Below are 115,343 nucleotides of genomic sequence, written 5' to 3'. Positions count from 1 at the left end.
GATTTGGTCATAGGCATGAACGCCGGTGATATCCTTTCTATCCTGATGGGAGGAGCAGACGGGACATTTGAGAGTCCGGTTGTTTATCCGGCCAGAGGAAACGTGACTGATTTTAGCATTGGTGACTTTAATGACGACAGCCAAGAGGACATTGCAGTTCTTCTCAACAATAATACCGGCGGGGGCACAGGCAGCTTTTATATTTTAAGCGGTAAAGGGGACGGAACGTTCACTGCCGGTCCGGAATATGGAGCAGACACATTCTGGTATCCGCTACGCATGACAATGGGAGACTTTGACGGGGACGGATTCCCGGATCTGGTTGTTCATAATCAAAATGCAAATAACACCTCCATGTGGTACGGAGATGGAAGCGGCGGATTCAATCCTGTGTATTATCCGGTAAGTGTCCATGATTTCGCGACCGGGGATTTCAACCGGGACGGGAAAGACGACCTGGCATATACTGACTTTACTCGTTCCCTGTACATTATGAACAGTGCCGCAGAAGGTGAATTGGAATTCAGCGACAGTCAAATCGATGTTGCAGAGGACGGGGACAGCGCAGTCGTAACCGTCAACAGGAATGTCGGCAGTTATGGCAGAACGCAGGTTCGGGTTATGACGTCGGACGGTACCGCAGCCGCTGGAACCGACTATGTTCCCGTAGACGAAGTCCTGACCTTTGATGAAGGGGAAACGAGCAAAACGGTTACAATTCCGGTTATCGATAACGCTGTATATTCTGCTGCGGATCGAAGCTTTCGGGTTCAGTTGAGTTCGCCAACCAATGGTGCGACGTTAGGAGCAGCAGACTCCGTTACCGTCGCCATTCATGAAGATGATGCATCTGATTCAGATGCTCCTGTGTGGCCGGTAAACGGAGAGATCAAGTTTACGAACGTGTCGCATACCGCCATTACATTGAACTGGCCGGAAGCCGTAGATGACACAGGCGTCACCGGGTACGCTGTTTATATGGATGGAGCCAGGTTGAATACAGTTACAGGCAGTACTTATAGTTACGACATCTCGGGTCTCGCTCCGGCAACGGCGTACCATTTTTCCATCACAGCAGTTGATGCATATAATCATGAAAGCGCGGGTCTGACTGGAATGGCAGCTACACTGCCCATTGCCAATTCTTCGGATGATACGACGGCTCCGGTCTGGCCATCCGGAAGCCAGCTTATCCTGTCCAACGTGAGCCCTAGCGGCGTAACATTGAACTGGCCGGAAGCCGTAGATGACACAGGCGTCGCCGGGTACGCTGTTTATATGGATGGAGCCAGGTTGAATACAGTTACAGGCAGTACTTATAGTTACGACATCTCGGGTCTCGCTCCGGCAACGGCGTACCATTTTTCCATCACAGCAGTTGATGCATATAATCATGAAAGCGCGGGTCTGACTGGAATGGCAGCTACACTGCCCATTGCCAATTCTTCGGATGATACGACGGCTCCGGTCTGGCCATCCGGAAGCCAGCTTATCCTGTCCAACGTGAGCCGTAGCGGCGTAACATTGAATTGGCCTGAGGCATCGGACGACGTAGGGACCGCCGGATACGAAATTTATAAGGATGGAGCCGGGTTGAATACAGTTACAGGCAGTACGTATGCTTACGATATCTCGGGTCTCTCCCCAGCAACGACGTACACATTTTCGGTTAGGGCTGTCGATGCCGCCGGAAACGTCAGTATCGAACTGACCAACACGGCAAAAACACAGGAAAATAACGAAAGCAACGAAACTGCCCCTTTATCGTCAAATGCCAATCTGAAAGCATTAAGTGTTGTCGTAAACGGAAGCGTGCTTGCTTTGAGTCCTGCGTTTAAACCGGAAGTGCAGAATTATAAGGCGGGTACGACAGAAAACGGGGCCGATATTTATTTTGCAGCGGATGATTCGTCAGCCAAGGTGACCGTTAACGGTACGAAAGTCAAGGACTCTCTTCGCGTATCATTACAAGAGGGGGACAACCTCATTACCGTTGCAGTACAGGCAGAGAACGGCAGCATAAAAACTTACCGGATCATGCTTCACCGGGAAGCAGGGGATGAGACACAGACAGAAACAGAGAGCGGTTCAACGGTTGGAGCAGGTCTGGACGCTGCTGCCTGTACCTTCACGGATATCATAGGACATTGGGCGAAAAACGATATATGTGCTGCTTCGTCTCTGGGAATAGTAAATGGCTTGTCTGCCGACACGTTTCGGCCGAACGGTGTGATCAACCGTGCTGAATTCACCGCAATGCTCATACGCACACTGAGAATTTCTTCGGATACCGCTGCTTTGTCTTTCCCAGACCGGGCAAATATTCCGGTATGGGCAGAAGGATACGTCAGCGCCGCGGTTAGGAAAGGTATCATTATCGGATTCCCCGATGGATCGTTCCATCCTGAGCAGCCAGTCAGCCGGGCGGAAATGGCCGTGTTCATTTACCGTGCAATAAATTGGCAGGCTGACAAAGGAGCCGCGAGCAGGACTTCTTTCTCGGATGATGCAGAGATCCCGGCCTGGGCGAAACCTTATGTAGCTGCCGCAACGGAGCATGATCTTTTACAGGGACAGAACGGGAATCGCTTCGCTCCTTCCTCATCGTTAACAAGGGCAGAGGCAGCCGTCATTATGCTGAGGTTATCTAAGCTGCAAAATCAGTGAACGATGGAGGCAATGTAAAATCGCTGACAGGATTTGCACTTGCGACCTCTTGCTCCCGAAGTATGGGGCGGGGGTCTTTTTTTATATTAAGGGTGTGAAGCGTTACAGTGCCTTGTTATTGATCAATGCAGGTTGGGTTTATTTTAAGGTGTATAAAAAACTTAACATAAATGAGTTGGCATTATACAAAAAGTAAAATGAATAGGAGAGAAGCAAAATGAAGGCAGAATAAACGGCACTGGTGGTTATAGACTTGCAGAATGGAATCGTAAACAGTCAGCGTGCCCCTTATACGGGTGTGCAGGTTGTTCAGAATGCAAGCAGATTAATTAATGCATTCACAAAGAAGGGAGCTTTTGTGGTTCTTGTAAGAGTTTCAACTTTAGATAGCAAAGATATGTTGAAGCCAAATACAGATTTGAAAATGAGAAGCTTATCAGCAAGGGTATCATCAAATTTTTGTGGAAGATGCAATGACCGCTTCAACCCAAGAAGAGCATGATTATGTTTGTAAATACATTATTCCTAGGATGGGTCAGATTCGAACAAGTGACGAAGTAGCCTTATCATTAAGATAAATGGATAGTACAGAATTTTAATCATAGCCACTTCCATAGTATTTCAAGAAAAAAGCATGACTCATTCCTGAAAACGGGACGTAGTCATGCTTTTATTCATTTCTGGTGATTCCATCATGTCGCTCTGCTCGACGCAGGCCCAATTTCCTCGGTCTTCATTCCTCGTAGTAAGCTTGATCGTATGACGCTCTGGCCTGTTCAACTAGTGAATAATTTTCCTTCGTCCACTGATTCAGTACTCGCATAGGCCCGAGCAAAGATTCTCCCAGCCTGGTGAGTGAATACTCGACGATTGGTGGGACGGAAGGCGTAATCACACGCTTCACCAATCCGTTCCGTTCCAGTTGCCGCAGGGTTTGGGTCAGCATTTTTTTGGATATGCCTTCGATTCGTCTTCTTATTTCACCGTAACGAATAACTCCATCTTCCATTGCATAGACGACCAATGCCGTCCATTTGTTGGAAACGATCTCAAGTACTTTGCTGTACCCGCAAATAGATAATGATATATCGGGTTGTACGATTTTAGCCGAATATGGAGATTTCATTTGATGTCCCCCTGTGCACCTTTAGGTTCCCTGGACACTATAAAGTGCCTCCTTACTTAAGTGTAGTATATGTATTATTGTATGTCTATACCATTCAACGAAGGAGAGATTTCTCATGAAAGTATACGAAATTCAAGGTGAATTTGGACTCGATCAACTGAAGGCGGCTGAACGTCCGATACCGGTTCCTGGTCCTGGTGAAGTTCGCATCAGAATGCGGGCGGTTTCCCTTAACTCCAGAGATTTGGGTGTAATTGATGGGTTTTATAACCCAAATTTGAATAGACCATTAATTCCGGTATCTGACGGTGTGGGCGAAGTTGTCGCTTTGGGAGAGCATACGACGAGGTTCAAGATCGGTGACCGGGTGAGCGGTATTTTTACTCAAAGTTGGATTTCCGGAGAGCCTACTCAAGACAATTGGGTGAGTTCGCTGGGAAGTCCGCTCGATGGGCTGCTCGCGGAATATGCTGTGCTTCCCGAGGAAGGATTGGTTCGTGTGCCCGATCATTTGACGGACGAAGAGGCGGCGACACTTCCTTGCGCAGGCGTGACGGCATGGCATGCCATCGCCCAAGAAGGCAAGGTCAAAGCCAGTGATATAGTTGTCGTGCAAGGGACAGGCGGCGTCTCCCTGTTCGCGCTTCAATTCGCCAAGCTTCACGGAGCAAAAGTGATCGTAACGTCAAGCAGCGATGAGAAGCTTAAGCGAGCGAAGGAACTGGGTGCGGATTTCGGAATCAATTACAAACAAACCCCTGAATGGGATAAGGTCGTTCTTGAACATACGGGCGGACGAGGAGCTGACCATATCGTTGATCTCGGCGGATCGGCCACATTGAACAAGTCAATCTCGGCGCTGCGAGTGGGTGGACAGATCAGCATGGTAGGCGGTCTATCCGGCTACAAAGTGGAAGGATTCAATATCATTCCCGCAATTCTAAGAAAAGCGCGCCTGCAAGCAATCAACGTCGGGAGCCGCGACATGTTTGAAACAATGAACCGTGCAATCGAACACAACGGGCTTCGCCCGGTCGTTGACCGCGTGTTTCCATTCGAACGCGCTGTCGAAGCGCTGCAATACTTGGCAGAGGGCTCGTATTTTGGGAATATTTGCATTAATTTTTAACTTGGATATTTAAAAAAGAGAATTGTACAAAGAGAATATATTCATATATGAAGCACTGACACTGTTGTCAGTGTTTTTTTCATTTTATTCTTGAATGTGCACTTGGAATATCCGCATGTTGCAACTTGCAAATTAGTTGACACGATCAACTTTAAGGTTTATTGTATAGTTGATTCAGTCAACTACAGAGGAGGGATATAAATGGACCTTTTAACTTTAGCGAAATATGTTGGAATATTTAACAGGCAAACTCAGGCTTATATAACGACTGCTTTTAGCAGCATGGATATAAGTTTCTCAGAATGCATCTTTCTGATGAATCTATACGACAACGAAGGGATCAACCAGGAAGAGCTGTCATCCCTGTTGTTTATTGATAAAGCGGCAACCGCAAGATCAATAAAATCACTTGAAACAAAAGGATTTATAACGCGGGAGATGATGATGGATGACAGAAGAGCAAAAAAACTCTTTTTAACCAACAAAGCAAGAGATCATAAAGCTTATTTCTGCTTGCTGTTGGAAAAGTGGAAGAACCATACCACCGAGGGGATGGATGAAGAAACTAAAGATCTGGTTTTTAAAGGTCTTCAGGCTATGGCAGAAAAGTCTGCAAGCGCGAATCTTATTGAATTATCAGAATATACGGAAGAAGGTAATGAGGATGTCATTAAACCCAAAACTGAATAAATTACTGCAAACCGATTTTGAGAAAATATATGCTCTGCCGCTTGATCAACAGAGAGAATGGTATGCAAAAAGCTGGGATGATTGTAAAGAGAGCATTGTCGAAGTCGGTTCTGTACACGATCTTACCGTTGAAACATCCGTAAGGGATACCCTAATTAGGGTCTATCATCCCAAAGGAAATGGCCCTCATCCTGCTTTTATTTGGATTCATGGGGGTGGATTTGTGTTTGGAAATATTGAAGTTTATGACTCTGTCTGCCGTAGGATCGTAAACAATGCAAATTGTACGGTAATATCCATAGAATACGGATTATCACCGGAACACAAGTTTCCCCTGCCTGTAGAAGAGTGCTACGAGACTGTAAAATGGGTATCTGATCATGCTGAAGAGCTGAATATATTGGCCGATAAAATCGCCATTGGAGGTGACAGCGTAGGTGGAACTCTTTCCGCTGTAATTAGTCAGCTTTCCAGGGATACAGGGGAATTCAAGATTATTTATCAAATCATCATTAACGCAATGTTAGATTTGCTGGGTGAAACCAAACCTAAATCCCGGGTGGATAACGCTGCAGGCTACAGGCTTACAACCAAAGGCATCGAATGGTTTGTCCGCCAGTATTTGAACGAGTTAAGCGAGGCGAACAATCCATTGGCTTCACCGTTGCTTGCGGAAAATTTCGGAAAGCTTCCTGCCGCGTGCATCATTACCTCTGAATACGATCCGTTAAGAGATGAAGGCGAATTGTATGCGCAGCGTTTGTCTGCGGCCGGGGTTAACGTTTGTCTGAAAAGATACGATGGAGTCATACACGGTTTTTTTAACATGCAGCAAACATTGGAAGAAGCACGAGATGCTCTGGCTTTGGTATGTACAAAATTAAGAGATGCTTTTAATGAAGATTGATCTTCATGTGCATTACTTGCCCCAAGCGTACAAGAAGGCATTGCTGAATTGTGGTGAGAAAAATCCCGACGGATTTCCAACTCCCGCATGGAGTCCGGAAATCCATTTGGAGGCCATGGATCATTTGGGCATTACTACCTCTATGCTTTCTTTATCATCCCCCCATATTAATTTTGGAGACAAAAATGCCACTAAAGCCTTGGCCCGAATAGCCAACGAAGACGGTGCGGAACTTGTGCGAAAATATCCTGGAAAGTTTGGCTTGTTTGCCTCTTTACCATTGCCTGATGTTGAGCACAGTATTGCGGAAATTCAATATGCAACGGATGTTTTACATGTGGATGGCTTCACGTTGCCCACCAACACACTGGGAGTGTATCTGGGCAATCCATGCCTGGATGCGATATTTGAAGAGTTAAACAGTCATAAATCCGTTGTCACTCTCCATCCCAATAAACCTGGTTGTGTCCCTGAGCATGTTGTGGAAGGCTTGCCTGTTCCCATGATGGAATTTTTCTTCGATACAACTCGCACTGTCATTAATATGATATTAACAGGAACCCTGAATCGTTTCTCCGATATTACATTCATCATACCCCATGCAGGAGCGGTTCTGCCGGTGCTTGTGGACAGGATCGCACCTGCTCTTCAAATGACGCCTTCATCATTTGGTGAACATATTGGAAAAGACGTAGTGGATATCTACGCTGCTTTGAAAGGACTATATTATGACCTGGCCGGAGCTTGCCTGCCTAGGCAACTGGCTAATCTGATGGAAATCGTTGGAATAGACCATTTTGTGTATGGCAGTGACTACCCATATACACCTGATTTCGCCTGCATGGCTTTAGCAGATGCCTTAGACATCACAGAAATGCTAACGGAAGAACAGCGCCGGCTCATTTATTTTGAAAATGCGCTGCGTTTATTCCCGAGATTACAAAATTAATATCAATAAGTATTGGAAGCTCTTGCTGTAGGGTGCAGGAGTTTTTTTGTTTGAAAAGCCGAGATCTTGTAACAATTTTATTTAAAATTTGATAAAATCAGAGCATGACTTTAAACATTATTGAAAAAAGGCTGCGTGGAGAGGAATTGGATATGAACCGTTTCATTATCGATACAGATATCGGCAGCGATATTGATGACGCCATGGCGCTTGCGCTGGCAATGAAATCCCCGGAGTTGACTCTCGAAGGTGTTACGACTGTGTATGGAAATGCCGATTTGCGCGCCCGGATGGTCACCAAAATGCTTCAGCACGGCGGCCGGGAAGACGTACGCGTCTACGCCGGTCTGGATCGGCCGCTGCTCGGCAACCGTGAAATATGGATGGCTGGCCACGAAGGGAAAGGGCTTATTGAGGAAGGAGAATCGCTTCCTTACGAAGAGCGCCACGCTGTCGATTTCATCATCGATACGATTATGGCGAATCCGGGCGAAATCACATTGGTCCCGATCGGACCGCTGACGAATATCGCCGCATGTCTGATCCGCGAGCCGCGGATCGCCCACAACGTAAAAGAAATTATTCTGATGGGCGGCGTTACCCGACTCGGGCGGAACGCTGCCGAACTGCCTGTTACCGAGCATAATATTGTCAGCGACCCGGAAGCGGCGTCTGTCGTATTTGGCAGCGGCGCGCCTATCGTCATGGTCGGACTGGATGTCACAAAGCAGGTCATTATTACCGATGAACATCGTAAACAACTTCAGGCGACGAATGATCCGCTGAATATAGCGCTGGCCCGCCAGATGGAGTACTGGTTCGATTTTATCAAATCGGAAGAAACGTTTATGCATGATCCGCTCACTGTTTCGCTTCTAATAGACCGGTCGCTTGTCCAAACCGAAAAAATGAAAGTGACCGTCGAATACGATCACCGTGCGAAGACAGGGCAGACCGTCGCTGTCCGCGCCGAGGACGGCAATGTGGATGTTTGCCTCGAAGTGGATAGTGGGCGGTTTCTGGCGATGCTGTTGAACCGATTGACCGGACAAGCCTGATTCAAATGATATAATATGATCTGAAGAACGTTTGCTTCGGCAACCTTTTTTTCGCAAAGGACCTCTGCCTGTGGATTTCTAGTAGTCGCAAGCGAAGCGTTCAAGAAAGCGAAGCAGAAAAAATGGCTATTTGTAACTTACATCACTTATTCATCTAATAGTTTAATATATAATTTTTTATATAAACACAATTAGGGGGAAATGGTTATGAAACTAGTTAAAGGTTTGTTGGTTGTAGGAGTCGCGGCTGCGGTATTGTCCGGTTGCGGTGGTAATAATGATAATGCGGCTAATTCCGCAGCAAGCCCTGCGGCAAGCCCGACTGCAAGTGCAGCTGCAACGGATGCTACAACTACAGCGTCTATCGTTAACCAAGCGGACGCTTTTAAAGCGGCAGTAAGCGAAAATGGAAACTGGATCATTGCTATTCTTAATGATTTGACGGTCGATGGAGAGGTCGTAGTAGCCGGTGAATTCCATGATAAAGGCGACGCGGCGAACGCCATTTACCGCAAAATCGCTCTTTATTCGCAAGATGCTGATCACAACATCACTGCCACTTACACTCTTACAGTACCTAAATTCACGGTAAAAAGTGAGAATTTGAAAGTCCAAGGTGGAACAATCAAAGGCGACGTTTATGTGGAAGCAAACGGATTCACCCTTGATAAAACTGCAACGGTAGACGGTAACATTTACTATGCGAGCGCGGATTTCCAAGCATCCGCCAAAGTTGACGGTAAAGTGACTGGAGAAGCCAAAGTCCAATAATCGCGTCGGCAGTACCGCTGACAGAACCGAAAAGTTAAAATCTCAATACTTAGCCTGCAAACAAAGCCCGTTATGGGACCTTCGTTTACAGGCTTTTTTTGTGGCAGAATGTTGTCGAAAAAAGCCGATTTTGATGAGAAATCTCCATAAGAGATGCCCAGTATAGCTGACGTTAGTGCGCTTCCATATTATAGTATAATGAATTAGATCTAGATCATGGTATAGAGAAGGGGAGATAGAGTTGTTCCATCCAATGAGTCTTATAATACCGTTCCTGATATTGCTGCCAAATCTTATGTTTATTAGATTACAGCCAAGGAATGGACCTAACCAAGGTGAAGAAAAAGGGAATCCAATTCTCTCGGCGGCAGAAGGGGTTGGACGGCTCGGGGTATTCATAATTCCTATTTTCTCATCTGTACATATTGATCATTCATATGAAGTCATCTCACTGATCGGCATATTAATCTCTCTATCGCTTTATTACATAGGATGGATACGATATTTTGGGCGGGGTAGGGAATATAACCTATTGTTCGCTCCAATGATTGGTATTCCGGTACCTCTGGCGGTTAGCCCAGTCCTATATTTTCTTTTTGCCTCGGTCGTGCTGCATTCCGTTTATTTATTTATCTGTGGTGTGTTATTTGCCATTGGACATATACCGAATAGTCTAAACTCATATAAAAAGGACGTATGATGCATACGCCAAGTTTGCTAAATTCCTTCTGGGGTAAGCCGATCAGAATAATCAGCATATTGGTTCTTTTTTACTAAAGATTTCTGATTCTTATCCGATACATATAGTATATGCTACCAAGGACTGTAAACTAGGAGATTATTTTCAAACAAAGTGTCTAAGACGAAAGGCGGTAATGACAGATGGCAGAATCAACAAACCAACTGGGACGGCATCATATGTGGGTTGATCCCAAAGCAAAGGTGTTTCACATTGACCTCTTTGGTTTTTACGGGGTGGATGAGGCAGAGAAATTTTTTGTAGATTACGAAAAGAATGCGACAACTCTAAACAAGGATGAATACAGCATCGTAATTGATTGCCAAGGCCTTTCGACCTTTAAGCCGGATATACTTCCATACCTGCGTGATGCGTATAAAGCGTATGCGGAATTCAAGTCGGTAAGCTTCATAAATCCACAAAATCCTGTGGGCCAGATGCAGCTTAAGCGGGTTGCACGGGAAACGAACATGCGGGACAAGTTCCAGTTCGTGGATGACCCTGGAAAGCTTCAGCTATAATAAACCAGGCAGCACGTCGGACTATGATATCAGCCGGAGTACTGCCTTTTGTGATGCCTAATTTTGAAAAGGGGATGAAAAATAATGAATGCGAATATAAAAATTTGCGGAGTAGCAGTCTATCATCCGGAAAATAAAGTAGGCAACGAATACTTTGTGAAGCATTTTGAACGGCAAGGGAAGGATATTACAGGGCTTCTGGAGGTGACAGGACGGGAGACCCGGTATCTGTCTAATGATCCCCATGAAAATCCATTAACAATGGGAATTGAAGCAGCTCGAAAAGTCCTAAACCAAACGGGTATTGATAGCACTGAGTTAGACATGATCGTTTTTTCATCCGGAACACCCGAGTATGTACAACCTACCAACGCTGTTAAAGTGCATCATGCACTCGGCGGCAAGAACTCCGCTATTGTTTATGATATCAACTCCAACTGTGTGGGAATGGTAGTCGCGCTGGAACAGATCAGCCGCAATATGCTGTCGAATCCCAATGTGAAATATGCCATGATTGTCGGAGCAGAACAATTGAATAAATACTCCAGGACAAATGAAGAAGTTCCATACTCCAATTTTGGAGATGCCGCTGCCGCCCTTATCCTTGAACGAGTGGAGGATAGCGATTGCGGATTTATCGATTCTTCATTCTACACGGATTCTTCGCTGCATGATACGATTGTTCTGCCTGCCAAGGGATTCTCAAATATATATAGGGAGGACTTGGAGGAGAGCGACAAACGAATCGAATGGCTGCCGTTCGATACGGATGAAGCTTTCTTGAGTGCGAAGAACGCCATCGAAAGATTGCTTAAGGAGAATGGATTGACCAAGTCGGATGTTAAAAAATACTTCCTGTCTCAATTCGCCAAGAAAAATATCGATATCATCTGCGATCAGCTCAACGAAGATCCTAAGAAATTCAAATTTATCGGCAATGAGTTTGGATACACAGGGACAAGCAGCCCGTTTATTGCCTTTGCCAAATCGATTGAAGAGGGCGAAATCAAACGCGGCGATGTCATTGTCTTCTGGTCAGTAGGAGCGGGAATTACTTCTTGCAATGTGATTTATAAATATTAATAGGCGTATGTAATTCAAAAAGCATTCCTCTTGCAGGTTTAGAGAGGGATGCTTTTTTCCGTTCATCCTACCGAGCGAATTGCATGTGAAAAATGGATTTTTCATCCAGTTTAATCACCCTAACCAATCGGTTTCTCTGTCATATGATACATTATCAAACCGAAAGGAGACATAACATGAGTGATAGAGAATTTGATGTAGATGCTCTTGGAGCCGCACTTGCTGCAGCATTACAGGCACAACTGAGCTTTAACAAAAACGAGAATGACAACGATAATGACAATGACAACGACAATGAGAACGAAAACGAGAATGAAAATGAAAACAAAAACGAGAACGAGGCACGGGCAAAAGCTTTGGCTGAAGCTTTCGCTAAAGCTTATGCAAGTGCAAAATCCAAAGCGGAGGCAGAGCAGGAACTCAAACAGGAATCTGAGCAAAAAGCTAAACAAAAATCCGATCAGGATTCCGATCAGGATTCCGATCAAAACATTTATATCGAGGTTAAAAACGGTAACGCACATGTAAAACGCAGCAAAAAGAAATTGTAATACTACCAAATAAAACTAATAATATTCAAGTGAGGGGATAGAACAGTGAGTAATTACGAAAGTATTGATCCGGAAACTCTGGCATTAGCCATCGCAGTTGCTTTGCAATTCCAAAAAAGCTTCAATAAAAACGAAAATGAGAACGAAAACGAAAATGAAAACGAAAATGAAAATGAGAACAAAAATGAGAACGAAAATAAGAACGAAAACGAAGCTCTTGCAAAGGCAATAAGTGAAGCTTTTGCCAAAGCATTCGCACAAGCTTTTGCTTCTGCCAAAGCAGAGCAAGAAGCCAAACAGGAATCCGAGCAAAAAGCTGAACAAAAATCTGAGCAGGAGTCGGAACAGGAATCTGAGCAAAGAATTTTTATTCAAGTCAAAAACGGTAACGCACACGTAGATTACTAATTCTAAAAGATCTTAAGTTCATGTGTTGAGATGCCGGCCGGACAGTTCACTCAGCCAAGTGAGCTGTCCGGTGTTATTTCATTCTTCAGAGGGTTTTAATGATTCAATAACCTCCGTAAAAGTTTTACGGTTCTCAGAAATAATCCCATCGAGTCTGCCTAATATCTCATCAATATTCATGGCTTTTCTGTGCTCTTCATCCATGAAATGATAATAGAATAAGACCATAGCATAAGCGATTCCTGTATTATCTACATATACTATGCCGTTTCCACTTTGCTTGACACTTGCATTTCCGTTTTCATTTTTTAGGTCAGCATTGATTTTTCCGAAGAATTTTTCCTGCAGCTGTTTTATTTGCCGTGTGATTATTTTTTCAACGAGATCCGTAATTTCTTTCTCATTCTGGATCACATGATCACTCCTAATTTATAATCCTCTGTTACTGTTATGACGTCCGCTTCCTCGAATCGAGCCATTACCGTTCTCTCCTGTAATTTTTATGTTTACATCCTCTAGAGTGGATACTTTGGTGTACTTCTTCTTATTTGTCTCCTTCACAATTTTGTTTTCATTGCCCCTGACCTGTTCAAAGCCGTCTGCTCTCAGGATTTCTTTTATTATCAATGGTTCTTTTTCAATCCTGGGTTCCAGTACGGAATCATGCGATACGGATGCTGCCTCCGGTTCTGGAATTATCACACGAGGATCGCTTGTTTGTACCGATTTTTGATTATGTGCCTTTCCCTGATCGGTTCTTTTAGACCCGCTGTACCTCCCGGCCTGCCGCTTGACTGTCAATTGCGATTGATCTGCTGACTCTGTATCGGAATCACTCTGATGAAGAGGGCCTTTTCTCTTTTGCAAAAAATCTATTGCGGCCGTATCACTGGTTTTTTCCGCTTCGAAAGTGCGTCCCCAGGTGATCGGGCTATCATTAACGACTGGAACTTCTTGCGGTATGCTTTGGATAAGATGAGACTTCTGGCTATCCGCCAACGTTGTATCGGGATCACTCTTTAAACCAGGTTTGTTGATCACCGTTCCGGGATTCGTCACTGCTTGGTTTTTTTTATTCTCCTTGATAATCTGTATAGGCATATTCTTTTTAGGGCAGCTGATCGCTTCTCCTGGGGAGAGATGTATGTTTGTTGGTTGATGCGGGCGCTCAGCCAAGCCTGAGATGGATTTGCTCTGCTGAATGTGTAAACTGCTATCATGCTGCTTCACCATCATCTGTGGCGGATTGGTTGTCACGTTAGGATTGGCTGCCGCCTGTGGGGCGGTTGTAATTGTATTCTCCTTAATAATCTGTATAGGCATATTCTGTTTAGGGTCGCTGATCGCTTCACCTGGGGAGAGGTGTATGGTTGTTGGTTGATGCGAGTGCTCAGCCAAGCCAGTGCTGGATTCACGCTGCTGAATGTGTAAACTGCTATCCTGCTGCTTCACCGGCATAAGTAACGGATTGGTTGTCACGTTTGGATTGGTTGTGACCTGTGGGATGGTTGTAATTGTATTCTCCTTGATAATCTGTACAGGCATATTCTTTTTAGAACCGCTGATCGCTTCTCCCGGAAGGTGCAGGTTTGTTTGTTGATGCGGGCGCTCAGCCAAGCCAGTGCTGGATTCACTCTGTTGAATACTTAAACTCACGTCCTGCCCGTTCACCATCGTATGTGGCGGGTTGGTTGCGACGATTGTGTTGACAGCCGCCTGTGGGTTGGTTGGAATAACGAGTGGTTCATTTGTAATTGGGGGATCGCGGGAAACGACTATTTTTTTGATATCTGTCATAGTTATAGAACGCACTGCGCCTGCTCTTATTACTCCTTTCTTCCTTTTGGAATGTTTAGAGCGCTTTTTCCGATTTGTGGGCCGGCTTTTTCGTAAACTTCTCGTGCTGCGGTTTACTTTGTTGTGGATCTTGATCCGTAATTTTCCGTTTGAGTCGAGGAACAATATGATCTTTTTCAGCCTTTTCAGCCGCTTGCTTACCAAGCGTATGTTAATTCTTTTATCTCTGTACACTTTTGTGGTATAAATATTGCTTCTTTTCAAATTCATCCTCCTCACCCAGGGTCATTTGTTATATATGTACGATTTTCCTAGACAGATGGGAAGGGCGGAATGACTATAACATTCACATCTTTAGGAAAACGTGAATCGCAAATCGATTGAAGCGGGGGAAATTTAGTTGTATGAAAAAAAGCATCCTTCTCACAGATTTGGAGAGGGATGCCTTTTGTTCGTTACTCGTCCATACAAACGGAGGCACAAGAGCTTACCAAGGAAGCTCTCCGTTTTCATCAAAGAATCCTCCGGTTGGGCCGTCGTCCGGGAGTGTAGCAAGATCAACGACAATTGTTGCTGCTTGTTCCACGGTTCGCGTGCCTTGAAAACCATTCAAATCGGTAGCCGTAAATCCCGGATCTGCAGAGTTTACTTTTACCGGCGTATCTTTCAGCTCGTAAGCAAAATGAACTGTAAGTGCATTGACAGCGGTTTTGGATGCATTATACAGTAAAATCTTGTTATGATAAAACTCATTCTCGGGATCGCTCTGCTGCGTTAAGGAGCCAAGTCCGCTGGACATATTGACAATCCGACCCGCCTCCGATTTGCGAATCAGCGGCAGCATCGCTTTCGTTACGGCAAACATGCCGAAAAAGTTGATTTCGAACGTTTCTCTTAATACCTTGACGTCCGTTCTGATGGAATAAGAATGTCTTCTATATTACCGAGCGCCACGCCCACGTTATTGATCAGAACGTCCAGCCTTCCGAAAGTCTCCGCGATTTCTTTTGACGCTGAATCGATTGAGGGCTGACTTGTGACATCCAGTTCAATGAAATGAGCATTCACTCCTTCAGACCGCAATTTGGCTTCGGCCTCGATTCCTCTCTCTTTATTTCTGGCTCCTACTAAGATTATAGAGCCTTGCGAGCCCAAACGCCGGGCCGTTTCAAATCCGATTCCTTTATTTGCACCGGTAATCAGTATTATTTTATTAAGAGTTTGTTCCGACATATAGAAACCTCCTATAAGTAGATGACTAATTTGGATGCTGCGCCGAACATGATAAACAACGTCCTCCTTTCGATTTTCGCTGCTGCTTTACATCCGGTTATCGGCCCCACTGATAATGTATAATGGTTGTAACAAGTCGATATGCACATGGGTAATAATTCGGCCCGAAGCGGCGCCGATAATTTCCCCCGTCTCCGCGTAGCTGAGAGAGTGCGGACCGGTGATGATATGATCGGTGTTATGGGCAATATCGTCCGCATCAACGAAGCCTACCCGTCCAGGCCCTGTGGCCGAGATGATAACCCCATCACGATTAATCGTCGCACCGTGAGGACCTTCCGTGAAATTTTGAAAAAAATAGGAAGGCCGCAGTACCGCCCATTCCGGGACAAGCTGCTTGTGAGTAAAGGGATTCATACAGAGATACGTGTAGGGATTGACAATCCTTTTTGTTGTAAGTATTATTATTACAACGAAAGGATGATTACTTTGAGAATCAGCAGCCGTTTTTCAATAGCCGTTCATATGTTGTCCCTTATTTATGTTCGGACGTATCTTCTGACTTCGGAGCAGATCGCCGACAGCGTTAACACGAATCCGGTAATTATCCGTCAAATCAGCAGGTTATTGAAAAAATCAGGTCTGCTCGATGTGAAGCGGGGATCCGGAGGGGCCTTCTTGCTAAAGGATGCCGCCGATATCTCCTTATATGACGTCTATAAAGCCGTTGAGGTCGTCGAGGAAGGGGAATTGTTCCATACGCATGACAATCCGAACCCCAGCTGTTGGGTGGGAGCCAATATTAATCAGGTTTTGGAGCTAATTTTATTAAAAGCTCAAACGGCCATGGAACAGATCCTGCAAGAAGTCTCTATTAAAGAAATAACGGAGCTTATTGTTCAAAGAAAGAATGCTTCTAATGCTTCTGCGGAAGCATAATTTTTTTAAGTTCGTTGTAACGATTATACTTACAACAAAATCGGATTTTGAAAGGGGTGAGGACAATGTAGCAATGGAATTGCAGGTGAAATTTTACCGGGCTACATATTTTTTATTTTCAAGGAGGAGAATCAAATGACAAAGAACGTCAATGTGGAAAACGAAGTCAAGGAGCTTAAGTGGGAGCCAAACGTCAATTCCTATGTCCAATTAATTCCTAATATTGAGTTTTCAAATGTTGACGGAACTTCATTGAAACTGAATGTGCTGGTGTAGCGGGACCCGATGGATGCGCTGTTCGGCAGGGAAGGGAATAAAGAAACGTATCCTTTGATTATTTATTTGCAAGGCTCCGGATGGGGATGGACGGAACAGAATATTTACGCTTTTATCCCTCAACTGGCCGATTTTGTAAAACAAGGCTACGTCGTCGCGTCTGTGCAATATAGAGGAAGCGGTGAAGCTTTGTTCCCGGGACAGCTTCAGGATGTGAAGGCGGCGGTGCGTTTCCTGAAAGCCAATGCGTCCAAGTACAATATCAATCCGGAAAAAATAGGCGTATGGGGAGATTCCTCGGGCGGGCACCTGGCTCTTTTGCTTGCCTTGACGGAAGGGATCGAAGAATTTACGGGAGACAGGGAGCATCTTGAGGAATCCTCCCGGGTTCAGTCCATTGTGGACTGGTTTGGCCCGACGGATCTTTTGTCCATGAGTCAATATCCGTCCCGGTTTGACCATGATTCGCCGCATTCGCCCGAATCGAAGCTGGTCGGCGGGGCCATCCAGGAAAACAAGGATAAAGCTAGAAAAGCGAGTCCAAGTCAATATGTACACCCCGATACGCCTCCGATTTTAATGATGCATGGAGATCAGGACGACGTCGTGCCATACGAACAAAGCCTTGAATTTTTCAAGATGATGAAGCAGGCCGGCAATGATATAACGTTGTATAAAATAACAGGCGGCGGACATATCGGTTTCACCCAGCCTCACACGCTTGAAGTCGTTAAATCGTTTTTTCAGTCCCATTTGAAAGAGTATTAACCAAGGTTAACCGCCATTTTTTGAAAAAACACATTCAAACAAAGAGGGAATCGTATTTGTATATAATTCCTTCGGCTCGCACTGGGATAGAACTCGTCTGGACTTCAACATCCTCCAATAATTTTTTTAACTCGATTAAGCTAATTACTTCACAATAATATACTTAGGGAAACTATATGAACTAAATATCACTACTTCCAAAAATGAATTTACTGCATTTATAATATCGAAGTAATCCGATAATTCCATTTCTAATTGAGGAGGTGAACCAAAGAGGATTGTTGTTACCGGATTAACTAACACTTGGAGGAACATTATGATATCAAAAAAGAAATTAATTCAATCAATTGCTGGTGCTGCTCTCATCTTTGGAACAATGCTGCTCGTATCAGCATGCGGTAATGCGGCCTCGGCCGATAAAACCGTTGAAGCCCCTAAAAAAGAAGTTCAACTGTTGAAGGAACTTCCACAGCCCAAATCTATGACAATAGATCCTGCTTTGACTACAAGTGAAGCAGAGGCAATAGTTCAAACCGCGCAGCGCTTTTACGCATTCTGGAATACGGGCAATGAGGATTTTATTTCGCAGGCCGTTTCACCGGACTTCATTGATAACACGCTCCCGAAGGGGAGACCTCAAGGTCCGGAAGGATTGAAATTCGCTTCCAGCAGATTCCGCAAAGTCGTTCCTGATTTGAAGTGTAACATTGAGGATTTATTGGTGGTCGGGGACAAGGTAACAGCCCGGCTCTCATTTACCGGTACGGACACAGGCGGGTTCATGGGGAACAAGCCGAGTGGAAAGCCTATTCATTTTATGGCGATCGATATTTTACGCATAAAGGATGGGAAACTCGTTGAAGATTGGCATTTGGAAGACAATTTGACTTTCATGCAGCAAATCGGCGTCGTGCCGGAAAATTAAACCTGCTAGGACTCCATTTCATTAAAAAGGGTGTCCCATAAGCCATGGAAATGGCTGCTGGGACGATTTTTTTGAGGGGGAATTTAGGCAGGTGTACAGGGTAAATGTATTTCCAGTCCCTGGAGAATGATGAAGCAAAGTATGCAAAAAACCTGAGATTGTGCATCTTTTGCTCGCCTGAGAACAGCCATTGTATAACATGCCTACGGAAATACAGGCTTTTCTCCGCTCAGCCTTTAATTCAGTCAGCATAGCCTCAAATTCCTGCATGATAGCAGGATTTCCCAGTGAATAAGCGTATTGGGTAATAAAAGCTGCATCTTAGCTGTTTTGCAAGACGCTGAACTTAAATCACAACCAACCTAACCTCATCACTTGATATTGAAGCGCCAAGGAGGCAGCACCCACGCTCGCAGCAATACATATCAACACCCGGGCCGCCCTAAAAATCTTTTTCGAGTCTCCCGAATTCACTTTCTTACTCTATGAAAACGTTCCGATGAACAATCCCTAAGCGATTGCCTGATTCCTAACCTGGTTCCATGGAGGGCCGACGAATAGAACAACATACGCCGGCGGGTCTTTCACTAATCGAAAGACCTGCCGGCTTCTCCACTTATGGGATAGACCCTATTGCTTTAAAATAAATGGGGCAAAGGATACAAGTTCTTGTTCTAGACAGACAAGAAGAACTTATATCCTTTGCTGAAAATGGTCAGCACATATAAAAATTAGCTGCCTTATTAATAGACATCCCGCGAGTACCGTTTACTTAGCGACATCTCTTTCACATAATCCTTCGCTGCATCCGCAGTCATCCCGCCATGCTGCTGAATGACGGCCTTTAGCGCGGCATCCACTTCATTAGCCATTTGATTGGCGTCTCCGCACACATAAAAGTGGGCGCCCTCCTGAAGCCAGGCCCAGAGCTCCGCGCCATGCTCTACCATACGGTGCTGGACATAGATTTTGTCGGCTTGGTCGCGGGAAAAAGCGGTGTCCAGACGATGCAGGAAGCCTTCCTTCCGGAAAGCTTCGAGTTCATCCCTGAAGTAAAAATCGCTATCTTCACGCTGTTCCCCGAAGATCAGCCAGTTCTTGCCTCTGGCCCCGGTCGCTCGGCGCTCCTGCAGGAAGCTGCGAAATGGAGCGATTCCGGTACCCGGCCCGACCATGATCATCGGCGCATCCGGATTAGTCGGCGGACGGAAATGCGCGTTCTTTTGAATAAAGATCGGTATTTCCGTATTCTCCGTGGCGAGGTCGGCAAGGAATGTGGAGCATACGCCTTTTCGGGAGTTGCCACTGTAATCATAACGCAAGGTCGAGACCGTGATATGGACCTCGTCCGGATTCGCTTTCGGGCTGGATGAAATGGAATAGAGGCGGGGCTGCAAAGGTTTGAGCAGCTGAGTAAACTCCGCCGCGCTCATGGATACCGGAAACTCCTGCAGCACATCGATCAATTGACGTCCCCACAGCCACTCCTTCAGGTCAGCCTGATTTTCACTTTTAAGCAGCTCGTTCAGCCGTTCGTTGTGTGAACGCTCCCGGATAAACCGGAGCATTTCCGGAGCAACACGGGCAATCTCAAAGTGATAGAGCAGCGCATCTGCGAGTGGCATTTCTCCATGGCCTTTTACCGTGACCGGGGAAGATGGTTGCAGTTTAAGAGTGCTTATCATAGTAGAAACAAGCTCAGGACAATTGGTCGGCCATACGCCAAGAGCATCACCGGCTTCGAACTGCAAGCCAGTATTCCTAAGGTCGAAAGCATAGTGACGGGTTTCTTTCTCGGAGTTCCCTTTATTCAGGCGCCGGTTAAAAAGGATACGCGAATGTATCGGTCGATTTCGGTTATATCCGCTTTGTTCCGGGATCTGTGCCGCTGCATCGGGTCCAATAGCTTGAGTTGATATGGCGGTTTCTGCTGCTGAAAGAAAAGATTGCTCACGATGGCTTGCAGACTCGCTTAACACACCTGCGACTGTGTTCGTCCACGTATCGACCAGCTCCTGGTAATCCGTATCGCAAGGAGCGCATTCAAGGAGCCGCTGCGCGCCAAGCTCCTCCAAACGGGCATCCAGATTTCGTCCGAATCCGCAAAACTGATCGTAATTCGAATCCCCGAAGGCGAGAACGGCGTACTGTAGATTTGGCAAAAGGGGCGCATGATCTGCTTGCAGAGAATGAAAGAAGCTTTCTCCGTTGTCCGGAGGATCTCCGGCTCCGAAGGTGCTGGCGATGAACAGGACAAAGCGTTCCTTGGCCAGATCCGGTACGGAATATTGATTCATATTTACAAGTCTAATATCATAACCGGATTCCTGTAATTTCTTCGCACAGCCGATTGCAGCACCTTCCGCGTTTCCGGTCTGCGAGGCCCAAAGAATGGTGACAGGCATTCTGTCCACAGCCCCTGTCGCCGCTGCCGGTTCATGCTTGGTAATCGTTCCCGCACCTTGATGGGAGCTGCGGGAGAACATCCCGGCCAGCAGGCCGTCTACCCAATAACGTTTGGACGATTCAAGCGGCGCGGAAGGGGGCAGAACCGGAATGCCGGACGCCGTTCGTGAATCCTCGGTGCGCAGACTTGTAATGAAGCCTGACAGATAGGCTTGCTCATGACTATCCAGCGTGATGTTTTTGGGGGATTGAAGGCCCAACAGACTCTCGAGCGTATTCAGTTGCGCCAAATACAATTCCTCCTTCTGATTGACGGTCGCAGCGTTGGTTGGAAGTGGGGTTTGAATTCCAGCATGATCCGGTAAATTCTGCTCCGCTGCCGAAAGACCCGCAGCCTTGACCAGCGAGACAGAACAAAACTTCAATTCAGGCTGAAAGGACAGGGGATCAACGGAATCATTGGTGACATCGTTTATCGCTAGATTCTTCCCGAACACATCATTCCAATGGAAGGGGGCAAAGCAGTTTCCGGGACGCACCCGGTCTGTTATGACCGCCGGAAGAATGGCCCGTCCCCGTCTCGAACAGATTTCTACCGAATCCTGATCTATAATTCCAAGCATTGCCGCATCCTCCGGGTGAATTTCAATAAAGGGACCCGGGTTCAGTTTATTCAGCGTGGAGATCTTTCCCGTCTTGGTCAGGGTATGCCATTGATGCTGCAGACGGCCCGAATTCAGAACAAACGGATAATCGTTGTCCGGCATTTCTGCAGGCGGGAGATACGGGCGCGCCCAGAAAACTCCTTTTCCGCTTGCCGTCGGGAAAACGATACGCGGAGTGTTGTCGCCACCATGCTCTTTCGGCGTAGGCGTACTGCCAGCTTCGTTCAAATAGCGGATCGGGTTTCGAACGCTCGCGCTGTCCGGCGGACAAGGCCACTGAACTGGCGTTTCACGCAGCCTTCCATAAGTAGCGCCGCGGATATCATATCCGGTCTTCGAATTCCATGCCTGCTGGATTTCCTGATAGACCTCAGCAGAGGAACCGTAGGAAAAAGCCGCAGAATAGCCCATCTCACAAGCAACCCGAGCAATAATCTGCCAGTCGGGAATAGCTTCTCCGGGCGGCTCGACCGCCTTCTGCATCAAGGTCAGGTTACGCTCGGAATTGATCATCACGCCTTCGGCTTCGGACCATAAAGCCCCGGGCAGCATGATATCCGCGAACCGGTTCGTCTCGGTATCCTGGAATGCATCCTGCGTAATGACCAATTCGGCAGCCTCCAGACCCGCGATAACGTTCTTGCGGTTCGGAACGGTGGCCACCGGATTGGTGCAGATAATCCAGCAGGCTTTGATATCGCCGGATTTCATGCTTTCGAACATGGATACGGTGCCGGTGCCCACTTCGGTACGAAGGGTGCCTTGGGGGAGCTTCCACATATCCTCGATAAACCTGCGGTCGCCTTCGTCCAGGACAGAACGCTGACCGGGCAAGCCGGGCCCCATGTAACCCATCTCCCGGCCTCCCATGGCGTTAGGCTGGCCGGTGAGTGAGAAGGGGCCGCTTCCCGGACGGCAGATGGCTCCGGTAGCGAGATGCAGGTTGCAGATGGCATTCGTATGCCATGTTCCATGTGTACTCTGGTTGAGCCCCATGGTCCAGCAGGTCATCCAACCCGGCGACCTGCCGATCCACTCGGCGGCTTTGCGGATATCCGCCTCGGGGATTCCTGTAATTTCGGCCACCTTGTCCGGCGGATAATCTTCCAGGAATTCCGGCATGTTCTCAAAGCCGGAGGTGAACTCGGCGATGAAAGCCGGGTCCGTATGGCCGTTCTTTATAAGCAGATGCAGCAGTCCGTTAAGCAGGGCGAGATCCGTTCCAGGCCTGATTTGCATGAACAGATGCGCTTTGTCCGCGGTTGCCGTACGGCGTGGGTCCACGACAATCAGCTTCGCTCCCGCTTTAACCCGATCCATCAACCGGAGGAACAGAATCGGATGACAGTCGGCCATATTGGCTCCTATAATGAAGAACAAATCGGTTTGATCCATATCCTGATAAGAACCCGGTGGCCCATCCGCTCCAAGCGAAAGCTTGTAGCCGCTGCCGGCGCTCGCCATACAAAGGCGTGAATTGGATTCGATGTTATTCGTCCTTATGAAGCCCTTGGCCAGCTTGTTGATCAGGTACTGTGCCTCAAGCGACATTTGGCCCGAAACATAGAAGGAGAGGGCATCCGGGCCGTGTTCGTCAAGAATGGCACGGAGCCGCTTGGCCGTAGCGCTAATGGCTTCATCTATGCCGACTTTGGAGGCTTGGCCCTTTTGGGCCTGGCGCATATAGGCGTATTCCATACGCCCCGAATCTGTGATGGCAAGAGCGGCAGTGCTGCCTTTAGTGCACAGTCTGCCGAAATTGGCCGGATGCTCTTTATCTCCGGTGAGTTTGACAACGCGGTTACCGGATACTTCGAGTACGATTCCGCAGCCAACGCCGCAGTAAGGGCAGACACTTTTTACTTTTTTCGTTGTCATGTGAGTTCACCCCCACCGAAGTTCTCTTTAATCTTTAGAAATTGACCCCGGATTCCGCCTTAGCCCAGGTTTTTCTCCAGGAACGTGTTACCGCGTAAAAAATAAGGGTTGTCAATAATACGATGGAACCTACAACAAGAAATCCTGTGACCTGTGAGCCTGTAGATTGTTTCAGCGGACCGAGGATATATGTAGGCAGTAAATATCCTCCCAAACCTCCCGCAGCGCCGACGATTCCCGTAATGACTCCGATTTCACTGGAGAAACGCTGAGGTATAATCTGGAATACCGATCCGTTCCCCATGCCAAGGCAGGCCATCATCAGGCTCGTATAAAGAAGCATCACAAGGAATGAATCCGGCATGGTGGCAATCGCAAATGCACATACAGAAATCACACTGTACAAAATAACGAGGAGACGCATACCGCCAATTTTGTCGGCGATCCAGCCGCCTACAGGTCTGAAGAAGCTGCCTGCAATGACTGTAATGGTTACCAGGTAGCCGACCTGGATTTTGGTTAAACCGCCTGGATGCGCGCTGTCGCCATACACATCATAGAAGAAAATGCTCGCATAGTTGGCGAACCCGACAAAACCTCCAAAGGTAATGGCATAGAACATCGAGAACCACCAGGTATCCGCATGCTTGAAGACACTGAGGTAATCCTTCAATGGTTTTGGAGCAGGGGCATTCGGGGCGTCTTTAACCAAAATAGCGAACACGATCATAACAATAATGAGCGGGATCATGGCGAGAGCAAATACATTGTGCCACCCGTAAGCCTGAGCGATCTGCGGCCCGAAAAAGGTTGCAATCGCCGTTCCGCTGTTACCCGCTCCCGCAATGCCCATCGCAAGTCCCTGATACTGCGGAGGATACCAGCGGCTGGCCAAGGAAAGTGATACGGCAAAGCTCGCGCCCGCGAAGCCGAGCAGGAAGCCGATCATATGAATCTGCAGCAGGCTGGAACCGCCGAGCCACCCCCAAAGAAGAGGAATAAGGGTAAGGCCCATTCCGGTGAGGCCCGCTTTCTTACAGCCAATGCGGTCTGCCAATATTCCCATCGGTATCCGGAACACCGATCCGCCCAGGATGGGGATCGCAACCATTGTAGCTTTTTGGGTATCCGATAAACCGAAATCCTTGGTTATGTAGAGCGATAAAGCTCCGCACAGCACCCAAATCATAAAGCTGACATCGAAATATAAAAAAGCTGACAATAAACTCGGGGAATGACCGGCCTTGCGAAAACCTTTTGCTTCCATCTCTAATTTCCTCCTTATAATGGATAATCCACTGTTTTGCTGAGGGACTTGCGGTGGGCAGGATTGTTCGAGTTATTCTGCTGCTGTTGCTGCTAACATCGCCTCCTTATGAAAGTAAATGCATGGCAAAAAGGGCCGACTGACAGAACCCGCAAAATTGCGGATTTCGTTAATCGGCCCCGTTGCCTCTGCAGCCACATCATTGTGACTGACTTATTAATTGTAAGAATAGCAGTTCGACAATCCATCCGGCCACAGCATTGTGCGGATCGACTGTTTTGCTCCTGAGTTGACACACTATTGTGTCGCCTGAAATCTTATAATGCCAATATAATTTGCTTTCGAAACAATGTCAATAATAATAACATAAAAATTTTAAATAATTAATTTCCAGGTTGTTTTGTTGTATTTTTATTATAAATACGGTATGTAAACTGACATACATCATCTGGAAACGGATTTCTTTAGCACACGTACTAGCTTGTAGGCACAGGGTTCAATATTGCTGATTATAAATAAGCTGGAGGTGATCCGGGTGAGTGAGACAGTTACAGAGACATTGACCTACTCCTTATGCGGTGACAGGGGTGAAACGGATAAATATTACGCGGATGTAGCCGCTTTTACCGATGAGGTTATGGAAAGTTTACGCGAAGAAGAACAGACTATCCAAGAATTCAAGCATTACATTGCTGATAATAACCTGAAGCCGATCGATTCTGCAGTGTATGCGCTGGAATTCCTTATGATTGGCGTGCTGTGGAGAATATACGGCCGAAGGGCAGGCGCAGGAAGTATTTATATGGGTAAGCTGCTATCATCCCTGTACAGTATAAGAAATAGAAGTGCAGGTGTGAAAATCGCGGTAAACCGGCTGAAGGGGATTGCCGGAACAACCGTCTTAGCGAGGAGCAGAAAGCTTGAAGGCGCGATTGATTTAAAACGGTTCGGCAGGCTGATTGGCTGGCTGCGGGCAAGCGGAGAATTTGAGCAGGAGAGCAAACGATTGGCGGTCTGGTTGGATTTTTTGAACAGCAAACCACCAAGTAAAAGCGAAAACATGCTGTTAAGAGCTGAAAGACTGGGCTTCTGGTTTGAACAGAGAAGCAAGGTGCGGCTGGGCTGTTACACGTCTGGGGTAGATGCTTATATTGAAAACAACCGTCAGCGGCTGAAATGGAAAGAAAACCGGATCTTCTGCAGCCGTGAACGGGTGGAATATCATTTGAATATGGTGGGCGCGGAGATCATGAATCGGGCGTTTCATGGCGGTTTCTCGGCAGCCAAAGAAAAGAGAGTCTTCCTCCCCGTCTGCATGCGGCATAAATCAAGTGAAGCCTGCAAAGCAGTAAAAGAAGGAGAGGGCTATCGCTGCAGAAGCTGTTCCAAGGAGTGCCAGGTCAATGCCGTAACGGCTATGGCCAAAGAGTACGGCTGCAAAGTGGTAATGATCCCGCATGCCTCTACTGCGTTCGGACATCAGCGCATCCGTGAGGGGGAGGTGGGAATTGTTGGCATTGCTTGCGTGCTGAATCTCATCTCAGGAGGATATAAAGCGAAAGAAATGGGATATGAGCCCCAGTGTGTGCTGCTCCATTATTCAGGCTGCATCCAGCATTGGCATCCAAAGGGTATCGAGACGAGGATTGATGTCCACCGTTTAGAAGAGATTTTAAAGACCGGGCAGAAAACATACACATAAGCCATACAAGCTGAGACTTATTTCAATTCCTGAATACCCAAGAATTCATAAAAAGCCTGCATATCCTAAAGTTGTATTAAGTTGCAAAGGAGGGATTAACCCATGAGCGAATATGATCACGATCATAAAGTCAAAGGTTACGGCGGCTTTACGTCGACAAATGCCATCTTGGTCCTCTTTATCTTGTTGGTTATTATTTTAAAAGCCTGCTTGTTCTAGTTGCTATACCCCCGTGTCATTTCCGCCAGCATGCACGCTGGCGGATTTTTCATAATGGGTTGAAATCGAACTCTCAGATAAGCTAATCAATTCCGATACCGTGACAAAACGAAAGCCCCTCTTTTTTAACTCAGGTAAAATAATCTTGAGAGCTTGTCTGGTTTGTGATTGACCGTGGACATGGTCGTGGAAAAGGACGATGTCGCCATTATGGGCATTACGTATTACCTTGCTCGAAATGTAGTACACTCCCGGACAGTTCCAGTCTTTCGTATCCTGATGCCAGGACCATCAAATCGGCTTTAGGCCCATGCTGTGGTATGGTTCGCTAGCTCATGCCCCTCGGCAATAATCCGTCTAGCTACGTCTGGATAGGAGGCAAGACGTTTTCCGATACCAAAAAAGGTGCTTTTGGCATCATACTGGTTAAGCACGTCCAGGATTTGCTCAGTCTCCGAAGGGTCCGGGCCGTCATCAAAGGTCAATGCAATCACTTTTTGGTTTGTATGTACCTCCCAGATAGCATAGTAGAAGCGCAAGTGATGCGGCAACAATTCGCAATCCTGTTCTCAGGATGAAATATTCATAAATGCGGTTGATTCATGATACATACAATCCGTGTTATCGAAGATACCAAAGGACGTACTGGAGAAGCATAGGTGTATGTCCTTGGTATAGAGAGTTATTTTTTATTAGCCTCCCACTTCGTTGCCCGTTCGCCCACTATAGGCATGGGAATGAGGATTCCTTCCGTTAATTGATGTATACCCCTCAAATCGATGATAGTGCCCGCCTCCGGGAAGTTCAATGGCTGGACCGGTTGTTCCCTGAATGAGGTGGGTATGACCTAGGTTCAAAGACGTAACGGTATAATAGCCGTGTACATGAGGCACACCAGTAGGTGCAGGAGCGGTCCAACTAGCATACTCATGAGAATGTCCGTCATCAACGGATGTTACACCGGAAAAAGCATGGACATGGACAGGGTTGCCATTCCAAGAGGTTATATAAAGTTTGTGTGAATGATGGGCATCTTGATCTCCGGAATCCACTACGAATCCAGTAACAGGGATTTTCATTGCGTCTCCTTTCGTCAAACGAAGTAAAGTATGGAATTAGTCTATGGAGAATCAAGAATCAGGAAACGGCTAACACCCATATAACAAAAATGAAACCGAGGGTCTTATAAGACGGGGTTTCTCAACTAGGCTGCACAGACAACCGGGCAAGCCGTATCGAACGGGAACGGAGAAACTGCTGATCCAAAGCGAGTGGTTCCTGTCCATTTATTAGGTTAAGCAATGAAGAGGAGTCAAGCCTTATGCACCAACGATTAGCTTGGATGTCCAAGACGGCGCTTCATCATGTAGATACAATGGGGATCTGGGGGATATGGACAGATTGGACCCTGTTTTGGGTAAACCTTCTGAATAGCCTCCAAAAGGCATATCCGTGATGTACATGGCCTTTTTCTTTTTTCTCTATCGGGCTCATTCAAAACTTTATTTAGAAAAAACGAGCTGTCCCAGCCAGATGTAACTGACTAGGGACAGCCCATTTTTTGTTGAATCAAAAATGTCATGCCACTGAATAAGTGGGAATGGAGATTTAGATATCTTCTAACGCCTAATGCCGCTCGATTTGAGGCAACTCGAAGCTCCAGTCCACATCGGTATACTTCTTGTCGGTTACGGTGCGGATGAGCGTGAGCTCCTGTGGCATGGCAGTCATGCCTAAAACATCGAAATAAGACGCAGAGTTTGCTCCTTCCTTCGGTTCATCAATGGTCATGGTGTTACCGAGCATAACATTTCCGACAAAGGAAACTTTATATTCCTTACCGGATTCATCCCTTGCGACCCAGCGATCCTCATTAAAGCTGTTAACAACTTCCCCGCTGACTGTGATATGGCCCGAGAGTCCCGGCTCATTCGAGCTTTTTTCAATATCCAGTGCATGGATTTTGAGGATATCGCCTTGTGCTTCAAAGACTATAGGCTGCTCTCTCAGCTTCTCTGGACGGAAAGTAACAGAATCCTCAGATTGCACCGGGATAGAATAACTATCCAATACGAATCGAACTTTCATGCTGTCGTACGGAAGATACGTGAAGGAATAGGTCCAATGCTGTGTCCCAGTCTGTGCATCTTCTTTCATAAAGTGATCCAGGTAGACATTAGGGGGGGAACCGGTATAGTTTCCTGGGCCGTTAACTTTGGAGAGAATACGCCCGTTCTCATCTTCAAAATGGTAGTTAAGCACGAGTTGCTTGCGGAGACCCTTAGGCGTGAGGGCAGCCGCTTCATCTGTAAGCGAGGTGTCGAATTGCAATTGGGCTCCGATAGGAGTGCGAACAAGCTGCCGCATGTCAATTTTTAGTCCGGCTGGGGTGGTATAGGATTCATCCAGAGCATTCGTTACGGTCAACTTCTTCGACTTGGTCATATCGGCCGTGTAGGCAAAACTCCAATTTCCCGACATCGGCTCCGTACCAGCGTCACCGACATACAGCTTATTAATGTTCCCCTCGATGATTACGGTATCCCCCGGCGGCCGGGAGAATACGTAAGTTAACCACAACTTTTGGGATTTCTCAGTGTTGGATCCATGTTCCAGTGGAAGTTTAGAAAGAAAATATCCTATTTCTTCGCCGTCTTCATTTATAATACGCAACTGCTGACTGTCAAACCTATTTTTTGTCCACTCATCGTCCGGCTGTCCCGATTTATTAGTAACCTGCAGAGACAGCATTAGTCTTGAGGAGTCGGCAATGACTTCTTGCAACGACAGAGTGTAGCCCTTGTCGCTTACTTCCACACTCGGCTGTTGTACTAATCCGAGCGCCTGCGCTTCCTTAAGGCTGCTATCTGCCCATTGACTGACTTGCAGAGGAGGTCTCTGAGACAACTCAGACACGGACTGCGGGACAGAGGAAATAGGTGGAGTCGTCCCAAGGGCGGGTAGTATAGAAATTACAAGCATTGCTGCTGCACCAGTCGCCAGAGCCGCACTGCCCCAGAGAAAGCCGCGCCGCAAACGATGATTGATGCGCATTCTCTGCCAATTCCGCGATCTGCGGGAAGCAGGCAGCATTTCCACATGCCGCAGTTGCTCCATCACTTGCTCCGTAAATTGATCGGAAAGCCCGGTGGATGCATACATTCTGCGTAGTGGAAGTTCATCTTCGACCATGTTATCTAAGCTCGTGTAATGCCGATTTTTCATGAGAAGCCTCCTTTGGCTGCAGCCATAATTTTCTCAGCTTTTGGCGGGCTCGGTAGAGCCGGTTTTTGACTTGATGCAAAGACATGCCTGTAACTGCGGATATTTCCTCGTAGCTCAGATCATTGGTATAATGCAGCAGCAGTACGATCCTGTACCTTCCCGGCAATCTGGATAGCAGATTATGCAGCTCAAGCTCGCTTTCCTTACGCATGTACATCTCTTCCGGAGTGGGGGTCCCATCGATTTGCGCATTCGGCGGGTTGCTTGCAACGCTGAAGGTTTTCCTCCGTTTAACGTCCCTGAAGCGATTGACCGCAATGGTATACAGCCAAGCGGCAAAGCTTGATTGGCTGTTGTGACCGCTGAGCTTCCGATAGGCGTTGATAAAAGTCTCTTGGGCTAAATCCTGAGCATCCTGATGGCTCGCGCCCATCCCTAGCAACAGAATGTATAACCCGGACTTGTATTTATCCACCAGCGCCGCAAATGCTTCACGGTCCCCTTCCAGCACCTTGCCGATAATGATTTCATCGTTAACCTTATCCGTCATTAAGTGCCTCCAAACTTGTTTATTTTACTTATAAGACGAGGCGGAGATTAACCGCTTCTAACTTTTCTGCAAAAAAATTATAAAAATGGCTCAACACCAAAGTTAGTGATTGATTCAATCCATTGATTGTCTCGTATTTCTTATTGTTTTCTTATAGTAACCAAAAAGCTTCTTTCCCGTATAGCTATGAACATGATCCCAAAGTATATCAACGGGATTCCGACACTGATGAAGAGAACAGAGGAAAAGATTAATTCACAGCAAAAAACGGTTCATACTATGGTCTGGGAAATAGTTAACAGTGAATTTAAGCTTACAGAAGACTACAATGAACCCTATGTGGACCCGGAAGGGCAGTAACTACTTGAGATGTGCTGGCTTACATTTGAGTGATTTTCAAACTGCATCCTATCAGAGTACACCACGCTGGCGCGTGGTTTTTGTTTTTTTGAAAATTTTTTTGATATATATGTGACCGATCAGGCACTTGCCCAGTCTAATTCATGTAAAACAAAATCAACACAGGGAGTAACGGAGGGAGGTGGAGTTTCACTGTGAGTATGGAGCAAGAGGTGCAGCTGGCCAAGCAGGGGGACCGCGAAGCATTTATCCGTCTGATGCGGCAGATGGAACAAGGCCTGTACAACACCGCGCGAGCAATGGTCAAAAAAGACGAGGACATCGCCGATGCGCTGCAGGAAACGATTCTGAAAGCCTATAAATCGCTGGATACGCTCCGGGAACCTAGCTTTTTCAAAACCTGGGTTTTCCGGATTCTGATTAATGAATGCAGCTCGATTCTGAAAAAGCGTTCGCGCAGCGTTACCATGGAGGCACTTCCGGAGACGCAGGACACTTCCGATAACATGGCTTCGGTCGAGCTGCGGATGGCCGTGGACAAACTCGAAGATCAGCAGCGGATCGTCGTAGTCCTTTACTACTTCCAGGATATGCCGCTTAAACAGGTGGCGGATACGCTGCAAATTTCGGAAAGCGCGGTAAAAACGAGACTGTACCGGGCAAGAAAAACACTGATGGAAGAAATTCAACCGGCAGAAGAAGGGAAGATGAATCATGAATCAATTTGATCTGGATAAACAGCTGAAAGCAGAAAAGCATAACGAGGCGCCAATGTCCGATTTCGTTCGCGGCCGCTTGGAAGAGACCTATGCCTCAATTTCCGGAGGGAAGATGAACATCGGGGCGCGTCCCGAACGCTCAGGGAAACGGCGTTTTCTTGGAACCGGCGCCGTGGCAGCCGTCCTTGGGGTAACCTTGTTCGCCTCGGGCTTCGCTTCGCCCGCTATGGCTGATTCCATTCGGCAAATACCGCTGATCGGCAGCCTGTTCAGCTCTATAGAGCGTGATCTTGGATTGCAAAACGCGGCCAACGAAGGCTTGACTTCACAGGTTAACAGCAACGTGTCCTATAAAGATGTGAAGCTGGAAGTTACAGAAACCGTATTCGACGGAAGCCGCGCCGTATACGCGCTGACCTTGGCGGCGCCAAATCTGCATGACGGAATGTACGATACGGACAAAGGTACCGTAAAACTTAGCAATGCGATTGACGCTATTACCTTTAAGGGGAATGGCGGAGAGTTTGACTCTTTAGGCGGAGGAGGCCAGTACTGGGGAGCGGGAAAAGACCATCCGAATACGATTATTGTCGAGCAAACCCTTAACCCTTCGCCCGAAAGAACAAAACTTATAGCCCCGGACGCTTTTGACGCGGAAGTGGAAGTGAAGCTGGCCGGTATCGATCACACCTTTACGCTCAATGTTCCTTTTACGAAGAAGACCGGTGATGTCATCAGCCTCAAACCGAATGCGGTCAAAACCGCGGGCGACCTGATCTTTACCGCAAATGCGGTCGAAGTTACTCCGATCACCACAAGGCTGGAATACTCTCTGGAAAAAGTGTCGGAAACACCGATCTCTGAGAAGGATGAGCATGATCTGATTTATACGAATGTGGCGGTTTACGACGATCAGGGCCATCTGCTGGACCGTCTGGGCGGCCAAGGCGTTATTCAAGGCAACAAATTCACAATGACCGTGCATTATCCTTCCGCAAGCAGCCGGACTAAATATTTGATCCTGAAACCATTCAAGAACAATGACGGAGACTTCCCGAAAGAAATCAAAAACAGCCAGTTTGTGGACGGTCTGGACATCCGGATTGAACTTACGAATCCTGCTCAATAATAGTCCGTTCGAGGAGCGATCTTCCTGACAAGGGAGACCGCTCCTATGCTGTGGAAACCTAAAAATAAAGAAGGTGAATATGAAGTGGATATCAGAGAATGCGCCTATTACGTAGCAGATCACGATCAGCTCGGAATCTTCACATCGGCTTAATTTTGATTTGACATGGAACGCATTTCATAATTTACACTCATAACCAGCAACAGAAAGCGAGGAGATAATCTTATGATAGGGTTAATTGTGCTTTGTTTAATATTGATGGTACTTTGCTTAATAATATATGCGGCGGCTTACTTTAGTTTAAAAGCATCCGGACAACCGATGGAAGTGAAACCTATTAAATCCTTTGATGATTATTTCACCCAATCCAATGGGGAAATCAGATAAACAATAATACTATCACTTTGTTGAAAAGGTGAGCGCATGACAAATATTAAAGATTTGGCAAAGATGGCCGGAGTATCTGTCACAACTGTTTCCCGTGTATTAAATAATCACCCATATGTCAGCGAAGAAAAAAAGAATGCGGTTCTTGAGGCTGTTAAGATCAGTAATTATCATAAAAACATAAATGCTGTTCATTTAAGTACGGGGAAAACGTCGTTGATGGGTGTGGTTCTTCCGTTCTCGGATCATCCCTATTTCGCTTTGTTATTAAAAGGAATAGCAAAGAAGGCATTGGAGTACAACTATAAGTTAGTCTTATTTCAAACGGATTATACGGAGAGCAGAGAATTAGAAGCTTTACAAATGTTAAAGCAAAAACAGATTGATTCGTTAATTATTTGTTCCAGAACCTGTGATTTGTCAACGATTGAAGAGCATTTGCCATATGGACCCATTGTATTATGTGAAAACATTAAGGGGAACAAGGTGTCAACCACTTTTGTAAACCACTACAAAATTTTCCTTGAAGCATTAGAATATTTGTATCATAAAGGTCATAACAAAATTGGTTATTGTATTGGCAGAAGATCGGGGACAAATAGTCGTGAGAGGGAAAGTGCATATAGGGATTTTGTTAAGAAATATAATTTACCCTACAAGTCTGACTATGTTATGGATGAATGCTACTATTTTGAGGACGGAGAAAAGGTCATTAAACAAATTCAAGAAATGGATACACCGCCATCGGCATTGTTGGTCACTAGTGATCAAGTCGCGGCTGGAATGGTTACCTGTTGTAAAAACCGGCGTATTTCTATACCAGACGAACTCGCCATAATTGGTTTCGATAATCAGCCAATTGCCAAGATGATGAATATTACGACAATCGAAATTCCTCTTGAGGATATGGGAAAAAACCTTTTCCTTCAGGCAGTAAATGGTGAATTATCAGATGAGGAATTACCCGCTAAATTAATTGAAAGAGGAACGGTTTGATCAATGGTGCTGCCGACCGGGATCTGAAGTTGTGATCATTCCCGCTTCGGGATAAAATAAATGTAAATTCCGTTAGAATATGAGGTAGGAAGCATGTTGGTTGAAGAGCGGCATCAGAGTATTATCAATCAATTGAACACCGAGGGAAGCGTTAAGGTTAAAGACCTCAGCGTTTTCTTTAAAGTAACGGAGGACTGCATCCGTAAGGATCTGGCGCACCTTGAGAAACAGAATTTACTAAAGAGAACCTACGGGGGAGCCGTACTGCCGAGGCAAAATATACACAGCTTCGAGGTTGTTAAACGTAAAGTCAGCAACATCGAGGCTAAGGAAGCCATAGCCCGAAAGGCACTGGGCTTGATTAATCAGGGGGATACGGTCTTTCTGGATATTTCCACGGCGAATATTGAACTGGCCAAGTTGATTCTGCAAAGCGGCAAAAGGGTGACAGTCGTTACCAATATGATTGAAGTTATCCAGATTTATTCCGCTGCAAGCGCCGGTTCGTTAATTTCTGTAGGCGGGACGCTGAATCCATACGGAGACGGATTCGAAGGCAGCTTCTGTATTGACAATATCTCCAGGTTTAAATTTGATTTGTCTTTCTTGGGCGCTGTGGGTATCGATGTGTTCGAAAACAGCGTCTCAACCTATGATGTGGCTGACGGGTTAACAAAAAGTGCTGTAATAAAGTCAAGCCGCAAAGCTTATTTGATTACGGCATCAGATAAATTCAACCAGGATGGAAGTTTCAGATACTCAGGCATCGGCGACTTAACGGGCATTGTGACCGACAAGCAGCCGAATCCCAAGATTGTTCAGGCCCTGTCCGAATATAACGTTGAACTATACTGACTATGGTATTTCGAATCGAAAGGCTGTTGATCTTGCTTAAGGTCATCGGCCTTATTTTTTTGGAGAATGACATTGCGATCGTTGATATATTGTCACATTAGACAAGTTGAAAGCGATTGCTTTTTAATAAGAACGGAATTATTATTCAATTGTAAACAATAACAAACAATAATAAATCGATTATAAACAATTGTTATACACCGTGTATGCATCCTTGAGATGAATCGGAATGAACGTATTCGCTGCAGTCATATGTGAATTTGTGAACAATCAAAGGGCTGGAGGCAGAAATGTATGAACCGAATGTTAACTGGACTGAAGAAGCCGGAAAGAGTGGAAACGCTAAAAAAGAAAATGCTGGATGAGAAGCGGTATGTTTCAATTGAACAGGCCCGGATCATCACCGACACGTATAAACGGCATTCGGAACGGTCCGCCATTGTAAAACGTGCCTTATCACTCAAAAACGCGCTTCTCCATCTCTCAATCGATACCCATAATGAAGAGCTTATTGTAGGAAACCGGAGCAGGGGAGTGCGGCAGGGCATTATTTTTCCGGAGAGCGGGACCTCCTGGATTGACAGAGAATTTGAAAGCCTTCCCACACGTCCGCAGGATAAGTTTCAAGTCCGCCAGGAAGATATTGAGGTGTTCAGGCAGGACATTAGACCATACTGGAAATCCCGCTCGCTGGAGGATGTTATCCGGGAACGATACGGCGGCGAAATTGATGAAATCGCTCTGGTAGTGAAGATTAATCAAAAAGATCATGCCCAAGGGCATATCTGCCCAAATACCGAGAAATGGCTGAAACTCGGGCCGGAAGGCATTAAGCAGGAAGCATCCGCAAGGCTGGCAGTATGCGAGGGAGAAAGCAGGGAGTTCTACGAAAGCGTCATTTTGGTGATGGAAGGCGCGCAAGAATTTATGCTTCGCTATCATCGTTTAATTCTGGAGAAGCTGGAGTCAGAGAGCGATCCTGCCATCCGGCAGGATATGAGAGTGACCGCCGACAACTGCCGTAATCTGTCCCGGCGTCCCGCCGAAAGCTTTCATGAAGCGGTTCAGTCGCTTTGGTTCCTCTTCGCCATCCTGCATTTGGAATCGAACGCCTCTTCTTTCTCTCCTGGCCGGATGGACCAGTATCTGTACCCCTACTTCAAGAAAGACTTGGATAACGGGACGATTGACGAACAAAGAGCGCTTGAAATCATTGAATGCCTCTGGCTGAAATTCAATCAGATTGTCTATTTAAGAAATTCCCACAGCGCCAAATTCTTCGCGGGATTTCCGATCGGGTTCAACATTGCGGTCGGCGGTCAGACACCGGATGGCAAAGACGCAACAAACGAGTTATCCTTCCTCCTTCTGAAGGCGCAGGAGCATCTGCTGCTCCCGCAGCCCAATCTTTCGGTGAGGCTTCATAAGAACACACCGGAGGAGCTGCTTAAGGAGAGCATCCGGGTTGTATCTCTGGGAAGCGGAATGCCGCAATTTTTTAACGATGAATCGGTTATTCCCGCCATGACTCGCCTTGGGATTAGCCAGGAGGACGCCAACAACTATGCGATCGTCGGTTGCGTAGAACTTACAACACCGGGCAACAATTTGGGCTGGAGCGACGCCGCGATGTTCAATCTCAATAAGGTGCTTGAGCTTACGCTTAATAACGGCAGATGTCTCATTACGGGCAAGGCGCTGGCTCCCGACCTTGGCAATATCGAAACCTATGAATCGTTCGAACAGCTTGAGGCTGCATTCGCGAAGCAAATCCATTATTTTATCGACAAAATGATTGCGGCTTGTGAAGTAGTGGAGAAAGCTCATATCGATATTCTTCCTTCACCGTTCCTTTCTTCGGTCATTGACAACTGCGTGGAGCTGGGCAAGGATGTTACCGCGGCCGGAGCCAAATACAACTTCTCGGGAATTCAAATGATTCAAATCGCGAACCTGGCGGACAGCTTGGCGGCTATTAAGAAGCTTGTGTTTGACGAGAAGCGGATTAGTTCCGGAGAACTGCTCGAGGCGCTTCGCGCCAACTTTGAAGGCCATGAGGTTACTCGGGCCATGCTGCTGAACAGAGCTCCCAAATACGGCAACGACATCGTCTGGGTCGATGAGCTCGGAGCCAAGTGGGCCAGAACCTTCAACAAATGCCTGTCACAATACCGGAATTACCGTGGAGGACTCTATCATACGGGGATGTATACCGTTTCGGCGCATATACCTATGGGGGAAAATGTCGGCGCATCGCCGGACGGAAGATATTCGCGGGAACCGTTGGCGGACGGCGGAATGTCTCCGGTATACGGCAGGGATATGAATGGACCGACCGCTGTGCTGAATTCCGTATCAAGGCTTGACAACCACTTGACGAGCAACGGCGGTCTGCTGAACATGAAGTTTCTGCCGGAATTTTTCAAAACGGAGAGCGGGATCAACAAGTTCTCCCAGTTCATGCGGACCTTTGTCGATCTTGAAATTCCTCATATCCAGTTCAACGTGTTAAAAAAAGAAGATCTGATCGCGGCGAAAGAGTCCCCCGAGGATTACCGCGGACTTACGGTTAGAGTGGCGGGATATACCGCCTATTTCACGGAACTTGCGGATGAGCTGCAAAATGAAATTATCGCAAGAACCAGCTACGGGGAGATTTGAGTGAAAGCCGCACAGCGGGCAGGGGAGATGACAACACAGGAGGGGACAGCTATGGAACATGCAGCGGAAATGAAATCCGCAGAAGCGCGGGAGAATGCGATCCTGACTGGGAAGATTTTTAATATCCGAAGATTTTCCACTCATGACGGCCACGGCATCCGCACCAATATATTTCTGAAAGGCTGTCCTCTTGCCTGCCGCTGGTGCCAGAATCCGGAGGGGATTGCATTTCAGACCCATTTGGTCTACTTCCGCAATAAATGCATCCGGTGCGGCTTATGCTCCCGGAATGGTCAGTACGGCGCTTCCGCCTTCAAGAACCGAAAACGGATCAAGCTTGGGCGGGATCAGATCGAAGAATGTGAGGCATGTATCGACGTGTGTCCTGCCGGAGCGCTGTCCTTGGACTGCCAGATTATGACGGTGAACGAGGTTGTTACGGAAGTGATGAAGGATCGCCGCTTTTTCAAATATAGCGGTGGAGTGACTCTGTCCGGCGGGGAACCACTGTTTCAGCACGAATTTACTTTACAGTTGTTAACGGCCTTGAAACAAGCAGGCCTCCATACAGCAATCGAGAGCAGCTTGCAGACGTCCCCGGCCATTCTGGAACAAGCGGCTGGAATGCTGGATTTGATCTATGCGGATTTCAAAATTTTTGATACTGAGCTGCATAAGAGGCATACAGGAGTGTCCAATACCCGGATTAAAGAAAATCTGGAATGGCTGCTCACAGGTAATACCCAAGCTGAAGTGATTGTGCGTACTCCCTTGATTCCTGAATATACGGCTTTTGACGACAATATCCGCAGCATTTCTTCTTTTATATCTACCATCCAGCCTGACGTTAAATACGAGCTGTTGAATTATAATCCCTTGGCACAGGCCAAATACAACCATGTCGAACAGAAATTCTGCTTTGACAGAAATCCCCGAATGTACAGCGATGATGAATTGAAACACTTCCACACCATCACTTTGGGTGCAGGCATTACGAATTTGATCAAATAAACGAATCCGCAAAGGAGAGAGAAAAATGCTTATACTGCTTGATACCGCAAATTTTGAAGCGATTACCCGGATGTATGATCTGTTCCCATATGATGGCGTTACCACCAATCCAACGATATTGAAAAATGAAAAAAATGATCCGATGAAGCAATTACTTCGGATTCGGGAGTTTTTGCCTGCCGGTTCGGCGCTGCATGCGCAGGTGATTTCCGAGACCGCCGAAGAGATGGTGGAGGAGGCGCACTATATGGTTAAGCGGCTGGGAGAGGGATTATATGTAAAAGTTCCGGTCTCCGCTCAAGGGCTTAAGGCAATCAGCATTCTATCCAAAGAGGGTATACACGTAACGGCAACCGCGATCTATACTCCGATGCAGGCTTTTATGGCGGCAAAAGCGGGGGCAAAATTCACTGCACCTTATGTTAACCGGATAGACAACATGGGTGCGGACGGCGTAAAAGCGGCGATGGATATTCATGATATGCTCCGAATGCATAAACTTGATAGCGAGGTTCTGGCGGCGAGCTTCAAAAATTCGCAGCAAATTCTGGAACTCTGCCGGCATGGCATTGGTTCGGTGACTGCCGCTCCAGACGTGTTGGAGGCATTAATCAAGCATCCAGCCACGGATAATGCTATTACCGCATTTAACAATGATTTTACCGAGGCCTTTGGGAAAAACAAAACGATGCTGGAACTGCAGGAAATCTAGACGCGCGAACACATGATTCGTTCCGGCGATGCGCGTTAGTTCCATGAACCGCGCAAGAGCTGCCGAATCAACCGGCAGCTCTTGCGATTGTATAGATGCGCTTAGGACAGGAGCTTTTGGGCAAGTTGAATCCGTTTGGTGATTCCGAGCTTGGAATAGATGGAGTTCAGATGTTTTTTTACGGTGATTTCCGAAATATAAAGGCTTTTTGCCACTTCCGAATTGGAGAATCCGGCGAGGACAAGCTTGGCGACTTCCTTTTCCCGCTTGGTCAATACATGATCACCGTCCAAAGACGGTTGAAGAACCCCTGTCTTGACCGGTTCGCTTGGCACAGCTGGCTTCTCATGCCGCTTACCCTGCCAATCGAGGCCTGCACGGGTAAACAGCCTCTCCAGGAAATCTTGAAGCTTAGCCCCCCGCGTGTCCACTGCATATGTGGGTGTCGGAGTGATTCCGTCATAGTAGTAGTGGGTGGCTCCTTCCACTTCATGGAAGCCAAAGCCTATATACGCCTTCCTGCTGATTTCGTTGACAAAAGGCGAACTAACGAAAACTCCACCACGAAACATATAGGAATAGATTAAATAGATGCCTGCCGTTCGGATCGCCGGGTTGAGCAGATCGGAGTAATAAGTGCAGCGCATGAACCATCCTGCCGGTCTTTCGGAGAGTACTTTAAGCTTATCTTTTTCCTCCCGGGTCAGGGAGTTCAGGTACGGTGAACACAACGGATCGCCTTCCAGCCATTCCAGCGTATTGGAGTGGATCGGTATGATGACAAACAGAGCTTTCGTCTGACCATATTCGTTGCGCAGAAGCTTGATCGAAGTCGGGTCTAGGGCATACACCTCAGATAAATCAATCGGTTTCATCTGCAAACGAATTTCCTCGGCGGTGTATTCGATTGAATAAGAGGTTCCCGTTTCCGGATCGACGCCGACCCCGCTGATTGGTTTAATATGATTCTCTCTCCAATTCGCAAAAGCAACCGCGTCCGCAAGAGTAGACGGCGTAGCCGTTTCCCAATAATAGGACCGCTGCTCCTGTTCGGACATGAGAGCCCTTGCAACCCCAATACCGGTATACCTGAACAGTTCACCGGCTTCCCATTCCCTCTCCGTATACGGTGCGCTTAACAATGCATCGGCATAATACTGGGCAGCGCGCTGTCTTAGCCGTTTATATAAGCCTGGAGTCCGTTTTTGCAGCCGCAGCCGGATGAATTCGCGCAATAAATCGTGAAGCTGCCATCCTCTTTGGGACTTATGAACAAAGGAAAGGTCGATCAGCCGGTTAAAGGCTTTGGAGGACACCTCCTCATCCATGATAAAGGCTAACAGCTCATGATGAAAAATATGAAGCAGCGAAGCGGCATCCAGCAATCTTCGTAATTCGGGGTCGGGAACCTCCCGCAGCCACAGCTCAATGACCTCATCAAAATAATCGTTGCCGAAGGCCGGACTAGAGGGGGAGTAAGCTGCTGCGGCCAGCGAAAGGGAAAGCGGATGTCCTCTGGTGCTGTACGAGAGCTTTTCCATAAGCTCCGGGTTGTCCAATCCGCATTTCTGCAAATATTCCATACGATCCTGAGGGTTTAAATAATCCAGCTCCATTTGGCAAATACGCTCCCGCAAGGCCGGGGAAACAATCCATCTTCCTTTAAGCGGATACCGTCCGGAAAATAACAACAGTGTTCTCTTGGAGAGCCTCGGGAACAGGATATCCCGCAGCCAGGATTCCATCTCGGGCATTTCCTCAAAGGTGTCGAAAGAAAGGACAAGCCGGTGTTCCAGGGTTAAGAAATAAATGTAATCCATCAGCCCGCTTAGGTTATAGGATGCCGGATGTCCGGTTGTTGGAACAAGCGGAAGCTGCTTGTATACGGCTTCAACAAGGCCTTGTTCCGTATGTATGAAATCGCTGCTGTCGATCAGGACAAACATGGCATCCAGTTGCTGTGCCCACCTGCGGCATAGACGCAGATAGGTGCTCTTGCCAATCCCTCCGGTACCGTATACGTGCAAAATCATACAAGCGTTTTCACAATTCTCTTGCAGCATCCTTGTAAAGGCGGCGGCCTCCGTACTTCGGCCTACAATAAATTGCAACTCTCTCTCCTCAAGACTGCTTATTTCGACGGTCAATCACCACTCACCCCCTATAATCCCTTATATATCCAGTATATCAGAAAAATCCAAATTCTTCGAAAGTATATTATCCAAAAGGATAATATTTCTTATTTAAAAATTATGATATTTTATGTCTGACTAAGAGAAGCATCCTTATTGAAGGAGGATTTGCACAATATGGATATTGTCAGCAATGCATGCACCCTCAAAGGCGTTATCCGACATACGAACGGTAAACCTGCACAGCAAGTCAAGGTGGCCGCCTATAACAAGCAATTCAGAAGCGAAAGCAAGCTCGGAGAAGGTTGGACCGATGACGAGGGGCGTTATACGATTCTCTATCACTCGGACAACACAGCAGTCAATCTCGTGGTCCGGGTCTATGGAGCAGACGCCCGGTGTGCAGCGGAATCCCCGGTGCGCTTCGAGTCCGGTTCGGAGGAAGTTGTGAATTTAACCGTGAGTCTCAAGCAGAATGATCGGCAGTCTGAATATGAAAAGCTCTTGACCAGCTTGTCGGGACCGCTGGAAAGCGAGAATCCGGGGGGCTTAACTCAAGAGGACCTACTATTTTTATCTAAATCAACCAAAATCGAGCCGGAGCAAATTCAGCACTATGTGCGCGCATGGACCGCGGCCAACGAACTTCGCTTGTCGAACGAACTTCTCTATGGCTTATCCCGGAAACTGCTTCCTTTGGAGCTCTCCAAGCTGTTATCGATACCTGCCCCGAAGCTTAAAGCCGTTCTGGAATCGGCGGCAGATGAGGGGATGATCTCGGTAATGTCGAGAGAAGAGATTCCTTCGTTTCTGGAAAGGCTGCCGGAGCTTTTGTTATCTGGCCTTGAAGCTGGCCAAGGGCTAAGGGCCGGAGTCAGGGAGGGCGGAATTGGCGATTTTCTGAAGGCGGCGGCGCTAAGCAGGGTAGAGCAAACAAGACTCAGTGAGCTTGTTCTCGGGCACGAAGGCGACCCGGAGTCCTTATGGTCCCTGCTGAAGGAAGACGCCGAGCTAGCCAAACATGCCGACCGAATCCGCCTGGTCCTGCAGTTGAAGGCTTTGACAAAAGGGCAGCTGCCTCTTGTGAACGCCATTTTGAACAAGCTGGATGAGGCGGATCAAGAGTCCACGGCGGATCTGCGCAAGCTCGTCTTGTGGAACGAGGGAGACTGGCAAGCGCTTCAGAGCTTCGAGGAAATGAAAGCGATTACCAATGAGAATGCAAGTCCCTGGGTTGCTGAAGTCATGCAGACCTTGGATCAAGTGTACCCCTCACTGGCAGTTGTACGTAAGCTGAGGACTGACGACAAGTTTGATATGCGGGATGAAGTGCTCGCCTTCATGGACGACCATCCGGATTTTGATTTGAAGACATCGTCTGTGGATACGTTCATGAAGCAGGCGCGAGGTGGAGGGCAGCAGCGGGACATAGCAGTCCGGAGCGGACTGGAGACGGCTAACCGTCTGACCAACCGACTGAAAAGCATGCAGCGGATTTTCCGTTTGGTTCCGTCCTATGAGCCGATGAAATCTCTCTTGGAGGATGGGATTCATTCTTCGTTAGGGATTTCTCAGTTTAGCAGGGAGTCCTTTGTATCCGGTTATGCGGAAAAAGTTGGCGGGGAGGAGATCGCAGGGGATATATACAGCAGAGCAGCATCCGTAACCTCTACAGCGTTAGCTCTTTTCGGGCAGATTCAGGAAGCCGCCCGATCCGTTCAATTTAGCGCTACTACTGTAAATTCGGCTGAAGTCGCCGCCTTGACCACATCGCTTCCGGATTGGAGCGAGATGTTCGGAGCGCTGGAATGGTGCGATTGCGAGCATTGCCGCACCGTATACAGCCCGGCTGCATATCTCGTTGATTTGCTTCAAATGCTGTCCAAGATGCCCGCGGCACAGGGTACAGTCCTTCAAGTCTTGCTGGAGCGCCGTCCGGATATCGGGCAGTTGGAACTGTCCTGTGAGAATACGAATATCACGCTTCCTTATATCGATCTGGTTAACGAACTGCTAGAGAACGCGGTTTCACCGGAAACGGCCGTTCCCGCAACAAGGACAACCGGTTCCATTGAGGAGCTTAGCGCCCAGCCGGAGTATCTGAATACAGGAGCATATGACCGGCTGTCGCAGAAGGTGTACCCGTTTCAGCTGCCTTTTTCCCTGTGGCATGAAGAGGCCCGCGTGTATCTGGAGCAAATGAATGTGTATCGCGAGAGGCTGATGGAAGCCTTCCGTCCCTTGAACACATCGGCGGAAGCACCCGGCACGGAGTTGGCTATCGCTGCTGAAACCTTAAAGCTCTATCCGTCAGAATGCAGCATCATTATCGGGCTTCGTCCCGAGGGCCGGGGATTGTATTACAAGTATGGTTTTGCGGAGAGCAACATCGGGCTTGAAACCTGGGTTCAGGCAATGTCCAAGGTCCCCCTGTTGTTGGAACGTACAGGTTTGTCTTTTACAGAACTGGAAGAACTGCTGGCCGCATCCTTTATCAACCCTGCCGACGAGATGAGCATCGAGAGGGATGAGTCCTCCTGCTCTGTTGAATCGGCGGTTGTGGCGAACCTGTCGGAAGATGCGCTGGAGCGCATTCACCGGTTTGTCCGTTTGCTCCGGAGACTGAATCATTGGACGATCAGCCAGCTGGATCATATGCTGTCCGCGCTTGGCGGACAATTATTGAATGAGAACTTTATTATCAGGTTGGCTGAAGTGCTTCGTCTGTCGAACGAACTGCAAGTTCCCGGGCCGGACCTGGTTTACTGGTGGGACCGCATAGAAACTACCCCCGCTTATGGGCAATCCGCCAGCATGTATGAGCGTTTGTTTCTGAATAAAACGGTAGCCCAGCCGGTGGATCAAGCATTTGTGCTGCGGGAGCCTTTCAGGGACGAATTGGCGGATCCCACCGGCTATTGGAAAGATCATAAACCGACACTGCTGGCCGCGTTCCAATTGTCTGGTGAAGAGCTTTCTTTGCTTGCGGAGGTATGTTTGCCGGATGACAGATTAACGCTCGGCAATCTGTCGCTGCTGTACGCTCAGACCCAATTGGCCAAGGCTATGGGACTTCCGATCACCGATTACACGGACTGGATGAGACTCGTCCCGGTTGCGCCTTTTACTGGAGGAGCGGACAAAGTACAAAACACCGCCACGTTTGTTCGTCTGGTTCGCCGCGCGGCCGAGGCGGGTTTCTCAGCGGGAGAACTTCTGTATATCCTCCGTCATGAGGGGACGGAAACCGCTCCCTCCGAATTGGAAATATCGGGATTGCTCGCTACTCTGCGCAGTGAATTGGCTGAAATTGCGGACGATACCGATTCTTCTGCGAACGTGGAAGAATTAAGGAAATCTGCCGCAGCAAGGAGGCTCAGCGAGTTTACGAATCTGAATGCCGGGGTTATCACTCCGTTGATAACGGCTTGCCTGACCGTGCCTTCAACTCCCGAGCTCAAAATGCTGGACGCCTTTCTGGACCCGGTATTTATCAACAGCTCAGAAGCTATAACCAAGGAAGGATTCATCCGCTTATTCCAGTCGGTCATAAAGCTGGTGAAGATAGCTGCTTTGGTTACCAAGCTCGGGCTTCAGGAAGAAGAGATGAATTTCTTCATTTCCAAGTCGGGAAGCCCCGGTTGGCCGGATTGGGACGCCGTGCCGCTGGAGCCGGCCGGGAATCTGTCCATAGATGCCGGTTCGATCGCCCGAATCAAGGAGCTTATCGACTGGCGGGACCGCTATACCTTCGGCAGCAGCGATTGGATCAAGCTGTTTGAGCTGGCGGACAGCAGTTTACCGGAACAGGAAGCCCAGGATGATTTGTTTACCTGTCTGGCAGAACTTACAGGCTGGAAGAAGGAAGAAATAAAGGTGTGGGCAGGGTTGCATGTGCTCCATCTACAATATCCGCAGGATTACCGGGATGAGAGATGGCTCTTGAGACTTGCGGAAGGATTTTCTTTGATGAAAAGGCTCAATGTTTCCTCCGTCGAAGCAAAGAGATGGACAGTTTCCGGCATAAGCATTAACGAGGTCCGGAGCATCAGACAGGCGCTAAAAGCTAAATCCAGCGAGCAGCAATGGTTGTCCGTCGCCAAATCACTAAGGAACCGCTTGCGCGAGAAGCAGCGTTCGGCTCTGTCCGCATGCCTGAAACATGATTTCTATTACACGAAAAGGACAGACGATTTGTTTGCTTACTTCCTCATCGACGTGGAAATGGGCGCCATGCAGGAGACCTCCCGGATCAAGCAGGCCATTTCGTCCGTACAGCTGTTTGTTCAGCGTTGTCTCATGAATTTGGAGCCGGGTATTCACCTGTCGCACGAGGCGGAGGAGGATTGGAAAAAAATCCGGAACTACCGGGTATGGGAGGCCAACCGAAAAATATTCCTCTATCCGGAAAACTGGCTGGAGCCGGAGCTGCGCGATAATAGATCTCCATTTTTCAACGAGCTGCAGAAAGAATTTATGGAGAACGAAGCGAAGCTGGAACGGGCCGAGGCCTCTTTTATGAATTACATGAAGAAGCTGGATCAGGTGTCCCGGCTCGATATCATAGCCATGTACCATCAATATGAGGATCACGGTAACGGCATTTTTACGGATATCCTTCATGTGTTCGGACGGACGCAGAACAGTCCGCATATTTACTATTACCGGCGGTTTGAGAACAGTTTGTCATGGACAGCCTGGGAGAAGGTCGACACCGACATTGAAGGGGAGCATCTTATACCGGTCTTGTACAAAAGCCGTCTCTATCTGTTCTGGCCGATCTTCAAGGAACAGGCCAAAACGCCGGATGTGCTGAATCCATCGGGGGAGAAGCCGCAAAAGTTCCTGCAGGTCGGGCTGGCGTGGAGTGAATACCGTTTTGGAAGCTGGTCCCCCAAGACCGTGACGAATGCCAATCTGGATATGACAGGGCAGCAAAACAAAGAAAATATTGCCTTTCACTCCTATATTGACGAGGAGAACAGCTTGATTATCGAGGCAATCATTCATTATAACGGGTATTCCCTGTATTCGACGTTGTTCTATTTCAAACTGAATAATCCGGATGGAAAAGTGAACGTGTATCCGGTGTATTCCGGGATACAGGGCAAGCGCTTCCCTCTGCCGGATGCGACGGATGTATACAACAATGCCATCAGGCCTTTTAACGAAGGCTCCGGCCGTGTCGTCATTCCGATTGATGACAATAACGGCAGCTACAACAGGGAGGATACCATTTACCACAACGACACTTATAAAATTGTCTTTCCGCAAAACAATCTGTGGTTTGATGGCAGCCGTCCGTACTTTTATCAGGATGCGAAGCGTGTATTGTTCGTCACTTCATCGCCGTATAAAACCTCGCTGCTCGAAGATAACAGACTATTGGCTGGCGGGTTTGGACTATCGCTCACTTCGCCATATGGCGGCGGCTATCTGCTGTTCCATACGGCCTTTCACCCCTATGTCACCGCCTTTGTCGAGAAGCTGAACAATAAGGGAATTGACGGCCTGCTCAGCGCTCAAACCCAGAGCATGGAGGAGGAATTCTTTGAAGCTGAGTATCAACCGTTGACCGAGCCGAACGAGTACGGTTTTACCGGGTGCGTCAGTCGTCCGTTTCCGAAGGAAAATGTGGACTTTACGGTATACGGACCTTACTCCGTATATAACTGGGAAATCTTTTTCCACACCCCTTTACTGCTGGCCGACCGGTTAAGTAAAAATCAGCAGTTTGAGGAAGCCCAGCGGTGGTTTCACTATATCTTCGACCCGACGGATTCCTCCTCTCCGGAGACGAAAGGATATTGGAAGCTGCTGCCCTTCCGGCAAAACGATGCGACAACGACCCTGCGGGAATATATGATGCTCCTGCATTATGAGGGGACAGATCCTGGGACGCTAAACCGTAAACTGGAGTTCGAAAAGCTAATTGCCGCGTGGAAGAGCAATCCGTTCAACCCGCATCTGATTGCCCGTATCCGGATTTCTTCTTATCAGAAGCTGGTGGTCATGAAATATTTGGATAACCTGATTGCGTGGGCCGACCAATTATTCCGGCAGGACACGATTGAATCCATTAACGAGGCAACCCAGCTGTATCTGCTTGCAGGGGAACTGCTCGGCGAACGCCGGCGTTCCGGTAACTCACGCCCCCAAATGGAACCCAAATCCTTTACGGACCTTCAGCCTGAACTGGATTCCTTCTCCAATGCTCTCGTGCAGTTGGAGAACTGGATGCCATCCGCTTCGTATGCATTTGGCGGAGAGAGCGCGGGCCCTGGATTGCAGTCGTTAGGAAGCGCCTTGTATTTCAGCATTCCGCCGAACGATAAATTACTGGGCTATTGGGACACCGTTGCCGACAGGCTCTTTAAAATCCGCAACAGTATGAGCATCGACGGAACGGTCAGACAGCTGTCCTTATTCCAGGCGCCTATTGACCCGGGGTTATTGACCCGGGCGGCCTCTGCCGGGCTGGACGTAGGCGGTGTCATCCAGGAAGTGAACGGACCGCTTCCCCAATACCGGTATCAGACGATGGCCCACAAAGCGGAAGAGCTTTGCGGGGAAGTGAAGGCTTATGGAGCTGCGCTGTTAACCGCTCTTGAGAAGCGGGACTCCGAGAAGCTGTCGATTCTTCGTTCCAGCCATGAGGTTACCATGCATCATGCCGTGATCGATATCAAGCGGAAACAGGCGGAGGAGAGCAGGGAGGCACTTGAAGCACTGTATCGCCAGAGGGAGATGGTGAAGGAGAGGGAGCTGTATTATCTGAAACAACCCTATACCATTGCGCTGGAAGTCGACCAATTAAAGAAGCTGGAGGAAGCGAATGAACGTTCCGAGCAAATCATGCATTACGAAATCGCCGCCCAGCTGGCTACGCAGATTCCTAACATCACCATCGGGACCTCCGGCATCGCCAGTCCAGTCCTTACGGCCCAGCTCGGGGGATCGAATATTTCAACTGGTCTTCAGGCTTATGCCCGGTATTTGAATCATTTGTCCATGCAGGATAACTATAAAGCCGGACGCAGCGGAACTATTGCCGGATATGTACGCCGTTACGTGGAATGGCAGCATCAGGCCCAAATGGCCAAAATGGAACTGCGGCAGCTGGAAAAGCAAATCGTTGCAGCTGAGATCCGGTTGTCCATCGCGGAAAGGGAGCTGAAAAATCAAGAGCTCCAAGCGAAGAACACCATGGAAGTCCATAAGGCGATGCAAAGCAAATTTACCAATACGGAGCTGTATGACTGGATGGTTGCCCAAACCTCGGCATTGTTCTTCCGGAGCTACCAGCTCGCCTATGATACAGCGAAACGGGCGGAACGTGCCTTCCAGTTTGAACTCGGCACAGACAAAACCTTTATCAAGTTTGGTCATTGGGACAGCATGAAAAAAGGTCTATTTGCTGGTGAAAGGCTGATGGCCGACTTGAAACGGCTCAGCCTGGCATACCTGGAGCTGAACAAACGCGAATATGAGTTAACCAGGCACATATCGGTTGCCCTGCTTGATCCGATCGCTTTAATTCAGCTTAAAGAGACAGGAGAATGCTTTATCGAACTTCCGGAACGGTTTCTCGATATGGATTACCCCGGTCATTACAATAGAAGAATCAAATCGGTGGGCTTATCCATTCCTTGCGTGACCGGGCCATACGCAAGCGTCAATTGTACACTGACGCTGCTGCAGAGCTCCATCCGGAAAAGCGCTCAGCTGTCAAGCGGGAAATATGCGCGTCAATCGTCCGAGGATGGACGTTTCCTGGATCAGTACGGGCTCAATCAAGCCATCACAACAAGCAGCGCCCAGAATGACAGCGGCATGTTCGAAACGAACCTCCGGGATGAGCGGTACCTTCCGTTTGAAGGCGCCGGAGCGGTCAGCCGCTGGAAGCTGACGCTTCCGAAGGCATGCAACAGCTTTGATACAGATACCATTGCCGATGTAATCCTTCATATGCGGTACACCGCTAGAGAAGGCGGGGAGGGGCTGAGAGCCGCTGTAATGAATGAGGTGGTCGAGGCGGGCATGCAGGAGAACCGCGTGCTGTTGTTGCCTTGCCGAACCCAGTTTTCGGCGGAATGGCACCGCTTTTTGCACCCGTCTGAAGCACAGGACGGGCAAAGGTTGCGGATCACATTAACCGAACAATTTCTTCCTTACCGGCAAAGAGGAAAAACGGTCCAGATCACCGATGTGGAGCTGTTCGTGAAGTGGAAGGATGATGCCCAAGCTTACAGTGCCGGCAGTCCGTTGCGGCTGAGTTTATATGCGCCGAACCGGACGGATATGATGTCAGCTGAGCTGCTCAGCGACCCGGTCTTTGGCGGCGTACCGCACGGCATTGTGGAAGGAGCAGCCTCCAGTCTAGGCGAGTGGACCATTGCCGCGGCAGAGGAGGACATTGCCGTGCTGGCTGAGACTTATCGGGTCAGGGTAACGGCGGAAAGTCAAATCCATGACCGGTTAAACAGTCAGATGCTTGAAGATCTGTGGTTTGTGATTCGCTACAAAGCAGAATAAATCCGTGCGGCGGCAATTGACATGCGGGGCGGCACATGGATTGGCTGCTTCGCATGTTTCAAGCGAGAGGAGTGAACTAAATGTCGGGATTGTCAGCCACACCGGGCAGAACGTCTTCTTCTGCCGGCCCGAAGCAATCCGGCGGGGGCATGCAGGCGCCTTCCGTTTCCCTGCCGAAAGGCGGAGGGGCCATGAGAGGGATCGGAGAAAAGTTCTCCGTTCAGCCGGCAACCGGAACAGCCTCCTTCAATATACCGGTCTTCACAAGCGCTGGCAGAGCGGGCTTCGGTCCGGATCTTACGCTTGCTTACAGCTCCGGATCGGGTAACGGCATATTTGGGCTTGGTTGGCAGCTGAATCTGCCTTCCATAACAAGAAAAAGCGATAAAGGCTTGCCTCAGTATAACGACTCGGAGGACTCCGATGTCTTTCTTCTATCGGGAGCGGAGGACCTTATACCTCTTAACGTTCCTCCTCAAGGAGCCGCTGAGACGAACGGGGATTACCGAATCCGGTATTACCGGCCGCGGACAGAGGGATTATTCACCCGAATTGAACAGTGGTCCAGCCTATCAAGCGGCGAGATGCATTGGCGCACGATCAGCCGTGACAACATTACGACGCTCTACGGAAAGACTTCGTCCAGCCGAATTGTCAATCCTGGCAATGAACACCATATTTATTCATGGTGTATCAGCGAGAGCTATGACAGTAAAGGCAACGCCATTGTTTACGAGTATGTTGCAGAAGACGGCCGAAATGTCGATTGGACCAAGGCCAGCGAACAGAACCGGGAACGGGGAGCCGCCCGGTATCTGAAGCGCGTAAAGTACGGCAACCGGACTTCACGATTAATCGAGCCTGATTTATCCAGGATGGACTGGTTGTTCGAGGTTGTTTTGGATTATGACGAAGGCCATTATGTAGAGGTTGGGCCTGCGCCCCCCGGGATTGGGGGAGAACAGCTGGTGGGTGCCTCTGACACGCCGGGATGGGCATGGTCCGTAAGGCCGGATGTGACCTCCTCCTACCGGGCGGGCTTCGAAATCCGCACTTACAGGCGATGCCGCCGGATCTTGATGTTTCACCGATTCGACGAGCTCGGACCCGAGCCTTGCCTGGTTCGTTCCACATCCTTTGAATATAACGACCTTTCTGTACCATCCGCTTCGGTTGAAGAAGAGCTGTTGCATCCGGGGAGCACCCGCTTTGGCTCGATCCTTTGTTCGGTAACCCAATCCGGATACATTCGTGAGGGGATGGAAGAACGGGGAACGGCCGCCGCAGCTCCGAAGTATCTCCGTAAATCATTGCCGCCGGTTGAATTGGAATACAGCAAAGCAATTATTCAAGACGAAGTACGGGAGCTTCCAAAGGGCAGTTTGGAGAATCTTCCTACCGGTTTAAGCGGTTCTTATCAATGGGTCGATTTGGAGGGGGAGGGAGTATCGGGCATCTTAACCGAACAGGCGGGATGCTGGTTTTACAAACCGAATGAAGGCGAAGGCCAATTCGGCCCTCTGAGGGAAGTGGCTTCGAAGCCAGCCATGGGGGAGCTTGCCGGGGGCCGGCTTCAGCTGCTGGATCTGAAGGGCAGCGGCCGGTTGAATGCAGCGTCCTTTACCGGACCTTTAGCCGGTTACCACGAACGTACCGAATCGGGGGAGTGGAGCTTGTTCAAGCCTTTTCCCTATCTGCCTAATATTCCCATTAACGACCCGAACCTGCGCTTCGTCGATCTGGACGGCGACGGGCATGCCGATGTGCTGATTATGGATCAGGATGTATTTACATGGTATCCCTCTCTCGCTGAGGAGGGTTTCAGTGCAGCCAGGCAGGTGTATCCTGTGCAGGAAGGGGATAACGATCCCCGTCTCGTGACAGCGGACGGAATGAAGTCGGTCTTTCTCGCGGATATGAGCGGAGACGGTCTAGCCGATCTTGTTCGCATTCGAAACGGCGAAGTCTGCTACTGGCCCAATTTGGGCTATGGGCGTTTCGGAGCCAAAATTACGATGGATGATTCGCCTTGGTTTGATCACCCAGGCAGCTTCCGTCCGGACCGTCTTCGGCTCGCGGACATCGACGGTTCGGGATTGGCCGATATCCTGTACTTGGGTCAGGATGACATTCACGTGTATTATAATCAATCCGGCAACAGGTGGAGCAAGCCACGGGCAATTAACGGGCTTCCTTCGGTGAACAGCCATGCTTCCGTTTCGGTCCTCGATTTGCTCGGCAGCGGCACCTCATGTCTGGTGTGGTCGTCCACATTAGATAGTTCCATGGGCAGACCGATCTGTTATATCGACCTAACCGGCGGGCAAAAGCCGCAACTGCTTATTCGAACAGCGAACAACCTCGGGGCGGAAACCCGGATACATTACGCCGCTTCTACTAAGTTTTATCTTGCAGCTCAAAGAGAAGGCAATCCATGGGTGACAAAGCTGCCTTTTCCTGTTCATGTAGTTGAAACAGTCGAGACCTTTGACCGTATAAGCGGCAATCGGTTTGCTGCAAGGTATGCGTACCGCCACGGATACTTTGATGGAGAGGAGCGTGAATTCCGGGGCTTCGGACTTGTGGAGCAGTGGGATTCGGAAGCATATGGCAGCAGGAGGCCAGATTCCTTTCCCAGAGGGACGAATGAGTCGCACGACTCTCATATTCCACCGGTATTAACACGTACCTGGTATCATACCGGAGCCTGCCTGGACCGCGATCGTTTGACTGCCTATTTTGCCAAGAACGAGTATTATCGTGAACCGGATGAGACGGGGGATCTAGAGCCGCGGCCTCTTCTGGAAGAATCCGTTCTGCCGGAAGGATTATCGCCGGATGAGGAGCGGGAAGCTTGCCGCGCCCTCAAGGGTTTGCTGCTGAGACAGGAAGTCTATGCTTTGGACGGTTCCGGCAGGGAAGACCATCCTTACACCGTCACAGAGCATAATTATACAGTTAAGCTGCTTCAAGCCAAGCAGGGGAAGCGATCTGCGGTTTTCGCTTCACATTCCCGCGAGCAGATCACCTGTCATTATGAGAGAAACCCGAAAGATCCGCGAACGCTTCATTCCATCGTTATGGAAACGGATGACTACGGGAACGAAACGAAGCTCGCCGTCGTAAGCTATGGCCGCAGGCAGCCGGACCCGGAGCTCGAGCTTCAGCACCAAACTGAGCAGAGCAAGCTGACGGTGGTGTTAACCGAAAATCATTATACCGAGCCCGTCGTACAGGCGGATGACTATCATGCGCCTCTTCCTTGTGAATCCCGGAGCTATGAGTTGACCGGTTTGCTGCTTCAGCCCGGCCAGCACCGGTTTCACATATACGAGCTGGAGGCGGCGTGGGCGGGCGCGGCCCTTATCGACTACGAGGTGAGCGGTGACTCCGCACAAGGCGGGTTAAACGTCCGCATGATCGAGCGCGAGAAGACCTTGTATCGCCGTGACGACTTGACAGGTCCGCTGCCTGCAGGGAAGCTGCAAGCCTTGGCGCTGCCTTACAGCAGCTATAAGCTTGCCTTTACCCCCGGTTTGCTGGAAGCGGCCTATGGGGGACGGGCAAAGGAAGAAATGCTGCTGGACGAAGGACGATATGTCCGGCTCGAGGGAGAGTCCGGTTTCTGGATACCGTCCGGGCAAGTGTTCTATTCATCCAGTTCGTCTGATGCTCCGGAGGAGGAGCTCACCTATGCATTCCGGCATTTCTTCCTGCCGCAGCGATTCAGAGATCCCCTGCACAGGGAGGAGCAACACGCGGAGACGGTCGTTCGTTATGACCGCTACAATCTGTTGGTGACGGAAACTTGCGATCCGCTCGGGAACCGCATGACCGTCGGTCAGCGGCACACGGACCCGGCTGTGGAACCGGTCTATAGCGGTCATGACTATCGCGTCCTGAAGCCTGCGCTTGTGATGGATCCCAACCGCAACTGCTCCGCTGTTGTCTATGATGCCCTTGGCATGGTCTCCGGTTCGGCTGTTATGGGTAAGCCGGAGGAGCAGCCAAGCCGGGGAGATTCCTTCCAGGGGTTTGCAGCGCAATTATCGGAAGCAGAGTCGCTAATGCAACTGGAGACGCCTCTTGCAGATCCTCATGCTGTGCTCTTACAAGCAACGAGCCGTCTCATCTACGACTGGTTCGCGTATATGCGCACCAAGGATGAAGCCATTCCCGATCCGCCCGTCGTTTGTACTCTGTCGCGCTTGACCCACGATGCCGATTTGGGAGCCGGTGAACTGACGGGTGTTCATTACAGCTTAGTCTATTCCGATGGCTTTGGCCGAGAGATCCAGAAGAAAATTCAGGCGGAGCCCGGTCCGGTTCCCTTAAAAGATCCTGCATCGGGACAAATCATAACGGTGGGCGGCCAGCCCGTTCTGAGTCAAGAAGAGGTGTCTCCCCGCTGGGTGGGCTCCGGGTGGACGGTGTATAACAATAAAGGAAAGCCTGTCCGCAAATATGAGCCATTCTTTACGGACACCCACAAGTTCGATTACGACGTCCAAATCGGCGTCAGTCCTGTACATTTCTATGACCCGATAGGCCGTGTTGCCGCTGTATTGTTTCCGGACAGGACATGGGAGAAGCAAATTTATGATCCGTGGAAGCAATCCTCGTGGAATGGAAGCGATACGCTGCTGTTAGATCCCGTCAACGATGTGGATGTCGGCGATTTCTTCCGGCGTTTGCCGGAAGCGCAGTTAATGCCTACATGGTACGAACAGCGAGCGGAAGGTCTGCTGGGTCCCTATGAACAGGAAGCGGCTTTAAAAGCAAGCGTTCATGCGAACACACCGGCAACGACGTATTTCGATTCACTGGGACGCGCTTTTCTTACCGTTGAGCATTACAAGTGTAAACGAAGCGATTCACCCTCTGATGCACCGCCGGAGGAGGAGCTTTTTGAAAGCCGCACCGTATACGATACGGAGGGGAATACGCTTGAAGTGATCGACGCCGCCGGCCGGACCGTCATGCGCAGCGCCTATGACATGCTGAGTACGACCATTCGTGAATCCAGCATGGAGGCCGGAGAACGATGGACCCTGTATGACGTCGGACGGAGACCGATCCGCTCTTGGAGCAGCGGCGACGTACAAAGCCGGACGGTTTACGATTCACTGGGACGTGCGGTCGAGTCTTATCATAGTGCCGGTGAAGCCCCCTTGGCCATGACGGGCCGCATCGTGTACGGCGAGTCGCTGCCGGACCCGGAACTGAATAATCAGCGCGGGAAAAAGGTCTTGTCTTACGATCAGGCCGGGCTGCTCACGAGTGACGAATACGACTTTAAAGGGAATCTGCTTCATAGCAAGCGGGAGCTCGCTTCTGAATATAAATCGACGCTCAATTGGGCATCGGACGTCTTGCTGGAAGCGGAAAGCTATGAGACTTCTACCCGTTACGACGCACTGAACCGAGCGGTTGAAATTACGGCTCCCGATTCCAGTGTCATCCGTCCATCTTATAATGAAGCCAATCTATTGAACGCTGTTGACGCAAATTTACGGGGAGAGCGCCTGGACGGGGAACGAATCTGGACCCCCTTTGTAGCCAATATTGATTACAATGCAAAAGGACAGCGTACCCGCTTGTCTTATGGAAACGGGGTACAGTCCCTGCTCGAATATGATCCGTTTACGTATCGTTTGATCCGGATGCGCACCATTCGGGGCCAGCAAGATTATCCCGAGGATTGTCCTTCGCCGCCCCTGAACGGTTGGCCGGGCTGCGGGCTGCAAGACTTGCTGTATACTTATGATCCTACCGGCAATATCATCTGCATTCGGGACGATGCGCAGCAAAATATCTTTTTCCGCAACCGGCGGGTGGAACCGGCATCCCATTATACTTATGACGCATTGAACCGGTTGGTTGAAGCGACGGGCAGAGAGCATCTTGGACAGATAGGAGGACTCCCGGCAGCCCCGACTGCGCCGGATGCCCTGAGCGAATTCCATTCCCGGCATGCCCATCCTTCCGATGGAAATGCGATGGGGACCTACATTGAACGGTATATATACGATGCTGTCGGCAATCTGCTCGCCATGCAGCATCGCGGCAGTGACCCGGCCCACCCGGGATGGACCCGGAGCTTTGGTTATCAGGAGCAGAGTCTTCTGCAGGCAGACAAGGTAAGCAACCGGCTAAGCAGCACGGCTACCAGTGCATCAGCAGAGCATTTCAAGTACGAGGGATCGGCTGGAATCCGCGGAAATATGACCTCCATGCCCCATTTGCCCTTCATGCGGTGGAACGAGCTGGATCAGCTTCAGGCGACCGCCCGGCAGGCTGTTTCCGCTGAGGATGGATCGACGCCGGAAATCACGTGGTATGCGTACGATGCAAGCGGTCAGCGGGTGCGGAAGGTAACGGAGAGGCAGGCGGCTTCCGGGGCGCAGCCTACCCGCTGGAAGGAGCGGATTTACTTTGGTCCTTTTGAAATTTACCGTGAATTCGCCGGAGACGGCAGCACGATAGAGTTCGAGCGGGAGTCCCTGCATATTATGGATGGAAATCAGCGCATGGCAATGATCGAAACCCGTACGAAAGGCCAGGAGGATCTGCCCGCCCGGCTTATACGTTACCAAATAGGGAACCATCTTGGCTCCGCCCATCTGGAGCTGGATCATTTAGGGCAAATCATCTCCTATGAAGAGTTTACGCCCTACGGAAGCACATCCTTTCAATCGGTTCGAAACCAGAACGAGGCGCCCAAGCGGTATCGGTATACCGGAAAAGAGCGGGATGAAGAGAGCGGGCTGCAGTATCATGGTTCAAGATATTATGCCTCTTGGCTGACGCGCTGGATCAGCTGCGATCCGAAGCTGTTGATCGACGGGACCAATTTGTACCGGTACGTTTCATCCAATCCGGTCAAGCTGATCGATCCGAACGGAACCAATGAGCTGAAGCCCCCGAATGTGGATATCGGATTCCTTGGCGACCCCATCAACCAAAAGATGTCAGACATGTGGGGAAAAGCGGTCAACGAGGTACTGGGAAAGGAGTTCCAAGGGAAATCCCCTAACGAACTGATGAAGCTGTTCCGTGACAAAGTGGAGCATTTAAAAAATACGAAAGGTATGGGCTCCAACCGCCAGAAAGGAACGGCAATTAATTACGCCAGAGAAACCTATTCAAAGGTTCGGACGGTCTTCGGAAAGCTGGCGGAGCAGGCGGGCATTTCGATGAAAGGCGTACAGCTTCACCATTTTGGAGGAGGCTTGGCGGAAATGCCTCATGATGCGCTGGATGCGAGCGGATTGATTATGACGACAGGCCAGGCGGGAGTCAAAGGCACCGGTCATTTCCGTTTGCATGAGCTGGAGGCTAAATTTGCGGATGTATGGAAAAAAATGATGCAAAACAAAGGCTTGGCCGCCAAAATGGGATCAGCGGTAGAGAAAGGGGCCGATGCTTTGAAGCCCGTTGCGGGGCTTGCAGCCAAGACCGGAAGCGTATTGAAAAAAGGAGTCGAGGCGCTGGAACCGCTGGCAAAGGTTGCTTCCAAAGCAGGCAAAGTGATGCCTGTCATCGGCGCAGCGTTTGTTGCCGGTGACGCCTACGCAGCCACTACAGCCAAAACGGGCGGTGAGCGATTCCAGAAGAGTGCCGATACATTGGCTGGTCTGGCCGGATTCGCCGGACCAGTCGGCATGGCATTCTCGGCAGGTTATGGCGCAGGCGGATTGATCAACGACGGACTGCAAGCAGTCGGAGCAGACCTTTCCAAGGGCTTGTCAGCCATTGACAACACCGCTTCCAAGCTGTGGAGCGATCCATCCAAGCCTGCCTATACGCAGACCATCGGCTGGAAGCTGGCGGAATTATTTGAATAAAAGAAAGGCGCGTAGAACGATGTGCTCAAAAAAGGATGTTGCCTTATGTTTCCCGAATTACCGTTCAAATGGAGCAGAGGGAGCGGATCGAGGACTTCTTTCTCATATTAAGCGATCGTCTTCGCAATCCCAATTTGGATCAGGACCTGCATGAAGTTTTACGTAAAATAAGACTGTATCATAAATTTCTTCCCATGCCTGAGTCCAGAAAAGAACTTGAAGACTGTGCAAGCTTTGTGTCCCAAGTCCGTGGCATAAACATGCCGCCGGTATCGTTCGTGGCGGGTTCGGATGCAGTGGAGTGGGCGAGCTCAATGCTTGGCGGGACCTTTCGGTCAGCACCGATGGCAACTGGTGACCGACTTACCTAACGGATGCTGGTCGAGGCGTGAAGGTGCAGAGGCACCGGCGCTGTATTAGTTCAATGAACTGCTAAAAAGCTGCCGGGGCAACCGGCAGCTTTTTCGTTTTGTAGATGTAAAATCCTAGGCTTAGTAGCATATCGCAACCTGCCTTGACCATTTGTGCCAACGAGGGGGCTGTTTTAGCTCAATCGCATGACGTATGCTGGAAACTGGATGTCTCGATTTGAATCGTTATGTGCGAAATCCTAAACGTTTCTTCGATACGCTTGATAGCTGACTGCAGGATCTCTTGACTGTCAGCTTGCTCATCGACTACGAAATGGCAGGTTAGCGAATCATGCCCTGAGGTTATCGTCCAAATGTGAAGGTCATGCACATCTTTAACCCCTTGGATTTTCAACAGCGTTTGTTTCACTTTACCTGGGTCAATTGCGATCGGCGTTCCTTCCATTAATATATGAACTGTCCATCGTACGACGCCCCAGGCGCTTTTGAGAATAAGCAGAGCAACAATAACACTGATGATAGGGTCGGCCACGTACCAGGAGAATAGCAGCATCAATAGGCCGGCAATGATGGCACCCACTGAACCAATCGCATCGCTGAGGATATGGAGGTAGGCGCTGCGAATGTTAATGTTATCTTTCACATCCCCTTTGCGCATTAAGAACCAGGCGCTAAGCATATTGGCAATCAATCCAATGAAGGCGATCAGCATCATCGATCCGCTTTGCACCACGGGCGGTTCCAGGAAACGCTGGTATGCTTCCCGGATAATAAAGCCCGCAATGACAAACAAACTCACGCCGTTAAGCAGCGCAGCTAAAATCTCAAACCGAAGGAAACCGTATGACCTATTGGATGAGGCGGGTTTCGCTGCAAGCCACATTGCAAGCAGGCTCAACGCAAGTGCACCTGAATCACTTAACATATGGCCCGAATCAGATAACAGCGCCAAACTGCCGGTAAGAAGACCTCCAGAAAACTCCAGCAGCATGATACCGGTCGTAATAATAAATGCGATCATTAGTCCTGCTTTGTTGCCCGGGTCATGATGATGCCCGGGATCATGGGGATGATCATGAGTAGAATGATTATTTACGTTGTCATGATTTTGTTCATGATGTTGGTGAGCATGCTGTTGTTTTCCCATAACGAATTCCCCTTTGTGTAAACATATGAGCAATCATTCATATATAATATACGTTTACTTCCAGCAAAAAGGCAAGGTAATATTTGGATAGTAAAAAATAGGCGAGCACCATATCAGAGTTATACTTTTAAATTTTATCCGGGTCAAATAAAAATAGACTCCTCGTGAAAACTAATCGTACATTTTCACAAAAGCATTCTGCCGATGAAAATTATCAAGGATAAATGGCGGTTTTCTCTGCACGGGTCGTGTTATGTATCTTTGGAAGCAAAAGGACAAGAACATATACTTATTGGAATCCGCGCTGGGCGCGGCTTTTTTTGTGGGCACAAGTTCTTGTACTGAACAAAAGACAAGAATTTATGCCCCTTGCCAATGTGAGACAAGAATCAGCATGCTTCAAGGACTGAAAAAAAGGGGGGCATTTTACAGAAGTAGGTATTTAGGAAGGAATATGCTTTTTTCATGGTAAACTGAACCATTTCTTCTATTAATTCGTACTATATCATAGTTTACTATCAAAGGAGGTATTTCAATGAAGAAAAGGTTGGTTTGGTTATTAACGGCCGTAATTGCACTGACTCCGCTTGTCCCAACGGAGGCGATAGCGTCCAGCAGCAAAGTGGTCGATACTAATCAGGCACTGGAGAAGTTCGCTTCTGAAAAGGCGGCGCTGTTAACCAAAAATTACGGTACGGTCAGCGTCCAGTATGCATTGATTGATAACGGCGAGATTAAGGTGTCGGGACAGACGGGGGTGAACGATAAGGCAGGGAAAATCCCTCTGAGTAAGAATACCATGTATGGCATTGGATCGACGAGTAAAATGTTTACGGCCGCCGCTGTCATGAAATTGGTAGACGAAGGGAAGATCAATTTGGATACCCCTTTGGTGCAGTACATAACTGATTTCAAGATGAAGGACGAACGTTATAAGCAAATTACCCCGCGTATGCTGCTAAACCATTCTTCTGGCCTGCAAGGCACCAGTCTGAGAAATGCTTTTCTGTTCAATGATCAAGACACGTATGCGCACGATACGCTGCTGGAACAATTGTCTACCCAGAGCTTAAAAGCGGACCCGGGCGCCTTCTCCGTGTATTGCAATGACGGATTCACGCTGGCGGAGATTCTTGTTGAGAGAGTTAGCGGCACGGATTTTACCGCATTCATCCATCAATATTTTACCGGACCGCTAGAAATGGACCATACGAAGACACCGCAGGACGTACTGGAACCAGGCAAACTGGCCGCTCTTTATTATCCGCCTTTTGAGAAGCAGCTGCCGAATGAAACGGTTAATGCAATTGGAGCGGGCGGAATTTATTCCACCGCAGAAGATCTGGTACAATTCTCACAAATATTCACGGGACAGAAGGACGGTATTCTCTCGGACGAGGCGGTCCGTGCAATGGAGCAGGAGGAATACAAAAAAGGGCTGTGGCCCCAAGATGCCGACAACTCGATTGACTTTGGGCTTGGCTGGGACAGTGTAAGGTTGTTTCCGTTTAACGATTATGGAATGAAGGGTTTAAGTAAAGGCGGAGATACGATTTTGTATCATGCTTCCTTTGTTGTCCTTCCTGAGCAGAACATGGCTGCGGCAGTGCTGTCGTCGGGCGGCAGCAGCTCGTTGAACGAGATGCTGGCGAGTGAGCTGCTTCTTCAGGCAATAAAAGAGAAGGGCACGATCAAAGACATCAAACCCGGGAAATCATTTGGCACGCCGGTTAAAGCCAATATGTCCAATGATGTCATGAAGAACGCGGGCTATTATGGTACCCTCAACCAACTGGTTAAAATTGATATCAAAGATGGGATACTGTCCATATCGGTTCCGAGTATGCCTGGATATCCGGAGCAGAAGTTTGTGTATACATCGGAGGGGACTTTTGTTAACCAGGAGGGCAGCGCGAAGGTCAGTTTTGTAACTGAAAAAAATGGACGTACCTACCTCTGGCTCAGAGAATATGCGACCATTCCGGGTTTGGGACAACAGGCCATGTCTCAGTATTTAGCTGAGAAGCTCGAATCTAACTCAATATCCACAGAGACAGCTGAGGCATGGGCGAAGCGGGAAGGCAAAACCTATTACCCTGTAAGCGAGAAGTTCAGTTCGGTCATCTACATGATTATGCCGACGCTCAAGATCACCCGGGCGGACGATCTTCAGGGCTATTTAATGGATAAAAAAATTACAGGTCCGAATACGGCTGTGAGCCAGCATCAAATTCCTGCGATAGGAAGTCGGGATACAGCTGAATACCGTTTTTACACAAAAGACGGGATTGAGTACCTTGAAGCCGCTGGAAGCTTGTATGTCAGTGAGGATATCGTAAAGCCGCTATTTGCGGGGAAACATTCAGCGGTTACTGTGCAAGCCGATGGCAACGCCAGATGGTACAGAGTTCCCTCCGCCGCCGCCGGTAAGAAGATGACTGTCGCAACGCCAGCGAAAGGCGCTTATGCGGTGTATGACGCCCAGGGAAAATGCGTGAGCTACACCGTAATCAGCCGCAATAATAAAGTGGTTTTGCCTGCAAATGGAACGATTGTATTTGCAGGCGATGCCGGCACTGTATTCCGCATTACATTGGAGAAGTAGTTTGCTTACGGACTGATCATACTTTTGGAAAATAGAATAAATTTGGCTTAGAAAGCCGCCGTCCCCGAAATGGAATCGCTTTGTTTTGGGTAAACGGCGGTTTTTCTGTTATCGCGATTGGTCAGGCTATATCCCTCATAACGATTTGGTAACCAAAAAGAGTTTATTCCGTATAGATAAGAACATGATCCGATTTTACAAAAATAGAAGTAGAGGTATGAACCGTATGGTAATGAATCGTATGAATGAGGAATTTACAGATCATGCCGATACGTGGTATCGGCTGGCTGAGCAGAAGGCGGCTCAGTATTTTGCATCGCTATATGCGCAGGTTATGGAAAAGACTTATGTGCCCATCCTGACAAAAGATATTGAAGTCTGGAAACGGAACCATGTCCATCATCGTTCGTGGTTATCCTTTTTTTCACGGGGAAAGAGAAAACCTGATTCTCGGGATTATCATAGATATATTGGGTGGCTGAATTATACAGGTAAATTGGATGATTACTTGGATCGAAGCGTTTCTTATATTTACATGAGGGATCTGGGCAAAGCCCTTGATTCTCCTGACACACAGACCCGAATTCAGCATGTGGTTGCCGACATCAAAAAACACTTGATTCATTCCACCGCAGCAAAGCGGGGAGACCAGCCCGAGTATATGAGTTTGGCGGGGTTTTATCGGTGGGCTCAGAAAGAAGGCATAGAAACCGCCGCGATTTGGGTGATTGACAAACTTAAGAACGTCGCTACCCATATTCCGAAAGAAATGAACGCCGAGCAGTCTCAGCGCAAACTGATCAAGATCATAGTCGGGGTAGTTCTGCATGTGATAGAAGAGTTGGGCCCTGAAACTTCGCCTGCGGAACGTGCGCGGACACTGGATGAAGCCATTAGGCTTGGTTATTCCTATGGACTGACCTATCCTTTCATTGACGATCTGCTCGATTCTCAGGTCTTGACCGCTGGGGAGAAAGAACAATATTCCCGTATGATACGAACCGCGCTTCTCACAGGTGTTGTGCCGGAACCTAACGGTTGGGCCGGAAAAAACATGGATTTCATTCAATACGTCCATTCAGAGCTCCGGGATGCTTTTGAATATATTAAGGGAGTTCAGCGTCCGGAAACAGTGAGCACCTTTTTCGAGCAGTCCTATGTGTTTTTTCATTCCCAGGACATCGACCGCGCAAAAGACCTATCCAATGCAGATTACACCAACGAAGAGCTTTATTTACCCGTCATTTTAAAATCCTCTTCTTCCAGGTTGATTGTCCGTTCCGTAATTAGCGCTCGGATGGATGAAGGCTTTGATCATCGAACCTTCTATTACGGCATCTACAACCAGCTGGCTGATGATTTTGCGGATATGTTCGACGATATGAAGGGCGGTGCGGTAACACCCTACACCTATTATTTAAAATACCATAATCAGCGTTCGGATCTTATCAACCCCTATGAATTATACTGGGCGGTCATTTTCCATTTGATCCACAACGTATATCACTCCGATGCCAAGACCCGTGAGGTGATACTGGATCGTGCAATCAACGGTCTCAAACGCTGTAAAGAGCGCCTAGGCACTGAAACGTATAACGAAATCATGGGAATTTTTGCTTCCGGAGATTCGAAATTCCATCGCCTTATCCAAGAAATGGTTCGAAAAGCGGAGGATGTTGATTTTTTCGATAAACTGCTGCGGGATCAGATGAATACCCTTTTGAAAAACGATCAGAAGGAAAAAGAAGACTTTCAGGATACGATTAAAACGGTCCGCGATCAAATCAACAGCTTGTTGCCGATTCCCAAAAACAGCGGGACTCTTCCAATGAAAGAGCCGCTTATTGATGCCGCAAATTACAGTCTCGAAGGGGACGGGAAGAGGATACGGCCGATATTGACTTGGGTCATGGGCGTGAACGAATATGGACTCCATGCATCGGCCATCGCGCCTCTTCTGAGATCATTGGAATATATGCATACCGCATCCCTGATCTTCGATGATCTGCCATCACAGGATAATGCGTCTACCCGCAGAGGGCGTCCAACACTGCATGAGGTGCATAATAGCGCCACGGCTGAATTAACCGGTCTGTTTCTGATCCAGAAGGCGATCAAAGAACAAGCATCGCTTGAACAGTTTGACGCTAAGACCGTGCTTTCCTTGATGCAATATTCGGCCGAAAAGGCAGAAGATATGTGTATGGGACAGGCGATGGATTTACATTCCAAAGGAAAAGTATTGTCACTGGAGCAATTGAATATGATGTGTTTTTACAAAACCGGAGTTGCATTTGAAGCATGCCTAGTAATGCCTGCCATACTTGCTCAGGTTAAAGAGCCGGAAATCACGGCCTTGAAGAAATTCGCCTATCATGCGGGCATTGCTTTTCAGATTAAGGATGATTTGCTTGATTTGGAAGGCGATCTGCTCGTACTCGGCAAACCCACCCACAAGGATACCCAAAACAACAATTCGACTTTTGTATCCATCCTTGGTCAAGAAGGCGCCCGAAAAGAGATGTGGGAGCACTACTGCCTTGCAGAGGAAGCGTTGAGAGAGGTGCCTCGCAATACCGCTTTTCTGAAGCATTTGTTGGATTATTTGGTTAACCGGGACCGTTAATATGCTTAATTGTTGAGATTAAAAAATGGGTATGATAAGATACTTATAATTTATTGATTGGAGCTGAAAAGAATAATGTAGAATTTCTTGCTGATGATAAAAAAATAATAAAGCCATGTAGAAGCGGAAGTATTCGCTTGTTTTATTATTTTTATGCAAGAAGTTACTTATTCTTTTCACTCAAACAATATATCCTCATCTAACTCCGTCGCGGGTTGGATTTGCTGTATTTATTTGAGCTGCGAGAAAGTAACTTTCTTGCAGCTCATTTATTTTTCATACAGGAGGATAAATTCATGTCATTAATAAATGTTACAAATCTGACGTTCGCATATGATGGCAGCTACGATAACATATTTGAAAACGTAAGCTTCCAAATCGATACCGAATGGAAATTAGGATTTACGGGAAGAAACGGCAGAGGCAAGACGACATTTTTAAACTTGCTGCTCGGTAAATATGAATACAGCGGAAATATTTCGGCTAATGTCAGTTTTGAATATTTCCCTTTCCATGTCGAAAATAAGGAGAATAATACCCTTGATGTTATCAGCGACATTTTTCCGGACTATCTTCACTGGAAATTAATGCGTGAACTTTCACTGCTAAAGGTTTCTGAGGATGTGTTATATCGGCCCTTTGATTCTTTGTCGAGCGGAGAGCAAACGAAAGTGTTGTTGGCTGCATTATTTCTTAAAGAAAATAGTTTTCTGTTAATTGATGAACCCACCAATCATCTTGACATGAATGCAAGAAAACTCGTCAGTGATTATCTGGGTACCAAGAGCGGATTTATCCTGGTGTCTCACGACAGATCATTTCTTGATAACTGCGTAGATCACATACTTTCAATTAATAAGACCAATGTAGAAATTCAAAAAGGTAATTTTGCCGATTGGTGGGAAAATAAAAAGAGACAAGATAACTTTGAAATAGCAGAGAACGAGAAGCTAAGAAAGGATATAAAACGCTTGACGGATTCTGCAAAACGAACGAACCACTGGTCGCACGAAGTCGAAAAAACTAAAAACGGGACAAGAAATTCCGGCTCCAAGGTAGATAAAGGGTATATTGGTCACAAGGCTGCTAAATTGAAAGCTCTGAGGACTTAAAGATTTCACAACTTGCTTATCATAAAAGCCAACTTGCTGAACTTGAAGAGGTTTCGATTTATTACGGTGAGAAGATGGTTTGTCAAGATATAAGTTTTACGATTGAGCAAGGTGAGCGAATCGCGCTTTCAGGCAAAAACGGCTCCGGAAAATCCAGCCTTCTCAAGCTGATTTGCGGTGAGGATCTAAGCTATACGGGCACGTTCAGAAAGGGAAGCCAGCTTAAAATATCCTATGTCTCTCAGGATACCTCACATTTGCAGGGCAATTTAACGGATTACGCCAGTGCACACGGGATTGATGAAAGCCTGTTTAAATCTATTTTAAGAAAACTTGATTTTTCCAGAGTTCAATTTGAAAAGGATATTTCCGCTTTTAGCGGCGGCCAAAAGAAGAAGGTGTTGATTGCCAAAAGTCTTTGCGAGAAAGTTCATTTGCATATTTGGGATGAACCGCTTAATTTTATTGATATTATTTCCCGTATGCAAATTGAAGAGCTGCTACTTGATCATTCGCCAACCATTCTTTTTGTGGAGCATGACCGTGAATTTTGCACAAATATAGCTACAAAGGTGATTGAATTGTAACGGCATTCTGGGCTGATGGATTGCGTGTCACAGCGCCAAGTGTTATCTTGTTAAGACCATACTTGGCTAAGGAGGCGAATGATGTGATCAATAAAGATGAGTTAGACCGCTTTTATACCATTTCCGGCAAACGCAAGATGCTATCTCGGCAGTTCGAAGAGGCTCTTCCGAGGTTTTATTCGCATGTGGAGGCCAAGGAATGTCTGAAATCGCTGTTTGGCGAAGATTTGGTATACCTGGGATCGCAAGAAGACGAAGAGGACGATCAAGTCGTATATTGCTACACCATTGTCCATGACCGACCCGGTTGGGAAGAGGGTACGCGGAAGATGAAAGAGACAGGATATGCGAGCGGATCAGACTTCATTCATTCGTCCCAGGATATTCAGATTTATGAGAATGGACGGATTTGGATGGTTTATTAAAGCTGAAATTCGCCAAAGTTTCTCACAAGGCGCAACTATTGATCAGCTTTCGGAGCAATTCTTTCTTTCTAAAGTTAAAATAATTCATTATCGGTGCCAAAAGTCACATTGGATTCATTTCTGATGTGACTTTTTTTGTGTAGAGAATAATTCCTAAGTGCTCGTTGCATATTTTCAACTGGTTCATGTCGTTAGAATAATCTCCATCAGCATTTGTTTTTTCGTAATTAATTTCACATAGCATTAAGCGCGATGCTCGTGCCGAGCAACTTTCATACGGTTGCCGCAAATTTTCATTGAGCACCACTTGCGCTTTCCGGTGGTATCCATAAACAACCAAATACATCTTGGATTAGAGCATCTTTTAATAGTCTCCAGTTTACCGCTAACAAGAAGTTCTAATGCATCATAAGCAATAAGGGAGAGAAGTGCATTTGCAAAAGTTCCGGACGGAACCGGTAATAGCCTGTTCTCCTTAATCACAAAGGTGAGCGGTGCTTTACCCCTATAGCTTTCTAAGGTATGAACCCATTGCTCGTCTACTTGCAATCCGTCCGCAATGGCTTGAAACCCCTTTCGCAAAAAGCTCCTCAATTCTCTAAGGGCTGATACTTCCTCATGTGTATACTGGTTTCGTTGTGAAAATTGTTCGGTTAGGATGACTCGCTCAGTGAACATCAAATCAAGCCAATGTGATACTTGCTCATCATTTTCAAGCAGATCATACCTTTTTCCTCTTCGATTCTCTTCTGTATTAACCAAATTCAAAGAGATGGAATTAGAAATGAAATGATTTTTTTTAAGACCGGCCATTGAATGGAAACTCCTCCTAGGTTGATTACTAACTGTATTATACGTGATCAAAAGGTTAATTTAAAGGACATAAAAATAGACAACCTTTCATAATTTATCATTTGTGAGAAAGCAGCCTGATAGATCCATTCATAAACTAACCCTATAAATATTAGTTGACAGGTTAGTTTATTGAAGGCTATAATATGCCACATGGAAGATTCGTTGTAATAATATCTTCCGGTAATTACATATGAAAGTGGGGGGGATTACGGATTGAATGCGATCTTATCATTACCTCGGGTCAACCTGGGAGCATGGCCAACTCCCTTGCAGCCGGCCGATCAATTATCTTTAGAATTAGGATGTCCGTTATTTATCAAGAGAGAAGATATGACCGGTCTTGGAGGAGGGGGTAACAAAGCAAGAAAGCTTGAATTTCAATTAGGTCAGGCCAAGGAAGACGGAGCAACTCACATTATTTCAACCGGAGCCGTGCAATCCAATCATGCTCAACTAACTGCTGCTGCCGCCAGAAAGCTCGGACTACAGCCGCATTTGGTATTAAGCGGTCAGCCTGATATATACCCTCATGGTAATTTATACCTGGATCACTTGATGAATTCAGAACTCACCTTCGTTAGTCCGCCAGCCGGTCGTCCGCCTTTGGAGGTTATTAATGAAGTGATGGAGCAAGTTGCTGAGAACATCACACGTGAAGGCGGAAAACCGTGCATCATTCCCGAGGGAGGAACCGACGCACTAGGAACAGTAGGCTATATCTTGGCTGTTGAAGAATTAGTGCGGCAGCTTAGCTCGTATCCATTCGATTCAACGCGTATTCTTATTGTTGTTGCAACCGGAACTTGTGGGACGCATGCAGGATTAATCGCAGGGGCCAGTGTTATTCCCAATCAATTTGAAATTATGGGTGTAAGTGTAAGCGGCAATACAGAGATCAAAAAAGTGAAAACAGCCAGAATAGCTACAGAGACCTTGAAACTGGCCGGGTATGAGAAGACGATTGATGCAGGGCAAATTTGGATCGAAGATGGTTTTATTGGAAACGGTTACGCAGCGATTACCGAGGAATGCCGCAACGCTATTCATGTAGCAGCACGATGCGAAGGCATTTTCCTTGATCCTGTCTATACGGGGAAATCCATGGCGGCTTTGATTCACATGGGACAGACCGGACAACTATCCGCGTATGACGCAGTTGTTTTTTTACACACGGGGGGATTCCCATTGCTATTCAATTATGGCTCTGCGATTTTATAAATCATAAACTTAGGAGTGAGCACACATGCAAAAAGAAAATGTACATAACAATATCGGTTTGGAAGTGGGTAAAGATTTAAAGGTGATTGTAGAGGGATTGTTGGATGACGTATTTAAGATTATCAGAAATCTGCCGCCTGAGGCGCTCAATTGGACTCCAAATCAAATGAATAATAGTCCCTTTGTCTTGGTATACCACTTGTTGGGATCTGCCAGCTATTGGATAGGAGATGTCGTAGGGGGAATCCCTACGGACCGGAATCGGGCGAATGAATTCGGTGTTCAAGGGGATCATAAACAGTTAGAGGAATTGTTGGCAAATACGAAAAAAAGCTTGGCTCAAACGTTTGATAACTTGACCGAAAGCCAGTTGCTGCCTGCACCTATAGATTTAAGTCGTGGAGTACTATGTTGGGGAGAAGTCCCGCCGGAGGGACGTACATCGGTTTGGGTATTGGTACATGATCTTTGCCATATTGCTTACACACTCGGACAATTGGATCGAATTAATCGCCTTTGGGAAATTCATAATAACGATTAAAATCCATATAAAGTGGAAGTAGATCCAATTTGCCGAAAAAATACGTCTATCGAAATTGTAAGAAATAGTGCTGTCCCAAAATCTAAAAGACGATGTTAGCTGCACCTGATACTCTGTGTAAGCAACGGAATCACGATCTGCAGCTGTAGGCTGGTGGCAGCGCTTCGCCGACAACCGCTATACGGACTGTCAGGCATCGTTCGCTGCCCAGAAAATTCTGTACGCGATTTTCGGTCGTGATACCCGGCGGATTCTCGTAACCCACGAAGGTTATACCGGTTGGTGCCTCAATGACAGGCCAGCGATTATGAGCGGGTGTCCATGGATAGCGGTTGACGTTCGCATAGACGCGCATCGAGGTTTCGATGGCGTTGTTGACCCAGAAGATTGTTGCATGTGTTAGGATGTCGTCCTTGGAAAAGACATTTTCAATATCACCATTATTGTCGCTCCAGCTGGCCCATCGTTCCAAAATCCATGCGAACATTCCTACCGGCGAGTCGCTCAGTCCGTAGGCAAGTGTACCGGGATCAAGTACGTGTACAGCAAGATGTGACGCAAAACGGCGATCAAATTTTAAAATCTGTGCCCGAATTTCCTCTGGGATGCTATCGGGAAGAGCACGGCCTCCGGCCAGATCCCAAGCGCGATCCCCGTTGAACAAGCTCAGCTTTTGAGCAGACCCGATATGAGTGGCGTAGAGCTCGTCCCTGTATTTGTGTCCCCGTTGACCGGTCACGAGAGCACCTACATCGCATCCGGCTGCCGCGTATTTATCATAGCCGAGAATTATACTGAAAGACGTTCGGCCAAGAACATTCCAGTAAACGACCGGGGAAAGCCCGGCTCCTGCCATGAGTTAACGTGAAAGCCGCAAACGATTGTTTGCGGCTTTCACGTGGGGGAGTTATCGCTAGTGGCTGGCGGCAGTTTTCATAGACAGTTAGCTAAGTAAGCTCAGGAGACAAAGTTTGCTTTTGGTCGATATAATCAATAAACGTTTGGCCGCAGGGGATACATAGCGGTCTTTTCTCCATTTCAATCCTACCTCCCATTCCCAGCCTTCCTCCCGAATCGGAACCCATACAAGCCCATCGAGCATAAGGCCGAGGGTTTTAGGAAGTACCGATACCCCAAGCCCGGCTTTGATAAACCCCGCCACCGTGGGCAAATCTTCCGCATCAAAAGTGGAAGCCAGCATAAAACCGGTATTCTCGAACCGGGACGTTATGGTGGCTTTCAATCCGCAGTTTTTCTTCAGGCCAACAAAGGGTTCACCTGATAAATCCAACAAACTTAAGGAGGACCGGCTGGCAAAAGGATGCTGGTCAGAAACGACAATATACAAAGGCGTTTTCCGTATGACAATCCATTCATGACTGTTCATGGTGGACTCTCTTGAAGTAATCATTAAATCGGAATGGCCTTTCTCGAAATGCTCGTTTATATCGCCAAGGTTACCTTGTGTCAAATCAAAGCGCACGTTTGGATTTTTGGTCTGATAATCCCTGATTAAATCTGGAACCAGATCAACGCCCAATATGTTCAAATAGGAAATATCTAAGATTCGCAAACTTTCTACAGCTCTCGACCTAGGGTTGCGTGGTTGAATCTGATAACAAACCCGTTCAGGCGGAGGGGATTCCAAACTTTAAGATCTAAATCAAGAAGGAATTTTTATAAAAAGAGACTATCGATGTTACAAAGCGCAGCTTTATTGCAGAATTTAGCCGAATCCAAAACAACAGGGAATGGATGTTATTAACCTAGAGGCGAGTAACCGGATTACGACACGCCCCCAAATATTTTGGATGTTGCGGAAGCGGCTTGGGGGATAAAGAAATCATCCGGTTCAATCTAATAGCAGCTCTAGATTATTTTTGGAGTAGTATCCGCTTTTCCGATTTAATTAGGAACAGGCATTTCTTTTTAATGAAGAATGCTTTTATCCTTTAACAATAAAAATAAAGTAATAATTGATATATATTTATTGTTAAACGATAAATTACGTGTTAGAATCAAAATTACATGAAATTAGTGAGGTGTTTTTTATGAAACGAGGGTCAACATTTTTCCTAAAGGGAGTTGTAGTTCTTATTGGAATTACGGCACTTGCTTTGTGTATATTTTGGTTGCCTGGGATAGCCAGTAGAGATGCAGAAGCGAATCCAGAGACTGCTTACTTGCAATATCCCTTTTTAGTATGTGCGTATGTACTGTCTATTCCATTTTTTGTTGCGTTGTATCAAGCATTTAAACTTTTAAGCTACATAGATCGGAACAAGGCTTTCTCGGAATTATCTGTTAGAGCTTTGAGGTATATAAAGTACTGTGCAATCACAATCAGTATCTTAATTGTATCAGGAATAATATTCGTAGTTTTTTTTATTGAAGGTGACGTAGCAGGTGTTATAGCACTGGGATTAATGTGCTCTTTTGCTTCAAGCGTAATTGCAACCTTTGCGGCGATTATTCAAAAGCTTTTAAAAGACGCAATAGATATAAAATCAGAAAATGATTTAACGGTCTGAGGTGAAAACAATGGCAATTATAATCAATATTGATGTGATGCTGGCAAAAAGGAAGATGAGCGTCACCGAGCTTTCGGAGAGGGTTGGAATAACGATGGCTAATCTTTCTATATTGAAAAATGGAAAGGCAAAAGCGATTCGATTATCAACTTTAGAGGCGATTTGTACTGCCTTAGAATGTCAGCCTGGAGATATTTTAGAATATATTTAACATTGTGAAGAAAAGGACGAAACGACCGCATCCATTATTAATGGAGGAGAGGAGGTAACATCATTGAAACCAATAATACAACTACTGCATTTTGGCTATCATCAGGCGATGAGTTGCATATTTCCTACTGCGATCTTTGGGACTTTAGCTCTTTCTAGCGTAATAGAGGTGCCTTTCGTTTACCGTTATGATGCCATTCTTTTTATACTGCTTACAGTGCAGTACCTCATGTACCACAGTGGACTCGAGACACGCGATGAAATTAAAGTTATCTGTATATTTCACTGTATTGGTTTGTTGCTGGAAATATATAAGGTACGGATGGGATCATGGTCATACCCTGAACCCGGGCTTACGAAGTTACTCGGTGTACCGCTCTATAGCGGATTTATGTATGCAAGTGTCGCAAGCTTTATGTGTCAGGTATGGCGTAGACTGAAGATGGACATGACCGGCTGGCCGGGGCTTACTTCTGCGGGATTACTGGGAGGAGCCATCTATCTGAACTTTTTCACACATCATTTCATTCCTGATTTTCGTTGGTGGCTGACGGCGCTTGTGCTCATTGTCTTTTGGAGAACATGGATCATATATCGGGTACGGACTATTACTTATCGAATGCCCTTGACACTGGCATTTATCATAGTAGGTTTTTTCATCTGGTTAGCCGAAAATATAGCTACATATTTTAATGCTTGGAAATATCCTGACCAGTACCAAGCCTGGCAACTGGTTAGTTTCAGTAAGATCAGTTCGTGGTTCCTTCTGGTAATCATTAGCGTCATTATTGTTGCCCAGCTTAAACATGTTAAAGCTCGCCGGAAAACGAAAGATTCATGGTCCAGCTATGATTAAGCTACGACGGGAAACGATAGCTCAATAAGCACGAAGAGACGGAAGTCGGTGAAGTGGCTGCCGTTTTCTCAACTAATTGGCAGAGTTGCGTGGTAAATACGGTGCCAGTAGATGAACTGAAGGGGCGTAGACATGAAAAATACCCATCGAGGGTGTGTCTTCAAACCTTAATGAAGCCATCGCAAGATAGAGGCCAGGGATAAGGTACAAGTGTTCATTGAAAATATAGTTTTAGAGTGGAGTTGTTGGTTGGACACAATTTTTACATCAAAAAATTGGGCAGTCTTTGTAGTATAAGTTTAGGCAGACCTTGATAGATGGGACAGCGGCAGTCCAGGATACGAAAAAAATTCCTAGACTGCCGCTGCTTTATTCAACTACTGTATCCATAAACGGTACTTGCACGGGCTCCTTCCCTCTCGACAGCGAAAAAGCCGAAAGTCGTTCAATTTTTGAAATAGTGACCTTCCTCGAGATCTGAGATCAATGTGGGGTGCACTGGCCGCCAGCCCAAGCGTTCTTGGGTCAGTGCGCTTGACGTCGGGTTGTCAAGCGCCGCGATGGCGCCGAGAAAGCCGAAGTGGGCGTCTGCCTCTTCGCTTGAAATGCTGACCACCGGCAGGCTCAGGTGGCGGCCGATGACGCCGGCGATGTCGCGGAACGTCACACACTCATCGCCGACCCCGTGCAGCCGGGACCCCGCTGGGGCGGCTTCCAGGGCCAGTCGGAACAGGCGGGCCGCATCAAGCCGGTGCACCGCGGGCCAGCGGTTCGATCCGTCGCCGATGTAGGCAGAGACCCCCTTGTCGCGAGCAATGGCGATCAGCCTCGGGACGAAGCCCTTGTCACCCTCCCCATGCACGGACGGCGAGAGACGGACAACCGAAGTCCGCACCCCGCGCTCAGCCAGTGCCATGACCACGCTCTCCGATCCGCCCCGGGGTAACTCGGCGCCGGCCACAGTCTCTTCCGTCCCGAATTGTCCAGGCGGGAGCAACAATGAGAGGATTAAGGTTCCCGAGGTGATTACGAACGGCTTGCCGGAGCCCTCCAGCGCCGCCCCGATCGTCTCGACGGCGAGAAGATCGGCTGTGACCGCGCCTGCGTAGTCCGAGAAGTCGTGCTTGAAAGCGAGATGGATGACGCCGTCCGCTGCGGCGGCCCCGCTGCGAAGGCTGCCCGGGTCGTCGAGTCCGCCGCGATGCACTGCCGCGCCGGCCGCTGTCAATGCTGCGGCAGCCTTGTCCGATCGGGCGAGGCCAACGACCTGATGCCCGGCATTAATGAGTTCACGGACGACGGCGGAACCGATGAAGCCTGTTGCTCCGGTGACAAAAACACGCATAAAGAATTCCCCCTAAAATGAAAGTCAATACTTACATTTGAAATGATAAAGTATAGAGTGCACTCGATAGCAATACCGTTCGAACCCATGCTATAATAAAATTATGGAAAACAAATTTTCGAGCAAACAAGTTGCAGAAGAGACGGGATTAAGCGTCCACACATTGCGATATTATGAGCAAATCGGGTTAATTGACGGTATAGAACGGGACGAAAATGGATATCGTCAGTATTCAGAGTCCGATATTGTATGGTTTCAAGCTTTAAGATATTTTCGAGCGATGGGGATGCCCATTCGGGAGATTCAGCAGTTTATCGCCATGCAAAATCGTGAAGACTCAACAATAACAGCACGACGGCAATTTGTGGAAAGCTATCGCAGAAAAGTTATTGATCAATTAAAAGAACTTGAAAAGACGCTAGAAAAAATCGATCATAAAATCAATTTTTTCAAAAGACTAGAGTCCACACAACTAGAACTGTAAGAGGACAAGAATATAGCCCCTTAGAAAACCGCGCTGGGCGCGGCTTTTTTATTTTATGGGGTCAAGTTCTTGTCCTTTGCTCGGGACAAGAACTTGACCCCATTGCCGAAAATGGACAAGAACTTAGTCCCAATGCCGTAATTACACTACACCATTTAAGACAATTCAGAAGGTAATATTAATCAATATTGGATTATTTATGCAGTTACAGAAGCTCCTGATTTTGCTAATGGATTGTTTTTGACTTCCGCTAATCTAGGGACAACCGTTGGTGCTGCTGTAGGTGGTTTATTTATATCAGGAATGGGTACACAATACGTCGTATTGGTGGGCATCTTGTCATTGATATTGAGTTTGATAACTATCTTACTAAGAAACAACTTGATTACTCCTAAACAACAACTTTCCAGGTAAGATATTTATATATCAAAAAAGGCTGGGTATTTTCGTTACCTGGCCTTTACTTCTTTGCTTTTGTGTGTTCTTCTATCTACTTTCAGTATGGTTTGGACTCTGTAATTTATCAAATTAATCAACAATTACTATTGTTTTGTAGAGTAATCGACGAATTTCGATCATTTAACCATTGAGAGCATCGCGACTCTTTTTTATAATTACATACAGTTGTTGATTAATCATCAACGGTCCTTTTTTGTCGAGGTCAAAGGACAGCATGATAGTATTTTCAAACCAAAAATAAGAAAGGATGATTTTGAAAATGAAAAAAAAATCTATTATCAAGCGTGGCCTTCACTTACTCACAGTGATGGTACTGGGCGTGCTTGTATCCACGACCACCGTTTCATCCGCGACCACCGTTTCTCCCGCAGCAGATAGCCAAGCATGGGACAAGACCTTTCCTCAAAACAACAAGGCGACTGTTGAAAAAGTCTCATACAAGAACAGACTTGGCATTAACATAGTCGCGGATATGTATCTTCCTAAAAACTTTAATAGAGCAAAGAAATCTCCCGCAATCATTGTCGGACCCCCGTTCACTGGCGTGAAGGAACAGACGGCCGGCTTGTATGCCCAGGAGATGGCAGCCCGGGGCTTTGTAACTCTGGCCTTTGACCCCTCCTACACAGGAGAAAGCGGCGGGCAACCGCGAAATATTGCTTCTCCGGACACGTTCGCCGAAGATTTCAGCGCCGCCGTGGACTTTTTGGGCACACGCTCGTTTGTGGACCGTAACGATATTGGCGTCATCGGCGTTTGTGCCAGTGGCGGGTTTGCGGTCAGCGCTGCGCAGATTGACCCTCGGCTGAAGGCCATCGCGACAGTTAGTATGTACGACATGGGCCGCGCCACCCGTGAGGGATTGGGGTTAGCGGTAACACCGAACGATGTAATGACCAAGGAAGAACAGATAAAAGCTCTTGAAGAAGCCGCTGAACAGCGCTGGATCGATTTTGAGAGCGGACAGATAAAATACGGCGGCGGAACTGCAGTGGAACTAAAACCCTCAGCAGAAGCAGCAGTCCGGGAGTTCTCTGAATACTACGGTACGCCAAGGGGATATCACCCCCGCTCATTGCCCTACAGCCTTACCAGCAGAGGGGCGCTCGTGAATTTCTACCCGTTCGAGCATATTGATACGATTTCTCCACGTCCAATTCTGTTCATCGCAGGTGAGAATGCCCACTCCAGATACTACAGCGAAGACGCCTACAAGCTGGCGGGCGAACCGAAGGAACTCTATATTGTTCCAGGCGCAGGGCATGTGGATCTGTACGACAGAATGGAGTACATCCCGTTCAACAAGCTCGAGTCCTTCTTCAAAGCAAATCTGAAGTAAAAATAAGGCTTGTGTTGTAGATCGCAGAGAGCTTTTCGTGCCAAAGGCTCTATGAGTAGAACCGCTGTGTGAATCCCGCTTATCTTGTCGGGATTCACACTTTTTTCTGAATAGAATTCCATACGGCTATGATTAGCCAACATTTTTTATTGTTTTGTTGAATAAACAACATGTTGCGTTCTTTTAACCATTGAAAGCATCTTGGTTCTGTTTATTATTGTAACCATAAGTTAAATCATTTTGCTTCTAACATGCTGACTTAATTAGCAAAGGACCAATAATTTATAGATTGCAGGAGGTTATAAATGATTATTGCTGATGCACGTGCTGTATACAGTCCAGAAGGTCCGTTCAAACTGACTATGATCGAGCGAAGGGATCTTGAGCCGCATGATGTCCTCATTGAGATTAAATACGCTGGTGTTTGCCACTCCGACATTCACACAGCTCGCGGCGATTGGGGGTCGGTAAACTATCCTCTTGTTCCGGGACACGAGATAGCAGGAATTGTCATTCGGGTTGGTTCGGAAGTCACAAAGTTCGCTGTGGGCGACCGGGTAGGGGTAGGTTGTATGGTTGACTCCTGCGGAGAATGTGCTAACTGCCATAAGGGAGAGGAGCAGTACTGCCTCAATGGAATGACGGGCACTTACGCGGCTATCGACAGGTACGGCCAATATACACAAGGCGGTTATTCCACCCACATCGTCGTAACGGAAGACTTCGTGGTCCGAATTCCGGACAGTATTGAGCTTGACGTCGCTGCTCCGCTTTTGTGTGCCGGCATTACAACGTACTCGCCGCTGCGCCATTGGGAAGCTGCGCCTGGCAAAAGAATAGCTGTTGTTGGACTTGGTGGGCTTGGACACATGGCTGTAAAGCTCGCTCATGCTATGGGGGCTGAGGTTACTGTATTATCACAAACTTTGAAGAAGAAAGAAGATGGTTTGCAGCTTGGCGCGGACCATTATTATGCCACGAGCGATCCGGAGACGTTTAAGCAACTGGCTGGTTCGTTTGACCTCATCGTGAATACCGTGAGCGCGAAGATTGATATTAGTGCCTACCTTTCGCTGTTGGCGACGGATGGTACACTGGTCAACGTCGGTGCGCCAGCGGAGCCGTTATCCGTTAACGTATTCTCACTCATCATGGATCGCCGGTCGTTTGCCGGATCTATGATCGGTGGAATTCGTGAAACGCAGGAAATGCTTGACTTCTGCGCTGAACACAGCATTACTCCTGAAATTGAGGTTATTAACGCCAATCAGATCGATGAAGCCTGGGAACGCGTTCTAGCTTCAGATGTCCGGTATCGATTTGTGATCGACATCAGCACGATGGGGAATGCATAACGTGTAATCCTGTCAAAATATTAGGGGGCACGCTTTCACCGGTGTGCCTCTTTCTTGGTGTGAACTCATACGGCTAGAAATCCGCAATCGGAAGATGGTCATAATACTTCTAGGGAGGTAAACATGCGAAAAATCTTAAGCTTACTGTTTTGCCTTTGGATTATATTGGCGTTGGCAGCCTGTAGTGGGGCACGTAATGAGTTGAATTCCGGGTCTGCTCAATCGGATACTCCCCTCTCGAGTGGTGAACCTATAAAAGCAACGGAGCAGCCGTCCGTAATACCAACGGAGCAGCCATCCGCGTCACCTACGGAAAACGCAACGGCTGAAACAAGAGATAACGAGACGAAGGAAAACAGCGTGATTTCCATCAATATTACTGTAGGCAGCAGTACATTTACAGCAACATTAAATGACAACGAAACGGCGAAGGCGCTTGTTGCGCAATTTCCTATGACACTCCAGATGAATGAACATAATGGGCTGGAGAAGTATTATGATCTGTCGGAGGATCTTCCTGCCGCATCAACGGAGCGCCCTGCAACTATTCATGCCGGTGACATAATGGGCTGGTCAGGAAACACTCTGGTGCTTTTCTATGAAACCCACTCCAATTCTAACGGCGGTTATGTACCACTGGGAAGAGTGGACAATCCTTCAAACCTGGCATCTGCTCTTGGTTCAGGCAATGTACAAGTTACATGGTCACTTGCCGAATGAGTTTGTTCTGTTCATCGGGTACCTTTGTGTCGGTTTTTCTGAAAAACACGCTGAACTGTTAGACGAGTAAATCGAGGAGTGATTTCATGAAGAGAAAACAAACATCACGTTTCATTAGTCTGATGCTGGGAATTGTTTTAATTTTCTGTATGGCTGCCACTGCTTTCGCGGCAGACTATAATGATGTAGCAGACAGCGTATGGTATCATACCGCCATAGACTATGTGGACGAAAATAACTTGATGGGCGGTACCGGGGGAGGAAACTTCGAGCCGGAAACACCTATTACCCGCGCAATGCTTGTTACGGTACTGCACCGCATCGAAGGTTCTCCGATAGTAACAGGTAACGGTGGTTTTTCCGATATTCCCGACGGCAGCTACTACACGACAGCCGTAGCTTGGGCTGAAGCAAATCAGATCATTACCGGTCTAAGCGACGGAAGATTTGCACCGTACAGCCTGATTACCCGTGAGCAATTCGCAACGATCTTGTATCGTTACGCCGGGGGGAAGAGCTATGACACCTCCGCTTATGCAACATTAGATGGTTATACCGACGCATCGCAGGTCAGCCCCTATGCGGAAACTGCCATGCACTGGATGGTGGGCACCCAGAACATGCAGGGCAGTGGCGGCAGGCTGTTGCCCATTGGCTCTACCACTCGCGCCCAGGCTGCTGCAATGCTTATGCGCTTTATGGAAAGCATAGCGAAAGGAGAATCTGCAGAACCGACTGTTCCTCCACAACCCACAGAACCTGAACGCCCAGCTCCAACTGTTCCAGCACAACCCGAAAGGGAGGAAATGATTACCATGAATATCAAGGCTGGTAATACTACTTTCACTGCAAAGCTATATGATAATGAAACAACAAGGGCATTGATTGAACAGCTGCCGATGACAGTCAGAATGTCAGAACTGAATGGCCGGGAAAAATACTATGATTTCCCTAATAATCTGCCTGTTGGATCAACAGAAGAGCCGGCAACAATCCATGCAGGCGATATCATGCTATGGTCGTCCAACACCCTGGTACTTTTCTATACAACATTTTCCAATTCATACGGTGGTTACGTTAAGCTCGGATATATAGAGGACATCTCCGGTCTTACATCGGCACTTGGGACCGGGAGCGTTCAGGTCACATTTTCCATTAATGACTAATGCAGCAGCTTACATTTAGGTACACCACACGTTGTATTCATGTGTAATCACCAACGGGGTATTGAAGCATAATTAAAAAGCGTAATTTCTCAATTTAATGCTGAGAAATTACGCTTTTTGTTATTACATATACGCGCCCGATTATTATTAATATTTACCAAGGGATTTGTTTTCCATCTCTAAAGAACTTTCCGGAAGGTCCTTCAGGTCCTATCGTCGCTAACCAAAGGATAGACTCAGCAGCTTGCTTAGGAGTTCTTGGAGCTGATGGTCCACCCATATCTGAGCTTACCCATCCCGGATCAACCGCGTTTATTTTTATATCACCCTTGATTTCTGCAGCTACCAATCGTGTCAATCCATTTAGGGCAAGTTTAGACAACTTATAAGCGCCTACGCCTTGATATGACAATTCGCTCATCGCTCCATATTCTGAGGAAACATTAATAATTCTTCCATATCCTTGTTTTTCCATGAGCGGCATAAAGGAATTCATGACATAGTAAGCGCCGAAGAAATTAGTTGCCATCGTACCCTCAAGAATTGAAGGTTCCAGATTCAATAACTTTTCATTTTTATCCAAATAAACGCCAGCATTATTAATCAATACGTCTAATCTTCCATACCGCTCATTTACTGTAATCGCAGATTGGCGGATGCTTTCTTGATTATCTACATCCATCACCACAACCGAAACGTCCAGATTTGACTCCTTTAGCTTTTGCACTGCTGCATGCCCGGTCTCTGGATCCCGACTTGCCAAAATGACTCTAAAACCATTCAGAGCCAATTGTTTGACCAGCTCATACCCAATTCCTCGATTCCCGCCGGTAACAAGGGCAACTTGTTTATCCTTTGACATTTAAATCCTCCAGTTCTTAATTAACGCTTTATCTAGAAAGTTGTTTTGTAGGAGTATTCCTGTAGTTTCTTAACATAATAAAGGCCAAACCTAATACCAACGATAATAATCCCACTAATACAACGTATTGCGTACCTAATTCTGAAATAAATAATCCACCTACAGCTGTACCAAATGTTGTTCCTAAGTTAACGGACGATAAAAATAATCCATTAGCGAAATCAGGAGCTTCCGGAGCTGCAGACGTAATCCAATATTGATTAATATTACCTCCTATACCAGCCAATATTCCCCAAACTAAAGTAATGATAGCCATAGGTAAAGTGAATTGTCCGAATAGGAATAATATGATGTAAACGACTCCCAATGCAAAAGGAAAAGATACTACAGTCTTGATGGCATCTTTAGTAAGTAACTTCCCAGCCACAATGTTTCCAATAATATTTGCCCCCCCGAATATGACTAACATTAAACTGATTGTTTGCCCAGAGGCATTCGTAACGGTTTTAAGATACTCAGCAAGAAAACTATACACCCCAAATACTGCTGAATTTAGTAAAATGACAGCAACAATGGAAAGCCAAGCAATTGGTTTTTTTAATACCGATAATTGAGCTCCATAAGAAAGTCTTTCTTTAACAGGCATAGAAGGGAAAAACACTAATGTAGCAATAAATACTATAGCGTTCACTATGGCGAAAAATGACATTGATAATTGAAACGAAACCGTACTAGCAAGAAAACTTGCGATTGGTACACCAAGCACCATACCCGCAGATACTCCAATAAAAACTTTTGAAACAGCTTTTGGAGCTTCTTCCTTGCGAACTGAGTTAGCAGCCATTGTAAATGCCGCTGAAAAATAGATGGGATGAAAAATGGCTGGAATCACACGCGCAACTATTGCAATGGCAAAGTTAGATGTAAATATAGAGCCAATATTACCCAGAACAAAAATACCAAGTACAAGTAACATTGCCTTCTTACGATTCATTCCCGAAAATAATAACGGCATCGTTGGACCAGTAATTGAAACGGTAAGTGCGAAGAGACTCACCAGCCACCCGGCCTTAGATATACTGATATGAAAGTGATCAGCAATGTAGGGTAATATCCCTATAACCCCCATTTCAGTATTTATGATACCGAAAGCTCCTATGGTCAATATAAATATAAGTAAATTATTTCGTTTAGACAAATAAGCCACTCCTATCTTCAATTATTTATTAACACTTGAATTTAGTATTGAAAATTACATAAATTGAGCAGGGAATATCCTGAAACTGTCAATTAATAAATAATTGCCCCTCAACAAGCTACGGGGCAATTATTCATTAGGAGATTTTATAGAAGTCGACCATTAGACAACCTGTTTTGTTGGACGAATTATAATTTCGCTTACCGCAACAGTTTCAGGTGTGCTAATCGCATAAGCTACTGCATCTGCGATATCGCTTGATTTCAAAGAAAGACCTTCTGCACCCTTACTCATAAGATCCTTTACCCATTCTCGATTTTCAGGATCATTAATTGTTGTATAAAGTTCAGTACTTACCGCACCTGGTGAAATTATAGTTGAACGAATATTACTTTCTCTTTCTTCCTGGCGTAATCCCTCCATAATTGCTCTAACTGCAAACTTAGTCCCACAGTATACAGCAGACCCTGGATAAACAACATGTCCAGCTACGGAATCAGTTGAAATAATATGACCGGACTGTTGTTTCTTCATAATAGGTAATACAGCAGCAATTCCATTTAGCACACCCATAATGTTAATATCTAACATTTGACGCCATTCATCATAGCGAGTTTCTGAAAGTGGAGCAGTTGGCATGACTCCAGCGTTATTGTAGAGTACATCTACACGTCCATATTTTTCAATTGCCAAATCTACAACTGCTTGAACTTCCTCTTTATTCGATACGTCGGCAACCGCGTATGAGATTTCAGTGTTGGGTAATGATTCAACAAGAGCTTTTAGACGATCTTCACGACGAGCCGCAATGACTAATTTTGCTCCTTCTAGTGCAAGTTTCTTGGTAGTAGCTTCACCAATCCCACTTGACGCACCCATAATAACAACAACTTTATCTTGAATATTTGACATGCTAAACAACAACCTTTCTTTTTTTGTTTTGAAAACATTTCCTTGTATAATGCCCAACATTGACTTCACTTATAAAAAATCAATATTGATTGATTAATCGACATCTGTTAATAATTATAAAAAAAAACAGGATGCCTTCAATGGTTAAATGAACGCATTTTGTTGTTTATTCAACAAAAGAATAATAAATAACGATTATCTTTCAGCAACTGAAATGGAATTAATACCTTATCCACCTCGTGTAAAGGGCAGAAAAGGTGGGGGATTTGTTATAGGAGATTGTATAGGGTAAGAAAATCCTTGAGGGGCAACCGATGAACTAAAAATATGAGGTTCGGCTCACAGCCGAAGAGCTGGAGTGGGTCGAGCGACAGGATGAACCCTGTATCCCATACCCCCCCTGAACCGCCGGATCGGCTCCATTGATGAATTGCAGGGTGGGGTGTAGGGTTATTTCTAAATTGAGTTACTTGATTTATACTAATCTTTCTAATAACTCTCCAACTTTTTCTGCCATATCACGAGGCGGATAAGGCATTCCATTCTTTAACCACCATTCGACTACCCCTACATATGCATTTGCAACAAATTCAACAACTACATCTTCACTTTGACCAACATTTTTTCCTTGTGTTGTGTCCACATCTTTCCTGAATTCTTCGATATTAAACTTAAGGAAGCGGTTGCGAAAATACGGAGCTCCTTCACTCGCTAACATGGTCGAAAAGAATAAAAAATTATTCTCAAAGTACTCCATACAGTGTACAGTCGATTCTAAAAAATCCATTTCAGCTGCCGACTCGCAAAAATTACTCATATTGTATATATGTTCTTCCATGATCTTATCTAACAGGTCAAATTTATCTAGGTAATGAAGATAAATGGTTCCTCGGTTTACATTTGCCCTGTCGGAAATATCTTGAATGGTAATGGTATCAAAACTTTTTTCAGTCATCAGTTCAATAAGAGCTTTCTTAATGGCTTCTTGGCTTTTGGCTACTCTTCGATCAACTTTCATTATTGGGTCACCAGACTTTCTATAGATAATCAACACTTTTTTATCGATCTGTTGAGTAATCAACAAATCATGTTCTTTAAACAATTGAAAGTAACATGTTAGAATTTTATTATTATAAACGAATGTTGTTTAATCAATCAATGATGTTTTTTGTAGAGTAATAAGGGACATTCATAAAATTGGAACCTGCCGCAGAAAAAGGCAGGTTCTGTTTTTTTTCAGACAAGTCATCCGCTGTTGGAGTTTTGCTAAAAATTGAAAATAAACAATTTTATATAAAATGTTGAATAAACAACGAATCACATTGTTTTAACCATTGTATACATCTTGCTTGTAATTATAAACTTATGTTGATTAACGAATAAATGATGGTTTTCTTTGATGAGAGAAGACAATGTTCATCATTCAGTAAGAAAGGGGGATTATTGTTCCATATATTTAAGAAGCCAGTAGAGACAATAATACCAATTCGGAGGAATTTTATATGCTTAAAAAGCAATTGGCACTTGCTGCTTTACTTGCTCTCACCCTCACTGCTTGCAGCAATAATAATAATAATATGAGTATGAATAATATGTCTCAGCAAGGGGGGCAGCCCTCGGAGACAGGGTCTAATAATATGTCTCAGCAAGAGGAGCAGCCCATGGAGACAGGGTCTAATAATATGTCTCAGCAAGAGGAGAGTACCCCGGGTGCTGAGTCTGGAGAATATGCTGAAATTGGATCTGGGGCCAACCTTGTTAATTTCCCTGATCTTGAAGATGCGATCGTGTTTACGACCTATGATCGAGGAGATATTCATGAAAACATCTATATAAATAGTAGAGAAGCGATTGAAGCCGTGCAGAATGGAGAGGAGCTTCCGAGCGGGACGGTTATCACTCTCGAAGGCTATAAAGATGGAGAGCTTGAACATTATTTAGTGATGGAAAAACGCACGGGCTGGGGTTCCCAGTATTCGCCTGAAGAACGTAATGGGGAATGGGAATTCCAGCATTTTACTCCTGCCAGAGAAGTGGCTGATGATGATATAGGCCGTTGCTTTTCCTGCCACGCAAATCAGGAAAGGGACCAATATTCGTTTTCATTAGATGACATGAAAGAGTTTGATTTAGGAACGGTTCCACAATCAAACAGCAGCAGTACAGAAACCCCAATTGCAGCTATCCCTACAGAGGACTGGGAGGTAACTGAAATACCTGCTCATGCGAATCTATCTAAGGTTGTAGCCAATGAAGAAAGCAGGTCAATAGGGGAAGAGGAAAAAGCAGGATTACTTCAAGATGTTCTTTTAACCATGTATTTAAATCAATATGAAAATTAATTGATTCTCTAAGTAGAAAGAGGAGAATGGTTTGAGTCGAATAGTGTTAATCAAGCTAATCATTGACCTGGTCATGACAATTCTCATGTTTGTAGAAATGGCTTACTATATTACCGGAAATAGAGTCCATGAAAATGTTGGTGTTACGTTATTTGGTTTATTTATCGCCCATATTATTTTAAATCGTCGGTGGTTTAGTTCCCTGCTTCGGAGAAAGCATAACTTTCGGCGGATTCTACAAATTGGACTTAATTTTCTTTTTCTTGCAGCAATGGCTGTAATGATGGTATCCGGAATACTAATTTCCAGGGATCTATTTCCTTTAATTCCGGTAAAGAATGATATGATCTTCCGGCAAATGCATGTTCAGATAGCCTATTGGGGATTTATCATCATGGCGGTTCACATAGGATTTTCTTGGGGAATGATTCTCAATTCAGTACGGAGAATGACGGGAATCACCGGAACGAGTCGTATTCGCACTATGGGATTACGTATTCTTGCGGTATTGATTGTATTTTACGGGGTGTATGCTTCCTTTGAAAGAGAAATAGGTTCTAAACTAACCATTTATAATCCATTTGGCAGCTTGTCGAATGATGATACTTCCATAAAATTTGTAATCGACTATCTAACCATCATGGGAATCTATATCTCCGGGACGCATTATGCTATAAAATTTATTCAAAAACAGGGACAAAGACAAAGAGGGACGCCAAAATACTGAACTTTTTAGGAGGAATATCATTATCATGAAACGTCGGGTTGTGTTATTAACAGGAAGCGCCGTTCTGGCATTTGGACTAATTCTTGCAGGATGCGGGAGCAATACAAATAATGCTTCAAACGTCTCGAACTCTTCCGGCAGTTCAACAAGCGACAGCTCTTCTTCCGGTTCCTCATCAACTTCTCCAACTCCCGCTTCAAGTTCCATGTCAAATGGAGACGAACAAATGATTATGGTGACCGCATCCGATTTTCAATGGACGCTTGATAAAACCGAGGTTAAAGCGGGACAACCGGTTCATTTTATGATCACCAGCACAGAGGGTACGCATGGATTCGAAATTGAAGGTACGGACATTAACACAACGGTTTCCCCCGGTTCTGACCAGACGGTAACATGGAACCCTGATCAACCGGGAACCTATACCATTGTTTGTTCCGTAATGTGCGGAACTGGCCATGAAAACATGAAAACGACGATTACTGTTAAATAACAGAGCTGTCCAACAACAGGGACAAAGACGAATATAGGGAGTTTTTAGTATTGGAACGTGTAAATTGCGAATGCGGTCATGTTAATCCATACGGAACCATTCTTTGTGAGTCTTGCGGGAAACAAGTTGGTAAAGAACTATCGGAAAAGTCGGTTGATCTGCGTTATGAAGGAAGTGCAAGACGTTCACAAACCTATAAAAAAACACCACTTGATCGAATTTGGAACTTTTTCTCATCCGTTAAAGTAGGAGTGGGCATTATTGCTCTTATTTTAATCGCTTCTATGATTGGAACCATTTTTCCTCAGCAAATGTATATCCCGCAAAATGTTGTACCGGAAGATTTCTACCGGGATCGATACGGCCTGTTAGGCCAAATCTACGTTCAGTTGGGCTTTAACAGGCTGTATGAATCCTGGTGGTATTTTCTGCTGCTGGCGGCTTTGGGAATATCGCTTGTGATTGCGAGTTTGGACCGGGTTGTTCCTTTATATTTTGCTTTGAAAAATCAAGGAGTTACGCGGCACGAAAGCTTTATGCGCAGACAACGTCTTTTCAGTGAAACCCAAATGACTGAGAAATCAAATAAACAATTAGATACTGTTATATCCAAACTAAGGAATAAACGGTACGGTATTCGGGATGAGAACGGGAATTTTCTGGCCGAGAAAAACCGATTTTCCAGATGGGGACCGTATGTTAATCATGCTGGCCTTGTCATCTTCCTGATTGGAGGAATGCTTCGATTTATACCGGGAATGTATGTGGACGAAACGCTTTGGATTCGTGACGGTGAAACCCGTGTTATTCCGGGAACCAATGGAAAGTATTATTTAGGGAGTGACAAGTTTATTCTGGAAACCTATCCCAAAGATCAAGGGAATGCCGTTAAAAATTATCAAACGAATGTGACATTGTATGAACGTAAAGGTGAGATCCTTTATGGAGACACACCAAGGCTCGCTAAGGTGAAAGATGAGCAAATCAAAGTGAACCATCCTTTAAGACATGATTCCTTTGCTCTTTACCAGGTTTCCTACCAATTAAATGAACTTAATAAGATGACCTTTAGTTTAGTTGATAAGAAGAGTGAAAAGAGCTTCGGCCGGATTACGATCGATTTGTTAAATCCAGAAAAAAGCTATGATCTGGGCAATGAGTATAAGGTTGAGATTTTGGAATATTTTCCGGATTTCTATCTCGATGGGCAAGGCCGTCCGTCAACAAGATCACAAGTTCCTGACAATCCAGCTTTTGTGTTTAACATGATATCTCCCGAAAACCCGGATGGTGAGAAAAGCTTTGTTGCTATTCGAAACAACCTTGAACCCAGCGGAGATAATCAATTACAAATGAAATTTGAAAACGTTGAAATGAAAAATGTATCCGCCCTTACCGTTCGTAAAGACAATACGTTATGGATTCTTGGGGTGGGAGGTGCCATTTTCATGATTGGGGTTATCCAAGGGATGTACTGGAACCATCGGAGAATATGGATCAAGAGAAGTGGTGATGCCATATTCATTGCGGGCTATACCAATAAAAATGGGTATGGTCTCCAAAATGAAATCAACCCTATTTTAAAAGAAACTGGCCTTCAGGAATTAACGGATCAAACAAACAGAAAAAGCGAAAACAGACAGAAGGAGGAGAATAATGATCGCTTTTAGCAGTAACCTGCTCTATGCAGCATTCTTTCTATATTTAATTTCAACCTTTCTGTTTGGTGGAGCGATTCGTGATCGAAGAAAACAGTACGAAAAACCAAGTAAATGGGCTGCAGCTGCAATAAGCGTGACCATTCTGGGCTTTGTTACACATCTGGGCTATTTTATCACTAGATGGATGGCTTCCGGACACGCGCCAGTTAGCAATATGTTCGAGTTCGTAACAGCTTTTTCCATGATGTTTGTGCTGGGATTTATCATTCTTTATTTTTTATACAAAGTGTCAATCCTGGGGCTATTCACTTTACCGATTACATTATTAATGATTTCTTATGGGAGTCTGTTCCCTACAAATGTTTCTCCATTAATCCCGGCATTACAATCGGATTGGCTTGCTATTCATGTAACCACAACGGCACTAGGTTCCGCTGTTCTAGCCAGCAGCTTTATTGCGGGTATCATTTATTTACTTCGTTCCGTTGACCAGACGAAACCATCCATGAAAACCCTCTGGCTTGAGGTGATCATGTACTTTTTAGCAGCAACACTTGCTTTTATTGTTATTACTTTGGTTTTTAGAGGATTACAATATGAAGCAGTTTATAGGTGGGTTGATCATAATGGCCAAGAGGCGGAAACCACTTACAATCTTCCTTCACTTATAGGACCTCATCAAGGCGAGCTGCTTACTGAAGGCAGGATGGAGGCTTTAGCCTATGTGCCAGCTGTTATTGACGCGGTAAAACTAAATACGGTCATTTGGTCTGCTGTCACGGGTCTCCTGTTGTACTTCATCCTAAGACTGATGTTCAGGAAAAGAATTTCTGCAGCTCTTCAGCCGTTAACGAAGAATATTAAGCTTGATTTGGTTGATGAAATAGGATACAGGTCGGTAGCCATTGGATTTCCGATATTTACTTTGGGCGCGCTCATTTTTGCGATGATTTGGGCTCAAATCGCCTGGACGCGTTTTTGGGGATGGGATCCTAAGGAAGTGTGGGCTCTGATTACATGGTTATTTTATGCCGGATATTTGCATTTGCGGCTCTCCAGGGGGTGGCAGGGTGAAAGATCAGCATGGCTCGGAGTTATCGGTTTTGGAATCATTATTTTCAACCTGGTTTTTGTGAATCTGATTATCGCCGGACTGCATTCTTACGCCTAATAAGTAAAGGAGGTTCTGATGAGGAACAGAAAGACCCGATTTATCCTTCGCTTGAGCCTGCTTCTTATTATGATTTCAGCCATAGTTTACACGCTTTATCAGCATTTCTTCACTGAAACCATTCGGGTTCAGGCAGGAGATCAAGCACCTAATTTTGTCCTTGAAGATATGGAAGGAAATAAAGTTCAGCTATCAGACTTCAAGGGAAGAGGTGTTTTTTTGAATTTCTGGGGGACATGGTGCGAACCGTGCGAACAGGAAATGCCTTATATGGAGAGCCAGTATAAGCAATATAAAGACCTTGGTGTAGAAATATTGGCTGTTAATATTGCGGAAAGCGACATTGCCATTGAATCTTTCGTGGAAAGACATGGACTTACATTCCCGGTTCTGAAAGATAAGGATCGAGCCGTTACTGAAGCTTATGATATTATCCCCATTCCGACCTCATTCTTGATTGATAAGAACGGAACGATTCAAAAGGTTATAACCGGCACTATGACTGAAAAAGATATAGCAAATTACATGGAATTAATAAAACCGTGATATTTTAAATTTGGTGGCATTTTGGATATGAGAAAAAGCAGAAAGAGGGGTTGAGGTGACCATGCTGAAAAAAGCTCTGAGCATAATGATGATCTTTCTTTTGCTGGTTGGATGTTCTATTAATGAACAACAAAATACAATAGGTAACACTCAAGCCACTGAAAATACCCAAAATACTCAAAATACCCAAACTACAGAAAGTGATTTAAATGTAGAGGTAATTGCGGAAAATCTGGAGATTCCTTGGTCGATAGAAAAAGAAGGGGATACTTTTTATTTGTCAGAAAGACCAGGAGCCATCGTTAGAGTCGAAAATGGAAAAGTGGACAGGCAGAAGGTAGAACTTAAGAACCAGCTATCCACTGCTTCGGAGGCAGGATTGCTAGGATTTGTACTCGCTCCTGATTTTCAGGAATCGAATCTGGCTTATGCATATTATACGTATGAAGATAACTCCGAACGATTTAACCGTATTGTAACACTCGGTTTGGATGATGGCGTTTGGAGTGAAAACAGTGTGCTTCTCGACCGTATTCCAAGCGGTCCTGCGCATCATGGGGGAAGACTTAAAATTGGACCTGACGGAAAACTCTATGCAACAGCCGGGGATGCTTACGAATCTGAGATAGCACAAGATCTCGATTCATTGGGAGGAAAAATTTTAAGAATCAATCTGGATGGATCGGTTCCGAGTGACAATCCCTATCCCAATTCCTATGTCTATAGTTATGGACACCGAAATCCTCAAGGATTAGCCTGGTCGCCTGATGGAAAGCTGTATGCCAGTGAGCACGGGAACAGTCAGAATGATGAGATAAATCATATAGAACCCGGTCAGAATTATGGCTGGCCGATCATTGAAGGAAACGAAGAAAAGAGCAGGGTGATCTCTCCGCTATACACTTCTGGAGACGCGACCACTTGGGCGCCATCTGGCATGGACTATTTTAATAACAAATTGTATGTAGCTGCCTTGAGAGGGGCTGCCGTTTTAGAATTTGATCTTATCACAGGTCAATCCCGCAGTGTGATTACCGGGCTAGGAAGAATTCGAGATGTAAGAATTGAAGATAACTATCTTTACTTCATCAGTAATAATAGGGACGGCCGTGGAGACCCACAGGAGAATGATGACAAGCTGTACAGAGTTTCTCTTGCGGCACCAGCTTTCAGACCCTAGCCAAACTTTTTCTGATAAGACAAAAAACGCTTCGAATCCAATGGTTCGATGCGTTTTTTTATAGTGTGCGCCCGGCATGGGCGATAACTCGGCGGTGAAAGTCCGCTACAGGCTTGGCAGTAGGAACTGTTAGCCAAAGGCAAGGGTGTCCGCCGCGAGGCGGAATCTGAAGGAAGCCGGAGGCAAACCCTCGGTCTGACGAACAGAAATCACATAGAAGGCATCATGGGACGGACGAGCTTGCACTACAAAGCAAAGTCCAATACTGCCCGAATCCCAGGGTGTAAATGTGGCAGATGGATGAGGGGAAGGTTATCGCTCTTACCCGGGGAGATCTCACAGACGCCCGGTAGGAAAAAAAAAAAAAATCCGAAAGACGGAGTAAAGCTTGCTGTGAGAAGTCAGCAGAGGCCATAGTACCGGGAAGTTTTTTTTTCTCGGGAAGGGCCGAACAATCGTAAGTCTCGAGTACATACAGGAAGGAGAGTCGGCGCGATGAAAGCAGAATACCGAAAGGGCTGCCCGCAAAGGGAACGTGTGGAACATGAAGAGTATGCGGGAGCGCGGAGTGCCGGCATTCGGGAAAGTAGAGAAAGAGACGGTGCAACAGACTTGCTGGAACAGATTCTGGACAGAGACAATCTGAACAGAGCCTACAAGCAGGTCAAACGCAACCATGGAGCGCCTGGAATCGACGGAATGACCGTAGAAGATGCGCTGCCATGGCTGCAGGAACATAGAGACGAGCTGTTGCAAAATATCCGGGAAGGCCGATACAAGCCAAGCCCGGTACGGCGCAAGGAAATTCCCAAACCCGATGGAAGTGGAGTACGGAAGCTTGGCATACCCACAGTCGTGGACCGAGTGATCCAGCAGGCGATCGCCCAGCAGTTGCAGCCGCTGTTTGAGCCGCTCTTCTCAGACGGAAGTTACGGCTACCGCCCTGGGCGGAGCGCGCAGCAGGCCATCCGTAAGGTGAAAGATTACGCGCAGCAAGGCTATGGTCACGCGGTAGAAATCGACCTTTCGAAATACTTCGACACACTGAACCATGAACTGCTGATGAATCTTTTGCGCAAACAAATTCAGAACAAGCGTGTAACCGAACTGATTAAGAAATATTTGAAAAGTGGGGTTATGGAGAATGGGGTGCACTGCAAAACGGAGGAAGGCTCTCCGCAGGGAGGCCCTTTATCTCCGCTGCTCGCGAACATCTATCTGAACGAATTCGACCAGGAGATGAACAGACGGGGAGTGAACGTTATCCGGTATGCGGATGACATCGTGGTGCTAGCCAAAAGCAAACGGGCAGCGACGCGGCTTCTGGAGTCTTGCCGGAAGTACCTGGAGAACAAATTGAGACTCCAGATGAATATGCGGAAAAGCAAGGTAGTCAGCGTAGTGGCCCGGAAGTATTTCAAATTCCTTGGTTTTGCCCTGGGAAAGAACAGAAATGGGGTGTATATTCGCGCCCATGGGCAATCCCTCGCAAAAGCAAAGAAGAAGCTGAAAGAACTAACGAGCCGCAGTCAGGGCAGGAATGTTCGCCAAGTCATGGAGAAAGTGAAAGTCTACATTCGCGGATGGATCGGCTACTACTATGTAGCCGACATGAAACGGATATTGAAAAGCTGGAGCGAATGGCTGCGAAGACGCCTGCGGATGTACATCTGGAAACAGTGGAAGAAGCCGAGAACCAAGGTACAGAACCTGCGCAAGCTGGGGATACCGGAATGGCAGGCTTACCAGTGGGGGAACTCCCGTCTGGGGTACTGGCGCATCGCCGGAAGCCCGGTGCTGTCTCGTTCCATAACAAACGAAAAGCTCGCACAGGCAGGATATTATGACTTTCCTGCGCAGTACGAGCGTTTACGTCAATTGCACTTAAACGGTTGAACCGCCGTATACCGAACGGTACGTACGGTGGTGTGAGAGGTCGGCTACTCAGTTAATGGGTAGCCTCCTACTCGATTCATTTCCCCATTCAATCATGGCCAAGTCGAGCGAAGATTGTTCGGATGCTGCCCGGGTTTCTGCAGGGATATTAACGGCTTCTTATCGAATGGAATCTATGAGCTCGTGGTCATCCCGCCATCAACATGAAGCACTTGCCCTGTAACATATCGGGAATCATCTGAAGCCAGGTAGACATATGTAGCTGCAAGCTCAAACGGTTGCGCGGCTCGGCCCATAGGCGAGTCAGCGCCAAGGGTCGCGGTGACATCGGCCGACATGCTGGCCGGAACAAGCGGTGTCCATACTGGGCCGGGGGCTACTGCGTTTACGCGAATCCCTTTCTTTACCAGGCTATTGGCTAGAGCGCGGGTGAAGCCAACTATAGCCCCTTTGGTGGCGGTGTAATCGATTAGCAACGCATACCCCGCATAGGTAACTATTGAGGTCGTTCCAATTATTGAGCATCCAGCCTTCAAATGGGGTAAAGCGGCGCGAGTAATGTAAAAGTGAGAGTAGATATTCACTTTAAATGTATCGGCAAACTGCTCGTCGGTAATGTCTGTGAGTTTGTTCTGCTGAAACTGGACGCCGACGTTGTTTACAAGGATATCTAGATGTCCAAAAGTGGTATCCGCGTAAGATTCGGCATCTGAATCTCTTTGGCAAAAAGGCAAAAAGAGATATTTGTATGTTCCATCTCCACGGTACAGCGGATGCATCAAGAAGCAATCCCAACAGAGAACGAACGCCTCACGAAACAAGCCTGGAACGAAGCTAAAGACACCACAGGTTTGGAACTGGATATCGACGACTTTGCCATTAAAAAACACACCCTTACAATACGGGCATTCACAATCTTCGGAGAGAAACCATTAGAGGATCAGATCTGTCTCTACTCCCGGCAAGATGGAAGTGTCCCAGGCGGATGCGGGCAATCGTGTACCCTCGGTGAACCGGATCGCAGCAATGCCGTTTAAACCGCTCATAGAGGTTGTAGGCTATGAGCTTAATCAGCAGATCGATTTCGTTGGATTCAAAAGAACCGGTCGCAATCCGATCGATGGAAAACCCGCGTTTGGCTTCCTTGATGTAATTTTCCATGCAGCAGTGCTGGTTGTAGAAGCGCCATTCGTCAATCGCTTCCCAGTACAGGTTGGTTACAATCGCTTCGTATTTCCAATCGGTATCCAGAAACAGGCAAGGCTGGTCCTCTTGGATGACTTGGGCTTTACGGGTCACCGTCACGCGCCGGGGATGGTCCCAAGAAGTAGCTTGGTACTAGAGGGCAATGCCCTCAATGACGGATTCGTACCTTTGGCGGCCTGGTCTTGGTTCCCGTACACGGTATCCACCGTGGAGTCCAAATCGAGAATGAGCTTGGAGGGAAGGTAGGGCCGAATGAGGGCGTGATTGAAAAATTTACAATCGATTCGCTTTCCTGATTTTTCATAACAGGCACGATCGCTTTGAGCCCCAACGCAGTTCCTGTAAGATTGATATTAATTGCGTGATTCCGGCTTATAATAAATGCACCAAATAATCAACATTTTTCCTTATTTTGTTGATAAAACAACGAATTTCGTCTATTTAACCATTGAAGCTAGGCTGGTTCTATTTATAATAATAGACATACGTTGATTAATGTATTAATTGCGAATTTTTGATTCGTCCAACGAAACGGCCGCTTTAATATTCGTGTATATTAACCAAACTGTACACAAGTATTTTGTCATTTAAGGGGGAATACCATTGGAAAGACCGTATATTATCTGCCACATGCTGACTTCATTGGATGGAAAAATTATTGGCGATTATTTGAAAACGGAACGAGTAACCTACTTTACAGATGAATACGAAGAAATTCATGAACGTTACGGATCTAAAGCATGGATTTGCGGCAGAATTACCATGGAGGAACACTTTACTTTTGGGCATCAGGTAGATTTGAAAAAAGAAGACAACATTCCGGCGATTCCAAGGACGGATTATGTTGCTAATAACGATGCCGAAAGTTATGCCGTAGCAGTGGACCCCTTGGGAAAATTGGGGTGGACCGAAAATTCAATTAAACCATGGAATGAGAACAGGTCGGAAGATCATATAATAGAAGTCCTTACAGAGCAAGTTTCAGATGCTTACCTGGCTCATTTGAAAAAGACTGGCATTTCCTACATTTTCGGCGGGAAAGAGCGCATTAATTTTACTACAGTCGTACAAAAGTTGAAAAAACTGTTTTCCATCGATAATTTAATGCTGGAAGGCGGGGGCGGTTTAAATGGTTCCTTTTTAAATGAGAGACTGATTGATGAATTGAGCCTGATTTTGGTTCCAATTGCCGATGGCGCCTCTAACTCTGTGACACTATTTGAAAGCAGCTCTTCTCTGAACAAACAGCATCCAGAAAATTTCTATCTGAAAGAAGTCGAAAAACTGGATGACGGCGGGTTATGGATCAAGTACTTGACAAAACCTTGAATATGGCTGACGGCACAAAAAAATGAGTTGCTGAGATCACGCGATCAGAGTTCCTGAGCTCATGGATATAACATAAATATAAGCAGCACTTTTTGGGCTGATTGCACGGAATCCCATGTCTTCTAGAGGACCTGGAATTCTATTTTGCATAGAAAATGGGGCTCGTGATGAGACCTATCCGTTGCCTCACAGTTTAGGATTACCGATGCAGTTTACGATACTGAGAAGGAGTAGTTCCGTAATAATCGGAGAACTGCCTTGTGAAATAATCAAGGGAATAAAACTTTACTCCGAGTAAGATTACAGTAATAGGTCTGGGCGTAAATAGAAGAAGCAAGATCTGCGTACTAATTGAGCCGGTAAGGATAAGGCGCGGAAAAATGCAGGATCAATAGACCTACGGTCAAACAAGTTACCAATTTGCAAGGCTATGGGAGAATTATAAATGTTTCTTCTGAATATGGGGCGACGAGCGAAATGTCATATAAAGGAGTAGGTGCTTATAAGTTGTCTAAACTTGCCCTAAACGGATTGACACGATTGGTAGCTGGAGAAATAAAAGGTGATATCAAAATAAATGCGGTCGATCCGGGATGGGTAAGCTCAGATATGGGTAGGCCATCTGCCCCAAGAACTCCAAAGCAAACCGCTGAGTCTATCCCTTTGGTGAGCGACTATTGGACCGGAAGGACCTAATGGAGGGGGGAGAGTTGGAAAACGAATCGATTGGTGACATTGCAGATGAACAAATGATTTGTTGTTTAAATGAGGTTCGATGACGATCGATGAAACTATCTTTTGCAATTGTTATTGTTTAAAATTATGTTAGTCAGTATATGTCAAAATTGAGTTTTTAATTTAATGCGTTGTCGCAATGGCAGCGTTTTTTATTTTATAAATTGTAAGTGGACAAGAACAATATACCTCATGGAATAAGCGCTCGGAGCGGCTTTTATTTTATCGGTACAAGTTCTTGTCCTTTGCTCGGGACGAGAACTTGTACCGATTACCGAAAATGGACAAGAACATGTAGCATAAAGAAGTTTGCCTAAAAAAGCAGCTTCTTGATTTATTTATACCACCCTCTCAAGCAACATCCCTACTTGATTTGCCATGACATGAGGTGGATAAGGCATTCCTTTCCTGATCCACCATTCCACTATCCCTACGAAAGCTGTTCCCATAAAGCAACCCATAACCTCTTCATCCAATCCGTGATTTCTTTCTTCGTTTATATTCACTTCAGCCTTGTACTCTTCGATAAGAAATTCTAAGAACCGGGTACGAAAAGAAGGAGCTCCTTTACTCGCTAGCATTGTCGAAAAGAAGAGATAATTACGCTCAAAGTATTCGAAGTAGACCAGATTAGCATCTCTCCAGTCCATTTCACATGCATATTCGTTGATTTCCCGCATTTCGTTAATATGTTCTTCAATGAGCTTATCCAGTAGATCAAATTTATCCGCGTAATGAAGATATATGGTTGCTCGGTGAACATTTGCCCTATCGGAAATATCCTGGATGGTAATGCCATCAAAATTTTTTTCGGACATCAGTTCAATAACGGCTTTTTTTATCGCTTCCTGCGATTTGAGTATTCTTCTATCTACTTTAGGCATGGTTAGGCTCACCAACTTTCTTAAATAATCATCATTTCATGTGAATTTGTAAAATAATCGACAAATACGGTTGGTTTAACGATTGCAAGCAGCTTGATTCTATATAATATTATACATATGTCGTCTAATGGATCAATATCGATTAATAACAGGGGAGATTGAGAATTAGCAAAATCAATGCGATGTTGGAGAGGGATGTATCCGAATAAACATTGCATGTCCTAGAGCGTTATTGAAAGAGGGATTAGAAAGACTGTTGAAAGTCATGAAATTAATCAATTAATAAACTCCTGATAAGAAAAGGAGAATAAAAAATGTCAAACCCTAAAATGCCTTCTTGTGCACAGAAAGCAATTGACGATTTTTCGCCAAAACTTGTTGGACTAACCGATAATGTTTTATTTGGAGATATTTTGGAGCGTAGAGCACTTTCTCCTCGGGACCGCAGTTTAATTGCTGTAGTAGCTAGTTTAGTTACGGGTGGAGATACGGAGAAACTAAGTTTTCATATAAACTATGCCAAACAAAATGGTCTTACGGAAGAAGAGATCATTGAAACGATTACCCATCTTGCTTTTTATGCCGGTTGGCCGAAAGCAACGTCTGCCTATACAGTTACAAAGAAAGTTTTTGCGAAGGAACGTAAGTGAAGAATGGGACGCAGAGCGAACGCTCTGGAGTCGTGTATTACCAGTAACCGGTATTAAATAGAGTTTATACTAAATTATTGAAACTTTAATATCCATTCAGGAAAATATAATATCTAACAAAAAAGTTTGGTTTATTACGGGTTACTTTGAGGAACTCGCCCAAGAGCAGATCGAGAGGCAATTGGGAATGGCACTCATAGGCCCGATGAACATCACACGTGCGGTCCTGCCTGTGAAGCGCAAGCAGCGTTCGGGCCACGTCATCTCGATCTCTTCGGGCGCGGGCCTGCTCGGGTTCGAATTCTGCTCCGCTTACGCAGCGTCGAAGTTTGGCCTTGAAGGCTGGATGGAGTCGCTGCATTCAGAAGTTGCACCATTTGGTATTAATACAATCATTGTTAACGCGGGATTATTCCGCTTGCAACAGATGGTCCTTATTTCGTCCTTTTCTTTGATGATGAGGAGAACTCAGAACAATACGGAAATCAATTGGAACGAAGTTCTATTGATGTCTTAATTGAAGCGCGGAGTAAGCATGAATTAGGAGCCATACCTGCAATTTATAGTGGGAGGAATTATACATGAAAAAAGCGATTTTATTATTCCTTGTATCTCTGTTAGTTCTTTCCTTGGCAGCTTGCGGAAATAACTCTTCAGATGATAGTAATACGGTAATCAACATGCCGGGCAATGCTTCTGCTATTCCTATTGAAAATAACATGCCGGTGAATGCTTCTGCTAATCCTGCTGAAAATAACAATGCAACTCAGCCGGTACCCAGTGATCAAAAAATCCTCATAGCGTACTTTTCCCGCGTCGGAAATACGGATTTTGATGCAAATGTGGACGCCATTACCAGCGCAAGTCTAAATCTCCAAGACGGTGTGCTTGCAGGCAATACGGAAATTATTGCAGATATGATTCAGGATACTGTTGGCGGCGATCTGTTTCTCATTGAAACCGCAAATAAATTTCCTGCCGATTACGATACGGTTTTAGATTTGGGACAGCAGCAGCAGCAGGAAAATGCACGTCTAGAACTGAGCGCTCATGTGGAAAACATGGAAGATTACGATACAGTCTTTATTGGTTTCCCGAACTGGTGGAGCGACCTGCCTATGGCAGTTTATACCTTTCTGGAGGAATACGACTTTTCGGGTAAAACCGTGATCCCGTTTAGCACCCATGGAGGCAGCGGATTTTCAAGAAATGAGCAAACGTTAAAAAGGATGTTGACCGGTGCAACCGTGTTGGATGGTCTTGCCGTTAGAGGCGGAGATGCCATCGATGCGCAGCGTGATGTGGAAGAATGGCTGGGTCAGCTTGGAATGTCTAACTGATACGAATAAGGTGAAACGATGAAACCCCAAGCAATCATTAAAATAGCGGTTGATCTAATCATGACGGTATTGCTGCCGATTTTGATGGCATTCATTCTGACCGGACAAAAAGTGCATGAATGGCTCGGAACTGCAATGTTTGTGATGTTTATCACCCACAACGTGCTGAACTTCAAATGGTACAAAAATCTGTGGAAAGGGAAGTATACAGCTTTCCGCATCTTTCAAACCGTGGTGAATCTGTCGGTATTTATATGTATGATCGGGCTGATGGTCAGCGGCATAATGATGTCCCGTTATCCATTCGCTTTTCTGTCTATTAGCGGCGGAATGTCCTTTGCAAGGGAATTGCATATGCTTGCCTCCCATTGGGGCTTTATCTTAATGTCCGTTCATGTCGGTTTGCATTGGAACATGATTATGTTGATGACGCGAAAAGCGGTAAAAGCAAATCCGCCGTCTGATATCCGTAAGGTTATATTACGGGTCATCGCAGCAGCGATAGCCGCATACGGCGTATATGCCTTTATCAGGCACGATATTGTTTCGTATCTTTTTTTGAAAATCATGTTCATTTCCTTTGAATTTGAACAATTCCCGATATTATTTTTTACGGATTATTTGGCAATGATGGGGCTATGTATCTGTATTGCTTATTATGCTGCAAAAGGTATGCAACGGATTTCATCCCCCAAAAGGAGGCGGTTAAAAAAGTGAAGCATGTATAGGAGACAAACAAATGAAGAAACTTTTCTATAGCGATTTCAGCTATTCAAGTGGCCTAATTTCATTGGGACGTATTGATTCCGGCATTGAAACCCTCGCAAATATGAACGGTGAGTTCACCGTAACGGTTGAAGTATTAGAATAATTGATTACATCAGGGAATGGAGGGCTGAATATTGAGTACTAGAACAAAATCGAAATTTATTACATTGCTGCTCGCTTTATTGATGTTTATTATAGGATTCGGTCATCAAACCGTATTTGCTGCTGATTCTACTCAGCAAGCAGATACTCTAAAGAATTTGGGGCTATTCCGCGGAACCGATGCAGGCTATGAACTGGATAAACCAGTTACCCGCGGCCAAGCAGCTGTTATGCTGGTTCGTCTATTGGGCGTGGAAAACGAGGCACTGAACGGTAATTACAGCCATCCCTTCACCGATGTACCTAAATGGGCTGACAAATACGTTGCTTACATGTACGACAACGGGTTGACAAAAGGTATGAGCAACAAGCTTTTCGATCCTAACGGGATATGCAGTCACCAAATGTATTCTACTTTTATGCTTCGCGCGTTAGCTTACGAGGATGGAGTGGACTTTACCTTTGCGTCGGCAATGCAAGAAGCGCAGGAGATTGGTCTGTTCGATACAGCGACCAGCAGTTTCCTTCGGGGAGATATGGTTGCCGTATCTTATTCTGCGCTGGCTACCAGACTAAAGAACAGCGATCTCACCTTGTTGGACAAATTAGTGGCTGATGGTGCGGTTGACGCTAGAGTCGCAGATTCTGTTCAACGTCTATTTGCAACTAGCCATTCTGATAATGCCAGAATAAAACTGATTCTTGACAATGAGGAGTTCATCGTTGACATGTATGACAATCCGACCAGCAGGGACTTTCTGACGATGCTCCCGATAACCTTATCATTCGAGGACTTCGTCGGAAAGGAAAAAATCAGTTATTTATCACGGAAATTAGATACCGAACCAGCACCGTCAAACAGTGGTCCTTCTGTTGGCGAATTTGCTTACTACGCTCCCTGGGGGAATCTGGCTATATTTTACAACGAGTCTGCTAGCACTGGGAATGGACTTATTGTATTAGGAAAGATTAATTCCGGCATGCAGGAGCTTGAAGAAAAGTTAGCGGATATAAGCGATAATTTTAAAATGACAATTGAAAGAATCGATTAATTGGGTGGAGGAACAAACGATATGCGAAAAATATTATCAGTGGCTCTCGCTCTGGTGTTGAGCTTCACTTCTGCAGCTTGTGGTGGAAATAACAGTGGGGGCTCTACTCCTGACGAGGCTGAAACGATTGGAAATAATTCAACTAATGAACAAACAGGTATCCCCGGTGAAGTACAAGAGGAGAACAGTCAAAATTCTACTGATGAAAACGAAAGTGTTGAAAATACCAAAATTAAATTGATTTTCGATAATGAAGAAGTCATCGTGAATCTATATGACAATCCAACGAGCAGAGACTTTCTGACAATGCTCCCGATAACCTTATCATTTGAGGACTACGTCGGAAATGAAAAAATCAGTTATTTGCCACGGAAATTAAATACCGATTCTACACCATCAAACAGTGGCCCTTCTGTTGGCGAATTTGCCTATTATGCCCCATGGGGAAATCTGGCTATATTTTACAATGGACCTGTTACCACTTCTTCGAATGGAGTTATTGTATTAGGAGAGTTTGAATCCGGCATAGAGGAGCTGGCAAGTATGAGCGATGATTTTACGGTGACAATTGAAAAAATGGACTAGAGGACGTTCGGATTGAATCGAAGTTTCATTGAAGGAGGACTGGATAATGAGCACTTGGTCTAAAGATGAACTACGACAGATCGCCGAGGCAGATGACCTTCATATCTCGCCGTTCCGTGAGGACGGGATGACCTACGGGACCCCGACCTGGATTTGGTCCGTTATGATCGGCGATGGTCTTTATGTACGAGCATATAATGGACGTAACTCTCGATGGTACCAAGCCGCGGTGCAGCAGAAGGCCGGGCGGATTACTGTCGCCGGTATGTGACCAAGGAGGTTGCCTTCGAGCCGGTTGACGGTCCCATTAACGACCTCATCGACGATGCATACCGTGTGAAATACCATAGTAGCCCGTATCTCAACCCTATGATCGGTGCCCGCGCCCGCTCAGCGACAATCAAGATTATCCCTGGCAAATAAGATAACAGAGGCGACCTTATTTCATAAATTACATTGACCTCGAGTCGATGTCGCTTGGATGGTCTATCAGAAGAATACAAATTGTGATCTGCATCCTTATGCGATCGCCGGAGTTGCTTTAACGGAGTGGGAGCGAAAAGGGGTATGGCCGCAATGGCAGGCTACTGTCGGGCGTGAGGCTCGGCCCGATAGTAGCCTGCCCCGGCAGCCATGACCGAGAAGCGGACACGCAGGTTAAAGCAACGGGGTTGCTTACCCGCTCCAAAAGTGTCAGAAGACAAGAACATAGTCCCTTAAGAACCCGCGCCAGGCGCGGGTTTTCTATTTTAAGGGACCAAGTTCTTGTCCTTTGCTTGGGACAAGAACTTGGTCCTATTGCCGATTTGATAAGCGTCTAATTAATTAATTCACCTTAAACTGCAAACTACACTAAAACACCAAATTTTTCAAGGTGTTCCCAAGAGCAGCGGAATACGAACCGTGTTTGAGGTTCGGCTGCCTCAGGAAGCGCCGACGGCAGAGACCGAATAACGACAATTCTTTCGTGGAAGCATGGATCTGAATCATGGACAATAAACCAGACCGTGACATAGAACGTGTTAGACAGGGTTATATGCAGGTAACAAAGCCTGATCTGGTTGAACTGATTATCCGAATGGAACAGTACATTTCTCACTTAAACCAGATCTGGTTAAAAAATGAGTTTAAAAAGCTCCAATAAATGAAGAACGGTCTGCATAGGACCGCTTGGGAACTATGCAGTGACGGAGTTCGGCTCGAACTCTGGTTTTTGATGTGACTAATGATAGCAGGAAATCAAAAAAAAGAACCTGGACAGCTTAACCAGGTTCTTTTTATATTGCACACAAACAGACACGATGATATAATCAGATTACGACTGTCCCAAGTTATATGATCAAAGTTAATGCATCTTACACTTTAAGTGTACCATGCCGGTAAACTCTTGTCAAATATTTTTTCTCAATTTAATGGTTAGGAGAGATATTGAATGAGTTCTTTGGTTCTCGGTTTTCAGGAAGTGGAACAAACGCAGCTTTCGCTCGTTGGCGGAAAAGGGTTAAATTTAGGGGAATTATCAAAAATTGAAGGAATACAAGTACCGGAAGGATTTTGTGTTACAACAGTGGGATATCAAAAAGCCATCGAACAAAACGAAACGTATCATGCTTTGTTGGATCAACTAACAATGCTAAAAGCAGAAGATCGAGATCAAATTGTTGAAATTAGCAGGAAGATTCGACAAATCATTATGGAAGTAGAAATTCCTTCCGATGTTGTGAAAGCAGTTACTCACTATCTCTCCCAGTTTGGCGAGGAACATGCTTATGCAGTGCGTTCTAGTGCGACTGCTGAAGATTTACCACATGCCTCTTTTGCTGGTCAACAAGACACCTATTTAAATATCATCGGCAAAGAAGCAATCTTGCAGCATATCAGCAAATGTTGGGCTTCCCTATTTACGGATCGCGCGGTAATCTACCGTATGCAAAATGGATTTGACCACAGTCAAGTTTATTTATCCGTTATCGTTCAAAGGATGGTTTTCCCACAGGCTTCAGGAATTTTATTTACCGCTGATCCGATTACTTCCAACCGAAAGTTGCTATCAATCGATGCCAGTTTTGGACTTGGAGAAGCACTGGTCTCTGGCTTGGTATCTGCCGATTGTTATAAAGTACAGGAAGGGGAAATCGTCGATAAGAGGATAGCAACCAAAAAATTGGGTATCTATGGACGAAAAGAAGGCGGAACAGAGACACAGCAGATCGATCCTGATAAGCAGAAGACTCAAACACTTACTGAACAACAAATTTTACAACTGGCACGTATCGGAAGACAGATCGAAGCTTATTTTGGTTGCCCCCAGGACATCGAATGGTGTTTGGCCCATGATACCTTTTATATTGTCCAGAGTCGGCCAATCACTACTTTATACCCGATCCCTGAAGCCAATGATGAAGAAAATCACGTTTACGTATCTGTCGGCCACCAACAAATGATGACCGATCCCATGAAACCATTGGGATTGTCTTTTTTCCTGTTAACGACTCATGCACCCATGCGGAAAGCCGGCGGAAGATTGTTTGTTGATGTTACACAAATGCTGGCTTCACCTGACAGCAGAGAAATTTTATTAAATACCATAGGACAACACGATCCGCTTACAAAAGATGCACTTATGACCATAATAGATCGAGATTTTATAAAATTGTTACCAAATGATAAAAAAGAACAGAGTCCCATTAATAGCAATAAAGGTATGTCGCCTGCTAGTTTTCAAGCACAAATCGAAAACTATCCGACAATCGTTTCTGATTTGATTAAGAGGAGTCAAACATCGATAGAAGAGTTAAAACAAAACATCCAAACGAAATCAGGATCGGATCTATTTGATTTTATTTTAGAAGATATCCAAGAGTTAAAGAAGATTTTATTTGACCCACAAAGTTCTGCTGTATTTATGGCTGCTATAAATGCTTCATCATGGATCAATGAAAAAATGAATGAGTGGTTAGGTGAAAAAAACGCAGCAGACACGCTTTCTCAATCTGTACCAAACAATATTACTTCGGAAATGGGTCTGGAGTTACTTAATGTTGCAGATGTGATCCGTCCTTATCCGGAAGTAATTGATTATTTACAACATGTAAAAGATGATAATTTTTTGAATGAACTGATTAAGTTTGATGGTGGACAGGAAACTAGGGACGCTATCTATGCTTATCTTAACAAATACGGAATGCGATGTACCGGAGAAATCGATATTACTAAAACTCGTTGGAGCGAAAAACCAACTACACTTGTCCCCATGATTCTTAGTAATATCAAAAACTTTGAGCCTAATGCCAGCCGGCGGAAATTTGAGCAAGGGCGGCAGGAAGCTTTGAACAAGGAGCTAGAGTTATTAGATCGCTTGAAGCAATTACCGGATGGTGAACAAAAAGCCAAAGAAACAAAACGAATGATCGACCTAATCCGGAATTTCATCGGCTATCGTGAATATCCAAAATACGGCATGGTTAATCGCTACTTCGTTTATAAGCAGTCTTTACTGAAAGAAGCCGAACAACTCGTACAAGCGGGCGTTATTCATGAAAAAGAAGATATATACTATCTCACTTTTGAAGAACTTCGCGATGTTGTACGCACAAATAAACTGGATTACCAGATCATCAGCAAACGAAAAGACGAGTACAAATTATATGAAAAACTAACTCCACCACGTGTTATCACGTCTGATGGTGAAACACTCTCCGGTGAGTACAAACGAGAAAATCTACCAGCCGAAGCTATTGTAGGTCTACCTGTTTCTTCCGGAGTTATAGAGGGACGAGCACGTGTCATCTTAAACATGGAAGATGCTGATCTAGAAGATGGAGATATATTAGTCACCTCCTTTACTGACCCTAGCTGGACACCATTGTTTGTATCCATAAAAGGCCTAGTCACCGAAGTTGGTGGACTGATGACCCATGGAGCAGTTATCGCACGTGAATATGGCTTACCAGCAGTTGTCGGAGTGGAGAATGCTACCAAACTGATAAAAGATGGGCAACGAATTCGCGTGCATGGAACAGAAGGGTATATCGAAATATTGTAATGGCTGAATACGTCAAGTAAGGCCTTTGTCATAATGGACGGCATTAAATGCAATCTGTCATGGATAAAAGGGCGGTTATCCTGTTCGTCCTTTTATCTACCCATCTTAGACTTCAGGAGAGGCTTTCATTATTTGGCCGACTACCGGCAGGTTCATGGAGGCAATCAAATAATCGGCTGGACCAAACTCATAACGTTCTTGAGCTATAAGAACCTCCTTAGAACCTTGAGCAATTACACAGAAGGAGGGGGTGTATACCCTGTAGGCGGGTTCGGATACGCTGGAGTATCGTATAAAAAACAAAGATGGTATCGATGTTTCATGAACTCCTTCATTAGGCAAATGCAAATCCATTAACTTGGCAAGTTCTTTTTGCTTTTCTAGAATACTGTTCACGATTTATGCCCCTTGGGCAAATTTCGCTGCAGGAACCCGATGCTCCAGTGCGAACGAAGGTCAGCCGCAGACGGATGAAAACGGTGATCGAGAATCTGATCTGGCTGGCTTCACGTATGGTCGAGCACGCGAGGCAGACTAAGCTCCGTTTCGGTAGGCACAGTCCCTGGTTTCCGACATTTCGGCGTATTTATGAGAGTTTGTCAGGTTGAATCATTAGAAACATATGTTCGAAAACAGCTTGTTCCAGGGCAAGCTCTGTTTCCTTATGTCTTATTGCAAACCAATCTGCTCTCTTATCAATTTCCACCCCCGATCCCTTCATCTCATCAGGACCACTGGCTCCGCCTTTAGCTATTTCACGGATTCAGGTAAAATTTAAACTTATAGAATATTCCAATAAATGAAAAACAACCTTGACATTAATATACATTTGACTCTATATTGATAGAAAAATAATCCACATTTTAGAACTGAAATGGGAATTGTCGTTCTCGTCATTCATTTGGGGTTGAGTTTTGCTTATCGCGCTAAACTTCCTCTTGCTCATCTGTTTTAGTGCTGTAAAGCAAGAAAACATTTTTCCATTCAAAATGATCCGGTACACGCCTTATTTGAAGGCACTGATGCAATGAAGAGGCCTGACCCGGCAATATTAGCTTCGTGATTATCTGAAAAAGGAGACTATTATGAACGATGTGAAAGTGTTATGCCTTCTTTCTTCTCCACGGGACAACGGGAATTCTTCAAAGCTTAAGGAGTACATAGAACGGCACAAATATCATTCTCAATTATCGGTGGAATATATTGAGCTTCAAAAAAAAAATATACAATCTTGTAATTCCTGTTATTTTTGTTCACAAAAGGGATCTTGTGTAATATCCGATGATGTGGAAGCGATAGTCGAGCAAATGAAGAAAGCGGATGTCATTATTTTTGCTCCGGTCGTATATGCATTTGGCACGAATACGAAAATGCAAGCTTTCCTGGAGCGTGCAGGTTATGGATATCTGAGAACGCAAGGAAGGCCGTTACGCGATAAATTTGCCATCATTACGGCAATAGGACGCAGATATGGACATGAGTCGACTGCGACGCAGATCATGGAGAACATATTGCTCAATGAGATGATCATTTTGGGAAGCGGTTTTTTGCCTCTTTTTCACGGGACCACATTTCCTGGCAACATTGAAAATGACAAAGAGGCGATCGATGCATTCGAGAAGAGCATCACTAGAGTCGTAGAGTACATCCAAAAGCAAAGGGGGAAAATAAGAGATGAATATTTTGTTAATTGATAATTATGACTCTTTCACATTCAACATCTATCAGTACTTGCTCGAATTGGGGCATCATGTGGAGTGTTATCGGAATGATTCCATTTCGATCAGTGATATCGAACGTAAACATCCAGATATGATATTCATTTCTCCAGGACCCAAGGCGCCCAAAGATGCGGGCATATGCCTGGATGTGGTCAGGTATTTTGCCGGGAAGATTTCGATATTCGGAGTATGTTTAGGCCATCAAACCATAGGTGAAGCTTTTGGAGCGAGAATCGTTCATGCAAAGAGTCTGTTTCACGGAAAAATGTCAACCATCATTTCTCGACACAAAGGCATTATGGAACACATGAATGAATTTACGGCGACAAGGTATCATTCGTTAGCGATTGAAAGACAAAGTCTTCCCCCTTGTTTGGAAATTACTTGTGAAACCAGTGATGGAGAAATCATGGGAGTCAAGCACAGGGATTATAATATCGAGGGTGTGCAATTTCACCCGGAATCAATTATGACCGACAACGGAAAAGCTCTCCTTCAATCATTCATCAACCGCACAAAAATGCTGCACAGCCAATGTGAGCCTTCTAGTTATCCGAATTCACAAATCGAGCCACAGTTCCTTAAATATTCTGACAGTGCACTGCATCATGCCCCGGCTTCCTCGATCGACGTGCCACAATATGCAACTCAATTAAACCTGGATAAAGCTTTTTTTGATATCTTCGCTGAGCTATATTCTAACTTCGGTGAGGAGAATGTATTTTTGCTTGATTCCGCGCATGGCCCGAAGATTGATTGCAGCGATGATATCATCGGCCTGTTCCCTAAGTTTGATCTTGTAATCGAGAAGGGCAAGATGTATGTGCAGAGTAATCATCCTTCCCTCCTGCAGCTGTTCAAACATAATTTTATAAGTCTGTATGCCGAACAAGAAGATTGCTTCGTACTTGCGGACGGTATAAAATTCTCCGATATTTTTCCGGTCATCAGCAAGATGTTCAACATGGACCCGAAGCATAATCTTAAGATCCGTTATTCCCATGGACTGGTTGGCTTCTTTACATATGAGTATCTGCATTACCTGGAGATGATCGAACGGAGCAACATCCAGGATTTGGCGATTCCGGATGTCCATTTGACGTATTATTCATGTATATTGAAGCATGATTCCATTAATCGTATTACGACCATCATTAACAACAGCATCGTCGATTCCTGTCAAGCTGAATATGTATCGCTGATGCGTCTGCTAACGGCTTCGTATAAGGGCTCGCCAAAGGGCGACGTCATATCCCGAAATATGGATCATGCAGCGGATTACACGCTCACAATGGATGAGGAACAATACTATAAGAAGGTAGCCAAGGCCAAGCAATATATTGTCGACGGGGAGATTTTCCAAGTCCAGCTTGGCGCGAGAGTGCATACCACAACCAGTGCATCATCCTTGGACATTTACCGACTGCTTCGGGAAGTTAATCCTTCACCCTATATGTTCTTATGGAAGCGCGGAGCATGTGCTTTGATCGGCAACAGCCCGGAACTACAGCTCAAGGTGCAGAATGAAAAAGTTCTAATCCGGCCAATTGCCGGAACATCAAAGGGAAAGGGGAGAACGCCGGAGGACAGGGAAGTTGTGATCCATAATCTGGTCAACAGTGAGAAAGAACAGGCGGAGCATATCATGTTAGTGGATTTGGCGCGTAACGATATTGGAAGAATTGCAAAGCCAGGCTCTGTCATGGTTGACGAGCTGATGGAGGTTAGTGAATTTTCCCACGTTTTTCATCTTGTTAGCAGCGTGACGGGAACTATTCCGAATAATGTAAATACCATGAAATTATTTGAGGCGACCTTCCCGGCGGGAACGCTGACCGGGGCACCTAAAATTCGGGCGATGGAGATCATACAAGAACTGGAAGAATATGAAAGAGGACCTTATGGAGGCGCGCTTGGCTTCTTTGACTTTAACGGCGATATCGTCAGTACGATTATCATTCGAACGATTGTCAAAATAGACGAAGACCTGTATCTCCAGGCTTCGGCAGGAATCGTCTCGGATTCCACGGACATCGATGAATGGAATGAAATCCAATTTAAAACGGATGCAATCCGTCATGTACTGAGTGAAATTCGCAGACCCGCGCCTACCCTATGAATACAATTTTAACTGAAAAGTAAGAAAGGGAGCTGATCCAACTATGCATTTGATGAACGAGAAGAACAGAGCTTACTACAACCAATATCTCGAGGAATGTGATTTAGTCTTTGGCGGACGTTTGACGGGAAATGAATTGGTTAAATTTCAGAATGGAAAATTACAAGAAATACTGGAATATGTATATGCGAATTCGTCCTATTATCAAAAAGCGCTGGCGCCTTATTCAGGAAGCTTCGATTCTATCACGATCGATACGATGAATAACCTGCCTTTTACAACTAAAGAGACCCTCAGGGAAGCCGACATGGACATTCTCTCCTTACCCATCAACGAAATGACCTATTACTACGAGACGACGGGAACAACAGGCAAATCCACACCTTGTCCTCGAAGCATGATCGAAGTGATGTCAAGTAATATCACGATTTCTTTGGCCTATAAAAAGCTGTTCGAAGAAGTCTTTGGAGATTACAAGCCGGTAGTAGGTGTTTTTGGACCGACAGAAATTCACTCTTTTGGGGATTCTTGTGGAAACATATGCCACAATCTCGATTTATGTGTTGTTAAAGCGTGGCCGTATTCGCAATTGGTAGGGTTTAAAAAAGCGCTGGAGCTAATGGAGAAGTTAAATATTGAAGTTATTATGTGCACGCCCGGTTTGGCAATGACGCTGTATAAGGCCGCCAAACATTACGGGTATGTCCAGGGACAGAATTTTAACGTCAAGATGCTGATGCTGACGGGGGAAATCTGCACAGAATCGATGATTCACAATATTAGCACGCTTTGGGGAGCGAAGGTATTCAATTTTCTATACGGATCGCAAGAAACGCTGGTCATGGCTACCTGTAATTACAACAACAAAATGAATATCTTCCCCCACAATTATATTTACGAAGTGGTCAAGGAAGAATCTGACGAAGTGATCGGTTTCGAGGGGGAAGGCGAACTTGTAGTTACCATGCTCAACCCGGGCGGAAAGCCATTAATCAGATATCGTACGGGTGACCTTGTGAGAATTGAGAACAATCCTCTCAGTCCTATTCCTACCTTTGAAATCGAAGTTCTAGGCCGGGTAAAAGACAAGATTCAGCTGAATTCTCGCAAATTTTGCGCGGCTGATATTGAACGAGTGATTATGTCTGATCTGGTGAATTGCATTGGTTATCAGATTACGATAACCCGTGTTGATGGCGCAGATTATTTGGAAGTAAGACTTGAAATGTCCGAGAAGGAACATGAACAGACAAGAATTCTTTCTGATATCGAGGCAAGAATCTGGACAATGATCGAAGTTAACTCCACAGTCGAGTTCTCTGACGGGTTGAGCACCACAACGTTCACTGGAGCGCTGGTAAGCTGGAAGGCAGCGCGAATCGTTGATAAACGGAAACAGGATTCCGAAACAGAAGCGGCTCAAAAAGTAGTTGAAGATCAAATTGTGAAAAATGTGTAAGTCAATCAGGGTGGAACATGCCGGCTTTGCCATGTTGGGTAAACTTTCTAGTACCTTGACTGAATCAAATTTGAGGATAAAGATGCTTTAATTTACCTCTAGCCTGCTTGGTAGTAAATTGCCAAACCACGGATTTCTGAGCCCCGTTGCGTTCGCTTTCCCAAGCCGACACCGCGCCCTGCAATTCATCAATGGAGGCGATTCGGCGGTTCAGGCATTGAATCGTCAGTGCACTGAGTTCAATCTCAGCGATATTCAGCCAACTGCCATGCTTCGGAGTGTAATGGATTTCCAAACGTTTCGCCAAGGCTAAGGCGCGTCCAGGCGCAAAGGTTTCATACAAGGACGAAATCGTGTGAGTATTCAAGTTGTCCATCACCAGTCGAACCCGTTTCGCCTCTGGATAATGGACTTCCAGCAGTTCCTGGATCTGCAGAGCCCAGTCGGATTTGGTGCGTCTTTCCGAAGCCTGCACGTGACGCCACCCGGCCAACGGCTCCGTGAACAGAAAGAGGCGGCAACTTCCCTTACGAACATACTCATAATCTTCTCGCTGAACTTGTCCGGGTTTCATCGTCTGTGGAGGCCGCGAATGATCCAGCAATTGCACGGGCTGCTCATCCATGCAGATCAGCGGAATTTCCGGGTCGTACGCCAGGGCATAGGTCTCCAGAATATCCTCCATACGAGCCACAAATTCGCTGCTGGATTTGGCGGGGATGCACCACTGTTTTTTTAAGTGAGGCTTAAGCCTTGTTTTTTTAAAGTCGTCCGAATGGTTTCTCGTCCTACGGATTCCAAAATATTCAGTTCGATCACCCGACGGGTCAACAGACGAATCGTCCAGCGAGCATACCCCTTTGGAGGCTCGGAACAGGCCAGCGCGATAATCTGGGTTTCCACCTCGCCGGTGATAGGCGAGGGACGTGCCGGTTCGGCGCGCCGACGATAACGCAGCGTCTCGTCCAGCCCGCGGGTGCAATAGTCTTTTACCGTGTAATAGACGGTAACATCGCTGACCCCTGAGCGCTGGGCAATTTCAGCCTGCTTGGGGATGGCCCCTTGGTTTTCGTCCGAAAGTAGGAGTACTAGACAGCGGCGGCGAATGCCAGGGGATGTAGAATCAGCATGGAGAAGTTGTTCAATCCATTCGCGTTCCTTCGGTTCGAGTCGAACCTCGTATTTTTTGTTCATCTGCAAGCCCTCCCATATTTTTCTTATAGGATAAGCTTAAAACTAGAATCAAAAACGGTCAAGGCACTAGGGGGAGAACGAACTGAAACAAATCATTCATAACATCAGCGATAAAAATCAAAAATTCATGAGTCTTATTCAAGGGAAAAGTTCGTTAAGACTGACAACGCTTGGTCCGGAAGGAACGAGCAGTTTCTGCACGGCTCTTCATTTAGAACAGATGTTAAAACAACAGAATCCTCTGTTTACGTTGCATCTGTTACTCAAAAGAACGTTTGCAGAGGTGTTTGACTCTCTATTGAATAAGGAAGCCGATTATGCTTTGATTCCGGATGCCTATGAGAAGGCTACCCGTTTTTTCTGGTGCCCTCATTTCGATAATATGATGCATTTTCTTTATTCCACACCGGATTACGGCATTATTTCCCGGACTGATTTTGATTTGAGCAGGCAAGATGGCTTATTGCGGATTGCTGTTTGTCCGGCGGTTGAAGATCTTTTGCCGTACTTCCAAACAGAAGTGAGATGGAATGGCGAGTCCACGATCGTGTCGACTTCTTCCACAACGGAGGCGGCAATATTTGTCGCGGATGACATCGCCGACATTGCCGTTACAAATGATACTTCATTCCAACTATATCAGCATAAAAATCTAAAATGGATTTCGGATCATCTGAGAGCGAATATCGTATGGTCTGTATTCGGGCGAGTTGAATCGGGGGAATAAACGTGTATCTGATGAATGACAGGCAACGGGATGTGCTATCCGCTGTTCATGACTTTGTTTCCAATGAAATCGAACCGGAAGCGAATTACAGAAATCATCATGGCATTTTTTCGGATGAGATTTATCGGAAGCTGGTTCAGTATCATTACCATTCATTAATCATTGACCGTAGCTATGACGGGGCGTCATTGGACCTTGTGTCGGCGATGCTTATCCTTAATAGAATCGCCTACAGTGACGCTTCTCTCGCTCATTTGCTTGAAACGAATAACTTTGGCTTTTACTTGCCGGTTCAAATTTTTGGTACGGAACAGCAAAAGGAAACCTACCTTCTTAAGGCTGCCAGAAGCGGAGAAATCGGAACCATCGCATTTACCGAGGCGGAAAAAACGCCATCTACCGTAGCCGTTAAGTGCGGGAATGGATACAAGATCAACGGATCAAAGACGATGGTCACCTGTGCGGACATCGCAAAGTATGCATTGCTTTATTGTAAGCTCGATGAGCAAGACGCCATGTTCATCATTGATCTTAAATCTCCGGGAATAGCCATTGGCAAGAATGAGCATACGATGGGTCTCAATTCCATACATATCGCCGATCTTACGATTACCGATCTCGAATTGACAGAAGCCGAGTTACTGTCAGCTCCTGGTAAGGGGCAGGAGATTATCAAGAGAAGTATGGAGATCATGCGAATCAGCAACGCTGCGGTTGCATTGGGAATTGCTCAAAGAGCATTCGACGAAGCGTTGAGCTATGCCAAATTGAGAAGGATGGACGATACGGTCACGCTCTTCGATATGCAAGCCGTTAAGTACGAGTTAGCTGTATTGAAAGCGGAGCTGGATATGCTGCATACGGAGACCTTCAATACCGCCCATTTATTTGATTGCCGGATTGATCAGCAGATGCTGTTTTCTTCAATCACCAAATATGTTGTGACCGAGAAGGCAAAGGAAATCGTGGACAAATCCTTTCAGTATTTTGGTGGAAGCGCCTATATCAAAGGGACGACTATTGAAAGAAGCTATCGGGATATCCGGATATTTACGATTATCGGCGGCGTATCCGAGATGCTGAAATGGTCCATTTCCAGGTATTTGTGACAAGAGAATTAGATTACGCGAGGTGAAGACAGGTGCTAGAAGAGGTTGGGATAACTACTGAGATTACAAGCGGATTTATTCAAACCGCATACCGGAAGGATGAATTTGAGATCCTGCTGTCACGAATATCAAAAGATACGGGATTGCAGGAACACAGCCATGCATTTTCACAGTTTGGGTTCTGCTTCGACGGATCTTTTATGTTTTGTTTGGAAGATCGGGAAGAACGGCTTGAAGCAGGCCAATATTATTTGTTGGACGGCGATATTCCCCATTCGGCAAAAGCAAATGAAGAAGATTTTTACGCCCTTGATTTTAAGTTTCTATCATCGGAAACCTTTATCCGGCAAGGAGTAAAGGATTATACGATCGATTGCGGCAGCCTCAATAAGGTGTCCATCTGTCAGCATAGTTTCCTGTCTATGGAATCAAATACAGTATTCACGCTGGAACCGGATTCGAGGCGGCAATACTTCCTGGCGCTTCGGCAGGAAGCATCAATACAATTCAATGACGAGACCCACAGATTAACCCCAATGCATATATATCGGATTGAAGCGAAATCTCCATTACGAATACGCACCTTCGAAGATGGTGCGTATCTCGTGAACTATTTTTCAGTATGAAGGAACGGAGAAGGCGATGAACATTACAGGCGCAGAGTTAGTGGTACAAAGTCTTACACAGCACCATATTGATATGGTGTTTGGTTTGGTGGGAAATCAAATATCGCCCATTTTGGTTCATTTGGAGTATAGCGGGATCAGATATATCGGAACACGGCATGAGCAAGCCGCGATTCATATGGCTGACGGCTACTCCCAGGTGAAGAGAACAAGTGCGGTCGCAATGGTGAGCGGCGGACCGGGTTTTACCAATTCCATTACCGGAATCGTAAAAGCCTTTTTTGCCAACACCCCACTAGTGGTCATCATCGGCAGTGTAGTGAACTCGCAAAGAAATAAAGGTGCCTTGCAGGATATGGACCAGTTGGGCATGATCAGGAATTACACCAAGTGGAGTGCGACTGTCTTCGAACCATCGAGAATTCCGGAAATGCTCCATCAAGCATTCTATAAGGCGAACAGCGGCAAAAAAGGCCCCGTCGTCCTGGAAATACCGATTGATGTACTGAAACGGGAAATAGACGTCTCTTCGCTCTCCGGCATAATCGGCAAGTGTGATGTGAATTGCGATGTGAATGCAAGCGTCGCCTCTTTAACTTGTATAGAGGATTTTGTTAGGCAGTTGGACCTGGCGGAAAGGCCGGTAATACTGTTAGGGGACGAAACGTATTATGCGAAATGCGAAATGATGTTAGAAGAACTTCTTTCATTCCTTAATATTCCTGTATTTACTATTGCCAAAGCAAGAGGTATAGTTTCGGATTCGGATCATGATTCGTGCTGCGGCAACGGCAGAATTCTTGAAGCAGGCCCTCAGACGGAGATCATCTCTCAAGCGGACTTGGTTGTAAATATCGGAGTTTCTAGCGATTACCAGATGGATTTCTTCGGTGAACCCCTATTTCATAGGGAACAGCGGTATATCAATATTTCAGAATATATCGATGATCTGCCTTTTC

At 46.2% G+C, this 115,343-nt stretch carries 96 protein-coding genes and 7 pseudogenes (2 of these 103 running past the window's edge); 74 read left to right on the top strand and 29 right to left on the bottom strand.

Annotated elements, in window-relative coordinates; translation table 11 throughout:
• Positions 1 to 2,667 carry the 3' portion of an FG-GAP-like repeat-containing protein gene (locus KP014_RS17880; RefSeq protein ID WP_216700389.1) on the top strand. Its footprint begins 618 nt before the window's first position, so only the last 2,667 of its 3,285 coding nucleotides appear in the window; the start codon falls outside the window, past its left edge; its stop codon occupies positions 2,665 to 2,667.
• A 253-nt stretch (positions 2,668 to 2,920) separates the two neighbouring features.
• Positions 2,921 to 3,169, top strand: a complete 249-nt coding sequence (locus tag KP014_RS17875) for a cysteine hydrolase family protein (RefSeq protein ID WP_246590538.1) — start codon at positions 2,921 to 2,923, stop codon at positions 3,167 to 3,169.
• 231 nt (positions 3,170 to 3,400) lie between these two features.
• On the opposite strand, the gene KP014_RS17870 is transcribed toward KP014_RS17875, so the two are convergent.
• Positions 3,401 to 3,793, bottom strand: coding sequence for a winged helix-turn-helix transcriptional regulator (locus KP014_RS17870; protein ID WP_036595542.1), 393 nt, complete (start codon positions 3,791 to 3,793; stop codon positions 3,401 to 3,403).
• Between the two features lie 115 nt (positions 3,794 to 3,908).
• Between KP014_RS17870 and KP014_RS17865 the strand changes: the two genes are divergently transcribed.
• The 10 genes from KP014_RS17865 (at position 3,909) to KP014_RS17820 (ending at position 12,599) form a co-directional block, all read left to right on the top strand.
• Positions 3,909 to 4,922, top strand: a complete 1,014-nt coding sequence (locus tag KP014_RS17865) for a zinc-dependent alcohol dehydrogenase family protein (RefSeq protein WP_036595541.1) — start codon at positions 3,909 to 3,911, stop codon at positions 4,920 to 4,922.
• Positions 4,923 to 5,123: 201 nt separating this feature from the next.
• Entirely contained in the window at positions 5,124 to 5,612 is a 489-nt protein-coding gene (locus KP014_RS17860; protein WP_036595540.1) for a MarR family winged helix-turn-helix transcriptional regulator, read from the top strand.
• Positions 5,587 to 6,519, top strand: a complete 933-nt coding sequence (locus KP014_RS17855) for an alpha/beta hydrolase (protein ID WP_036595539.1) — start codon at positions 5,587 to 5,589, stop codon at positions 6,517 to 6,519. The genes KP014_RS17860 and KP014_RS17855 overlap by 26 nt, the downstream gene beginning before the upstream one ends.
• Positions 6,509 to 7,468, top strand: coding sequence for an amidohydrolase family protein (locus tag KP014_RS17850; protein WP_246590537.1), 960 nt, complete (start codon positions 6,509 to 6,511; stop codon positions 7,466 to 7,468). Before KP014_RS17855 ends, KP014_RS17850 begins: the two co-directional genes overlap by 11 nt.
• Positions 7,469 to 7,620: 152 nt before the next feature.
• Positions 7,621 to 8,526, top strand: a complete 906-nt coding sequence (locus KP014_RS17845; protein WP_036595544.1) for a nucleoside hydrolase — start codon at positions 7,621 to 7,623, stop codon at positions 8,524 to 8,526.
• A gap of 207 nt (positions 8,527 to 8,733) precedes the next feature.
• Positions 8,734 to 9,297, top strand: coding sequence for a polymer-forming cytoskeletal protein (locus KP014_RS17840; protein ID WP_036595536.1), 564 nt, complete (start codon positions 8,734 to 8,736; stop codon positions 9,295 to 9,297).
• An 882-nt stretch (positions 9,298 to 10,179) separates the two neighbouring features.
• Entirely contained in the window at positions 10,180 to 10,557 is a 378-nt protein-coding gene (locus tag KP014_RS17835) for a hypothetical protein (RefSeq protein WP_036595532.1), read from the top strand.
• Positions 10,558 to 10,641: 84 nt separating this feature from the next.
• A complete protein-coding gene (locus KP014_RS17830; protein WP_036595531.1) occupies positions 10,642 to 11,640 on the top strand; it encodes a ketoacyl-ACP synthase III in 999 nt (332 codons plus the stop codon).
• Positions 11,641 to 11,816: 176 nt separating this feature from the next.
• A complete protein-coding gene (locus KP014_RS17825) occupies positions 11,817 to 12,191 on the top strand; it encodes a hypothetical protein (protein WP_036595529.1) in 375 nt (124 codons plus the stop codon).
• Between the two features lie 45 nt (positions 12,192 to 12,236).
• A complete protein-coding gene (locus tag KP014_RS17820; protein ID WP_036595527.1) occupies positions 12,237 to 12,599 on the top strand; it encodes a hypothetical protein in 363 nt (120 codons plus the stop codon).
• 78 nt (positions 12,600 to 12,677) lie between these two features.
• Here the strand turns inward: KP014_RS17820 and KP014_RS17815 are convergent, their stop codons facing one another.
• From KP014_RS17815 to KP014_RS17800, 5 genes are all read right to left on the bottom strand, one after another.
• Positions 12,678 to 13,013 (bottom strand): hypothetical protein, encoded by a 336-nt coding sequence (locus tag KP014_RS17815; protein ID WP_036595525.1) that lies wholly within the window; start codon positions 13,011 to 13,013, stop codon positions 12,678 to 12,680.
• A 15-nt stretch (positions 13,014 to 13,028) separates the two neighbouring features.
• Entirely contained in the window at positions 13,029 to 14,660 is a 1,632-nt protein-coding gene (locus KP014_RS17810) for a hypothetical protein (protein ID WP_090833683.1), read from the bottom strand.
• Positions 14,661 to 14,883: 223 nt separating this feature from the next.
• Positions 14,884 to 15,261 carry an SDR family NAD(P)-dependent oxidoreductase gene (locus KP014_RS29140; protein ID WP_254776451.1) on the bottom strand — a complete coding sequence of 126 codons (378 nt, stop codon included), beginning with the start codon at positions 15,259 to 15,261 and terminating at the stop codon, positions 14,884 to 14,886.
• A 29-nt stretch (positions 15,262 to 15,290) separates the two neighbouring features.
• The gene (locus tag KP014_RS29135; protein WP_254776450.1) at positions 15,291 to 15,629 is read right to left on the bottom strand and encodes an SDR family NAD(P)-dependent oxidoreductase; all 339 of its coding nucleotides are present in this window, start codon (positions 15,627 to 15,629) and stop codon (positions 15,291 to 15,293) included.
• Between the two features lie 87 nt (positions 15,630 to 15,716).
• The gene (locus tag KP014_RS17800) at positions 15,717 to 16,046 is read right to left on the bottom strand and encodes a Rossmann-fold NAD(P)-binding domain-containing protein (protein WP_051499583.1); all 330 of its coding nucleotides are present in this window, start codon (positions 16,044 to 16,046) and stop codon (positions 15,717 to 15,719) included.
• Positions 16,047 to 16,118: 72 nt separating this feature from the next.
• On the opposite strand from KP014_RS17800, the gene KP014_RS17795 reads away from it, so the two are divergent.
• The 4 genes from KP014_RS17795 (at position 16,119) to KP014_RS17785 (ending at position 18,537) form a co-directional block, all read left to right on the top strand.
• Complete coding sequence (locus tag KP014_RS17795) at positions 16,119 to 16,568, top strand: Rrf2 family transcriptional regulator (RefSeq protein WP_036591126.1); 450 nt, start codon at positions 16,119 to 16,121, stop codon at positions 16,566 to 16,568.
• Positions 16,569 to 16,703: 135 nt separating this feature from the next.
• Complete coding sequence (locus KP014_RS28900; RefSeq protein WP_246590536.1) at positions 16,704 to 16,844, top strand: hypothetical protein; 141 nt, start codon at positions 16,704 to 16,706, stop codon at positions 16,842 to 16,844.
• A gap of 9 nt (positions 16,845 to 16,853) precedes the next feature.
• The gene (locus KP014_RS17790) at positions 16,854 to 17,612 is read left to right on the top strand and encodes an alpha/beta hydrolase (RefSeq protein WP_246590535.1); all 759 of its coding nucleotides are present in this window, start codon (positions 16,854 to 16,856) and stop codon (positions 17,610 to 17,612) included.
• 316 nt (positions 17,613 to 17,928) lie between these two features.
• Complete coding sequence (locus KP014_RS17785; RefSeq protein ID WP_036591124.1) at positions 17,929 to 18,537, top strand: ester cyclase; 609 nt, start codon at positions 17,929 to 17,931, stop codon at positions 18,535 to 18,537.
• A gap of 743 nt (positions 18,538 to 19,280) precedes the next feature.
• Here the strand turns inward: KP014_RS17785 and KP014_RS17780 are convergent.
• On the bottom strand, positions 19,281 to 23,486 hold the full coding sequence (locus tag KP014_RS17780) for a sulfite reductase subunit alpha (protein WP_090833682.1): 4,206 nt from the start codon (positions 23,484 to 23,486) through the stop codon (positions 19,281 to 19,283).
• Between the two features lie 34 nt (positions 23,487 to 23,520).
• Positions 23,521 to 24,753 (bottom strand): nitrate/nitrite transporter, encoded by a 1,233-nt coding sequence (locus KP014_RS17775; protein WP_036600735.1) that lies wholly within the window; start codon positions 24,751 to 24,753, stop codon positions 23,521 to 23,523.
• Between the two features lie 535 nt (positions 24,754 to 25,288).
• On the opposite strand from KP014_RS17775, the gene KP014_RS17770 reads away from it, so the two are divergent.
• Together KP014_RS17770 and KP014_RS17765 are read left to right on the top strand one after the other, a co-directional pair.
• Positions 25,289 to 26,455: a DUF116 domain-containing protein gene (locus KP014_RS17770; RefSeq protein ID WP_036600741.1), complete on the top strand. Its 1,167-nt coding sequence runs from the start codon at positions 25,289 to 25,291 to the stop codon at positions 26,453 to 26,455.
• 102 nt (positions 26,456 to 26,557) lie between these two features.
• Positions 26,558 to 26,674: a sporulation protein YjcZ gene (locus tag KP014_RS17765; protein ID WP_139210526.1), complete on the top strand. Its 117-nt coding sequence runs from the start codon at positions 26,558 to 26,560 to the stop codon at positions 26,672 to 26,674.
• Positions 26,675 to 26,677: 3 nt separating this feature from the next.
• Here the strand turns inward: KP014_RS17765 and KP014_RS17760 are convergent.
• The 4 genes and pseudogenes from KP014_RS17760 to KP014_RS17745 form a co-directional block, all read right to left on the bottom strand.
• Positions 26,678 to 27,195, bottom strand: a pseudogene (locus KP014_RS17760) (polysaccharide deacetylase family protein); the annotation flags it as partial.
• Positions 27,196 to 27,366: 171 nt separating this feature from the next.
• Positions 27,367 to 27,753 carry a YmaF family protein gene (locus tag KP014_RS17755; RefSeq protein ID WP_090833681.1) on the bottom strand — a complete coding sequence of 129 codons (387 nt, stop codon included), beginning with the start codon at positions 27,751 to 27,753 and terminating at the stop codon, positions 27,367 to 27,369.
• Between the two features lie 547 nt (positions 27,754 to 28,300).
• Positions 28,301 to 29,899 (bottom strand): DUF4179 domain-containing protein, encoded by a 1,599-nt coding sequence (locus tag KP014_RS17750; protein WP_036600734.1) that lies wholly within the window; start codon positions 29,897 to 29,899, stop codon positions 28,301 to 28,303.
• A complete protein-coding gene (locus KP014_RS17745; protein ID WP_051500441.1) occupies positions 29,868 to 30,449 on the bottom strand; it encodes an RNA polymerase sigma factor in 582 nt (193 codons plus the stop codon). Before KP014_RS17745 ends, KP014_RS17750 begins: the two co-directional genes overlap by 32 nt.
• A 192-nt stretch (positions 30,450 to 30,641) precedes the next feature.
• Here KP014_RS17745 and KP014_RS17740 point away from each other — a divergent pair, with 192 nt between their 5' ends.
• The 9 genes from KP014_RS17740 to KP014_RS17700 all read left to right on the top strand — a co-directional run bounded on the left by KP014_RS17740 (position 30,642) and on the right by KP014_RS17700 (position 39,279).
• Positions 30,642 to 30,809, top strand: a complete 168-nt coding sequence (locus tag KP014_RS17740; protein ID WP_216700388.1) for a hypothetical protein — start codon at positions 30,642 to 30,644, stop codon at positions 30,807 to 30,809.
• A 200-nt stretch (positions 30,810 to 31,009) separates the two neighbouring features.
• Positions 31,010 to 31,537, top strand: coding sequence for an RNA polymerase sigma factor (locus KP014_RS17735; RefSeq protein WP_343223126.1), 528 nt, complete (start codon positions 31,010 to 31,012; stop codon positions 31,535 to 31,537).
• Positions 31,524 to 32,657 (top strand): DUF4179 domain-containing protein, encoded by a 1,134-nt coding sequence (locus KP014_RS17730; protein WP_036600732.1) that lies wholly within the window; start codon positions 31,524 to 31,526, stop codon positions 32,655 to 32,657. Before KP014_RS17735 ends, KP014_RS17730 begins: the two co-directional genes overlap by 14 nt.
• Before the next feature lie 225 nt (positions 32,658 to 32,882).
• On the top strand, positions 32,883 to 33,044 hold the full coding sequence (locus KP014_RS17725; protein ID WP_175491726.1) for a hypothetical protein: 162 nt from the start codon (positions 32,883 to 32,885) through the stop codon (positions 33,042 to 33,044).
• A 36-nt stretch (positions 33,045 to 33,080) separates the two neighbouring features.
• Positions 33,081 to 34,040, top strand: a complete 960-nt coding sequence (locus tag KP014_RS17720; RefSeq protein ID WP_036600731.1) for a LacI family DNA-binding transcriptional regulator — start codon at positions 33,081 to 33,083, stop codon at positions 34,038 to 34,040.
• Positions 34,041 to 34,133: 93 nt separating this feature from the next.
• The gene (locus tag KP014_RS17715; RefSeq protein ID WP_036600730.1) at positions 34,134 to 34,895 is read left to right on the top strand and encodes a DeoR/GlpR family DNA-binding transcription regulator; all 762 of its coding nucleotides are present in this window, start codon (positions 34,134 to 34,136) and stop codon (positions 34,893 to 34,895) included.
• Between the two features lie 294 nt (positions 34,896 to 35,189).
• Entirely contained in the window at positions 35,190 to 37,556 is a 2,367-nt protein-coding gene (locus KP014_RS17710; protein WP_090833680.1) for a glycyl radical protein, read from the top strand.
• Positions 37,557 to 37,607: 51 nt separating this feature from the next.
• Complete coding sequence (locus KP014_RS17705; protein ID WP_216700387.1) at positions 37,608 to 38,567, top strand: glycyl-radical enzyme activating protein; 960 nt, start codon at positions 37,608 to 37,610, stop codon at positions 38,565 to 38,567.
• A gap of 25 nt (positions 38,568 to 38,592) precedes the next feature.
• A complete protein-coding gene (locus tag KP014_RS17700) occupies positions 38,593 to 39,279 on the top strand; it encodes a transaldolase family protein (protein ID WP_036600729.1) in 687 nt (228 codons plus the stop codon).
• A gap of 101 nt (positions 39,280 to 39,380) precedes the next feature.
• On the opposite strand, the gene KP014_RS17695 is transcribed toward KP014_RS17700, so the two are convergent.
• On the bottom strand, positions 39,381 to 41,426 hold the full coding sequence (locus KP014_RS17695) for a helix-turn-helix domain-containing protein (protein ID WP_090833679.1): 2,046 nt from the start codon (positions 41,424 to 41,426) through the stop codon (positions 39,381 to 39,383).
• 162 nt (positions 41,427 to 41,588) lie between these two features.
• On the opposite strand from KP014_RS17695, the gene KP014_RS17690 reads away from it, so the two are divergent.
• The 3 genes from KP014_RS17690 (at position 41,589) to KP014_RS29405 (ending at position 58,164) form a co-directional block, all read left to right on the top strand.
• On the top strand, positions 41,589 to 49,946 hold the full coding sequence (locus tag KP014_RS17690) for a Tc toxin subunit A-related protein (protein ID WP_036591204.1): 8,358 nt from the start codon (positions 41,589 to 41,591) through the stop codon (positions 49,944 to 49,946).
• Between the two features lie 80 nt (positions 49,947 to 50,026).
• Positions 50,027 to 57,793 carry a SpvB/TcaC N-terminal domain-containing protein gene (locus KP014_RS17685; protein WP_090833678.1) on the top strand — a complete coding sequence of 2,589 codons (7,767 nt, stop codon included), beginning with the start codon at positions 50,027 to 50,029 and terminating at the stop codon, positions 57,791 to 57,793.
• Between the two features lie 35 nt (positions 57,794 to 57,828).
• Positions 57,829 to 58,164, top strand: a complete 336-nt coding sequence (locus tag KP014_RS29405; RefSeq protein ID WP_139210525.1) for a hypothetical protein — start codon at positions 57,829 to 57,831, stop codon at positions 58,162 to 58,164.
• 178 nt (positions 58,165 to 58,342) lie between these two features.
• Here KP014_RS29405 and KP014_RS17675 read toward each other — a convergent pair whose 3' ends face one another.
• Positions 58,343 to 59,311, bottom strand: a complete 969-nt coding sequence (locus KP014_RS17675) for a cation diffusion facilitator family transporter (RefSeq protein WP_036605250.1) — start codon at positions 59,309 to 59,311, stop codon at positions 58,343 to 58,345.
• A gap of 535 nt (positions 59,312 to 59,846) precedes the next feature.
• Between KP014_RS17675 and KP014_RS17670 the strand changes: the two genes are divergently transcribed.
• The 4 genes and pseudogenes from KP014_RS17670 (at position 59,847) to KP014_RS17655 (ending at position 66,666) form a co-directional block, all read left to right on the top strand.
• The gene (locus KP014_RS17670; RefSeq protein WP_036605249.1) at positions 59,847 to 61,916 is read left to right on the top strand and encodes a serine hydrolase domain-containing protein; all 2,070 of its coding nucleotides are present in this window, start codon (positions 59,847 to 59,849) and stop codon (positions 61,914 to 61,916) included.
• A 232-nt stretch (positions 61,917 to 62,148) separates the two neighbouring features.
• Positions 62,149 to 64,542 (top strand): polyprenyl synthetase family protein, encoded by a 2,394-nt coding sequence (locus KP014_RS17665; RefSeq protein ID WP_036605255.1) that lies wholly within the window; start codon positions 62,149 to 62,151, stop codon positions 64,540 to 64,542.
• A gap of 296 nt (positions 64,543 to 64,838) precedes the next feature.
• A pseudogene (locus KP014_RS17660) lies at positions 64,839 to 66,241 on the top strand (ATP-binding cassette domain-containing protein).
• An 83-nt stretch (positions 66,242 to 66,324) separates the two neighbouring features.
• A complete protein-coding gene (locus tag KP014_RS17655) occupies positions 66,325 to 66,666 on the top strand; it encodes a hypothetical protein (RefSeq protein ID WP_036605247.1) in 342 nt (113 codons plus the stop codon).
• Positions 66,667 to 66,909: 243 nt separating this feature from the next.
• Here the strand turns inward: KP014_RS17655 and KP014_RS17650 are convergent, their stop codons facing one another.
• Positions 66,910 to 67,479 (bottom strand): CGNR zinc finger domain-containing protein, encoded by a 570-nt coding sequence (locus tag KP014_RS17650; RefSeq protein ID WP_036605245.1) that lies wholly within the window; start codon positions 67,477 to 67,479, stop codon positions 66,910 to 66,912.
• 255 nt (positions 67,480 to 67,734) lie between these two features.
• Here KP014_RS17650 and KP014_RS17645 point away from each other — a divergent pair, with 255 nt between their 5' ends.
• Both KP014_RS17645 and KP014_RS17640 read left to right on the top strand, forming a co-directional pair.
• The gene (locus KP014_RS17645) at positions 67,735 to 68,739 is read left to right on the top strand and encodes a 1-aminocyclopropane-1-carboxylate deaminase/D-cysteine desulfhydrase (RefSeq protein WP_063619570.1); all 1,005 of its coding nucleotides are present in this window, start codon (positions 67,735 to 67,737) and stop codon (positions 68,737 to 68,739) included.
• Positions 68,740 to 68,764: 25 nt separating this feature from the next.
• Positions 68,765 to 69,280, top strand: coding sequence for a DinB family protein (locus tag KP014_RS17640; protein ID WP_036605243.1), 516 nt, complete (start codon positions 68,765 to 68,767; stop codon positions 69,278 to 69,280).
• A gap of 130 nt (positions 69,281 to 69,410) precedes the next feature.
• On the opposite strand, the gene KP014_RS17635 is transcribed toward KP014_RS17640, so the two are convergent.
• Positions 69,411 to 70,136, bottom strand: coding sequence for a hypothetical protein (locus KP014_RS17635; protein ID WP_246590534.1), 726 nt, complete (start codon positions 70,134 to 70,136; stop codon positions 69,411 to 69,413).
• An 87-nt stretch (positions 70,137 to 70,223) separates the two neighbouring features.
• Entirely contained in the window at positions 70,224 to 70,820 is a 597-nt protein-coding gene (locus tag KP014_RS17630) for a LysR substrate-binding domain-containing protein (protein ID WP_246590533.1), read from the bottom strand.
• Between the two features lie 511 nt (positions 70,821 to 71,331).
• Here KP014_RS17630 and KP014_RS17625 point away from each other — a divergent pair.
• The 3 genes from KP014_RS17625 (at position 71,332) to KP014_RS17615 (ending at position 72,877) form a co-directional block, all read left to right on the top strand.
• On the top strand, positions 71,332 to 71,811 hold the full coding sequence (locus KP014_RS17625) for a DUF2975 domain-containing protein (protein WP_036595389.1): 480 nt from the start codon (positions 71,332 to 71,334) through the stop codon (positions 71,809 to 71,811).
• Between the two features lie 10 nt (positions 71,812 to 71,821).
• Positions 71,822 to 72,022 (top strand): helix-turn-helix domain-containing protein, encoded by a 201-nt coding sequence (locus KP014_RS17620; RefSeq protein WP_036595388.1) that lies wholly within the window; start codon positions 71,822 to 71,824, stop codon positions 72,020 to 72,022.
• A 63-nt stretch (positions 72,023 to 72,085) separates the two neighbouring features.
• Entirely contained in the window at positions 72,086 to 72,877 is a 792-nt protein-coding gene (locus KP014_RS17615; protein WP_036595387.1) for a DUF817 domain-containing protein, read from the top strand.
• A 445-nt stretch (positions 72,878 to 73,322) separates the two neighbouring features.
• Here the strand turns inward: KP014_RS17615 and KP014_RS17610 are convergent, their stop codons facing one another.
• Positions 73,323 to 74,222, bottom strand: coding sequence for an SDR family oxidoreductase (locus KP014_RS17610; RefSeq protein WP_090833675.1), 900 nt, complete (start codon positions 74,220 to 74,222; stop codon positions 73,323 to 73,325).
• A 103-nt stretch (positions 74,223 to 74,325) separates the two neighbouring features.
• On the opposite strand from KP014_RS17610, the gene KP014_RS17605 reads away from it, so the two are divergent.
• From KP014_RS17605 to KP014_RS17585, 6 genes and pseudogenes are all read left to right on the top strand, one after another.
• Positions 74,326 to 74,706, top strand: a complete 381-nt coding sequence (locus KP014_RS17605) for a MerR family transcriptional regulator (RefSeq protein ID WP_036593792.1) — start codon at positions 74,326 to 74,328, stop codon at positions 74,704 to 74,706.
• A gap of 174 nt (positions 74,707 to 74,880) precedes the next feature.
• Positions 74,881 to 75,120, top strand: a pseudogene (locus tag KP014_RS28895) (MFS transporter); the annotation flags it as partial.
• A 304-nt stretch (positions 75,121 to 75,424) separates the two neighbouring features.
• Complete coding sequence (locus tag KP014_RS17600) at positions 75,425 to 76,504, top strand: alpha/beta hydrolase (protein ID WP_090833674.1); 1,080 nt, start codon at positions 75,425 to 75,427, stop codon at positions 76,502 to 76,504.
• A gap of 305 nt (positions 76,505 to 76,809) precedes the next feature.
• Entirely contained in the window at positions 76,810 to 77,859 is a 1,050-nt protein-coding gene (locus tag KP014_RS17595) for an NAD(P)-dependent alcohol dehydrogenase (RefSeq protein ID WP_036600296.1), read from the top strand.
• Positions 77,860 to 77,982: 123 nt separating this feature from the next.
• Positions 77,983 to 78,579, top strand: coding sequence for a cyclophilin-like fold protein (locus KP014_RS17590; RefSeq protein ID WP_090833673.1), 597 nt, complete (start codon positions 77,983 to 77,985; stop codon positions 78,577 to 78,579).
• Positions 78,580 to 78,665: 86 nt separating this feature from the next.
• On the top strand, positions 78,666 to 79,745 hold the full coding sequence (locus KP014_RS17585) for a cyclophilin-like fold protein (protein WP_090833672.1): 1,080 nt from the start codon (positions 78,666 to 78,668) through the stop codon (positions 79,743 to 79,745).
• Positions 79,746 to 79,899: 154 nt separating this feature from the next.
• Here the strand turns inward: KP014_RS17585 and KP014_RS17580 are convergent, their stop codons facing one another.
• The 4 genes from KP014_RS17580 to KP014_RS17565 all read right to left on the bottom strand — a co-directional run bounded on the left by KP014_RS17580 (position 79,900) and on the right by KP014_RS17565 (position 83,738).
• The gene (locus KP014_RS17580; protein ID WP_090833671.1) at positions 79,900 to 80,607 is read right to left on the bottom strand and encodes an SDR family NAD(P)-dependent oxidoreductase; all 708 of its coding nucleotides are present in this window, start codon (positions 80,605 to 80,607) and stop codon (positions 79,900 to 79,902) included.
• A gap of 28 nt (positions 80,608 to 80,635) precedes the next feature.
• Positions 80,636 to 81,805 (bottom strand): MFS transporter, encoded by a 1,170-nt coding sequence (locus tag KP014_RS17575; protein ID WP_090834842.1) that lies wholly within the window; start codon positions 81,803 to 81,805, stop codon positions 80,636 to 80,638.
• 162 nt (positions 81,806 to 81,967) lie between these two features.
• Complete coding sequence (locus tag KP014_RS17570; protein WP_090834845.1) at positions 81,968 to 82,717, bottom strand: SDR family oxidoreductase; 750 nt, start codon at positions 82,715 to 82,717, stop codon at positions 81,968 to 81,970.
• Between the two features lie 475 nt (positions 82,718 to 83,192).
• Complete coding sequence (locus tag KP014_RS17565) at positions 83,193 to 83,738, bottom strand: TetR/AcrR family transcriptional regulator (RefSeq protein ID WP_036593034.1); 546 nt, start codon at positions 83,736 to 83,738, stop codon at positions 83,193 to 83,195.
• Positions 83,739 to 84,219: 481 nt separating this feature from the next.
• Between KP014_RS17565 and KP014_RS17560 the strand changes: the two genes are divergently transcribed.
• The 8 genes from KP014_RS17560 to ltrA all read left to right on the top strand — a co-directional run bounded on the left by KP014_RS17560 (position 84,220) and on the right by ltrA (position 92,733).
• A complete protein-coding gene (locus KP014_RS17560) occupies positions 84,220 to 85,059 on the top strand; it encodes a cytochrome P460 family protein (RefSeq protein ID WP_090834843.1) in 840 nt (279 codons plus the stop codon).
• An 85-nt stretch (positions 85,060 to 85,144) separates the two neighbouring features.
• A complete protein-coding gene (locus KP014_RS17555) occupies positions 85,145 to 85,786 on the top strand; it encodes a DUF4405 domain-containing protein (protein WP_246590532.1) in 642 nt (213 codons plus the stop codon).
• A 25-nt stretch (positions 85,787 to 85,811) separates the two neighbouring features.
• On the top strand, positions 85,812 to 86,279 hold the full coding sequence (locus tag KP014_RS17550) for a cupredoxin domain-containing protein (protein WP_216700385.1): 468 nt from the start codon (positions 85,812 to 85,814) through the stop codon (positions 86,277 to 86,279).
• A gap of 50 nt (positions 86,280 to 86,329) precedes the next feature.
• Positions 86,330 to 87,949, top strand: a complete 1,620-nt coding sequence (gene resB, locus KP014_RS17545) for a cytochrome c biogenesis protein ResB (RefSeq protein ID WP_090834839.1) — start codon at positions 86,330 to 86,332, stop codon at positions 87,947 to 87,949.
• Entirely contained in the window at positions 87,936 to 89,111 is a 1,176-nt protein-coding gene (gene ccsB / locus KP014_RS17540) for a c-type cytochrome biogenesis protein CcsB (RefSeq protein WP_090834835.1), read from the top strand. Before resB ends, ccsB begins: the two co-directional genes overlap by 14 nt.
• 18 nt (positions 89,112 to 89,129) lie before the next feature.
• Positions 89,130 to 89,657 (top strand): thiol-disulfide oxidoreductase ResA, encoded by a 528-nt coding sequence (gene resA / locus KP014_RS17535; protein ID WP_090834837.1) that lies wholly within the window; start codon positions 89,130 to 89,132, stop codon positions 89,655 to 89,657.
• Positions 89,658 to 89,718: 61 nt separating this feature from the next.
• Positions 89,719 to 90,837 carry a PQQ-dependent sugar dehydrogenase gene (locus KP014_RS17530; protein WP_175491980.1) on the top strand — a complete coding sequence of 373 codons (1,119 nt, stop codon included), beginning with the start codon at positions 89,719 to 89,721 and terminating at the stop codon, positions 90,835 to 90,837.
• Between the two features lie 495 nt (positions 90,838 to 91,332).
• Positions 91,333 to 92,733, top strand: coding sequence for a group II intron reverse transcriptase/maturase (ltrA, locus tag KP014_RS17525; protein WP_036589107.1), 1,401 nt, complete (start codon positions 91,333 to 91,335; stop codon positions 92,731 to 92,733).
• 173 nt (positions 92,734 to 92,906) lie between these two features.
• Here the strand turns inward: ltrA and KP014_RS17520 are convergent.
• Positions 92,907 to 93,419: pseudogene (locus KP014_RS17520) on the bottom strand (SDR family oxidoreductase); the annotation flags it as partial.
• Between the two features lie 72 nt (positions 93,420 to 93,491).
• Here KP014_RS17520 and KP014_RS29400 point away from each other — a divergent pair.
• Positions 93,492 to 93,700, top strand: a pseudogene (locus KP014_RS29400) (ISL3 family transposase); the annotation flags it as partial.
• Here the strand turns inward: KP014_RS29400 and KP014_RS17515 are convergent.
• Positions 93,688 to 94,095 (bottom strand): annotated as a pseudogene (locus KP014_RS17515) (transposase); the annotation flags it as partial. The pseudogenes KP014_RS29400 and KP014_RS17515 sit on opposite strands and share 13 nt — an antisense overlap.
• 447 nt (positions 94,096 to 94,542) lie before the next feature.
• Between KP014_RS17515 and KP014_RS17510 the strand changes: the two are divergent.
• A complete protein-coding gene (locus tag KP014_RS17510; protein WP_036590234.1) occupies positions 94,543 to 95,268 on the top strand; it encodes a dihydrofolate reductase family protein in 726 nt (241 codons plus the stop codon).
• Positions 95,269 to 95,467: 199 nt separating this feature from the next.
• Here the strand turns inward: KP014_RS17510 and KP014_RS17505 are convergent, their stop codons facing one another.
• Positions 95,468 to 95,605 carry an AraC family transcriptional regulator gene (locus tag KP014_RS17505; RefSeq protein ID WP_246590531.1) on the bottom strand — a complete coding sequence of 46 codons (138 nt, stop codon included), beginning with the start codon at positions 95,603 to 95,605 and terminating at the stop codon, positions 95,468 to 95,470.
• Positions 95,606 to 95,745: 140 nt separating this feature from the next.
• Here KP014_RS17505 and KP014_RS17500 point away from each other — a divergent pair, with 140 nt between their 5' ends.
• A complete protein-coding gene (locus KP014_RS17500) occupies positions 95,746 to 95,964 on the top strand; it encodes an SDR family oxidoreductase (protein WP_246590530.1) in 219 nt (72 codons plus the stop codon).
• A gap of 377 nt (positions 95,965 to 96,341) precedes the next feature.
• Here KP014_RS17500 and KP014_RS17495 read toward each other — a convergent pair whose 3' ends face one another.
• Positions 96,342 to 96,887, bottom strand: coding sequence for a TetR/AcrR family transcriptional regulator (locus KP014_RS17495; RefSeq protein ID WP_036590235.1), 546 nt, complete (start codon positions 96,885 to 96,887; stop codon positions 96,342 to 96,344).
• A gap of 314 nt (positions 96,888 to 97,201) precedes the next feature.
• Here KP014_RS17495 and KP014_RS17490 point away from each other — a divergent pair, with 314 nt between their 5' ends.
• From KP014_RS17490 to ppsA, 10 genes are all read left to right on the top strand, one after another.
• Positions 97,202 to 97,537: a carboxymuconolactone decarboxylase family protein gene (locus tag KP014_RS17490; protein ID WP_036590237.1), complete on the top strand. Its 336-nt coding sequence runs from the start codon at positions 97,202 to 97,204 to the stop codon at positions 97,535 to 97,537.
• A 73-nt stretch (positions 97,538 to 97,610) separates the two neighbouring features.
• Positions 97,611 to 98,054: an SDR family NAD(P)-dependent oxidoreductase gene (locus KP014_RS17485; protein WP_090834822.1), complete on the top strand. Its 444-nt coding sequence runs from the start codon at positions 97,611 to 97,613 to the stop codon at positions 98,052 to 98,054.
• 64 nt (positions 98,055 to 98,118) lie between these two features.
• Positions 98,119 to 98,877 (top strand): flavodoxin, encoded by a 759-nt coding sequence (locus KP014_RS17480; RefSeq protein ID WP_036590239.1) that lies wholly within the window; start codon positions 98,119 to 98,121, stop codon positions 98,875 to 98,877.
• Positions 98,878 to 98,895: 18 nt separating this feature from the next.
• Entirely contained in the window at positions 98,896 to 99,594 is a 699-nt protein-coding gene (locus KP014_RS17475; protein ID WP_036590242.1) for a DUF4405 domain-containing protein, read from the top strand.
• Positions 99,595 to 99,616: 22 nt separating this feature from the next.
• On the top strand, positions 99,617 to 99,748 hold the full coding sequence (locus KP014_RS17470) for a cyclophilin-like fold protein (protein WP_175491977.1): 132 nt from the start codon (positions 99,617 to 99,619) through the stop codon (positions 99,746 to 99,748).
• 31 nt (positions 99,749 to 99,779) lie between these two features.
• Positions 99,780 to 100,799, top strand: a complete 1,020-nt coding sequence (locus tag KP014_RS17465; protein ID WP_090834820.1) for a cyclophilin-like fold protein — start codon at positions 99,780 to 99,782, stop codon at positions 100,797 to 100,799.
• A gap of 21 nt (positions 100,800 to 100,820) precedes the next feature.
• Positions 100,821 to 101,384, top strand: coding sequence for a cyclophilin-like fold protein (locus KP014_RS17460; RefSeq protein ID WP_036590244.1), 564 nt, complete (start codon positions 100,821 to 100,823; stop codon positions 101,382 to 101,384).
• Positions 101,385 to 101,430: 46 nt separating this feature from the next.
• The gene (locus KP014_RS29260) at positions 101,431 to 101,655 is read left to right on the top strand and encodes a DUF2255 family protein (RefSeq protein ID WP_343223000.1); all 225 of its coding nucleotides are present in this window, start codon (positions 101,431 to 101,433) and stop codon (positions 101,653 to 101,655) included.
• The gene (locus KP014_RS28885; protein ID WP_246590529.1) at positions 101,598 to 101,807 is read left to right on the top strand and encodes a DUF2255 family protein; all 210 of its coding nucleotides are present in this window, start codon (positions 101,598 to 101,600) and stop codon (positions 101,805 to 101,807) included. Before KP014_RS29260 ends, KP014_RS28885 begins: the two co-directional genes overlap by 58 nt.
• Positions 101,808 to 102,816: 1,009 nt before the next feature.
• Positions 102,817 to 105,429 carry a phosphoenolpyruvate synthase gene (gene ppsA / locus KP014_RS17450; RefSeq protein ID WP_036590247.1) on the top strand — a complete coding sequence of 871 codons (2,613 nt, stop codon included), beginning with the start codon at positions 102,817 to 102,819 and terminating at the stop codon, positions 105,427 to 105,429.
• A gap of 105 nt (positions 105,430 to 105,534) precedes the next feature.
• Here ppsA and KP014_RS17445 read toward each other — a convergent pair whose 3' ends face one another.
• Positions 105,535 to 105,825: an AraC family transcriptional regulator gene (locus tag KP014_RS17445; protein ID WP_036590249.1), complete on the bottom strand. Its 291-nt coding sequence runs from the start codon at positions 105,823 to 105,825 to the stop codon at positions 105,535 to 105,537.
• Between the two features lie 59 nt (positions 105,826 to 105,884).
• Between KP014_RS17445 and KP014_RS29395 the strand changes: the two are divergent.
• The 4 genes and pseudogenes from KP014_RS29395 to KP014_RS17430 form a co-directional block, all read left to right on the top strand.
• A pseudogene (locus tag KP014_RS29395) lies at positions 105,885 to 106,037 on the top strand (IS1380 family transposase); the annotation flags it as partial.
• A 477-nt stretch (positions 106,038 to 106,514) separates the two neighbouring features.
• Entirely contained in the window at positions 106,515 to 107,123 is a 609-nt protein-coding gene (locus KP014_RS17440; RefSeq protein WP_051499518.1) for a flavodoxin family protein, read from the top strand.
• Entirely contained in the window at positions 107,104 to 109,269 is a 2,166-nt protein-coding gene (locus KP014_RS28880; protein ID WP_051499520.1) for a chorismate-binding protein, read from the top strand. The genes KP014_RS17440 and KP014_RS28880 overlap by 20 nt, the downstream gene beginning before the upstream one ends.
• 52 nt (positions 109,270 to 109,321) lie before the next feature.
• Positions 109,322 to 110,728, top strand: coding sequence for a phenylacetate--CoA ligase family protein (locus KP014_RS17430; RefSeq protein ID WP_216700384.1), 1,407 nt, complete (start codon positions 109,322 to 109,324; stop codon positions 110,726 to 110,728).
• Positions 110,729 to 110,792: 64 nt separating this feature from the next.
• On the opposite strand, the gene KP014_RS17425 is transcribed toward KP014_RS17430, so the two are convergent.
• The gene (locus KP014_RS17425) at positions 110,793 to 111,524 is read right to left on the bottom strand and encodes an IS630 family transposase (RefSeq protein WP_246590775.1); all 732 of its coding nucleotides are present in this window, start codon (positions 111,522 to 111,524) and stop codon (positions 110,793 to 110,795) included.
• Positions 111,464 to 111,922, bottom strand: a complete 459-nt coding sequence (locus KP014_RS28875; protein WP_246590527.1) for a helix-turn-helix domain-containing protein — start codon at positions 111,920 to 111,922, stop codon at positions 111,464 to 111,466. The genes KP014_RS17425 and KP014_RS28875 overlap by 61 nt, the downstream gene beginning before the upstream one ends.
• 127 nt (positions 111,923 to 112,049) lie before the next feature.
• Here KP014_RS28875 and KP014_RS17420 point away from each other — a divergent pair, with 127 nt between their 5' ends.
• The 4 genes in view from KP014_RS17420 to KP014_RS17405 are tightly spaced (at most 32 nt apart) and all read left to right on the top strand, a layout consistent with a single transcriptional unit that may run on beyond the window.
• A complete protein-coding gene (locus KP014_RS17420) occupies positions 112,050 to 112,649 on the top strand; it encodes a type 2 periplasmic-binding domain-containing protein (RefSeq protein ID WP_139210573.1) in 600 nt (199 codons plus the stop codon).
• Between the two features lie 11 nt (positions 112,650 to 112,660).
• On the top strand, positions 112,661 to 113,758 hold the full coding sequence (locus KP014_RS17415) for an acyl-CoA dehydrogenase family protein (protein ID WP_139210572.1): 1,098 nt from the start codon (positions 112,661 to 112,663) through the stop codon (positions 113,756 to 113,758).
• A gap of 32 nt (positions 113,759 to 113,790) precedes the next feature.
• Positions 113,791 to 114,384, top strand: coding sequence for a cupin domain-containing protein (locus KP014_RS29255; protein WP_036603184.1), 594 nt, complete (start codon positions 113,791 to 113,793; stop codon positions 114,382 to 114,384).
• Between the two features lie 16 nt (positions 114,385 to 114,400).
• Positions 114,401 to 115,343, top strand: partial view of a thiamine pyrophosphate-binding protein gene (locus KP014_RS17405; RefSeq protein ID WP_036603183.1) — the 5' portion only. Its footprint extends 764 nt past the window's final position; only the first 943 of its 1,707 coding nucleotides appear in the window; it begins with the start codon at positions 114,401 to 114,403; its stop codon lies off the right edge, out of view.

It is taken from the genome of Paenibacillus sophorae (genome assembly GCF_018966525.1).
In the GTDB taxonomy this organism is placed as follows: domain Bacteria; phylum Bacillota; class Bacilli; order Paenibacillales; family Paenibacillaceae; genus Paenibacillus_AQ; species Paenibacillus_AQ sophorae.
This window is presented reverse-complemented; position numbering and strand designations above follow the sequence as displayed.

Excerpts from the sequence above, each read along its gene's own strand:
- KP014_RS17825 (WP_036595529.1), top strand. The coding sequence starts at position 11,817 with ATGAGTGATAGAGAATTTGATGTAGATGCTCTTGGAGCCGCACTTGCT.
- KP014_RS17685 (WP_090833678.1), top strand. The coding sequence starts at position 50,027 with ATGTCGGGATTGTCAGCCACACCGGGCAGAACGTCTTCTTCTGCCGGC.
- KP014_RS17555 (WP_246590532.1), top strand. The coding sequence starts at position 85,145 with ATGTTTGTAGAAATGGCTTACTATATTACCGGAAATAGAGTCCATGAA.
- KP014_RS17470 (WP_175491977.1), top strand. The coding sequence starts at position 99,617 with ATGAAGAAACTTTTCTATAGCGATTTCAGCTATTCAAGTGGCCTAATT.
- KP014_RS17610 (WP_090833675.1), bottom strand. The coding sequence starts at position 74,222 with ATGCGTGTTTTTGTCACCGGAGCAACAGGCTTCATCGGTTCCGCCGTC.
- KP014_RS17860 (WP_036595540.1), top strand. The coding sequence starts at position 5,124 with ATGGACCTTTTAACTTTAGCGAAATATGTTGGAATATTTAACAGGCAA.
- KP014_RS17605 (WP_036593792.1), top strand. The coding sequence starts at position 74,326 with ATGGAAAACAAATTTTCGAGCAAACAAGTTGCAGAAGAGACGGGATTA.
- KP014_RS17670 (WP_036605249.1), top strand. The coding sequence starts at position 59,847 with ATGAAGAAAAGGTTGGTTTGGTTATTAACGGCCGTAATTGCACTGACT.
- KP014_RS17580 (WP_090833671.1), bottom strand. The coding sequence starts at position 80,607 with ATGTCAAAGGATAAACAAGTTGCCCTTGTTACCGGCGGGAATCGAGGA.
- KP014_RS17415 (WP_139210572.1), top strand. The coding sequence starts at position 112,661 with ATGAATGACAGGCAACGGGATGTGCTATCCGCTGTTCATGACTTTGTT.
- KP014_RS29260 (WP_343223000.1), top strand. The coding sequence starts at position 101,431 with ATGAGCACTTGGTCTAAAGATGAACTACGACAGATCGCCGAGGCAGAT.
- KP014_RS17840 (WP_036595536.1), top strand. The coding sequence starts at position 8,734 with ATGAAACTAGTTAAAGGTTTGTTGGTTGTAGGAGTCGCGGCTGCGGTA.
- KP014_RS28885 (WP_246590529.1), top strand. The coding sequence starts at position 101,598 with ATGGTACCAAGCCGCGGTGCAGCAGAAGGCCGGGCGGATTACTGTCGC.
- KP014_RS17440 (WP_051499518.1), top strand. The coding sequence starts at position 106,515 with ATGAACGATGTGAAAGTGTTATGCCTTCTTTCTTCTCCACGGGACAAC.
- KP014_RS17460 (WP_036590244.1), top strand. The coding sequence starts at position 100,821 with ATGCGAAAAATATTATCAGTGGCTCTCGCTCTGGTGTTGAGCTTCACT.
- KP014_RS17775 (WP_036600735.1), bottom strand. The coding sequence starts at position 24,753 with ATGGAAGCAAAAGGTTTTCGCAAGGCCGGTCATTCCCCGAGTTTATTG.
- KP014_RS17530 (WP_175491980.1), top strand. The coding sequence starts at position 89,719 with ATGCTGAAAAAAGCTCTGAGCATAATGATGATCTTTCTTTTGCTGGTT.
- KP014_RS17640 (WP_036605243.1), top strand. The coding sequence starts at position 68,765 with ATGCAAAAAGAAAATGTACATAACAATATCGGTTTGGAAGTGGGTAAA.
- KP014_RS17715 (WP_036600730.1), top strand. The coding sequence starts at position 34,134 with ATGTTGGTTGAAGAGCGGCATCAGAGTATTATCAATCAATTGAACACC.
- KP014_RS17475 (WP_036590242.1), top strand. The coding sequence starts at position 98,896 with ATGAAACCCCAAGCAATCATTAAAATAGCGGTTGATCTAATCATGACG.
- KP014_RS17870 (WP_036595542.1), bottom strand. The coding sequence starts at position 3,793 with ATGAAATCTCCATATTCGGCTAAAATCGTACAACCCGATATATCATTA.
- KP014_RS17700 (WP_036600729.1), top strand. The coding sequence starts at position 38,593 with ATGCTTATACTGCTTGATACCGCAAATTTTGAAGCGATTACCCGGATG.
- resA (WP_090834837.1), top strand. The coding sequence starts at position 89,130 with ATGAGGAACAGAAAGACCCGATTTATCCTTCGCTTGAGCCTGCTTCTT.
- KP014_RS17765 (WP_139210526.1), top strand. The coding sequence starts at position 26,558 with ATGAGCGAATATGATCACGATCATAAAGTCAAAGGTTACGGCGGCTTT.
- KP014_RS29140 (WP_254776451.1), bottom strand. The coding sequence starts at position 15,261 with ATGTTTGCCGTAACGAAAGCGATGCTGCCGCTGATTCGCAAATCGGAG.
- KP014_RS17550 (WP_216700385.1), top strand. The coding sequence starts at position 85,812 with ATGAAACGTCGGGTTGTGTTATTAACAGGAAGCGCCGTTCTGGCATTT.
- KP014_RS17780 (WP_090833682.1), bottom strand. The coding sequence starts at position 23,486 with ATGACAACGAAAAAAGTAAAAAGTGTCTGCCCTTACTGCGGCGTTGGC.
- KP014_RS17625 (WP_036595389.1), top strand. The coding sequence starts at position 71,332 with ATGAAACGAGGGTCAACATTTTTCCTAAAGGGAGTTGTAGTTCTTATT.
- KP014_RS17865 (WP_036595541.1), top strand. The coding sequence starts at position 3,909 with ATGAAAGTATACGAAATTCAAGGTGAATTTGGACTCGATCAACTGAAG.
- KP014_RS17835 (WP_036595532.1), top strand. The coding sequence starts at position 10,180 with ATGGCAGAATCAACAAACCAACTGGGACGGCATCATATGTGGGTTGAT.
- KP014_RS17740 (WP_216700388.1), top strand. The coding sequence starts at position 30,642 with ATGATCCCAAAGTATATCAACGGGATTCCGACACTGATGAAGAGAACA.
- KP014_RS28880 (WP_051499520.1), top strand. The coding sequence starts at position 107,104 with ATGAATATTTTGTTAATTGATAATTATGACTCTTTCACATTCAACATC.
- KP014_RS17750 (WP_036600734.1), bottom strand. The coding sequence starts at position 29,899 with ATGAAAAATCGGCATTACACGAGCTTAGATAACATGGTCGAAGATGAA.
- KP014_RS17800 (WP_051499583.1), bottom strand. The coding sequence starts at position 16,046 with ATGAATCCCTTTACTCACAAGCAGCTTGTCCCGGAATGGGCGGTACTG.
- KP014_RS28900 (WP_246590536.1), top strand. The coding sequence starts at position 16,704 with ATGACAAAGAACGTCAATGTGGAAAACGAAGTCAAGGAGCTTAAGTGG.
- KP014_RS17735 (WP_343223126.1), top strand. The coding sequence starts at position 31,010 with ATGGAGCAAGAGGTGCAGCTGGCCAAGCAGGGGGACCGCGAAGCATTT.
- KP014_RS17720 (WP_036600731.1), top strand. The coding sequence starts at position 33,081 with ATGACAAATATTAAAGATTTGGCAAAGATGGCCGGAGTATCTGTCACA.
- KP014_RS29405 (WP_139210525.1), top strand. The coding sequence starts at position 57,829 with ATGTTGCCTTATGTTTCCCGAATTACCGTTCAAATGGAGCAGAGGGAG.
- KP014_RS17585 (WP_090833672.1), top strand. The coding sequence starts at position 78,666 with ATGAAGAGAAAACAAACATCACGTTTCATTAGTCTGATGCTGGGAATT.
- KP014_RS17855 (WP_036595539.1), top strand. The coding sequence starts at position 5,587 with ATGTCATTAAACCCAAAACTGAATAAATTACTGCAAACCGATTTTGAG.
- KP014_RS17420 (WP_139210573.1), top strand. The coding sequence starts at position 112,050 with ATGAGTCTTATTCAAGGGAAAAGTTCGTTAAGACTGACAACGCTTGGT.
- KP014_RS17590 (WP_090833673.1), top strand. The coding sequence starts at position 77,983 with ATGCGAAAAATCTTAAGCTTACTGTTTTGCCTTTGGATTATATTGGCG.
- KP014_RS17690 (WP_036591204.1), top strand. The coding sequence starts at position 41,589 with ATGGATATTGTCAGCAATGCATGCACCCTCAAAGGCGTTATCCGACAT.
- KP014_RS17570 (WP_090834845.1), bottom strand. The coding sequence starts at position 82,717 with ATGTCAAATATTCAAGATAAAGTTGTTGTTATTATGGGTGCGTCAAGT.
- KP014_RS17710 (WP_090833680.1), top strand. The coding sequence starts at position 35,190 with ATGAACCGAATGTTAACTGGACTGAAGAAGCCGGAAAGAGTGGAAACG.
- KP014_RS17785 (WP_036591124.1), top strand. The coding sequence starts at position 17,929 with ATGATATCAAAAAAGAAATTAATTCAATCAATTGCTGGTGCTGCTCTC.
- KP014_RS17850 (WP_246590537.1), top strand. The coding sequence starts at position 6,509 with ATGAAGATTGATCTTCATGTGCATTACTTGCCCCAAGCGTACAAGAAG.
- KP014_RS17490 (WP_036590237.1), top strand. The coding sequence starts at position 97,202 with ATGTCAAACCCTAAAATGCCTTCTTGTGCACAGAAAGCAATTGACGAT.
- KP014_RS17845 (WP_036595544.1), top strand. The coding sequence starts at position 7,621 with ATGAACCGTTTCATTATCGATACAGATATCGGCAGCGATATTGATGAC.
- ltrA (WP_036589107.1), top strand. The coding sequence starts at position 91,333 with ATGAAAGCAGAATACCGAAAGGGCTGCCCGCAAAGGGAACGTGTGGAA.
- KP014_RS17705 (WP_216700387.1), top strand. The coding sequence starts at position 37,608 with ATGGAACATGCAGCGGAAATGAAATCCGCAGAAGCGCGGGAGAATGCG.
- KP014_RS17635 (WP_246590534.1), bottom strand. The coding sequence starts at position 70,136 with ATGGCAGGAGCCGGGCTTTCCCCGGTCGTTTACTGGAATGTTCTTGGC.
- KP014_RS29135 (WP_254776450.1), bottom strand. The coding sequence starts at position 15,629 with ATGTCGGAACAAACTCTTAATAAAATAATACTGATTACCGGTGCAAAT.
- KP014_RS28875 (WP_246590527.1), bottom strand. The coding sequence starts at position 111,922 with ATGAACAAAAAATACGAGGTTCGACTCGAACCGAAGGAACGCGAATGG.
- KP014_RS17600 (WP_090833674.1), top strand. The coding sequence starts at position 75,425 with ATGAAAAAAAAATCTATTATCAAGCGTGGCCTTCACTTACTCACAGTG.
- KP014_RS17560 (WP_090834843.1), top strand. The coding sequence starts at position 84,220 with ATGCTTAAAAAGCAATTGGCACTTGCTGCTTTACTTGCTCTCACCCTC.
- KP014_RS17675 (WP_036605250.1), bottom strand. The coding sequence starts at position 59,311 with ATGGGAAAACAACAGCATGCTCACCAACATCATGAACAAAATCATGAC.
- KP014_RS17790 (WP_246590535.1), top strand. The coding sequence starts at position 16,854 with ATGGATGCGCTGTTCGGCAGGGAAGGGAATAAAGAAACGTATCCTTTG.
- KP014_RS17665 (WP_036605255.1), top strand. The coding sequence starts at position 62,149 with ATGAATCGTATGAATGAGGAATTTACAGATCATGCCGATACGTGGTAT.
- KP014_RS17755 (WP_090833681.1), bottom strand. The coding sequence starts at position 27,753 with ATGAAAATCCCTGTTACTGGATTCGTAGTGGATTCCGGAGATCAAGAT.
- KP014_RS17730 (WP_036600732.1), top strand. The coding sequence starts at position 31,524 with ATGAATCAATTTGATCTGGATAAACAGCTGAAAGCAGAAAAGCATAAC.
- ppsA (WP_036590247.1), top strand. The coding sequence starts at position 102,817 with ATGAGTTCTTTGGTTCTCGGTTTTCAGGAAGTGGAACAAACGCAGCTT.
- KP014_RS17745 (WP_051500441.1), bottom strand. The coding sequence starts at position 30,449 with ATGACGGATAAGGTTAACGATGAAATCATTATCGGCAAGGTGCTGGAA.
- KP014_RS17725 (WP_175491726.1), top strand. The coding sequence starts at position 32,883 with ATGATAGGGTTAATTGTGCTTTGTTTAATATTGATGGTACTTTGCTTA.
- KP014_RS17430 (WP_216700384.1), top strand. The coding sequence starts at position 109,322 with ATGAACGAGAAGAACAGAGCTTACTACAACCAATATCTCGAGGAATGT.
- KP014_RS17495 (WP_036590235.1), bottom strand. The coding sequence starts at position 96,887 with ATGCCTAAAGTAGATAGAAGAATACTCAAATCGCAGGAAGCGATAAAA.
- KP014_RS17595 (WP_036600296.1), top strand. The coding sequence starts at position 76,810 with ATGATTATTGCTGATGCACGTGCTGTATACAGTCCAGAAGGTCCGTTC.
- KP014_RS17480 (WP_036590239.1), top strand. The coding sequence starts at position 98,119 with ATGAAAAAAGCGATTTTATTATTCCTTGTATCTCTGTTAGTTCTTTCC.
- KP014_RS17830 (WP_036595531.1), top strand. The coding sequence starts at position 10,642 with ATGAATGCGAATATAAAAATTTGCGGAGTAGCAGTCTATCATCCGGAA.
- ccsB (WP_090834835.1), top strand. The coding sequence starts at position 87,936 with ATGATCGCTTTTAGCAGTAACCTGCTCTATGCAGCATTCTTTCTATAT.
- KP014_RS17620 (WP_036595388.1), top strand. The coding sequence starts at position 71,822 with ATGGCAATTATAATCAATATTGATGTGATGCTGGCAAAAAGGAAGATG.
- KP014_RS17650 (WP_036605245.1), bottom strand. The coding sequence starts at position 67,479 with ATGGCCGGTCTTAAAAAAAATCATTTCATTTCTAATTCCATCTCTTTG.
- KP014_RS17500 (WP_246590530.1), top strand. The coding sequence starts at position 95,746 with ATGTCATATAAAGGAGTAGGTGCTTATAAGTTGTCTAAACTTGCCCTA.